This is a genomic window from Paenibacillus oenotherae, assembly GCF_019443105.1.
Classification (GTDB): Bacteria; Bacillota; Bacilli; order Paenibacillales; family Paenibacillaceae; genus Paenibacillus_Z; species Paenibacillus_Z oenotherae.
This window is the reverse complement of the sequence record NZ_JAHZIJ010000005.1, coordinates 57672-173014: the sequence shown is the minus strand read 5'-3', so window position 1 is coordinate 173014 and position 115343 is coordinate 57672. Positions and strand designations below refer to the sequence as shown.

Genomic DNA, 115343 nt, shown 5'->3' with positions numbered 1-115343 from the left:
TTGCTATCGGTCAAAAGCAATCCACCGTTGCTAACGTTGTAGAAACACTTCGCCGCAATGGCGCCCTGGAGTACACGATCGTTGTTACGGCTGCTGCATCCGAGCCGGCTCCATTGCTCTTCCTGGCTCCTTACGCAGGCTGCGCAATGGGTGAATACTTCATGTATAAAGGCGAGCACGTGCTCGTTATCTATGATGACTTGTCCAAACAAGCGGCAGCATACCGTGAGTTGTCCTTGCTGCTCCGCCGTCCTCCGGGTCGGGAAGCTTATCCGGGCGACGTCTTCTATCTTCACTCCCGTTTGCTGGAGCGTGCAGCGAAGCTGAACGAAGAGAACGGCGGCGGTTCTTTGACCGCATTGCCATTCATCGAGACGCAAGCGTCTGACGTATCCGCATATATTCCTACGAACGTAATCTCGATCACCGACGGACAGATCTTCCTTGAGGCTGATCTGTTCTATTCCGGACAACGTCCGGCAATTAACGTTGGTATCTCCGTTTCCCGTGTAGGTGGGGCGGCTCAAATTAAAGCGATGAAAAAGGTTGCCGGTACGCTCCGTCTTGACCTGGCGGCATACCGTGAGCTTGCTGCGTTCGCGCAGTTCGGTTCCGACCTCGATAAATCGACGCAATCGCGCCTCAATCGCGGTGCCCGCACAATGGAAATTCTGAAGCAAGGCGTTAACCAGCCAATGCCGGTTGAGAAGCAAGTCATCTCGATCTTCACAGCAGTTAAAGGCCACCTTGACGATATTCCAGTAACGGACATTCTGCGCTTCGAGAAAGAATTCCTGTCGTTCCTCGATTCGAACCACCCGGAAATTCCGGCTTCGATTCGTGATACGAAGGATCTGGTTGCCGACAACGAGAAAGCTCTCGTGGACGCGATCACGAAGTTCAAGAAAAGCTTTGCGGTAACAGCTTAACATATAATGACTGCGCCGACCGATCGCGCGCAGTTCTCTATTGAAGCAACAACACCAGGCTTTGGTGAGGCCATTCACTGGAAGCGGATTTGAATCTCTGAATTGACGGTTCCCGTCAAGAGGAGGTATGAAGTCCTTTTCTCAGTGGATGCCATAGCCAAGCAACAAAGGCGGGTGAACCAAATGGCTACTAACATGCGCGACATCAAGCGGGAAATTAAGAGTAAGCAGAATACGAAGCAAATTACGAAAGCGATGGAGCTGGTTGCCGCTTCGCGTCTAAGACGCGCACAGGAGGCTGCTCTGGCTGCTCGTCCATACGCTGAGAAGATGAAGGAAGTCGTTGCGAGCATTGCGGCCGGCACGAAGGGCGTTAAGCACCCGATGCTGGAATCCCGTCCAATCAAGAAAACGGGCTACCTGATCATCACTTCAGATCGTGGACTTGCAGGCGGCTATAACGCCAACATCATTCGTAAGCTGTCCCAGATGATTCAAGAGAAGCATAAGTCCAGTGACGAGTATGTATTGTTCGTTATCGGACGCAAAGGGCGCGATCATTTCCGCCGCCGCAATATGCCGATCGTGGAGGAAGTAACCGGGTTGCCGGATTCTCCATCCTTCTCGGATATTAAATCTATTGCCTCTGCCGCAGTAAGCAACTTCGAGCAGGGTGCATATGATGAGCTCTACTTGTTCTACAACGAATTCGTTAATGCTCTGACGCAAATTCCAACTGCAAAACGTTTGCTGCCGCTTGAAGAGGTTGGCGGAGCAGCGCCTGCAGCGAATTATGAGTATGAGCCTTCTGCTGAGGGTGTGCTGGAAGTGCTTCTGCCGAAATATGCAGAGACGCTTATCTACAGTGCGCTGCTGGACGGCAAAGCGAGCGAATTTGGTGCGCGGATGACAGCGATGGGCAACGCAACGAAAAATGCGACGAAGATGATTAATAATCTGACGCTGACGTACAACCGTGCGCGGCAGGCAGCTATTACCCAGGAAATCTCCGAGATCGTCGCAGGAGCGAATGCACAATCTTAATTGACCGGATGGAATTGAACCGGTTTTCGATATGAAACCATGAAGGAAGCAGGAGGGAAAACCATGAAAAAAGGACGCGTTGTATCCGTCATGGGTCCGGTTGTCGACGTTGAATTCGAACGCGGTCACTTGCCGGAAATTTTGAACGCGATCAAAGTGGAGCATAAGGCTGACGCTGCAGGCGGCAAAGATATTAACTTGACGCTTGAAGTTGCAGTTCACCTTGGCGACAACATCGTACGTGCTGTTGCCATGAGTACGACTGATGGCCTCGTTCGCGGAACTGAAGTCGTGGACACAGGCGCACCGATCACCATTCCGGTCGGCGCACCAACACTTGGCCGCGTGTTCAATGTTCTCGGCGAACCGATTGACAATGCAGGTGAAGCGAAATCTGCTAAAAACTTGCCGATTCACCGCGAAGCACCTACTTTCGATGAATTGTCCACGCAATCGGAAATTCTCGAAACAGGAATTAAAGTTATCGATCTGCTTGCTCCATACGCAAAAGGCGGTAAAATCGGTCTTTTCGGCGGCGCAGGTGTTGGTAAAACCGTTACGATTCAAGAGCTGATCAACAACATCGCACAAGAGCACGGCGGTATCTCCGTATTCGCAGGTGTTGGTGAGCGTACTCGTGAAGGTAATGACTTGTACCATGAGATGAAGGATTCCGGCGTATTGCCTAAGACTGCAATGGTCTTCGGTCAAATGAATGAGCCGCCAGGAGCACGTCAGCGTGTTGCTTTGACGGGTCTGACGATGGCTGAGTATTTCCGTGATGAAGAGGGCAAAGACGTTCTTCTCTTCGTTGATAACATCTTCCGTTTCACCCAAGCAGGTTCTGAGGTATCCGCACTTCTTGGTCGTATGCCATCCGCGGTAGGTTACCAGCCAACCCTCGCAACTGAGATGGGCCAACTGCAGGAGCGTATCACGTCCACGAAGAAAGGCTCTGTTACGTCGATTCAAGCGATCTACGTACCTGCCGATGACTATACGGATCCGGCTCCAGCTACAACATTTGCCCACTTGGATGCTACAACTAACTTGGAGCGTAAAATCTCCGAGAAAGGTATCTTCCCGGCAGTAGATCCGCTGGCATCGTCCTCGCGTATTCTGACTCCGGAAGTACTAGGAGAAGAGCATTACAATGTCGCTCAAGGCGTTAAGAAAATTCTTCAGCGCTACAAAGAGCTTCAAGATATTATCGCCATCCTTGGTATGGATGAGCTGTCCGAGGAAGATAAAGTGACCGTTGCACGCGCACGGAAAATCGAACGCTTCCTGTCCCAGCCTTTCCACGTTGCTGAGCCATTCACAGGTACACCAGGTAAGTATGTACCGGTTAAAGAAACGGTACGCAGCTTCAAGGAGATCCTAGACGGCAAGCACGACAATCTGCCGGAAGCGGCATTCATGTACGTTGGTACGATTGAAGAAGCCGTGGAGAAAGCCAAAACGCTGTAATAGCGAAGGCAGGAGGGTTCCACATGAGCACCTTTTTATTAGAAATCGTTACACCTGAGCGTAAAGTATACGCTGAGAATGTTAATATGGTGATCGTCAAAGGCGTGGAAGGCGAGCTGGGGATTCTGCCGAATCATATCCCGCTCGTAACACCTTTGCGGATCGCACCGGTTACAATCAAGAAAGACCGTGCCGAACAAGTAGTAGCCGTCAACGGTGGCTTCATCGAAGTGCGCAAGGACAAGGTCGTTATCTTGGCCGAGAGCGCTGAGCTGCCTGCTGATATTGACGTTGAACGTGCACAGGCTGCCAAGCAGCGTGCTGAACAGCGTCTAAGCGGCAAGCGTGACGAGTTTGATTTCCGTCGCGCTGAGCTTTCCCTGCAACGTGCTATTAACCGCTTGGATGCAAAGCATCGGGTATAGTTAGGAACGACAAAGTGGGTGTCCCAACAGTCATCATAGATGACGACGGGACACCCCTTTTTTATTGAAATTATTTATTCGCCGCATCCACTGCATGGTCGCATGTTCCTCCAATCGCTGTTGTTCCCGGATTCTTTGAATGAAATAACTAATGGAGGAATCCGGGTACAAAGGCGAACGCTGACGCTTCTCCAGAATCATGCGACCTCTCGGTTTTGGCCAACCATCACGTTCGCTACGTCAATAATGTCATTGGCCGCTTCACATGAACATCGCCAGGCAGCTACTATAATCTCAAAATACTACGAAGTTGATCCGTCTAACTAAACACAGCATACCTAGACCTCACGCCAGATCCGCAAAGACCGTTCTTGAGAATATGATTTCAAATGGCTGACTCCCTCAATAGCAGCTAGAATATCGCACTATTAGCCATTGAAGAAGGAGAAAAAGGAAGATCAAGCGCTTAAGCGACTCTTTAGTTACCCCTGAACGAAGGGCTCTTCATGATTGATGTGTCCATCTGGTGATGAGATCTTAGAGATCAGCTTATTCGTATATTCGCTGAGAGGCAGCAGACAGCACAATAAAAAGAGCCCCCGTGAGGGAGCTCTTTTTATTTGGTTGAATTGGATTAGTTGTTGATGAATCCAACGTTACCAAGGAAACGGATAACCATTGTAGCTGCTTCAGCACGGTTAGCGTTAGAGTTACCAGCTACTTTCGTAGCGGATTGACCTTCAACAATACCCGATTTTACAGCAGCAGCAACTTCCGCTTTTGCCCAGCCCAAGTTGCTCGCATCCGTAAAGCTAGCCAGTGCTGCAGATACTTCCGCATCTGTCAGTTTAACTTCTTTACCTGCAAATGCAGCGGCACGAACTACCATTGCCGAAAGCTCTTTGCGAGTGATGTTTGCATTCGGATTGAATTTACCTTTTTCGTCACCTTTGATGATACCAGCCTCTGCAGCAGCAGCTACAACGCCAGCATACCATTTTTTGGACGAAACATCGGAAAACTTCGATGTTGTTCCAGTAGCATCAAGTCCGAGTGAACGGACGATCAGTGCCGCGAACTCAGCGCGAGTGATGTTGCGTTTAGGTTCGAACTTGTTAGCGCCCGTACCTTCAACAACCAACTTCGCTGCTAAAGTCTCGATATCTTTCTTCGCCCAGTGGTTCGCAAGATCCTTGAAGGATACAGCGTCCAATTGGATGACAGAGTAGATACTCGTGCTGTTACGGATAAGAGTAGCGATCGTATTGCCATTCTCAGCAGCGAACGTAGCTGGGACGAAGCTCAGCTCTTTCGTAGCAGGGTTGTACAATACACCGGTTACCGTCTTGGAATCAACAGTACCAGCAACTGGAAGAGTACGTTTGAAGTACGTTCCAAGGTTGTTGATTTGTTGTTCTTTACCGTTACCAACAGCAACGATTTTGAAATCAACTGGCGTAGCCAGTGGTTTCGCATCGATTCCGTAGATAGCATCAGTTACTGCTTTAGCAGCGTCACCAGCAAGTTTCTTCAGTTCTACACGGATCACCAGATCTTTAAGCGCCACCCCGAGGGATTTAGCTTGCTCTTCCAGTTTCAGTGCAGCGATTGGAAGCGTGATGGACGTACCGTCCTCCAGCTTAATCGTCAGAGACTCACCTTTGATCAAAGCGTCAGCAGGAATAGTTACTACATCGGATTTGGAGATGATCGTTTGGTTCTTATCTTGTGCAAAGAGATTGCTCAGTGCAGTGCCGTCTACTTTACCGTTGTTGTCAATTACTCCATTAGTGCCTCCTGGGAAGAAACCACCACCATTACTTTGTGAGTTGTAAACCCACGTAGTAACAGGAGTGCTGCTACCTGGATAGAAGTATTTCAACTGCAACGGGTAATATGTAGCATACGTTGCGTATGGAGCAACAACTTCGAAATTGTACTCACCATTAGAGGAGTAGGTACCGTAAACAACATCAAATGCTGATGTTTTATCGTGACCGTAAACATAAATGGCAACTTTTTCTCCGTTAAGAGCTGCATAAGTAGCGTCTGTTACATATACAGTACCCGTTACTTTGCTGTTAGCATAGGAAACATTTCTGTATCCGTTAGTTGCGTTAGCAGCGAAAGCGAGAACTGGAACTAGCACTGAAACAATCATCAATGATGCGATAAGTGCTGAAATTTTGCTTGTCAAAACCTTTTTCATTTTTTGTTTTCACCTCCTTTCACGAAAGAATAGTGAACCTATCGAAAAACAATTATATAACAGGATGGATTGGAAAGAAAGTCTCATATTATGACAATATCAAATCTTTAAAAGATATTAAAGTAAAAAGTTACAATATCAGCTAATTATTCTTATATAGTTCCTCTAAAGAGGCTCTCTCGTTCTCGTCAGCTTCAATTAATTTGTTATACAAATTCTCGTCATTCTGCCCCGTAGCTTCCAGTGAGGCAAGGTAGTAGCGGACTGTCGTTCGCGCATAGACGTTATCTTGTAAATTCTCAGCAATATCCTGTACCAGCAAGGCTTTAGCGGCTTCATAATCCTTATGATTGTAGTGGATGATGCCGATGGCCTGCCTCATTAGGAAGGTGACATTGAATTCACGGCCTTGAAGCTGTGTCTCGGGCAATGTCTTGAGAAGCTCGATGCGATTAAGCACTTCTTGATATAATTCGAGAGATTGTTTCCATTTTGTGTCCGTGAGCTCAGGATTATTCTGCTTGTCCTTCTCACCGGCCAAATAATACTCCATAATAGCTGCTTCATAAAAGTTAATATCCCATTGAAACTTCTTGATGCCATCATTCAAAACCTGAAGGACCCGATCCTGTTGGCCTTCGTCTTTGTAGAATTGATACTCTTCCAGTAATAGATAACGATTGTAAGGCTCAAAAGGTTTCAGTTGATCGATCAGTTTTTTAATTTCCTGTCGGAATTTAACATCTCCGGTTTGTTGAAACGCCTGTTTCATCCAGTTTATTTTTCTTAAAGTATAATCGGGATGAGACGGGGAAATGTTAATAGCATCATCAATAGAAGGCAATAATTCATCCAGTGATTTCTGCTGAACAACCGCAAGATCCATGGCATGGCGATAAGCCAGATTGCCGCTGTATTCACGATACACCCAGGTAAACAGAATAAGGGCGATCAAGGATAACGAGATCGGATAGGCTATGCGCCACTTGCGATCCTTTATGGATTCCATCGAAGGCAAGACCAGTTTCTGATGAAACGGTGCCAGCATTGCGCCTAGAGACAAGAATACGATTATCGCAAGATAACTGTAGCTCATATCAAAATCAATGGCACTGTGGGCAAGAATGGATATCGATAGGATAAAGAAGAATAATTGGCTGCCCCGAAGCTCAGGATTTCTAATATAAGCTCTTATAAACAGGGTATAGACTAGAACAAGGAATGCAATTAAAAGGATCAGACCAATCCAGCCGATCTCAATTAATGTCTGAAAAAAGTAGCTGTGGGCTTGCCTGCTCGTATACGGATTATTCTGATATTCCTCGTAGAGTACGGTCCATGCTCCGCCGCCTGCACCTATAAGCGGATAGTCGCCCGACAATTTGAGTGCATCCTTATAGAAGGTTCCGCGTTCCAGCACGCTGTGCTGCTCGAAATTAATATTGGCTATCCGATCAGCGATGCTGGCTGGCAATAGCGACCTGACGCCACTGCTAGCAAGAAGCAATGTGGCTGCAAGACTGCCAATGATAACGAAGATCAGCGGGACTGCAACGAATGACCATTTGTTCGCTGTAAATTTCTCCGTCTTGCTGTCAATCCAATTCAATAGCCTCGAATGGAAAATGGTGATGATGGCAGCAACCACCAAGGCTGCTCCAATTAATAGACCCCAGCCGATCATCGGCTGTTTATTCCAGATCGAGAATGTATTGCCTGCCTCGGATTCAAAATTAAGTGCAGTTGCTATTTTGTCCGCAGCTATTGTTATATTACTCAAAATAGCGAAAGATGAAACAATTGCGAGAAACATGTATATTAAATAAGTGAATTGTTTGCCAATGCGCAGGAAAGGAAGAATGATAAGCACCAGAAGAGGAACGAAAAGCAGCGCTGCCCTGGAATAAGTGAGCATCATCGAGATCCAGATTGGCACTAACATAAATGCATGAAGTGAACGCCAATACCACTGCTTGCAATGAATGACTAGAAATAGTCCTCCCAGAAACAATGCGGTCAGAAACCCGGCATAGGAGTTGGAGTATTGGAAGATGGACGTCAATCTGAACGATTCATCTGCTTTCCACAATGCATTAGGGAAATAAGCCTGACCGAACAGGTTCATTAATCCATAAATAACGACACCATAACCGGACAGCTGTATAGCCTTCGCAAGGATTGTCCGGTGAAGTTTATTTTCTGCGATATACAAACCCAGGATGAAGAATGCAACCACCATGAATTGTGTGAGCATCATCAGCTTCGCGTTATGCACGGTAACAGCGCCTATATAGGACATGAGATACATTACTGGGAGAAATAATACGGCCATAGAAAGAATGGCTCTAAAGTCGTTTATTTTCCATGTGCGAATTAGCCGGATCCCGGCAATGAGAAGCAGTGCAAATGTGTAAATCATTGCTTCAAGCAAAGGAGCTTCAAATCCGAAGGCGTCGCCATTCCCGACTGTAAAGGCATTGAATAACGCCACTCGGAACTGAAAGATGAAGATGAAGAAGACAACAGCGATTAATAGAGTCCATTGCAGGAGAGAGGTATTGTTGTCGTCTATAGTTGTCTGTAGAATCGGCCGATCTTTCTTTTTCATTATTAAAAAGCTCCTTTAGTGATAATACTAACCTGACCACGCGTCCGCTATATTCTAACAAATCGTGCACTGTAAATCTAGTTGATGAGCGAGATAAGTTATACTAGTTGTCGGGAGAATTGGTATATATCACTAGCGGTTTGTTGTGCCTTGACACTATGAGAATGGAATCTGCTATGATATTCTTTATGAATCGTTGCACATAGATCAAATATTTAAATATGGAGTGAAATAATGAAATGAATTTAGCAAACAAGATGGTTGCATATTTGAGGAGAAACCGATCGATACTGTTTCAATTTATTAAGAGAGAAACGGTCAGCCGTTATAAAGGCTCCTATCTTGGATTTCTCTGGACTTTCTTGACGCCGATGTTCATGCTTATGGTGTATACGTTTGTTTTCAGTGAGATATTCCAGTCCAAATGGCAGACAGGAAACACGAATAAACTGGAATTTGCTATTATCGTATTTTGCGGATTGACCACTTACAATATTTTCGCAGAGGTTGTATCCCGTTCCCCGAGTCTGGTAATGAGTAACGTCAATTATGTTAAAAAAGTTGTGTTCCCGCTTGAATTATTTTCTCTGATCGCTCTGGGGTCCACATTGGTCACCGCAACGATCAATATCTTGCTTATTATCATTTTTACTTTAGTTTTTATGGGAAGTTTAAGTTGGACGGTACTTCTTCTGCCGATCGTTCTACTCCCTGTGGTGTTATTTACATTGGGATTGTCATGGTTGCTGTCCTCTTTGGGCGTTTATTTGAGAGACATTGGCCAACTGATCGGGATAGCAATTCAATCCCTCATGCTGCTAAGCCCAATATTCTATTCCGTTAATGTTATCCCGGCTGATTTCAAATGGTTTTATTATATTAATCCCATTACCTATTTTGTTGAAGATATGAGAAGCATTCTAGTATGGGGAACTGCCCCGGACTTACGAGTTTTATTGCTGGAAATTCTGGTTTCGGCACTGATTTGTTTTGCCGGATTGGCTTGGTTTCGTAAAACAAAAAAAGGCTTCGCTGATGTTTTATAATGAAAAGGATTGATAAAAATATGACAAAGCCATCGATAAGAATTTCCCATTTGTCTAAGACATACCGAATTTTTGAGAAGCCTCAAGACCGGCTAATGCAGTTTCTTTTTAAGAACAAACAGTATTACCGTGATTTCAACGCCCTGCAGCCGCTTTCCTTTGAAGTGTTCCGGGGGGAGGCTGTTGGCATCATTGGAAGAAACGGATCGGGCAAGAGTACTCTTCTCCAGATGATCGCGGGGACTTTGACACCAAGCAGCGGAGAGATTGAAGTGGACGGCCGTGTAGCCGCACTGCTGGAATTAGGAAGTGGGTTCAATCCGGAGTTTACAGGCCGAGAGAATGTTTATTTGAATGCATCGATCTTGGGCATTGGCCGTGATGAAATTGAACAACGATTTGACGAAATTTTGAAATTTGCCGATATCGGCGACTTTATCGATCAGCCTGTGAAGACTTATTCCAGTGGAATGTATGTGCGATTAGCCTTTGCTGTCTCAATCAATGTCGATCCGGACATCTTGATTGTAGATGAAGCGCTCGCTGTAGGTGACGGAAGATTCCAGTTGAAATGCTTCGAGAAAATTAAAGCTCTTAAAGAGGCGGGCAAGACAATACTCGTTGTTTCGCATGATCTGCAAACCGTCAGACAAATATGCGATAAAGCGATTCTCATTGACCGGGGCAAGCTGCTCGATATCGGAGATCCTAATGATGTTGTAAACCACTATACGAAAGTATTGTTCTCACAGCTTTCCAATGAAGAAAGTGAAGCGAAGGTAGAAGAAAAGGCACCCGAATCAGCTGTTAAGACATTTAAAGGGGCCGATTATACCGAGGAGACCAAATCAAAGGAATATAGATATGGCAATCATGACGGGGTTATTGAATGGATTTCAGTGGGTGGAAGAGGTATTGATGAAATTGTGACACTTACCACTTCCGAGGAGCTGGATGTTCAATTTAGAGTGAAGGCCAATCGAAGGATTACACAGCCTATATTCGCTATGACGGTGAAATCGGTTAAAGGTGTTGATGTATTCGGCACCAATTCTTATTTTCGCGGCTATGATTTCAGAGAGCTGTCAGATGGAGATACGGCACTGATTACCTTCAAGCAAAAGATGCGGCTCATGCCCGGCGATTACTTTATTTCACTTGGATTTGTAGAATTGATTAATGGGGACATCGTTCCTTTGGATCGTCGCTATGATGTGATCGAATTGAAGATTCTTCCTGAGAAGAATGATAGAAGCTTCGGAATTGCCAATCTTGAGAGTGAAATTGAAATTGAGTATACCTAATATGAATCCAGCCCCAGGAGCTATTTGATCGATAGTCCTTGGGGCTGGATTTATTATCATATGATGTTAAATGCTCATGGAAGCAAGATGCTTATAAAATTCACATGTTTCATGCAATCCTTGCTCCAATGTATAAAGAGGTGTCCAATTCAATTCCTGGATCGCCTGGCTGTTGTCCAGAACACTATGCTCGATATCGCCAGAACGTGAAGGCGCATATTGCGGCGCTGGAGCCTGAGGAATGAGTTGTTGAATATTAGTAAAGAGTGAGTTGACAGAAATCTGCGAATTGGTTGAGATGTTCATGGTTTTTTTGGAACCGGCTGTTAGAGCGGCAATGTTGGCCGATACGATATCTTTTACATATATAAAATCTCTTGTCTGTTCTCCATCTCCATATATAAAGGGGGACTTGTCATTCGTCAGATAGTCAATAAATATGGACACGACCCCACCCTCGCCTGCCGGGTCTTGTCTTGGGCCGTAAACATTTGCGTATCGAAGTATAGTATAATCAAGCGAAAACAGTTCAGAATACAGTTTAATGTATTGCTCCGGCGTATGCTTGGATATTCCATAGAATGACAGTGGAGCGATCGGATGGGATTCATCGACTGGAAGATAGTTAGGAATGCCGTATACAGCTGCTGAAGACGCATAAATGATCTTGCGTACAGCGTGTTTCTTGCACAGCTCCAGCAAGGCAATTGTTCCAGAGATATTGGTCTGTGCATCAAAAAGCGGATTGTTAATGGATGCCTGCACGCTAATTTGGGCAGCATGATGAATAACAATTTCCGGTCGGAAATCCTGGAAAGCATGCTCTAATTGAACATCTGCTATGTCCATCATGTATCTCTTTGCTTTGTCATTGATATATTGGGTTTTGCCAGTAATCAGGTTGTCTACAATCGCGATCTCATGACCGATATTGATGAGTCCGTCTACAATATGTGAAGCGATAAAACCGGCTCCACCGGTTACCATAATTCTCATGATTTCCCTCCTAGGAACTACAAATACATGTCGTTTTAGATTATATTATATAGTATCATATAGCTTATGTTAACTGTAGGCGTACACGGATACTAAAGATTTGGAGAGAAACGAAATGAACAAGATTGGAAATGTGACGATCAACTTAGATTATTATAACGGACATTCGGTATATAGTGACGGAAGTATTGAGGATGAAATTCTTGGCATTGCAGAGCAAGAAATTGATCTGGAAGACGTTATTTCCAAAGATGACCGTTGGCCCATATTGTATCATTTCTCACCTGTAAGAAGGCAGATCGTAGAGTGGATCGACTTTCCTGAGAACTCCAAGTTATTGGAAATTGGGGCAGGCTGTGGCGCGATAACGGGTGTGCTTTGTGAAAAGGCATCAGAAGTTGTTGCGGTTGAGCTATCCTTGCGGAGAGCGAAAATTATTGCGAACAGATATAAGCATCATCGTAATCTGGAGATTATGGTTGGGAATTTGAACGATGTTTCATTTGAAACTTCTTTTGATATTGTAACGCTCATTGGTGTTCTAGAGTACGCTGGCAGGTTTACAGAGGAAGAGAATCCTTATCATTCTTTTCTGCGGAAGATTGCCGGGTTGATGGAGGATAATGGGCAGTTAATTATTGCGATAGAAAATAAGTTCGGGCTGAAGTATTGGGCTGGGGCCAGGGAAGATCATACAGGGCGCTTCTTCGATGGGCTGGAGAATTATCCGCATCAGGATGGTGTTGCGACTTTTAGTAAAGATGAGATAACGAAGCTATTGTTGGATACGGGTTTTATGGATATTGAGTTTTATTATCCAATGCCTGACTACAAAATGCCCAATCAAATCTTTTCTGATACCTACTTGCCGCGATCGGGACAAATCAAAGGTGAATTTCCTGCTTATGATGCCGATCGCTTGCGTATGTTCAATGAGAATCTAGTGCTTGAGAATCTTATTAAGAATAATAAATTCGACTTTTTTGCCAACTCCTTTTTAATTCTTTGCAAGAAGAAGGAGGTTGGGCATTCATGAAAATCCTCTATTCAAAATATACACGCGAGAGATTGGCGCAATTTCAGTTAGAAACCTCAATATATGAAGTTGATGGCCGGAAGATGGTTCGGAAGAGAGCGCTGACGCCTTCAGCACGGGAACATGTCGAAAACATTCATCGAAATTCTGTTCAATTGGGCCAGCAATACAGCAATGTTAGTGTGCTCGTTCCAGAGATAAGAGGAAATGAACTGCATTATCCCTTTATTGAAGGCGAGTCATGGGATCATAAATTGCATCGGCTGATCGTACTTAAGGACAAGGAGCGCTTTATTGCTGAGTTGCGTGATTTTGTACGTGTATTAAATGGGCTGCAAACCCCTGTAATAGAGAAATTCATTTCAGATGAGGGGTTTCATGAAGTTTTTGGCGTACAACTGACCATTGAGGATTCGAATTGCTTGATGCCTGCAAACATCGATTTGATCTTTGATAATGTTATTTCTGATGGAGAGGGAAATATCGTCATTCTTGATTGTGAGTGGGTTTTCCCTTTCAAGATCCCGTCTCTTTATATTATATGGCGTAGTGTATACGCTTTTTGGGTCAAACATCAATATGAAGTTCGGGCGCTGTTTGAATTTGAAGAATTATGTGATGTCGTAGGAATTACGCAAGACAAGCACAATATATTTCTTGAGATGGAAGAAACCCATTTTCAGAAATATGTGCACGGAATTAAGGATTATACGGCCTACGAGAAAAAAGGCTACACGACAGAACAGCTTGTGCAAACCACATTAGACAACCAAGTGGCTGTCGGCGTATATTTGCCCGTTGACCGGGTGTATACGTATGTGAAAGAATTGTCGATAAATGCAGGGGAGCAATATCAGAACCTGGTTTACAGCTTTGAAGAGAAATTCGATGATCATATCCGAATCGATCCAGCGAATTTTCCGGCATTAATTGAAGTGAAGGCAGTTCAGCTTCAAGAAGCACAAAGTACAGTGCCTGCTGAAGTGGCAAATACAGATAACCATTTTGAAGGAATAACCTTCAGCGACGATCTGATCAGGCTAGAGAGTGCAGATTCCTTGAAGATGATTGCTCTGTCTGACAATAGTCATCTCTTCTTCAAAATTAATCGGCAGATTACAGGTGATTTTCATGTAAAGATTTCTATGCGGGTTATAAAGGTGCTCCCTGCTGCCGTTGTCGATTACATCATCTCCTCAAAGCAAGAATCAACTGTATTGGAGCAAGAGAAGCAAACGGTCGAGGATACGAATCATCAATTGCAAATAGAACTCGATGAGATGGCGGGAAATGTTGCAGGGTTAGAAAAGTCAACTGCGGAATTGATGGTGAAGTTGGATTCGGTCGAGAGGGAAAAAGAGGAGCTAGAGCGTACGATCGAGGAGCTGGAAAGCCGCAACAGGGAGCTATTAATGAATGTCCAGCTAATGGAGAACTCGCATTCTTGGAAGCTGACTGCGCCTCTCAGGGCTGCACAAAGAACATGGAAGAAAAACAGGTGATCAAACAGTGGAAAAACTGGACATTATAATCGTCACCTATAATTCTTCACGTTGGGTAACGGCATGTCTGAATAGCATCCTTGCTGCAGATTATATGAACAGTGACATCTCGGTTACATTTGTTGACAACGGATCTCAGGATCAGACGGTGGACATCATTGAGAATTATCCGGACAAGGAGCAATTCGGCGGGTATCAATGTGTACAGCTGCAGAAGAACTGCGGGTTTGGCTCCGCTAATAACTACGGTGTCAAATGTACTGTTAATCCTTATATATTGCTGTTAAATGCCGACACCGAGCTTTATAAGGATGCTCTGCTCGAACTGAAGCGTGCGGTGATTCAAAGCGAAAGCGTTACAGCTATGTGGGAGATGAGGCAGGTTCCTTATGAGCATCCAAAATGGTATAATCCTGTAAGCTTAGAGACAACTTGGTGCAGTGCTGCTGCTTGTCTGGTCCGCAGAGAGGTTTTTGAAGAATGTGAAGGGTTTGATGAATCTATCTTCATGTACGCGGAAGACGTTGATCTAAGCTGGAGGTTCCGCCAAAGAGGCTATAAGCTGCAATATGTTCCCACAAGCGTTGTGAAACACTATTCGTATTCGTCGCCCGGAATAGTAAAGCCGCTGCAGCAGTATTCAAGTATTGTGAACAACTTGAGGCTGAGGTTCAAATTCGGCAGGTTGAAGGATATCGCGGAAGGGTACGTATGGTATTTGGCTGCGATAATTTTCATTAGGCCGAAAGGATATGTAATGTCGCTGATTGCACAGCTTCTGAAGAGCTTTGGCTGGAGCAGGAAATATAGGATGAGGCGCACTGGTTCAAACTTCTCGGCTCCGTTCGAGCCTGTTTTCAATCGATTTGAGTATGAGCTGGCGAGAGAAGGAGCTTTTTATACAAGTAAGCCCATAGCCGGAGAAGCTCCATTGATCTCGATATTAGTGAGGACGACAGAGCGCCCGGAAGTATTGAGAGAAGCATTATTAAGTATTAGAAATCAAACTTATCCTTCTTTGGAAGTTGTTGTTGTCGAGGATGGGATGAATGCTTCGGAATGGATGATCAACAAGGATTTTGCTGATCTCAACATTACGTATAGATGCACAAGTGGAAAATCAGGGCGGACACGTGCTGCGAACCTCGCACTCCAGCATGCCAGAGGGGCGTATTTTTGCTTTCTGGATGATGATGACCTATTATTCGCAGAGCATATTGAGGTACTGTATAATGAGATCATTGCATCTGGGAAACGAGCGGCCTATTCACTGGCGTATGAAGCCTATACCGAAGTAGAATCAACCTCACCTGAATACTGCTATGAAATCAAGGATCGAAGAATCGTATATCGTGAGAACTTTAACCGGCGTGTCCTGCTCTACAGAAACTTTTTTCCGATTCAAACCGTTTTGTTCTCTAGATCATTATATGATGAATTAGGCGGAATGGATGAATCCTTCGAATATTTGGAAGACTGGGATCTTTGGCTTCGCTATGCGGCATCACATGAATTTGTTTATGTGGACAAGGCAACCTCGGTATATAAAGTGCCTTATCAGAATCGTGAGTATAGCAGCCGCAAGATATTGCTGCAAGCCGCCCATCAGAAAATTCTGGATAAACATAGAGATATATTGAAAGAAATTCCTTCTGTGGAACTAGAGGAAGGAGAGAAGAGAATCAAGGCTATATCAACCGTCAGGTACAAGTTAAAGAACAAAAGCTTCAAGCAAATTGTTGGGCTAATGCTAGACAGAGCCAAGCAGTCCTTCCGAACAAAATAAGACATAAATCGTGACGAATGCGGGGTATATGACAAATGGCTAGTGAGGACAAGGATAACATTAAAGAACTTGAACGTGTCATAAGCACACAGGCGAAGCAGATTCAATATCTCAATGAAGAAAGAGAGCGGTTGACGGCTTCTACAACCCATTACAAATCGTTATCTGAAGACTTGAACACATTATTGCAAAGCATATATAATTCCAATGGATGGAAAGTAATGTCGAAGTATTACAAGCTGCGCGACTCCCTTCGACTGCCCAAATTTAGCGGTAAGGGACGAAAGGATAATAAGCAAGGAGAACTCCATTCCACGAATCAGAATGAAGGGGATAAAGTATCCATCATCATACCTGTATACAATAACGTCCCTTATCTGGAAAAGTGTATACATAGTGCGCTTGCCCAAACGTATCACTCGTTTGAAGTTGTTGTAGTCGATGATTGTTCCCCTGATCCAGCTGTTGCAACTATCCTTGAAAGCTTCACTCATCACCCGAATTACAAATATATCCGGAATGATTTCAATTGCGGTATCAGCGAGACGATGAATCAGGCTATTATTCATTCAAGCGGCAATTGGATTGCTTTCCTTGATTGCGATGACTGGCTCGATGCTGAGGCGATTGAGAAACTGATGGCTTGTCTGAAAGCCAAAGAGGGCGCGGTCTACGGGTATACAGACCGTTACAATGAGATTGAAAAAGATGGTACAAGCAAGGTCGAAACGTTCCGGTCCAGACCGACATCTAACTATTTGCAGGAGCTATTAGTCGGGATGTACACAAGCCATCTGAAAATGATACACAAAGATGTCTTTATCAAAATCGGCTTGCATGAGTCGAGATTTGATGGAGCGCAGGATTATGACATTGCTTTGAAAACAGCTTTTCATTATCAGGATGCGTTTGCATACTTGCCTGAACCTGTTTACCACCATCGGATACATGATAAACAGACGACGCAAGAAGCGGCCGCAAGAATCGAAGGAATCGTAACGACAATAAAAAGCGAAATCAGACAGCGTATCGAGATTCGAAATGGAAATCTTGATAAACTGGTCTCTTTTGTTATTTTGTCTTTTGAAAAAATGGAAATGACGTTGAAATGTGTGCAATCGATTAAAGATACCGTTAAAGTTGCGCATGAGATCATTATTTTTGATAATGCGTCAACACCTGAAACGGTACAATATCTAAAGGATCATGTAGAAGCGATCGATGGGGTCACGATTCATTACTCCGATCGAAATTTAGGATGTCCGGGCGGCAGAAGAACAGCGACGAAGTTAGCACAAGGAGATTATATTATTAATCTCGACAATGATATTCTGGTTACAGAGGGCTGGTTTGAAGAGATTATAACCAGAGCCGAGCAAAGTCCGAATATCGGTGCTGTGTGCTGTAAAACTGTTTTCCCGACGGGCAAGATTCAATTTAATGGTGCCTCATACGCTCTGTCTGAAGGGTTTATCACCTTCCTGCTAACAGATACAGATAAAGACGAGAATGAAGTGAGTACAGCACTATGGCATGAATGCAGCTGGGTTCCGGGGGGAGCAACCTTGTTCAAGAGAGAGGTAGTTGATCATCTGGATTACTCAGAAGGATATATCAATGCATTCGAGGATAACGATGTTGCTCTGCAAATTGCCAAATTAAACTATAGAATGGTAAATTGTCCAACATCCAAAGTTTACCATTACCACATCATGCACGACAAAGCTCAGGTTAACAAAGAGAAAGAGTACATGCGAGTCCGTTATAATAACGAAGGATTCATTCAATCCCTGGTTAATTTCTACAAGCGAAATCAACTGATTATTAATGATCCTTTTGTTCATCGGTTAATGAATGTCGAGGGATTAGAAAAGTCGGCAATAATAGCGCATGTTCAGGAATTGTCGAATCAAGATGCTTTAAGGAGAACATAAATGTCGAAGTCCACAATTAGCATTATTGGTATTGTTTTTATAGCAATGATTTGTGCGATTAGTAATATAGAGACTTTACACAATATCATATTAGGCACTTACAGATGGCATTCCGTTCAACCGGAAACGGTTGAAGGCGGCTTGGAGCTGCTTGTTGTTTTCTTGATTTTCTGTGCCCTATTGTTAACTAAATTGAATAGGTATGCGGCAATCATAATTTTTGTGGCAGTAGCAGGATTATACTTGCAGCGGAATCAGGTTTTGCTGCCTGCTCTTACGGCATTAGCCTATATTGAAGGCATTATTATTATCGGCAGCAAGCTCAAGTGCTTGTTCAAAGCAAAGAATACGGAAGATCCTGCTCGAAGCCTGGAGTATTACCTGAATTCCTTTCTTGTTGGGATTACGTTATGGAGTACCCTTGCTTTGATCTTATCCTTTTTGGGGTTGGGATCATTCAACACTCTAAGAGTATTGACAGTGGTATTAGTTGTGGGGGCCATATTCCCGCTTCGTTCGTATAAGCTGCCGCTATCTGTTTATTTGCTTGGAAAGAGTGCGCAAATCAGCAAATCAGCCCAAGTTGGCTTTAGTTTTGTTAGTGTTATGCTGCTTATGCAGTTTGCAAAAACCAATCGTGCTTTAGATTATGACTCGATTTGGTATGGGCTGCGTCCTGAAAAGGTATTGGTAGGCGCGCATTCATTTTTCGATCAACTGGGTCTGGTCATGATTGTGCACTATTATCCAAAGCTGTTTGAGTTTTTCAGCATTCCGTTAAGTGATCTGGGAGAGTACAGCTTTAACTCGTCGCTAAATGTCATCTTGTTTGGGCTGTTGCTGATACTGGTGTTCGTTTTTTTGAGAAGAGTATCGAGTCATGCCCGCATTAATACGGCATTAATAGCCATACTTGCATCCACGCCTGCGATAGCGAACATGGCATCGACCGCCAAAATGGATCTGTTTACTGCGTTCTTTATAATTATGGGCACTTATTATTTGTGGAAATGGTTCGAGGAGAAGGACAACGCATTTATATGCTACTCTCTCGCGGGTTTTTGTTTGTCGCTAGGGGGTAAAATCTCAAGTTTTATGTACGTGCCGTTAATTGTATTTGGATTCTTCGTTTATTTCCTATACGTCAATAGAAAAAATCGGAGAAATGCTCAATCGGGCAGTCATCCTGTAAACATACCGGTAAACAAGAAATGGAATAGCATCAGTATAGTTGTACTGAGTATGGCTGTTTTTGTTATTCTTTCTATCGTTTATAGAACCTATAAACTCACGGGGTATCCTTTATACCCGATATTGGGAAGTCTGTGGAGTAAATTAGGGTTTCAGATCAAATATCCTCTAATGGGGAGTTCTGATGATTTTGTACTTAATGAAAAAAAAGAGCTTCTTACTCATTGGATGAAAATAATATTCGATCCTACGGGATACACTCATTATATAATGGTGTGGCCTGGAAATTACTCTCTGTTATTGCTAGTGGCAGTATTTGTTATTGTTTTGTTTCAACTTAAAAAAAGAGAGAAAATGAGATCATTGGTGCTATTTTTAGTGTTTTCTCCTGTTTTTATAAGTACTTTGTATTATATAACGACATTTCCTCAAGGGGGAGATGGGAATTACTATATCGTCGCGATTATTTTTTGTGTGCTGGCCTCCGCTTTTGTTATCAATAAAGGGAAGTCGAATCTGCAAAAGGCGATATTGCTGTCTTTATTGATGTTTTTACCCGTACAATCATTTGTAACTTTAATTTCCCATTTCTCCTGGAGTTGGGGAACTTCAGCATTTGCTATGAATTTTACTCAAAGCAACTTTGAATCAGAAACAACCAAAGCGACTACATTAAGAAATGAAGGACTTGAAAATATTGAATTATATCTCAAGGAATCAAAAGATATAGAAAACTGTATCGGCGTAGTGGATAAAGACGGTACTGAAATTGTTCTGAATCAGCTAGCGTGTCGATTTGAGGATTATGGGCATGTTGCCTCGCGTTTTGGCAATCCTGAGTTATTGAATTCAAAGGAAGCGGTGTTGAAGTACTTGCAATTTGCTCAAACAAGGTATGCTATTATCTCGAAGAACGCGGTTCAACCGAATGATTCTGCTTTTATGAGTGTAGTTGATGAGCTTGCCGCGAATAATATCACAACTAGAGTTGAAGACAGCAACTATTACTTGCTCGACTTCCATCAGCAGTTTTCTCAGGTAAAGAAATAAGATAAATTATTTTAAATGGGTGGGTCGTCTAACAATGGATATATCAATAATAATTCCTGTTTATAATAGTTCTGCTGGATTGGAAGAACTTCAGAGGCGCATTTCAAGTGCGCTGACAGGAGGAGGGCAAGAACTTGATTATGAGGTAATTTTGATTGACGATCATAGTAAAGACAACAGCTATGAGGTTATGAAGGAATTGCACAGGAGAGACAAGCGCTTTAAAATTATGCGTTTAATGCGAAATTTTGGGCAGCATAATGCGATTATGTGCGGTTTGAATCATGCAAGCGGAAAATATATCATTACAATGGATGATGATCTTCAAAATCCACCCGAAGAGATACCACGACTCCTGGCGGAAATAAAGAAAGGCTATGACTGCATCATCGGCAGGCCTTTAGAAAAAAAGCATGCCAAGTACCGCAATTTGGGCAGTTATGCTATCGGTAAATGCTTCGAGATTATTTTTGGCAAGCCAGCGGATCTTAAGATGTCCAGCTTTCGGATTCTTAATCGGCCGCTAGTAGACGCAATTATTGCTTCAAAGGGCCCGAATCCAATGATTGACGCTTTAATTCTCAGCAGCACAACCAATATAATAAATATAGATGTACAGCATGATATTAGAAAATATGGCGCATCCAACTACTCATTAAAAAAGAGCTATAAGCTGGCATTGAACCTGCTTGTAAATTACTCAACGATTCCCTTGCAATTTATAAGTATTAATGGCTTTATTTTTGCTATAGTGGGGCTTCTTATCGCGATTTATGTTGTATGCGGCAAAATTTTTGGCTGGATTAATGAAGTGGGCTGGGCGAGTATAATCGCGCTGATCAGTGTGTTTTCTGGCTTGATCTTAATCTCCTTTGGAGTTGTTGGTGAATACCTGATACGTATTATTGGCCAAGTATCGCATTTCCGGCAATATGCCGTGAGAGAATCTTCGTTTCATGATGATGGGCATAACAAGGAGGCATAAGACGGCTGTGGAAATTGTAGCAAACAGAAGTAGTTGTGAATGGCGCCTTACGCCATGGGACAGCAGGGTGTTCGGCTTTCCTACCTCGGAGAGCAGAAATATTCAGTACACGGATGCTGAGATAACGGACTTATTCTTTAAGATTGATGGGATTAATGAACAAGAGTCGGTGAAACTCACCTACTTTAGACATGATTCCAACGATCAATTGCTGAAAAGAGCGGCATTAGAGAATGGATACAGCATCAAAGAATTCTCGTTATACACGTATCACAATAATGTATCCAAAATACCTCAATCACCTAGAAAGCTTGATTTTCGCAAGGCAACTCGTGATGATTTGAAGCAAATTCAACATATAGCAGCCACTTCATTTACTCATGGCAGATTTCACGAGGATCCATTCGTTAATTATGAGTTTGCCCAACGCCGATACGAGAATTGGATTGCAGACTTAATGGATACAGAATTTTATGTTTTTGATATTAAGAATCAGGTAGGCGGCTTTTTCAGCTATGCCATCAAGGATAATGAGATTGAGATGCCTATCTCAGGGCTTTCGCAAGACGCGCTCAGATTGGGCGGATTTCTATGGGTCAATATGTTTCATTTTATTCATGAGAAAGAGAAGATAACAAAGATAAGAAATCTGATATCTGGCTCTAACATAGCTGTAATGAATTTATATGCAAGACTGGGTTTTACTTTTGAGCAGCCTATGTTTGGTTATCATAAATTTTATTAAACCAGGAGGAATACTAAAGTGGAAAACAAATTGAGAAAGATTTTTGCCGAGACGTTGAATATATCAGAGGAACAAGTAACAGATGGACTTGAGTACAATAGTATTCCTGAATGGGACTCGATCTCTCATATGGCGTTGATCGCTACTTTGGATGATGAGTTCAATATTATGATGGAAACGGAAGATGTTATTGATTTGAGCAGCTTTGCCAAGGCGAAGGAAATACTGTCCAAATATGGAGTGCAATTTTAATGTTATTAGAAAATAAAGTCATATGGATCACTGGAGCTTCCCGTGGCATAGGAAAGGCAAGTGCATTGAGGCTGGCCTCTGAAGGAGCGCTACTTGTTCTTGCAGCAAGAGATGAAGCGAAGCTGAATGAGACCGCGGATGAGATTGAACAACAAGGGTGTAGCCGCCCGCTTGTGCTGCCTTATGATGTTTCCAATGTACAGTCGGTCAAAGAGGCCTTCGGAATGTTTCTAAAGCATCACAAAAGACTGGATGCCATGGTGAACAATGCAGGGATATTGGAAGAGGCTCTTCTTCCGATGATAACACCAGAGCAAGTAGATCGAATTTTCGCTATTAATGTGTATGCTACTATATATCATATGCAGTACGCTTCAAGAATAATGATGCGGAACAAATCCGGCTCAATCATTAATCTGAGCTCCATTATCGGACAAGCTGGCAAAGAAGGGTTAACCGTTTACGGAGCAAGCAAAGCGGCAATCGTTGGTGCAACCCTATCCGCATCCAAAGAACTTGCTCCCTTTAATATCCGGGTAAATGCGATTGCTCCAGGCTTTATTGATACGGATATGGTTCAGACTCTTTCTGAGCAGAAGTATCAGGAACGTGTGAGCGCTATTAAGATGAGAAGAGCGGGAACTCCGGAAGAAGTTGCGAATACAGTGGTCTACTTATCCTCTGAATTATCGACATATGTGACCGGACAACTGATTGGTGTTAATGGAGGTATGCTGGAATGAGTTTTTGGAAGTTAAATCATCCGAAAGATCAGGCTGCTGTTATTCAGAATGGCCGAACGTACACCTATGGCGACCTGAATGATATGGTTGGAGAATTAAAGAATACGATTGAAGCTTCGGATAAACAACTCATGTTTATTCTATGCAGCAATACATTACCGAGTCTTGCTCTTTATTTGGCCTCCCTTCAAGGAGGCCAAACTGCGTGCTTGTTGCCTTCTAATATTGAAGGCTCTTTGTTCGATCATTTAGTTGAAGTATACAGTCCGAGGTGGATATGCCAACCATCCAATCTGCGGATTGTAGAAGGATACGAGAAGGCGCACACGGTATTAGACTATGAAGTCATGCAGCGTGAAGTTAAGGAACCTTCTGTTATGCACAATGACTTGGCGCTGTTATTATCGACGTCAGGAACGACCGGCAACCCTAAGATGGTGCGCCTATCGTATGCGAATTTGCAATCCAATGCGGAATCCATTGCTGAATATTTGGAGCTAACTTCTGATGAACGTCCGATCACGACGCTTCCGATGCAGTACTCTTATGGATTATCTGTGATCAACAGCCATCTTCATGCGGGTGCTTGCCTTGTATTAACGGAAACTGCGGTCACTTCAAGAGAGTTCTGGGATCAAATCAAGGAACACGAGGTTACATCCATTGCAGGAGTTCCTTATATTTATCAAATGTTAAAAAGATTGCGTTTTGCTGAGATGGAGCTGCCTTCCTTACGGACGTTAACACAAGCAGGAGGGCGATTGGATATCGGGCTGCAAAGCTACTTTGCGGAACTGAAGAACAGCAAGAATATGAAATTTTATGTCATGTATGGGCAGACGGAAGCTACTGCAAGAATGAGCTATATACCGCCTGAGAAGCTTGAGCAGAAGCTCGGTTCTATTGGGGTGGCGATTCCGGGTGGACGATTGGAGATAGATGAAGAGGGCCAATTGATCTACCGGGGAACGAATGTCATGATGGGCTATGCGGAATCCAAATCAGAGCTCTCTGCTGGCGACGTGAATGAGGGCAGGCTTGAAACAGGAGATTTGGCGGAACAGGACGGAGACGGCTACTTCTACATCGTCGGCCGAATGAAACGCTTCATCAAATTATTTGGGCTAAGAATCAACCTTGATGATGTAGAGAAGCTTATTGAGAAAGAAATCGGCCAGCAGGCCTATTGCGTAGGCAATGATACCAAGATGGGCGTATATGTCCAGGATGCCGGTTTGATCGGTCAAGCAAAGGATACCATCCTATCTCATTATCACCTGCATCCGACCTCGTTTAAAGTCGAGTATCTCGAACAAATTCCAAGGCTTGAAACAGGCAAAATAGATTACAAGCTTCTACAATCATTGGGGGGATTGGAATGACCCTTGAGCAGTTGTTTCAAAGCAATCCATATGAAATGAAGGCAGAAGACAAGAAGAAAATGATGTTTCAGGAAATAAGCTCACTAACCAAGCTGCACCGGGAACGATGTGAGCCGTATGAAAATATCAACAAGGCGCTTCCAGCTCAACATGAGGAAGGGATGATCGAGGATCTCCCGTTTCTGCCAGTGCGTTTATTTAAGCTGGCGGAGCTTAGAAGCGTGGAAAAAGAAGCTGTTATCAAAACACTTACATCAAGCGGGACGACGTCACAGGTTGTGTCGCGAATTTTTCTGGATAAAGAAACGTCGCTGTTTCAGACCAAGGCGCTGGTTACAATCGTGAAGTCATACCTTGGCAATCAACGGCTGCCCATGATCATCGTTGACTCCCCTAATGTAATTAAAGATAGAACTTCCTTTAGCGCACGTGGGGCCGGAATTATGGGATTGATCAATTTTGGCCGCAATCATTTTTATTTATTGAATGAATCCATGGAGATTAATTGGGAAGGTCTTGAGCAGTTTCTGGAAGCTCACAAAGGGCAGGAGATATTGCTTTTCGGCTTTACCTTTATGGTTTGGAAGTATTTCTATAAGGCAGCCCTGGAGCAAAATAAAAAAATATCACTCGGAAAGAGCATCCTGATTCATAGCGGCGGATGGAAGAAGTTGTTGGATGAAGCAGTCGATAACGAGACGTTCAAATCGCGGATCAAGGATCAATTAGGGATTGAAAGAATACACAATTTTTATGGAATGGTGGAACAGGTAGGCTCCATCTTTATGGAATGTGAGCATGGCAGACTCCATACGCCATCCTTCGCGGATTTATTGGTTCGCGATCCCCAGACGCTTGAGGTGCTGCCTAATGGAGAGCAAGGCATTATTCAGGTGATGAGTCTGCTGCCGAGAAGCTATCCCGGCCATAACTTGCTTACGGAAGACCTGGGAACCATACTCGGTGAGGATAACTGCCCTTGTGGACGCCATGGAAAAAGCTTTGTCGTACATGGCAGATTGCCAGCTGCCGAACTACGAGGATGTAGCGACACGCATGCCTTTGATTCAGGAGGAAACAATGGAAATACTAGTTCCCAGATCTGATGCGGCGAATTGGGAAGAGCGCCTTCGCGGAATGAAGAACGTTCCGCCGCTATTGCCCTTCGAGGAAGTGATGATGGATTTCATCCAGAGCCTGTCCAGCCGCATTCTCAAAAACCAAGGCTTTAGAAAGTATCCAGAACTAATGGCGATGTCCTACTGGCTAAGAAAAGCGCATCTTCATGAAATTCAAAAAAACTATGAAACGAAGAAACAGGGACGCATTTGGCTCCCTAGAGGACTGGTGCTTCATTTTGCGCCATCCAATGTAGATACAATATTTGTGTATTCGTGGTTCCTGTCTATGCTCGTTGGCAATTACAATGTGGTGCGGATCTCTCAACGAAGAGGAGAGCAAATTAATCTGCTGCTGGAGCTTCTGTCTGATTTATTACAAGAGGACAAGTACAAGGCCATCGCTGAACGGACTTTAGTTGTAAGCTACGGTCATGATGAGGCGATCACCCAAACCTTGTCAGATGCTTGCAACGTCAGAGTGATCTGGGGCGGAGACGAGACGATCAGAACCATCAGGAAAACGAATTTGCCTCCCCGGGCTACGGAGATGGTATTTGCCAATCGCTTCTCCATGTCGGCCATCCAATCGGCTGCTTTATTGAGCATGACGGATAGCGAACTGATACAAGTTGCCAATGACTTTTATAATGATGCATACTGGTTTGATCAGATGGCATGTTCTTCTCCACGGCTGGTCGTGTGGGTAGGCGCGGATGGGCCTGCAGAGCAAGAAGCAAGGTCTAGATTTTGGAAGGCGGTCAAAACAGTTACGGTGCAAAAGGGCCATTACTGGCAACCTTCTGTTGGGATGAACCGTCTAGTAGAAGGCTACTCCTATGCTTCACAAGGGCTGGTCACACAACTCTCTACTGCACATAGTGATGATCCGTACCGGGCCACCCTTAAAGATTTCTCGGCAGCAATTAAGGAGGATCATTGCGGTGGAGGATTTTTCTTTGAATTGGCTGTTGAGGAATTAAGCCATGTTCTGGAATGCCTGGATCAGAGAGATCAGACGCTGGCTACATTCGGGTTTAGTGAAAGCGAGCTGACAGAGCTTGCCTGGAGGTTGGGCGGCAGAGGGATTGACCGTATCGTGCCGATTGGCAGAGCGCTTGATTTTAATGAAGTATGGGACGGATATGATTTACTTGCTTATTTAACTCGTGAAGTGGTTGTCCAACATTGATATGTATAGAATTGGAGTATAATCGTTATGGGATATATCTACATTCTTGGAACCATTATATTTACTGTTTACGGCCAGCTTATGCTGAAGTGGCGGATTTCTAAATACGGGAGCCTGCCTGAAGGGCTTATGGACAAGTTTTTATTTTTGTTCAAGCTGCTGCTCGATCCATTAATTTTTTCCGGCTTTGTATCGGCTTTTGTAGCCTCGATCTTCTGGATGGCGGCGATGACGAAATTTAATATAAGCTTTGCCTATCCATTTATGAGTCTTTCTTACGTTCTTGTTTTCATGTTCTCTGTTTATCTTTTCAAAGAACCCGTTACAGCATATAAGGTTATAGGTTTGGCCTTCGTTGTAGTAGGAATAATAATATCGAGTAGGTCGATGACATGATACCATTTAACAAGCCCGCAGTGACGGGTAAAGAAGCTGAGTATATTCAAGATGCCATCTTAAACGGCAAGCTCTCCGGAGATGGCGCCTATACGAAAAAATGTCACGAATGGTTTGAAGCCCAGTTCTCCGCATCTAAGGCATTGCTGACGACCTCATGCACACATGCCTTGGAGATGGCTGCGATATTGGCCGGGATCAAAGAAGGCGACGAGGTCATTATGCCTTCTTACACATTTGTTTCTACGGCAAATGCCTTTGTTCTGCGGGGAGCCAGAATCGTTTTTGTCGATGTGCGCCCGGATACGATGAATATGGATGAGAAGCTGATCGAGCAGTCAATCACATCCCGCACCAAAGCAATTGTACCCGTGCACTATGCGGGTGTATCTTGCAACATGGATGTCATAATGAGTATCGCCGCGAAATACAACTTATGTGTTATCGAAGATGCCGCTCAAGGTGTAATGAGTACTTATCAAGGCAAATACCTCGGTACGATTGGCCACTTTGGCTGTTATAGTTTCCATGAGACTAAAAACTACAATTGTGGTGAAGGCGGCGCTCTTATTATCAATGATGAAAGCTATATAGAGCGTGCAGAAATCATTCGGGAGAAGGGAACTGACCGCTCACGCTTCTTCAGAGGGCAAGTAGATAAGTATTCGTGGGTCGATATGGGCTCTTCTTACCTGCCGAGTGAAATTAATGCCGCATTCCTGTACGCTCAGTTGGAACATGCAGAGCAGATTAATAATTACCGCTTGGATTGCTGGAGCGCATATTACCAAGGGCTGAAAGCATTAGAGGAAAAGGGACATCTTTCACTGCCTTTTATACCTGATGATTGTGTTCATAACGCGCATATGTTCTATATTAAAACAGCCAATTTGGAAGTCCGCACCAGATTGATCGACTATCTGAAGGAACAAGGGATTCATTCCGTGTTTCACTATGTTCCGTTGCATAGTGCTGATGCGGGGCGGCAATTCGGGGAGATGGCTGGAGAAGACCGCTACACGACGACGGAGAGCGAGCGCTTACTGAGGCTTCCGCTATATTATGGCTTGAAGCTTGATGAGATCAGTAAAGTTGTTCAAACCATACAAAGCTTCTATCAAAAAGAATAGAGGGTGAAGGAATGAAAGGCATAATTCTTGCAGGTGGCACAGGGTCCAGGCTGTTTCCACTGACTAAGGTTACTAATAAACACTTACTCCCAGTGGGTAAATATCCGATGATATTCCATTCTATTGCGAAGCTCAAAGAAGCGGATATTAATGATGTTCTGATCGTGACGGGCAAAGAGCATATGGGGGATGTCGTTAATCTTCTCGGCAGCGGGCACGAGTTTGGAATGACCTTCACCTATAAAGTTCAGGATGAAGCAGGCGGTATTGCGCAAGCTCTGGGCCTGGCGGAACAGTTTGTCAATGGATCCCAAATGGTTGTTATCCTAGGAGATAATGTGTTTGGCGATAGCATTGCAGCCTTCACCAAAAATTTCTGCGAGCAAGGCAGCGGTGCGAAGATTCTCATTCAAGAGGTTCACGATCCGCAGCGTTACGGGGTTCCTGAACTGGATGGGGAGAAAATTGTCTCGATCGAAGAGAAGCCGAAATCACCTAAAAGCAACTTCGCCGTTACCGGGATTTATATGTACGATAGTCGAGTGTTTGACATCGTTCGTACATTAAAGCCTTCAGGTAGAGGCGAGCTTGAAATAACCGATGTGAACAACGCATATATTGAGTGTAATGAGCTAACCTATGATGTTTTGCGGGGTTGGTGGACGGATGCCGGTACGCACGCTTCTTTAATGCGCGCGAACGAGCTCGCCAAGGATATCGTGTTCGGAGAAGAGTTCGGAAAGTTAAAACTTTAAGAAGAAAAGGGTGCTTGCAAAATGAATGTGATTGAATCAAAGCTCCCTGGTGTAAAGCTGATTGAACCTGCGGTGTTTGGAGATCACCGGGGATTCTTTGTAGAGAGCTATAATGATGCTGTATTTAAGATGAATGGCATCGACCATGCCTTTGTTCAAGACAATCATTCCTTGTCTGTAGAAGCGGGCGTTCTGCGCGGACTTCACTATCAACTAAATCCTAAAGCCCAGACGAAACTCGTTAGAGCAACAGCCGGCGCAATCTATGATGTAGTCGTTGATATTCGACAGGGGTCTCCAACATTCGGACAGTGGCAAGGCTTTATTCTTAGTGCAGCCAACAAGCGCCAGCTCCTTGTTCCTCAAGGGTTCGCCCACGGCTTCTGTACACTTGTGCCCAATTGTGAAGTGCAGTACAAGGTGGATGCTCTTTATTCTCCAGAGCATGATCGCGGCATAGCATGGAATGATCCGGCTCTCGGTATCGATTGGCCGACAACTCAGCCAATATTGTCTGATAAGGATACGAAGCATCCGCTGCTTGCTGAAGCGGAGATGAATTTTCTCTATGAAGGGTGAGTTTGAACGATGAAATTATTCATTACTGGCGGCGCCGGATTTATAGGAAGCAACTTTGTATTATACATGGCGAAGCAATATCCCGATTACCACATCGTAAATGTTGACGCGCTTACTTACGCAGGCAATCTGGAGAACCTGCGCGCTGTTGAGCAAAATCCGAATTACCGTTTTGTGAAAGCCGATATTGCTGACCGCGACGCATTGGAGCCGCTGTTCGCTGAGGGGATCGACATTGTCGTCAACTTCGCCGCAGAGTCTCACGTTGACCGCAGTATTCTTCATCCGGACATCTTCGTCCGCACGAATATTATGGGCACTCAGACGCTGCTTGATCTGGCGAAAAAGTATAACGTTGCCAAGTTCGTTCAAGTGTCCACGGATGAAGTGTACGGGACGCTTGGCGATACAGGCCTCTTCACGGAAGAAACGCCACTGGCTCCGAACAGTCCTTATTCGGCAAGTAAAGCGGGTGCGGATCTGCTTGTCCGTGCCTACCACGAAACGTTCGGCATGAACGTTAATATTACGCGCTGCTCCAATAATTATGGACCGTATCAATTCCCGGAGAAGCTGATTCCGCTCATGATCCAGAACGCACTGAACGACAAGCCGCTGCCTGTCTATGGGGATGGCCTTAATGTCCGCGACTGGCTGTATGTCGAAGACCATTGCAGCGCAATCGATCTTGTGCTGCATAAGGGTGTGTCAGGGGAAGTGTACAACGTAGGCGGGAACAATGAGCGCAACAATCTTCAAGTCGTTCGTACGATCCTGGCCGAGCTGAACAAGCCGGAATCGCTTATCAATTACGTTACGGATCGCCTGGGACATGACCGCCGCTATGCGATTGATGCAGACAAAATCCGCAATGAGCTGGGCTGGTCGCCCAAATACGATTATGAGAATGGCATCAAAGAAACGATCCGCTGGTATCTCAGCAACAAGGAATGGATGGAGCAGGTTCTATCCGGTAGCTACCAGCAATACTATGCGACCCAGTATGGAGAGCGTCTGGGGACGAATTCGTAATGAACAATAACCATATGCGGATTCTTGTAACAGGAGCTAATGGGCAGCTGGGCCGCGAGCTTGTGAATCTGTCTCTTGACGGCATTGAGATTCGCGGCTTCGGCCGCGATACGCTGGACATTACCAATCTGGCACAATGCCGTGAAGTATTCGCGGGCTATAAGCCGCAGATTGTCATCCATTGCGCTGCGTATACAGCTGTTGATAAGGCCGAGTCCGAACCGGACGAGGCTTTTCGCGTTAATGCTGTGGGCACGCGCAATGTGGCGGTTGCAGCAAGGGAGATCGGAGCCAAGCTGTGTTATATAAGCACGGATTATGTGTTTGACGGGATGGGCAGCACCCCGTATAACGAGATTGACCGCACCAATCCAAGGACGGTATACGGCAAGTCCAAGCTTGCTGGCGAGCAAGCGGTAACCAGTCTGCATGACCGTTATTTCATCGTAAGAACCTCATGGGTGTACGGCAAATACGGCAATAACTTTGTGCAGACGATGCTGAAGCTGGCTGGTGAACGCGATCATTTGAAAGTCGTTCATGATCAGGTCGGCTCGCCTACTTATACGCTTGATCTGGCACTCTTCCTGCTGGAGCTTGCTGGAACGGATTACTATGGCATTTACCATGCTTCCAATAGCGGAGTATGCTCCTGGTATGAATTCGCACAGGCGATCTTCGAAGATAGCGGGCTAACGCGGATGCAACTGGAGCCTTGTACGACGGATGAATTTCCGCGCCCTGCCCCAAGGCCGGCCTATTCGGTTATGGATCACTCGGCGATTCGCACGAATGGGCTCGCCGACCTTAGACATTGGCGGGACGCACTCAACCATTATTTAAAAGGATGATTACTAGACTATGACTAGAACCGCGACTGCGAGTGTATGCATCGTAACCTATAACAGTGAATCGGATATAGAGCGGTGCCTGCAAGCTGTTCTCAGACAGTCGCATCCCATCGAGCGGGTTATTGTGATCGACAATGCATCCTCTGACCGTACGTGTGAGGTTGTTCGCCGCTTTGATAGTCCCGTACAGCTAATAGCCAACCGTGAGAATAATGGCTTCGCAGGGGGCCAGAATCAAGCGATAGGCCAGACCGATTCGGATTACGTCCTCGTCCTGAATCCCGATGTAGAGCTTCATCCCGATTACTTGACGATCATTATCGATCACATGGAACGGCATCCCCGTATAGGGAGTGCTACAGGACAGCTCGTTCTCGCTTCTGATCCCGGCATAATTGACAGCACCGGTATCGAGATGGGGAATTCTCGCAAGGCATGGGATCGGGGAGCGGGTGAGGCAGCATCGGGGTGGAGCCGGTCCGGTGATGTGTTCGGCGTCTCTGGCGCAGCTTCTGTATATGCGCGGAGAATGATTGAGGACATCAAGATGGACGGGCAGTTCTATGACGAAGCCTTCTTTGCCTACAAAGAAGATGTAGATGTTGCATGGCGGGCCCGTCAGCTTGGCTGGCAGGCCTATTACGCGGCGGAAGCCAGAGCCACTCACGAGCGCGGCTGGAAATATACCGGACGCAAAGGGCGAAAGAGGATTCCGCTGTTCCTTAGAAAGCTGTCTTACCGCAACCGATTGTTCATGATAATCAAAAATGAGCCAGGCGGCTGGAAGTTGTTGGCGACATTGCCGCGATTGCTGGGGCTGGAATTGCTTCAACTCGGATACGTCACTATTTTTGAACCCGGATTATTGAAGTGCTGGGTGGAACTTATTCGTGCCTTTCCTCGTCTGTTAAGACAGCGGAAGAAATTGAACGGGCAAATTGCCCGAATAAAGTAAGAAGTTAACAATACTGAGGGTTGGTTCCCTCTTCTTTTTTTGATACAATAATGATAGATTCGACAATAAAACTAGAGGACAAGGAGTGAATACCGAAGTGATCCGACAAAATCAACGATTTCTGACTCAAATATATGTGCTCTCGGATCTGCTGTGCACACTCTTGATGTTCTTGTTCTCGTACTGGTTGAAGTTTGGCAGCGGATTGATGTCACACTACAACACACTTCCTCTCAAAAACTATCTCCTATGGGGAACAATATATTCGTTTGCAGCAATATTAATCGGCTTCTATGTGCGGTTCTACGCGCCGAGACGGCGGAAGAGTCCATCCTATGATGTGCTGAAGATCATACAGGTGCACGGCCTTAGCTTTCTCGGCTTGCTGAGCATCCTGTTTATTTCGAAGGAAGTTCATATATCCCGCGAGTTTCTGGCGATCTTCATCGTTGCGAATATTACTGGCATGATTGCTTACCGTTATATTGTGAAGAGCGTTCTGTCTCGTCTTAGACGGAAGGGCTTCAATAAGCGCTATGTGCTGATTCTTGGAGCGGGGTCGGTCGGCCGCAGCTTCTACAACAACCTGATGCAGCACCCCGAGCTTGGTTATGAGGTTATCGGCTTTCTGGATGATTTCCAGACGGCGCATGATCAAGAGCACAGCCATATGAAGCCTATTGTCGGTACGATTGACGATCTGGATGACACGCTGGACAAATTCATGATTGATGAAGTGATTATTGCACTGCCGCTTAAAGCGCATAAGAAATATGCCCGAATCATTGATAAGTGCGAGCGTACCGGGGTCAAAACATTAATCATTCCCGATTTCTTCGACCTTCTGCCGGCTCGGCCATTCTTTGATAACTTTGCGGGGCTTCCTATGATCAACGTCAGGGATATTCCGCTGGATGAGCTGAGCAACAGGCTTCTCAAGCGGGTATTCGATATTGGCTTTTCGCTGATCGCAATCATTCTGACTTCGCCGGTCATGCTGGCCGTCTGGATTGGAATCAAGCTGACTTCGCCAGGTCCGGTTCTCTTCAAGCAGGAGCGTATGGGACTTGACCGCCGTAATTTCTATATGTACAAATTCAGGTCTATGCATGTGTCGGATCCGAGTACTGCCGATACACAATGGACCGTTGAGAATGATCCGCGCCGGACGTGGTTTGGCTCCTTCCTGCGCAAGACGAGTATCGATGAGCTGCCGCAGTTTTTTAATGTGCTGGTAGGTCATATGAGTGTAGTGGGACCAAGGCCTGAACGTCCTTATTTCGTAGAACAGTTCAAAGAAGAGATACCGAAATATATGATCAAGCACCATATTCGTCCAGGAATTACCGGATGGGCGCAGACGAACGGACTTCGCGGCGATACCTCGATTGAGGATCGGATCGATCATGATATTTTCTACATCGAGAACTGGACGTTCTTATTCGATATCCGAATTATCGTGAAGACCATAACGAATGGTTTTGTAAACAAGAATGCTTACTAATAATCTAGTGTCGCCCAACGTGTCTGTTATTATTCCGACTTACAATGCTGGTCCGGCATTGCAAGTGCTGCTCGACCGATTGCAGCAGCAGACGCTGCAGCCCTGCGAAATCATTGTTGTTGATTCATCGTCTACCGATGGTACAGCGGAGCTTGCGCAACAATACGGCGCCCGTGTCTTCACTGTGCTGCAGAGCGAATTCGATCACGGGGGAACACGGAATTATGCGGCTGGTCTTGCCAGAGGAGACATTCTTGTGTTTATGACTCAGGATGCGATTCCGGCTGATTCATCCATGCTCTGCGAGCTGACCCGTCCGCTTCAGGATGAGAGGGTGGCATGCTCTTACGGGAGGCAGCTGGCAAGAGCGGATGCAACCATTCTGGAGCGGATGATGCGGGAGTACAACTATCCGGAAGCATCGGCGAGCAAGGACAAGTCCCATCTTCCACAGCTGGGAATCAAGACATTCTTTTGCTCCAATGTATGTGCTGCTGTCCGCAAGGAGACATTCGTTGAAGCGGGACGATTCCCGGAGCCGGTTATATTCAATGAGGATCTGTTCTTCGCGGCCAAATGTATACTTCAAGGCTACAGCGTCGTTTACGCGGCCAAGGCGCAGGTTATTCATTCGCATAATTACTCGCTTATGGCGCAGTTCCGGCGTTTCTTTGATAATGGAGTATCCATGCGGAATAACGAATGGGTATTTCAATACTCGGCAGTAGGCAAGGAAGGCATGAGCATGATCCGCAACCAGCTGCAATCGCTGCATCGCCAGCGTCAATGGAAGTGGATGCCCAGACTTGTTGCCGAATCGGCAGCCAAATTTCTGGGCTACCAGTTGGGCAAGCGTCATCGGCAGCTGCCGAACACGCTCTGTGTCAAATTCAGCATGCACCCTAGAATATGGGGCAAGATGAGTATGGCAACAGGCGGTATAGCCGAGAAGCAAGGATAGATAGTACCAAAGCTCTTCAGGAGCGCGATGCTCTGCTCTGGATGGTGATCAGGAGGGCTTGGATTTACGGAAGATGAGCTGGATCCGCTCAAAATTATCGGGCTTATGGAAGTTGCAAAAAAGGAATAAATGATTAAGCAGCAGCACATAGGCAGTTCAGCCAGAACCTGACGAGAAATCGTCAGGTTTCTTTGTTTTTCGCCAAGGAAGCGCATACAATTACATCATAGACGCAAGTGACAGCTTTTGTTATAATTGTGAGGGAAATTTCACCAAGGCGCGAAGGCTCCAATTCCCGCCCCTATAACGACGCATGGAGGCGATTGTGTGGAGAAGTACATTAACAATTATGTCATTGTTGCGATCTTCATTGTGCTCGGCATCCTGCTTCCGGTAGTAGCTTTGACAGTCGGACGTATGCTTCGGCCGAATAAGCCGAACGAAGAGAAGAAGACCACCTATGAGAGTGGCAACGAGCCTGTAGGGGAAGGCCAGGTTCGCTTTAATGTGCGTTATTACTTGTTTGCGCTGATGTTTGTCATATTTGATATCGAGACCGTTTTCCTATACCCTTGGGCCGTGGCATATAATCAGCTCGGCCTTTTTGTGCTTGTCGAGATGGCGATCTTCGTCAGCCTCCTGCTTATTGGGCTTATCTATGCTTGGAAGAAGAAGGTGCTCACATGGAATTCAATTTAGAGAAGATCACACCTGAAGAGCGACGCGAACTGGAACGCAACGTATTTATGGGGACGCTGGACCAGCTTAAAGCCTGGGCCCGCAGCAACTCACTATGGCCACTAACATTCGGATTGGCCTGCTGTGCCATCGAAATGATGGGTACTGGCGCATCTCATTACGACCTTGACCGCTTTGGCGTTATATTCCGTACGTCGCCGCGTCAGTCGGATGTCATGATTGTTGCCGGAACGGTGACGAAGAAGATGGGACCGCTGTTAAGAAGACTTTACGACCAAATGCCGGAACCGAAATGGGTGATTGCGATGGGTTCCTGCGCTACTGCCGGCGGCCCCTATGTGAAGTCATATGCGGTTATGAAGGGCGTCGATCAGATCGTGCCGGTCGATGTATACATACCAGGCTGTCCGCCGAATCCGGCGGCGCTTATTTACGGCATCAACAAGCTTCAGGAGAAGATTCGCTATGAGGCGAAGACCGGGAAGCGGGTGACGAGCCGATGAGCGAGGAGAGGGACAAGACCGCAGGGATGCCCTCATCCGGCGATACCGTCGGAACAGCGGGCGAAGCTCCGAAGGAAACAGCCGGCACAGTCGAAGGCAAGGAGCAGAGCGGACAGGAGCAAGCTTCTGCCAATGCAGAGCCTGCCGCTCCGGCAGCGCCATCTTCTGCAGAGGCCAGTGCTGCGCCAGTTGTTGATCCTGAGCGTGAGGCGAAGCTGAAGGCTGCTGCGGAGGCGCGCGAGGCGCGGGCAGCGGCCAAGGCCAAAGCCGAGAGCGAGGCAGTGCCGGAGGAGCCTAAGGCGCCATCGCCGAAGCAGCCGATTCTGGATGCTGCTGTCGGGCTTATTCGAACAGAGGTCGCGGAGGATGCTGTAGAGGAAGCTTATATTAATGAATTGAACGGACATATGCCTGTCATTGTTGTCAAAGGAGATCGCTGGAGCGAGGTCGCAGCATTGATGAAAAACCATGCAGCGCTCGGGTGCAACTATTTGCGCAACGTGACGGGTGTTGATTGCGAGACACATATGGAGGCGGTCTATCACCTCGTCTCCCTTGAGAGCAAACAGGATTATGCGATTAAGATCAAGACGGATCGGGAAGCGCCATCCGTTGCATCGGCTACGCCGATCTGGGCGACGGCCAATTGGAATGAGCGGGAGATCTATGATCTGCTCGGCATTAATTTCCCCGGCCATCCCGACATGCGCCGTATTATGATGCCTGATGATTGGGTCGGTCATCCGCTGCGCAAAGACTATGAACCGCTCGATCCGGAGGTGTAACAAGCTGTGATTCGTACAGAAGAACTGCTGCTTAACGTCGGTCCGCAGCATCCCAGCACACATGGCGTGTTCCGTATTATCGTCAAGCTTGACGGCGAGGTCATAACGGAAGCGATACCGGTAATGGGCTATTTGCATAGGGGCACCGAGAAGCTCGCTGAGGATTTGAATTTCACACAAATTATTCCTTATACAGACCGGATGGATTACGTCTCGGCAATGACGAACAATTATGTGCTCTGCCATGCGGTGGAGACGATGATGGGGCTTGAAATTCCTGAGCGCGCCGAATTCATGCGTCTCATTGTTATGGAGCTGCAGCGTGTTGCCAGCCATCTTGTCTGGTGGGGTACTTACCTGCTTGATATTGGCGCGATGAGCCCGTTTCTCTATGCATTCCGCGACAGGGAGATGATTATCGACTTCTTCAACGAGCTGTGCGGTGCGCGTCTGACCTATAACTATATGCGTGTCGGTGGTGTGAAGTGGGATGCTCCAGAGGGCTGGCTCGACAAGGTAAGAGATTTCGTTCCCTACATGGAGAAGAAGCTGGACGAATATAACAACCTCGTCAGCGGCAATGAAATCTTCCTTGCCCGAATAAAGGGAATTGGCCAATATGACGCACAAACGGCTATAGACTATGGCCTGTCAGGCGCGAACCTGCGCTGTACAGGTGTTGATTGGGATTTGCGGCGGGCGGAGCCATACAGCTTGTACAACCGCTTTGAATTCGATGTTCCGCTTGGCAAGACGGGCGATTGCTATGACCGCTATCTGATCCGCCTGGAAGAGACGCGCCAGTCGCTGCGAATTCTGAAGCAAGCGCTGGAGCAGATTCCTTCCTCCGGAGAGGTGATGGGCAAGGTGCCCCGCGTCATCCGGCCGCCTGCTGGAGAAGTGTATGTCCGTATCGAGTCGCCGCGCGGAGAGATTGGATGTCATATTATCTCGAAAGGGAAAGCGGAGCCGTACCGGTTGAAATTCCGCCGTCCATCCTTTGTTAACTTGCAAATTCTGCCCAAGCTGCTCGTCGGGGAGACGATGACGAACCTCATTACAATTCTGGGCGGCATTGATATTGTCGTCGGGGAGGTAGACGCCTGATGGGTACTTGGCTGGACGAGACATTGACTTGGGGCAATGCGCTCATTTTCTTTCTATGGGGCGTTATTCTCCTGGCCATCGTGCTTGGCTTCGTTACATATGCGATCTATTTCGAGCGGAAGGTTATCGGCTGGATGCAGCTTAGAATTGGCCCCAATCGGGTAGGGCCACTAGGATTGCTGCAGACGGTTGCCGATATTTTGAAGCTTCTGATTAAAGAAGATACGATACCGCGAAAGGCCGATCGGATGCTGTTCATCCTTGCGCCTGCGCTGGCCTATGTGCCTGCTTTCGCGGTGCTGGCGGTTATTCCCTATACGCAGGATTTATATTTTGCTGACATTAATGTCGGGCTGCTCTATTATGTTGCGCTGTCCGGCATCTCCACCATTGCGATTGTAATAGGCGGATGGTCATCCAATAACAAGTATGCGCTGCTTGGCGGCATGCGTTCCGCAGCCCAGATGATCAGCTATGAAGTTCCTCTTGTCATATCTGTTGTCGGAGTCGTAATGATGACGGGAAGTCTGAACCTCCGCATCATCGGCGAGCAGCAAGGCAACTGGTTCTGGGAGTGGAACTTCCTTCCGCAAATTATTGGCTTTGTCGTATTTATTATTGCTGCCGTATCGGAGCTTAACAGGACGCCATTCGACCTGCCGGAGGCGGAATCGGAGCTGGTGGCCGGTTATCACGTTGAATACAGCGGATTCCGCTTCGCATTCTTCATGCTGACGGAATATGTGTACGTCTATGCGATCGCGGCACTGACGACAGTATTGTTCCTTGGCGGCTGGCATGCGCCAGCGCCCTTCCTTGATTTTGTACCGGGCATTATCTGGTTCCTGCTCAAGTTCTCCTGCATTGTATTCTTCCTGTTCTGGCTGCGGGCGACGATGCCGCGTATTCGGGTGGATCAGCTGATGGGCTTCGGATGGAAGGTGCTTCTGCCGCTTGCTATATTGAATGTATTCATTACGGCTCTGTACCTGGAGCTGTTCATTAAAGGATAACGGGGGGATCAGGAATGAAAGGACTGTTGAAAGGGCTTGGCGTCACGTTCAAATCGATGACCGCGAAGAAGGTCACTACATCCTATCCCGATGTGCCGTTCGTGATGCCCGACCGGTTCCGGGGCATTCAGCATTTCGAGCCTGACAAATGCATTGTCTGCAATCAATGCGCGCGTGTATGCCCTACGGAATGTATTACGCTGACAGGAAAGGCGAATCCGGATCCGGAGAAGAAAGGCAAAGTTATCGACACGTACGATATTAACTTTGAGATTTGCATTTTGTGTGATTTATGCACGGAAGTGTGTCCGACGGAAGCGATTGTGATGACGAATAACTTTGAGCTTGCCTCCTACAGCCGCGACGAATTGTTCAAGGACCGCGAGTGGCTGGACAACAATAACCGCAATGTGCGCCAGGACAATAACAATATCGGCGCTCCTGCCGCTGCTAAGGGGGGAGCCAAATAACGATGTTTAACATGGATTGGACCGGTGAATACGTTGCTTTCATTGTGTTCTCCGCTGTTATTATTAGTGGCGCTGTGTTCATGATCAACTTCACCAAGGTTGTTCATATGGTCGTTTCCCTGGCTGCCGTATTCATTGGAATAGCTGGCATGTTCGTGCTGCTGCAAGCCGAATTTCTCGCCTTCGTGCAAGTGCTCATCTATGCAGGAGCGATCTCCATCCTTATGATCTTCGGTATTATGATGACGAAGCATGGGGATCGTGAAGCTGAATCGAAGAGCAGGCTGCATAAGATAGCGGCCGGGATCGGGGCGATCGCATTATTCGGAATTTTGTTCTATGCCATTCGCCAGACGGAGTTTCCGGCACAGGAGCAGCCGCTGCATGGCGCAGAGGACAATGCGATGGAGATCGGCAAGCTGCTGTTCACTGGTTATGTCGTGCCGTTCGAGCTTGTATCGGTGCTGCTCACTGTCGCGTTTATCGGGGCAATCGTGCTGGCGAAGAAGGAGGCGAATGAGTAGATGCTGTCTTCCTATCTAATGGTGGCCGCGATTTTGTTCTGTATCGGCTTGTATGGTGCGCTTGTTAAGAAGAATGCAGTTATCGTGCTGCTCTGTATCGAGCTGATGCTCAATGCAGTGAATTTGAACCTTGTAGCGTTCTCCAAATATGGTGTCGGGGCGTCGCTTACGGGTCAGATGTTCACACTGTTTACAATTGCTATTGCAGCGGCTGAAGCTGCTGTAGGCATCGCAATACTCATTGCGTTGTTCCGCGCTCGCGGTACAGTTAATGTCGACGATTACGACGAGATGAGGAGGTAAGCCGAAGTGAATACGATGTTCTCGGAGATTGCATGGCTTATCCCTCTTTTCCCCTTTGTTGCTTTTCTGCTGCTGCTTGCGTCCGGCCGGAGCGGGCAGGGGCTTGGCGTTACAATCGGAACGGTTGGGTCTCTTGCTTCGCTCGTTCTCTCCATCCTCGTCTTAATGGAGCATATGAGCGATGGGAGCAAATATTATCAGGACGGCTTCAAATGGATTGATCTGGGCAGCTTCCAATTAAACATCGGGTATGAAGTGACCAATTTGTCGGCGCTTATGCTCGTTGTCGTGACGGCTGTCAGCTTTCTGGTCAATGTTTATTCTGCTGGCTACATGAAGGGCGATGAGCGGATAAGCACCTTCTACAGCTATATTGCACTCTTTACGTTCTCCATGCTTGGGCTTGTACTGGCCGATAATATGCTCACCCTCTATATTTTCTGGGAGCTTGTAGGGGTATGCTCCTTCCTGCTTGTCGGCTTCTGGTTTACCAAGCCGGCTGCGAGAGCTGCGGCGAAGAAAGCGTTCATCGTTACAAGGATCGGTGATGCCGGACTGCTGATTGCGATTCTTCTGCTGTTCTGGTACATGCCCGATCACGCGCTCGATTTCGTGCGGATCGAGAATGTATTCGAGGGTCAATCCGGTACAGTGGCTGCAGGAGTAACAACGCTGATCGCTATATTGATTTTTGTCGGCGCGGTAGGCAAGTCGGGTCAATTCCCGCTGCATGTATGGCTGCCGGATGCTATGGAAGGGCCAACGCCGATAAGCGCGCTCATTCATGCTGCTACAATGGTTGCCGCTGGCGTTTATCTTGTCGCACGGACATTTGATATCTTTCAAGCTTCTCCTGCGGCGATGGAGACAGTGGCCTATGTTGGCGGCTTCACGGCGCTATTCGCAGCGACAATCGGTATTGCCCAGAATGATATCAAACGCATTCTGGCTTACTCCACGGTAAGCCAGCTCGGTTATATGATGATGGCGCTTGGACTCGGTTCTTTGACGGGCGGCATATTCCATCTGTTCACGCATGCCTTCTTCAAGGCGCTGCTGTTCCTTGGCGCAGGCAGCATCATTCATGCTGTACATACGCAGAACATTAACGAAATGGGCGGCCTGGGATCGAAGATGCGCATTACCGCCTGGACATTCGGCATTGGCGCCTTGGCGCTGTCCGGCATACCGCCATTCTCAGGCTTCTGGTCCAAGGATGCGATTCTTACGACAGCGCTGCATGAGAATCCGGTCTTGTTCGTCGTCGGCATAATCGCAGCATTCTTCACCTCGTTCTACATGGCCAGATTGTTCTTCCTTGTGTTCACAGGGAGACCTAAGGGAGAGGGGCGTATTCATGAATCCTCGCTGACGATGACCATTCCGCTCATCATATTGGCGGTGTTCGCGATCGGAGCCGGATTTGTCGAAACGCCATGGAACAATACGTTAGGCGAGTGGTTGACGGGTGCCGCAGGAGCTGACCATTCCGGCAGCGGTCTGGTCATGGTGGTCTCGACGGCTGTCGGAGCGCTCGGCATCTACTTGGGCTGGCTCGTATTTGTCAAAGGGACGATTGCCCGGGATGCGGTATCCTCACGTGCTCCATGGCTTGTTGGTTTGCTGGAGCGCAAATATTATATCGATGAAATCTATGCGGCAGTTATCGTCAAACCGCTGCGCGGACTTGGCAGTCTGCTGAATGCAATCGATCAATACATTATCGATGGCATCATTGCCATTATCGGCGGAACAGCCGTGCTTCTGGGACGCGGCGGCATTCGTCTGCAGAACGGACAAGTGCAAACCTACGGCCTGATTACCGTACTGGGACTTGTCATCCTCATCATTGCGGTCGTTGGAAGGAGGTTCTGGTCATGATATCCGAGCTGCCGATATTGTCACTCATTACCTTCTCCCCTCTAATTGGTATTATCATTCTTGCTTTGCTTCCGAGAGGAAGCAGCCGCTGGCTGCGAGTAACTGCGATTGGAACAGCGATCCTTCCGCTGCTGCTCTCATTATGGCTGTATGCCGATTATGACAGTGCAAAGGACGGAAAGCCTTACGAAGAGCAGGTCACATGGGTCGATACACATTTCGACCGATTATCAGACGGTGCCAGCAACTCTTTATCGTTCAAGCTGCAATATCATATGGGGATTGACGGGTTGTCGCTGCCGCTTTTGCTGCTGACGACGATTGTCGCTCTTATGGCTGCGCTTGCCTCTGTGCACATCAAGAAAAGATGGAAGTCATTTTATATCTGGTTTCTGCTGCTTGAAATCGGCATGATGGGCGTCTTTATGGCGCGGGATGTCATTCTATTCTTCGTCTTCTTCGAGATGACGCTTATACCGATGTTCTTCCTGATCGGCATATGGGGTTATATGGGGAGAGAGAAAGCGGCGAACAGATTTCTTATTTACAACGGCATCGGATCGGCCATTATGCTCATTGCTTTCGTGCTGCTGATCTCGACTGCCGGCTTCAGCATTGAGAGCGAGTCCGTGCAGTTCTTCAGCGGCAGCTATGATGTAATTAAGGCTAATTTGATGGATCCGCAGGCAGCAGTCAATGCTGCGAGCGCCTGGAATGGGAATTATGGCAATCTGTTCATGTCAGAATCGATGCACTGGACGATTTTTATTCTGCTGCTAATTGCTTTCGGCATCAAACTTCCGATCTTCCCGTTTCATACCTGGATGCTCCGGGTGCATACCGAGGCGCCGCCCTCTATCGTCATGATTCACTCCGGCATTCTTCTGAAAATGGGGGCTTACGGTCTGCTGCGCTTTGGCATCATTCTCTTTCCGGAGCAGGCTCATGAGTGGGCCACGGTGCTGGCTGTGCTGGGTGTCATCAATATTTTGTATGGCGCGGTACTGGCGTTCGTACAGAAGGAATTCAAGCTTGTACTGGCATACTCGTCCATTAGCCATATGGGTATCGTCTTGCTCGGCATCGCTTCGCTCAACGAGATTGGTTTGCAGGGGGCGATGATTCAGCTCGTATCGCACGGTCTAATATCCGCCCTGCTGTTCCTGATCGTGGGGAGTCTGTACGAGCGTACCGGTACGACGGAACTTGGCGAGCTTGGCGGTCTTGCGAGAAGCATGCCATTCATGAGCGGCGTTCTGCTTACAGCGGGTATGGCATCGCTCGGATTGCCCGGGTTATCCGGATTTATCGGCGAATTCCTATCCTTGCTGGGCCTGTTCGAATCCATGCGGATTCTGACCGCAGTTGCAGTGCTGGGCGTTATTCTGACAGCGGTATATGTACTGCGAAGTGTACTTGCCATCACGTTTGGACCTATGCAGGAGAAATATGTCGCGCTGCGTGATGCCAGGTTGATCGAAGCGGTGCCGATGATTGCGCTTGTGGCGTTTATCGTGCTGATCGGTATATTCCCGGCAGTGCTGACAGAACCAATGAAGCATGGCTTTGATACCTTGCTGCAGCAGCTCAGCGGGAAAGTGGGGGGATAGAATGCAGGTCGTACAGCAACAGCTTCAGCCGTTTACATGGAGCGATGCCGCCTATCTGGCCCCTGAATGGATATTGATTGTGGTGGCGATCGCGCTCGTTATCCTTGATTTAGCTATGCCGCGCCGAATGAACAGAACCGTTATCGGCTGGCTGACCCTGGGCGGATTGTTGACATCACTAGGCTTTGTCATTTGGCGGCTGATCGATATGAAGGGAGCTCCACTTCCCGAGGGTGTCAATGCGCAGCTTGGCAATACGATCCGGTTATTTGGAGACAGCTATCGGATCGACGGCTTCTCCAGCTTGATGAAGATCATCTTCTTGGCGGCGGCTGTGCTTATCGTATTAATAAGCATCGGCACCGTAAGAAGCAAAGAAATACCGAATAAAGGCGAGTTCTACTATTTGCTTCTTCCCGCCGTTGTCGGCGCAATGGTCATGGTATCCTCATCAGACTTGATTACTCTGTATGTGGGCCTTGAGCTGCTGAGCATTACAACGTATATTTTGGTCGGCATGCGCAAATATATCGTTCAATCTGCGGAGGCGGCGTTCAAATATGTCGTCACAGGCGGCATCTCATCGGCCCTGCTGTTGTTCGGGATTTCATATTTCTACGGCGCGAGCGGTTCGACCAACCTTGGACAAATCGGGATGAAAGCTGCACAGGCCGGAGATTTGACACCATTGATGTATGTAGGCTTCTTCTTCGTACTGGCGGGCTTCGGTATCAAAATCGCAGCGGCTCCGTTCCACTTATGGGCAGCTGATGTGTATCAAGGAGCGCCAACGCCAATCAGTGCATTTTTGGGCGTTATCTCGAAGGCGGCGGCACTCGCAGTGCTCTTCCGCATTGTACAGAATGTCGGATTGCTGGGCTCTTACACGAAGCCGATTGCTGACGATGTGAACCTTGCAGTGCTAATTATGGCAGCTGCGGCAATGATTGCAGGCACCACCGCTGCGCTGAGACAGCACAACATGAAGCGTCTTCTTGCGCTGTCGGGTGTCGCGAATGCCGGGTACTTGCTAGTTCCGGTCGGCCTAGGATTAAGCGGCTTGCATACATACGTGGGAGAGTTTATCTTCTACTTGGTCGTCTATCTGTTTATGAACATTGGCGCTTTTGCTGTGTTGTCCGTTATTAGCAAGGCGGCGGGCCATGAAGAGCTGAAGGGATTTGGCGGGTTGTACTACCGTGCGCCTTGGACAGCAGTTGCGACCATTGTGTTTGTTCTCTCCCTGGCGGGACTGCCGATAACAGGCGGGTTCTTCGGCAAGCTGTTCATCCTGCTTGGCGCCGCACAAGCACAGAATTATTGGATTGTGCCGATCATGGTAGTGACCAGCGTGATATCTTACTACTTCTACTTCGGCATTATTCGCCAAATGTTCATGCGTTCGACAGGCGATGATCAGGAAATAGCCGTACCTGGGACCACAGGTATTGTGATCTGGCTCAGTGCTGCTGCAGTCGTTGCGCTAGGGGTTATGCCGGGTGCCGTCATGGATTTTGTTTACAAATACTTCTCAATTGCTGCGGATATGTTATTTTTATATTTGTGATTTATTTAAGCACTCTCTGGAATAGATTATCGGTGAAACCTATTTGTGGTTATAACCGTTTCTATTTGAGGGGAGTGCTTTTTCTATGGCGAAAACCGGCTCCGTCAACAAGTACAGCTTCGGAATCAATCCAGTACAAGAAGTATCGAAACAGCGCTAATTCTGAAGAATATTGGATGTCAATGCTGCATGGCTAGGCCCATTGACATAGGATAAACTGGACATTGCTGTGAGCTGTAATGAGTTGTATACTAGGCTCTATGTGTATAAACGGCAAGCATGTGAGGATACCACAAATGTCGGTATGTATCTGTGTGGAGTTTCATAATACTAATTTGCAGGTTAAAGGCAGAATATGATGGGACAAAGGAACTGGAGCGATCACTTCAATAGCATAAGCAAGTCAAAGTGGAGCGGTCGGCAGGGGCGCCCCGGTATGACACGGGGGCGCTCTCCGCGGCTAGCGGAGATCGCGCTGCGGTGCTTGCTCGCAGCGCTGCTGCTTTGGAGCGCCCCTGCGGCAGCTGCCGCAGCCGCAGGGGCCGCTCCCGCGGCTGCGCCGTCAGCAGCGGAGGGCGGGACCGGCCTGGCAACGCCAGCCGACCCCGCCGCCGCTGGCGGCGCCCGTGAGGAGCCGCACAGCTGGCTCCTCAAATGGCGCGACCCCGCGCAGGCGAAGCCGCTGCACGGGACAGAGCTGGTCCGCCGCCTGGAAACTCCGGCGGCGGTGGACATCGTCCGCCCCGACAATCCTGGGGCGGACACCGAAGAATGGCTCCGGCGGCTGGAAGAAACGCCGGGCGTGGAGTACGTGCACCCCAACAGCCAGGTGGAGCTGCTGTCGGCAGCAGGGGCCAACGATCCTGAGCTGCCTAAGCAGAAGCATCTGGATCAGATCGGGGCCAAGGAAGCATGGTCGATTGTCCATGACCAGACAGATTTTACAATTGCCCTAGTCGATACCGGTGTTGATCTGGATCATCCGGATTTGAAGGACAATCTGGTTGAAGGCAAAAACCTCGTGTCGCCGGGCAAACCCCCGGAGGACGACAATGGGCATGGAACAAGCGTGGCCGGCGTGCTGGCAGCCGAGGGCAACAACGAGAAAGGGATTGCCGGCATCCTGTGGCGCGCCAAGATCATGCCCATCAAAGCACTGGACAGTGAAGGCTTTGGCGATGAAGAGCGTTTGGGCGAAGCAATATTGTACGGGGTCAAGAATGGAGCGCGAATCATTGTGCTCTCCGTTGGTTTGTACCGATACTCGCCGTTCCTGAAGGATATTGCGCTGTATGCGGAGAGCAAGGGAGTGCTGCTGGTTGCAGCAAGCGGGAATGATGGGCTTGCATTAGGAGCTAAGACGGAAGTGAAATATCCGGCTGCGTACCCGACCGTGCTCGCAGTATCAGGAGCGACGGCTAGCAACAAGCCGGAGCCCAAATCCAATTCGGGCTCAGAGATCGATATCGCAGCGCCCTGGAATGTGTATACGACGGCAGTTGGCGGCGGCTACAAGCACGAGGAAGGCACATCTATGGCTGCACCTCAAGCAGCAGCGGCAGCAGCGCTCGTCTGGGCCGTGCATCCAGAATACAAACCATATCAGATACGGGCGGCATTAAGGCAAAGCGCCAAGGATATCGGTTCAGGCGGACTCGATAATACGACAGGTTATGGTTTGCTTCAAATTAATAAAGCGGTTCGCATTGATCTCAAGACAGATGCCTACGAACCCAATGACAGTCGCGACTATGCCAGACGCTTCCCATTAGGCACGAAAATTTCCGCAGAGCTCAGCGGCGGCAAAGACAGGGACTGGTACATCATCGATGCGCCTTATGACGGTTCCATATCCATTCAATTCCAAGGCATCATCGGTCCGGGAGATGCGCTACCTACGGTGCAGATGACGCATTATGCGGGCAACAGGGCGCAGAGCTCCAAGGAAACGAAGCTGGGCAACCAGACAGTGGAGTGGGATGTGAAGAAGGGGCGCAATTATTTTGAGCTGAAGATCTTCAAACGTGAGGCGACAATCCATGTGCCCTATCTGCTAACCTCGACGTTCGACATCAGTCCCGATTCATACGAGAATAACGATAAACAATATCAGGCAACAACGCTCTTGCCACGCAGTCAGACGATAACCGGCAACTTCCATCAAACCGGCGATCGGGATTGGTTTGCCATTAATTTCACAACAGGCGGGACATTGAAGCTCTCCGCATCTACAGATTCGGCTCGTGTGGATCTTGCTCTTGCGATTCAGGAGAAAGAAGAAGCAATGCATGAAATGGACGATAATTCTGAAGGCGAGAGCGAAACATTAGAAGCTATAACGATAACACCGGGCACTTATTATATTCGTATTCATAATGCCATATCAGCGCAGGCCAGTCCGATTGCCGCACAATATAAGCTTCAGATGGAGTTCCAAACCCGATATACAGATCCCAATGAGCCCAACGACAAATCATACGAGGCCACAGTCATTAATCCGGGTGCAGATTATGTAGGTGTATTTGGTTCTAAGAGCGATATAGACTGGTATCAGTTGCGATTGGCAAAGCGAAGCATCGTGCGTTTAACGGTAAGCGGCATTCCGGCAGACAACCGGCTCAAGGCCCAGTTGCTCGATAAGCGCCAGCAATCCTTATACTCCCTTCAATCAGAGCGAAATCGAACCGTAATGGTGAGGGAAGAGCTGCTGGAACCAGGTGTATATTATATAAAAATGACAGCTGCCGCTCCATTCGATAAGCATTATTACACGGTTCGTATAAATGCAGATGAGATGGTTGCAGAATTCAGGGATATTGCTAACCATTGGGCGGAATCCGTTATTGTGCAGTTGAACAAGAAAGGGATTGTAGGGGGAAACGGTGATTACCGCTTTGACCCGAACCGGCGCATTACAAGAGCAGAAGCGGTATCGATGCTAGTCCGTGCTTTTAAACCACGGAAAGACAGCGCGATCGTATTCAATGATGTTGCCGCCAAGCACTGGGCGAGCGGGGCGATATCAAGAGCAGTAGAGGCTGGCTGGGCAGCTGGTTATCCGAATGGGAAGTTTGGCCCAGATCAATCCATCACCCGTGAGGAAATGTCAGTTATGCTGGCTAGAGCGCTGAAGCTTCGAACGGTGAAGCCGGCTCAGAGTCCATTCACAGATGTCGAGCCAACCAGATGGTCGGCAGGATCGCTGAGCGCAATGAAGCAGGAGCAGCTGATCGGGGGCTATCCGAACGCTCTGTTCAAGCCGGAGCAGAATGCCAGCAGAGCGGAGTTTGCATCCATGCTCATAAGGGCAATAAATAAATCATAACGTTGTTATCATATGGAGGATTGAAATGGATTTGAACGAAATGGCCCAAACAGCCGGGCAGCAAGCTTTGCTATCCATCATTGTCGAGCTTTTTGCAATCGTGGCTGCATGGATTGTGCTGCAGGAAGTAAAGCTTGAGCCGTTGCTGCGGAGGCCGCGAAGCGTGCAGGCCCGCATCCTGCAAATTATGCTTGCAGTTGTGATTGGGCATCTGTTTGCCGGCTTTTTGATCGACTATTGGAAGTGGTCTGGACTACTCCGAGGACTTGTCGAATAACAATGCTGAAACATGTCAACAATGGGTAATACATGACGGTCTCAAATTCAAAACCGGTTGCGAATGATATATAATGCCTCAATCCGACAGGAATAAAATAACGCTTGTCGATTCGTGTAAATGAATGTTAAGATGAAGGTTGGGTACTACACCCTAGTCTCATAATTTTAAGAAATCAGGAATATCAATCTACTGCGCGCGGAGGGAAACCTTAAGATGAGCAAAATAATCGTCCGCGGTGGCCAGCGACTTTCCGGGAATGTACGTGTAAGCGGCGCTAAGAACGCTGTGTTACCCATTCTTGCGGCCACATTACTAGCAAAAGAAGGAGAAAGCGTCATTTCAGACGTGCCCTTTCTTGACGACGTAATTACGATTCAACAAGTGCTTTCTGCATTAGGCGGAAAGTTAACATACGAGAAAGAGACGATGCGCATCTCCGCGCAGCAGCTTACATCATTTGAAGCTCCTTATGAACTAGTTCGTAAGATGCGGGCCTCGTTTCTCGTTATGGGACCGTTGCTGGCAAGACTTGGACGTGCAAGAATTTCACTTCCAGGCGGCTGCGCTATCGGGACCCGTCCGATTGACCAGCATTTAAAGGGCTTTGAAGCAATGGGAGCCGAGATTATACTTGGCCAGGGCTACATTGAAGCTCGTACTGAGGGTCGCCTCAAAGGCGCTAAAATATACCTCGATGTCGCCAGTGTTGGCGCAACTGAGAATATTATGATGGCTGCCTCGCTGGCGCAAGGAACCACAACCATTGAGAATGCGGCTAAAGAACCAGAGATTGTGGATCTAGCCAACTATTTGAACGCCATGGGTGCAGTAGTCCGCGGGGCGGGTACTGGGCTCATCCGGATCGAAGGCGTCGAGCAATTAAATGGTGTGGCACATACAGTAATTCCTGACCGCGTAGAAGCGGGTACTTATATGATAGCTGCTGCAATTACTGGCGGTGACGTTCATATTGAAGGAGCGATTGCGGATCACTTGGCGCCTGTTATCTCCAAGATGCAGGAAATGGGTGTAGCAATTACTGAGACCGATAATGGCATTCAAGTAAACGCGTCCCGCAAGCTCAAGGCAGTTGATGTTAAAACCTTGCCATACCCAGGTTTTCCGACAGATATGCAATCCCAGATGATGGCGTTGCTCATGGTATCGGAAGGTACCAGTATTGTAACGGAGACCGTATTTGAGAACCGTTACATGCATGTAGAAGAATTCCAGCGTATGAGCGGCCAGATCAAAGTTGAGGGCCGTACAGCGATCATCAGCGGCGGATTCCCGTTATCGGGCGCGAAAGTTTGCGCAACAGATCTGCGTGCAGGTGCAGCGCTCGTCTGTGCAGCATTATTCGCCGATGGTGAAACGGAGATCTCCGGTATCCACCATGTTGATCGTGGTTATGTCGATATAACAGGCAAGCTTGCGTCACTTGGTGCGGATATTATGCGTATTGACAGTACGGACTCGACAGTTCTTCCGCAAACAGAAGCATATGATTCAAATTATATAGCTGTGGTGGAGTCCATTGAGCCAGCTCCAGTAGAGGCTGATGTAATAATTGCAGCAGTGGCAGTGGAGTCAGCTGCTGATAAGCTTAAGGAAACCGCAGAGTACGATTTCAAAAGAGATAAGGATATTCCCCGCATCAAAGCTCAACCAACTTGGGCCTAAAGCTTCAGAACCATAACACCTTTTCTTCGCGCTTGTACGAAGGGGGTGTTTTTTCTTGCCTGCATTCCGCCGTAGGTCCTCACTATCCCTATAAGCTCCTTATGTCCACTATCCCCTTGGCTCAGATGCTTGGCTCAGATGTATTGCAAAGATTGCTGTTTTTCCGATTCTGCGAAGTCAGCTAATGATCAGATCAAATGATTCCCGAACAACCTCTCTCCATCTGAAGGAGTAGGCGAGGGAGGTTAAGCGGCTTGCCGGTTCCGCAAGCTATACTGGCCGTCGCTGTTGCTGCGGGTAAGTGCAGCATAGGTGATGGTCTCCGTGGTTGCAAATAACTGGAACAGCTTGTGGAAAGCCGATTCCTGTTGAAGTGAATGATTCAATTTAAAACAAAACTCATCTAAATAAGCTTGCAGATGTTTAGGGCCAATTCCATGATATATGGTATTAATCCAGTTGCTGGCCTCCTTGCAGCGCCTGAGCAATGGCTGAAATCCACGAAGGTTGTATCGCTTGGTCTCAACAGTTATATCTGCATCTACAGTTACATTTCGTTTAATAAAATACTCTGTTCCTGAACGGAGTACGCTGCTGCTGTTGCAAGAGAGATGCTCCGCTTGTACCTGCTTAATTTTGATGTGGAGAGGCTCTCCCTGTCGATTAATTGAAGCGCCGACCAAGAGAGGATGTTCCCCTTTGTGACGATGAATGGTCGGATTGTAGGGTCTGCCGTAAACCGCTGCATTGACCCGCACGATTCCGCCAAGGAGTTCACTCGCATTCGATTGGCTCATGGCGAAGCGAAGCTTGTGGAGAATAAGCCAGGCAGTTTTGTAAGTGACTTCAATAGCAGCGGCGAGCTTTACAGCGTTTATAGGCGTATTAGGACATGCAAACAGAAATACTGCCCTGAACCATTTGTTCAATGGAGTTCGACTTCCCTCCATTATAGTTCCTGTAGTAAGAGATGCTTGGTAATGGCAATTGAGACACTGATAGAGCGGCAGCCGACGGGTACGAATTAGAGAGGCTTGATTGCTTTGGCAGCGTGGACACGAATATCCATCAGGCCACTTGGCCGCATATAAAATATCAAAACAAGCCTCTTCGGCGTGAAATCGGCGACAAAAATCCTCAAAACTCAGCTGATGCAGATCGAACAGATGCATACCCAACTGATTTGAGCCTCTGTGCTCTGAATTTGGCTGATCCAAACCCGGTTCCTCTGAATCCGATTGTTGTGAATCTGCTTGTTCTACACTCAATGGCTCTAGACCTGACCGCCTCTCATATACATACCCGGAGTGAAGCTCTTTCTCATGTTTATCAAGGGCTATTCGGTTAAGGGCAGACGGGTAGAAAGTATGCAGTCCTGATCGCATGATTGTTCTGTGCATTGTATTTACCACCCTCACTTTATCCACGGTTACCTCATATCCAAGTGAAAATTAAATTTCCAAGTCGAACATTGCATCAATGTTGCGGCAGAGTCCCCTTGTATAGCAAAGCCTAATAATAGCTTCATACGCGGATCAAGTTGAAATATGCGGATAAGCAAGATGGTTGATGGTGCTATGAATGATTATTAAAATTCGAATGCAATAGTAGGATTGACAGGAACAAACGTTCTTGTTTCATTATATCGAACTAACGTTCCTATATCAATATAAATTTTCCAATATTTCAATTGAATTATTTTTTGATATTAAATTGGCTGCGATGTAAATAGAGAAAAAGAAAAATAGGCTAGCACAAGCTGAATCTGAGCCATCGGGATAGTGCCCATAGGGGTCGGGAACCGCTACACCACCGAGTATCCGGGCGCTTCCACCCTCCATTTGGATGAGTACTATCCTAGTATTCTCGCTCATAGACTCTAGAGAATGAAAGACATCAGAGAAAGGGGAATTAGATGAAAAAAGTACGGGTGCGATGGGGTTCTGACAAGCATTATAGATGGAAATTAGGTTCTGGGCGGTGGTGGGCTCTTTTTGCAGGCGGGCTCATCATTGCTGCTCTTATTAAAGGATTCCCATCGCAGCAAGCGGCTCCCGGCCTGGATCTGAATGCAGCGGCTAAAGGAGTCGAACCTCAGCGGCAGGAACAACAGCAACAGCAGAAGCCGGCAACTGCTTCCCCAATGACTCAAACTTCTTTTGTAGAGAGCGCACAAGATGCTGTATTGCACGATTATGATCGGCTGCGCATACAAGTCTATTTGACGGCGGACAAGCGTATGGAGCGACTTCCGATAGAGCTCTATGTCAGAGGAGTAATTGCAGCAGAAATGCCAATCGAATTCGAGCTGGAGGCACTTAAGGCGCAAGCAATTGCTGCCAGAACGTATATTTATCGCAGGCTGTACGCGGGTACTTCCGGTGATTTGCCCGCAGCTGCCATGACTGCGGATGTCACTGATACGGTCAAGCATCAGGTCTATCTTTCGTTAGACAGGCTGCTTAACCGATGGAAGGATGAACGTAAACGAGTAAATTTGGAGAAGCTCAATCGGGCGGTTGAAGAGACGAAAGGGCAGATCGTTACTTATAACGGGGAGCCGATACAGGCGGCCTTCTTCTCTACGAGCAACGGCTACACGGAAAATGCTGTTGATTACTGGAGTTTGGATCTCCCTTATTTGCGCAGTGTGGCAAGCCCTTGGGATAAGGATATTTCCCCCCGCTATAAGGAGACGGTAACAATGAAGCTCTCTGAGTTTGCCAGCAAGCTGGGTGTGAAAAGAAGCGAGATTCAAAGCATGCGCATTCTAAAAACGACGGAGGGCAGGCGAATCAAGCAGCTTGCGATAGGCAAGAAAATCTATAGCGGGCGCGAAGTGAGAGAAAAGCTGGCTCTCGCATCCTCGCAATTCAGATGGACAATCGACAGTGATGTCATCTCGATTACCACCTACGGTTTCGGGCACGGTGTTGGGATGAGTCAATGGGGGGCAAACGGGATGGCGCAAGCCGGGAGCAAGGCGGAGCAAATTATTAAGCACTACTATACTGGCACCCAAGTGGAGCAAGCTTCTAAACTACCAATACCGGGCACATCTTAAAATCTTTAAAAATGTTATCCCTCACGTATAAACTGCTAGGTTGTGGCAACAATGGCTAGTGAGGTGATGGATAATGAATGATCAAAACAAACCTAGGCTTAAAGAAGACGCTCCCAAATCGAATGGAATGGGAGGAACTGCCGTAAGACCTTCTGCATGGAGAAAGCTGCTGTCGAAAAAGTGGACAGCACCAGCAGCATTTATGGCCGCGGCAGCAATCATCGTAACCTTAATGTGGATCTACGGAGGCGCAGCCGAAACATCTAAGACTACTGGCAACACAAGCCTCGAGGTCAGTCAAGGTACGGATGAGAGCACCGACGCAGCAATTAACGAAGAGACACTGGAGGTAGCTTCGTCGAATGAGACACTGCAGTGGCCGGTTCTCAATCATGCCGAGCTGATTGTGACGGCTCCATTCTATGATGCATCAGCTTCTAGTGAACAGAGGCAGGCGGCTATGATTCAGACGGGCAATACGTACACGCCGCATATGGGCATTGATCTATCCAGCAAGAATGACAAGTCTTTCGACGTCATGGCAGCGCTGAGCGGCAAGGTTACAGTTGCAGAGCAGCATCCTCTGATTGGCAGCATTATCGAGATGAAGCATGCAGACGGTATAGTTACGGTGTATCAAAGTGTCTCGGATGTACAAGTGAAAGTTGGAGACGAAGTGAAGCAAGGCACGCTGATCGCCAAAGCGGGACGCAGCGAGCTTGAGAAGGAGCTTGGCACTCACTTGCATTTTGAAGTGCGGGAGAATGGCAAAGCGGTTAATCCGAATATTTTGCTGGAGCAGTAGAGCTTCAAGCCGCTCCGGCAGTGATGACAGCAGAGGCAGGGGAATCCCTGTCTTTTGCCATGTTATAGTGACTTTTCTGATTCTCAAGACCCCCTTTTTATGAAAATATTTGCTTGATCTAGGCTTGTCACGCTTGGACATAAAGAATATATACCCGTACCCCTCATATACTGTACCAAACTATCTCGAGTAGGGAGGCGGGAGCGTGCACGATTACATCAAGGAACGGACCATAAAGATCGGCCGTTGCATCGTCGAGACGAAGCATACGGTAAGAACGATCGCCAAAGAGTTTGGCGTCTCCAAAAGCACGGTGCACAAGGATTTGACCGAGCGTCTGCCGGAAATAAATCCTGATTTGGCCGACCAGGTAAAACACATTCTGGAGTATCACAAATCGATCCGGCACCTGAGGGGAGGAGAAGCGACTAAAATCAAGTATAAGAAAACCAGCGGACGCAAACGCGAGGTGCTGGCTGCAGCAAAATCGTAAGCGATTTTTTCTGCAAAAAATAGAGGAATTTCGTTCAATTTAGCGAATACTGTACGAGATGAATATTGGATCGACTACTATTCGCGTTGGAGGACCTACGACTTATGTTTAGCAAGGATATCGGAATTGATCTTGGTACAGCGAATGTCTCCATTCATGTGAAGGGAAGGGGCGTCGTTCTCGATGAGCCTTCGGTCGTTGCGATCGAAAGCGAGACGAAGCGTGTGCTGGCTGTTGGAGAAGAAGCACACCGTATGGTGGGACGGACACCAGGCAACATTATCGCCATACGCCCGCTTCGAGATGGCGTAATCGCTGACTTCGAAATTACAGAAATTATGCTCAAAGCTTTTATCGACCGTGTAGGCGGTCGCTCCTGGTACAGCCGTCCGCGGATTCTGATCTGTGCGCCGACGAATATTACTTCGGTAGAGCAGAAGGCAATCCGCGAAGCGGCTGAACGGAGCGGAGCTAGAGACGTTTTCTTGGAAGAGGAGCCAAAGGCAGCAGCAATCGGCGCAGGGATGGATATTTATCAGCCAAGCGGCAATATGGTTGTTGATATCGGCGGTGGTACGACAGATGTAGCCGTCCTTTCTATGGGCGATGTCGTTACCGCCTCTTCTATTAAAGTCGCAGGGGACAAGTTCGATGCGGCAATTATGAAATATATCAAGAGCAAATACAAGCTCTTGATCGGTGAACGGACGAGCGAAGATATTAAAATCAAGATCGGCACGGTATATGAGGATGGCCGCCATGAGGAAATGGACATCCGTGGACGGGATATGGTTACCGGTTTGCCGCTTACGCTGACGATTCATTCGGAAGAAGTTCGCGAAGCGCTGTGGGAACCGGTCTCTTCTATTGTCTCGGCGGCCAAATCGGTGCTGGAACGGACTCCGCCGGAGTTATCTGCGGATATCATTGATCGTGGCGTTATTCTGACTGGCGGCGGTGCCATGTTATCAGGGCTAGACGCGCTGCTTGCGGAAGAACTCAAGGTTCCGGTGCTTATTGCGGAAGATCCGATGCATTGCGTTGTTAAAGGAACGGGGCTGCTGCTGGAATACTTGGACCGTGTTCCACGGAAGAAATAGCAACCGCTGGACATTTATTCATAGGTAGGGCGCTTTAGGGGAGCGCGCCGAGGTGAGTAAATGAGTCTTAAGCCGCATAGACGACTATTCATCATGCGGATTCATTATCCGATATAACTTATAGATACGGAAATGATTAAAGCGTACGCTTTTGATACCGGGAGGTTAGCTCCATGCTAAGAGGTCTATATACGGCTGCGGCAGGTATGGTTGCGCAGCAGAACCGTCATGATACGGTTACGAACAACATATCGAACATCAACACACCGGGTTATAAGCAGAATAACGCGGTGACTCGTTCGTTCCCTGAGATGCTGCTTCAACTGACTGGGGTTGAGGAAGGACAGGGGAAATCAATCGGGCGGATCAATACGGGTGTCTTTGCAGAGGAAAGCCTGCAGATTCAGCTGCAGGGCGATCTTATGCAGACCAACCGCTCCAGCGATTTCGCTATTATGTCTGATATCGAAGTGCCGGGCATCAGATTCGATGCATCCGGGAAATATGTTTCGGAGGACGGCGAATTAACATTCCAGCCGCAGGCCTTCTTCACTATTGAGGATGCCAGCGGTGAGCCTCGTTACACTCGTGCGGGCAAATTCACAGTGGACGAGCAGGGATATCTTACGATGGCTGACGGCTCCAGAGTTCTTGGGGCGGGCGGCACGCCAATTCAATTGCCAGCCGGTGTGTCCATGGATCAATTGACGCTCTCGCCGGACTTTCAATTAATCAATAACTTAACGGGTACTTCGGTAGGGCAGCTGCTGCTTACTCGGGTAGACAATCCCAATGAGCTTGTCCGCGAAGGAGACGGTAAATTCCGCTTGCTGGGTGAAGCCGCCGGCAATGCGCGGCCGCTTGAGCCCGGAGATCGCGTTGAAGTCCGTCAAGGCTACATAGAGCGCTCCAATGTTGATCCTGCACAATCAATGGTAGACCTGATGTCCGCCATGCGTGCTTACGAAGCGAATCAGAAGGTTGTTCAGTTCTATGACCGCAGCCTTGATAAGGCTGTCAATGAAGTGGGACGGGTCTGATACCTAACCGGCTAGTGATGAGATATTGAAGGAGGCCGCCAGATGAACGGCTCTATGATTAATGCGATGGTATCTATGAACGGCTTGCAGCAGAAGCTGGATATGCTCGCCGACAATATTGCCAATGTTAATACGGCAGGTTATAAACGCAAGCAAGGGACATTCGAGGATCTGCTTACTACGCTTAAGCAGCAGCCGGAAGCCTTCGCACAGCCCGGACGGCTGACGCCTCTAGGCTTTAATCAAGGCTGGGGCGCGCGTCTGACGATGATTCAGCCTGATTTGTCGCAAGGCCCGTTGCAGCAGACGAACGAGCAATACGATCTTGCAATCGAAGGCGATGCTTTGTTTGAAGTGATGACAGATGATGCCGGCAACCGTGCCTATACAAGAGGCGGCGCGCTTCAAGCGACTTTTGACGCTGCGGGAACGAATATTTTGACGACCAAGGATGGTTATCCGCTCACAGGCGTTAATGGCCAACGAATCGTCATACCTGCGGAAGCCAAGTCGGTTCGTATCGAGACTGACGGAACTGTACTGGGCATCCTGGGCTCAGGGGCAGCTATTCAGCTCGGGCAATTGAGATTGGTTCAAGCGGTTAAGCCCGCTCTGCTTACTCAAGTAGCGGACAACCTGTTCGCAGTTGCAGACGGTCTGAATGCGGATGATATTGTTCGCGCTGTTACAGCTGGAGGAGATAATGGAATAGCGATTCACCAAGGTTATCTGGAGCAATCCAATGTGAATCTTACAGATGAAATGACAGAACTGATTAATGTGCAGCGCGCTTATCAATTAAGTGCAAGAGCGTTGTCCTCGAGTGAAACGATGATGGGGCTCGCCAACAATCTGCGCGGGTAGGAAATGAGTTGACTAGTATGGAAACGAAGAAAGAAACAGCTGCGGGAATAGAAGGGGTCTCACATGCGGAGCGATCCAGATTGATGGGGGATGCTTCCAGGGACAACCAGTCATCGGGAGAACCGCAGGTTAGCAGGCTGGAAAGCCGGAATAGGGAACGTGAGCAGGAGGAGAATTGGGATGGCCGATCAGAACGGCCACTAGTCCTGCGAATTCTGCTTTGGATGCTGCTCAAGAGCATTGTCCCGATCCTTTGCATTCTAATATTGTTAATCGGGTTGTATATCGGATTTGTTATTGTTGGAGATAAACCGGGATCTGATGCGTTCAAATGGTCTACGTGGAAGCATATGTACGATCTGGTGTTTGCGGACTGATATGTCGCTATATGATCGTTATAAGGGCCCCTGCTCACTGAGCAGGGGCCCTATGTTATGCTGTGCCGGCTTATTTGGCTGATACTCTCATTGTAACAGTCTTGCCCTCGAATACTGCTTTGATCGTTGCGGAGCCTTTGCCAATTACGGTAATAACGCCTCCTGCAACGGTCGCTGCCTTGGCATTGGAACTGGTCCATGTCGCAGACTTCGTAACATCTTCGATACGGCCGCCTTCATACAGCGCAGTCACCTTTAACGTTTTGACATCGCCAGGTTTAAGAGCCAACGTCTTATCGGATATGTCGAGCTTCTTAATCTTCTGCTTGACCACAATAACGATCTCGACCGTTTTCTTCTGGTAAGTTCCTGTCAGCTTGCCAGTGCCTTCAGCCAACCCTTTGATTGTACTTCCATTAATTGTAGCAAGTGTCTCAGGGTTGATTGTCCAGTTCATCTTGGAGCCCAGTGCTACGGACTTGCCGCTTTTATAGATGCCTGTCACTTTGATTGACTTGGTACGTCCTGGATTCAGCGTAATAGATGCTGCTTCAACGAATACCTTGGTAATTTCTTCTTCGATTGAAACTTTGATCGTTGTTGACTTGCCCAAGTAGGAGGCAGTCAGCGTTGCGTTGGCAGAACGCAGCCCCTTCACATTGGGGGCATTGATAAGCAAGTAGGGGGAAGAGCTCTTCCACGTTATTTTGTCGGTTACATCGGTTTCTTTGCCGGTCTCGCTTGTCATCGTTATCGTCGGGAGCTTGGTTTCTGTGCCGATGACTACGGACAGGTTCTCTTGTGCTGCCGTCAATAGGACGGGCTTCTCGTGCACATTAATTGTAACAGTCACTTCGTGATTCTGAATAACGGCTTTCATTTGTGAGGTTCCAGCAGCTTTGGCAGTCCATTTGCCGTCTTTCAAAGCGACAACTGCTTCATTACTGCTTGTCCAGCGTACGAGACTGGATACATCAACGGTCTCTTCTGCAAGTGATTTGGCTGAAATTTTGGGCATCGTGATCGTTTCGTCAATGAAAGCATCCAATTCGTTCTTGGCAGCTGTGAGACTGCTGACAGTCGGATATACGGTGATGGATACTTCCTTGGTCAAGCCTTTGTAAGCCGCTTTGATCATCGTAGTACCGATCCCTTTAGGTGTTACAAGACCGTTGGCATTTACAGTTGCCGTATAGACATTGCTGGAGGTCCAGGTTGCAAGACTGGTCACGTCTTCTACATAATCAGGAGCGTTAAGCACCTCAACCTTGAACTGTACTGCCGCATCCTTTAGCGTCCAATGCTGCTCTTCCTTAGGGGTGATCCGCATCGCTTCATAGGCAGGTCGCACGACAACGGTGATGGTATCGCTCGCTCCAAGGTGGAAGGCTGTAATGGTTGCTGTTCCTGTGCCGACAGGAGTAAGGATTCCTTTGTCCACAGTAGCGATGCCTGCATTGGAGGTCGTCCAAGCAGCATCGTTGGTAATCGATGTGCTGATGCCTGCTTTCGATAGCGCTGTTGCCGAAAGGCTGGCGGAAGAATCCCCTACCTTGAACTCTACAAGCTTATCCGTATTGGCCGGAGTCTGGATGGTGACGGACTTGTAAGGAGAGGTTACTTTTAATTTGATTGTATCTGAACGGCCCTTGTACTTGGCGGTAATTGTAGCTTCTCCTGCTGAGATTAGCTTTACTTTGCCGCTGCTGACAGTAGCGACCTCGGCATTGGAGCTGGTCCATTCTACGCCGGATGTTACAGTCGTATCTGCTCCATCCTTCGTTGCGGTCAATCCATACTCCGGCGTTGCTCCGAGCTCAAGATCAGCTGATTCAGGAGCATCTGCGCCGCTTGCAGTAATTGCTATACTGTCGTACTTGTATTCTGAGGTTACGTTAAGCGTCACTTTGAACCCTTTATATTGGGCGCTGATCTGGGCGCTGCCGTTGCTGACGGCTGTTAGAGTGCCTTTATCCACCTTCACAATAGAAGAATTAGTGGATGCCCAAACTGCGTCTTGGGTGACATCCTTTCTTGAGGTCGTGCCTTGAATGATTGCATTTAACTTGAGGACAATGGTTTCGTCATCAACAAACAGCTTTGCCGGTGATGGAATCGTCTCGAATTCAATGCCGGTTACGGTATCCTCGGCAAATGCGATTCCTGAGAAAGCGGACAGTGTCAGTGCGATCGCCAGCATACTGGCCAGCCAAGACCGCATGAGCCGATTCTTAACGGCCAATTGTAATTGGTTCATGATGAATATGTTCCCTCCAGCTTCAACGATTTCTACTACTATATATAGTTAACGGCTAGAAGGTCGCGAAATTGAAGGGTTTCGCCAATACTTTCCATATAAATCATGCAATTAGGATATTCGAAATAGGGCGCAAGGCGTGAAGGCTATAAGGTCTGACAGTTTTATTTTTCCTAGTGTAGAGGTATAATGGGTGGGGAACTTTGAAGCGTCATCCCAAAAGGTAAGGAGGCGTGAGCGTTTGAATCTGCCTAATATGTTGACATTGCTTCGTTTTGCATTGATTCCCGTTTACGTCGCCATCTTTGTACCTGGTCATATGATATGGGCGTTTGCAGTGATTGTCGCGGCTGGACTGACTGATGTGCTTGACGGTTATCTTGCCCGCAAGAACGGCCAAGTAACAACAATCGGCGCCATGCTTGATCCGCTGGCAGACAAAACGATGATGATTACAGTCATACTATCCCTGCTTATTACCGGACATATTCCATGGAGCGCAGGGGCGGCTATTTTCATAAGGGATTTGGGCATGATCGCGGGTTCGGCATTCTTTCATTTTCGGGGTAAGAAGACAGTACCGGCCAATTGGATGGGGAAATTAACGACGGTGCTTTATTATTTGGCAATCCTCTTTATTTTCTTCGAAATGCCGTTTGCCAAAGCTTATTTATGGGGGGTCATCGTCTTTTCTTTTGTAACGTCTTTTATTTATATTCTTCTGTTCGTCGGATTGAACAAGGATGAGGACGTTGCAGAGACAGAGGCAGTCATTGAGGATGAGGGGATTAGAGTAGATGAACGCCGTCAAGCTTGACGGCTGCACAAAAGAAGCCTGGCCGCTGGACACTTCGGGTCAACCGGCCAAGCTCCCTTATCTTAACCTCCATGTCTGCAGTTCACGAAGGATGGATTTATTATGGCTTGTTACGATTGATTTTATAACTTGAACTTGAAAGGGGTACATATTTGATGTTAGATATTCGCCAAATCCAGGAGATTATACCGCACAGGCCGCCATTTCTGCTCATTGACCGCATTCTGGAGGTTGAAGTTGGCAAACGGGCTGTCGGCATTAAGAATGTTACGATGAACGAGCCTTTCTTCACAGGGCACTTCCCGCAATATCCGGTTATGCCGGGTGTTCTGATCGTGGAGGCGCTTGCCCAGGTAGGTACGGTAGCAATCCTTATGGTTGAGGGCAACCGCGGCAAAATCGGGTTCTTCGCCGGCATTGACAATTTCCGCTTCCGCGGTCAGGTTGTTCCTGGCGATACGCTTACTTTGGAAGTCGAGATTATCCGGCTTAAAGGGATCGTTGGCAAAGGGCAAGCGACCGCGAAGGTAGGAGACAAAGTGGTTGCAGAGGGCGAGATTATGTTTGCCCTGAAGGATCCTGAATAACAACGCTGACAGCAGGAATTGATGACATAGATACATAGTAGAACTCAATGGAGAGGAAGGATCGATAAAGATGACACCAATGAATCGTTATGAAGCATGGCTCAATGACGCACTTATTGATGAGGCAACCAAGGAGGAGCTCCGCGCTCTCGCCGGTGATGCCAAGGAAATTGAAGATCGATTCTACCGTGAACTTGAGTTCGGCACCGGCGGCTTGCGCGGTGTTATGGGCGCGGGAACGAACCGCCTGAATACGTACACTGTAGGCAAAGCAACCCAAGGTCTTGCCGAGTGGGTGCTTGGCAAGAGCGGCAAGCCTTCTGTCGTTATTGCGTATGACTCGCGCAATAATTCCCCGGAGTTTGCGCTGGACGCTGCTCTGGTGCTCGCAGGCAACGGGGTGACTGCTTATCTATTCCCGTCACTGCGCCCGACGCCGCAGCTCTCATTTGCAGTCCGCAGTCTGGGTGCAACGAGCGGTATCGTAATAACTGCCAGCCACAATCCGCCCGAGTATAATGGCTTCAAGGCTTACGGGTCGGACGGCTGCCAGCTTGTGCCTGAGGATGCGGAGCAGGTCATTGGCGCTATTCAGCAAGTGACTGGCTTTGATCAGGTGCGGCGTATAAGCCGCGAAGAAGCCGAAGCGAAGGGATTGCTGCGCTGGCTCGGAGAAGAGGAAGACCGTCAATATGTGGATACTGTCGTATCCAACAGCTTGAATGGCGAGCTTCTGAAGGGCGGCCTCGGCGATTCATTCCAGGTCGTATTTACTCCGCTGCATGGCGCAGGCAATTTGCCGGTTCGCCAGGTGCTGAAGCAAGCGGGCTTCAAGCATGTTCATGTTGTTCCTGAGCAGGAACAGCCGGATGGTTATTTCAGCACAGTAAAGTCTCCGAACCCGGAGGAGCGCGAAGCGTTCACACTCGCGATAGCTCTGGCGCAGAAGACCGGCGCGGATATCATTATCGGAACGGATCCGGATTGTGACCGGATGGGTGCGGTTGTCCGCAATAACGAGGGCGAGTATGTCGTGCTGACAGGTAACCAGTCAGGCGCAATTATGGTCGATTATTTATTGGGCACGTTGAAGGAGCGGGGACAGCTGCCGGATAACGGCGTTGTAATCAAGACGATTGTTACCAGCGAGATGGGAGCGGATATCGCCCGCCATTATGGCGCTGATGTCGTCAATACGCTGACCGGCTTCAAATACATCGGCGAAAAAATGACGCAATACGAGCAGTCCGGCGAGCGGGTCTTCTTGTTTGGCTATGAGGAAAGCTATGGCTATTTGGCAGGCACTTATGCCCGCGACAAGGATGCGGTCATTGCCTCGCTTTTGATTTGTGAAGCGGCCGCCTATTATAAGAGTCAAGGAAAAACGCTGTACGATGTGCTGCAGGAGCTGTATGCGCGGTTCGGAACCTACATGGAGCATCTGGAATCGCGGACGCTCAAAGGTCTGGATGGCGTGCAGCAGATTGCAGCCATTATGGAAGATTGGCGCAGCAATCCGCCAGCTGAAGTAGCGGGTGTCAAAGTAGACAGAATGCTTGATTATTTAACAGGACTGGACGGCCTGCCCCGTGAGAATGTGTTGAAATTCATGTTGTCCGACGGCTCGTGGTTCTGTCTTCGTCCATCAGGCACGGAGCCTAAGATTAAAGTGTATTTTGCTGTTCGCGGTACGACGCAGGATGAGGCGGTTGCAGCTGTGAAACACCTGACTCAGGCGGTAATGGAACGGGTAGACAACAAGGCTTAAGGAGTGGAAAGTGTGCAGCTAAACTGGCAGCAATGGAATCGCAAAGCACAGACGTTCATGTTGATAGTAACTCTGATCGGCATTATTGCCGCGATCCCGCTTGGAATTTCCCGCTGGGGGATGGAGCAATCGGCCAATTCAGTAGAATTTGTATATGATTATAAGGATCTGGTCCAGATTGCATCGTATCAGGCGCACCCGCAGGAATTTATTCAGGAGCATCTAGGCAAAATGAAAGAAGCGGGTATTGAAACGATGGCGGTATTCGAAAGCTCGCTTGAGGAGCTTAGCTGGGCTGGACGGATATCCGTATACAATTCAACATCCTTGAACGGAATCAATGGCAAGCTGGCGCCGGTCAATGAGAATTTTACTTATGTTATATTCGCCGGCAGCCGCGAGGAATCGGTGCTTCGCCCGCTGATTGAATCGGCTTTTGAGAAGTGGGGGATTGTTGTTCGGCCTTTTTCGGAAGGGGATTATTCCGGATTAGTGCTGGAAACGCCGTATGAGGATGCCAAGTTAAAGCTGATGAGTCCGGATCCTATGGCATTGCAGGCCATTCAGGATGCTGGTCTTGCGATTCTGCCTCGTCTCTCGGATCGTGTTCCTTATGATGAGAATGCTGTTAGTGAGCTGATCTCTTCGTACAAGGCGCTAGGCGTGAAGCGGATTCTGTTCGATGGGGATGCGGTGAAGGGCTTTGCTGACAATGAGGAGAAGAAGAGCTTATATACATTCGCTGATATTCTCAATGAGAACGGCATCGGCATAGCTGCAATTGAAAACTCCAAGCCGCAGAAGGGTATCGGTACGCTTGGTTATTTGCTCGATTATAATGTGACCCGAATATACTCGCTGTCGGATGTCGATGCAACGGGCATGAAGGCGGATGAAATCGCCGACCGCTTCCAACTGGCGGTTAAGGATCGCAACATTCGGATGTTCTATCTGAACGGAGCGCCGATGAGCGATATTACGAAATCGTCTATTACGAACTCGCTGAACAATATTTATGAGTCGCTGCAAGGCAAAGATGGCGCGATCGCCAAAATAGAAAAATGGGGCTTTACAACGGGCACAGCGGAAGCTTTCGACGCAAGAACGGATATGACGTCTTGGCAGAAGGCGCTTAAAGGGCTTGTGGCGCTTGGAGCTGTTGCTCTTATCGCATTGCTTATCGCCGCGTTCGTGCCTGGCGTGAATATTCCGGTGTTTGTGATCGGTCTTATCGGCAGTGCAGGGCTTTATGTATTGTCACCGTCTGTACTGGAGCAAGGGCTGGCGCTTGGAGCTGCTATCAGTGCGCCGACACTTGCCTTGATATGGGCCATTAATCGGGTAAAAGCCCATACGGTAGGAAATCGCAGAGCTGTTGGCGGCGATATCGAGACTGCGGCAAATGTGGGAGAACGCTGGATATTCCCGGGTTTTGCTGCCGGACGTCGATTGAAGATGGCGATTGCTTTATTCGCGGCTACCTCGATCATTTCGTTGGCGGGTGTGCCGTTTGTGTTCGGATTATTGAACAGCATCAAATATTCGCTCGTGCTTGATCAGTTTCGTGGCGTAGGCTTGCTGCATTTGGCGCCAATTGGCCTGACCGCGCTGTACGTGTTCCTATACACAGGCGATTCTGTGCTTGGCAATCTGCGCAAGCTGCTCATGATGCCGATTACGGTGCTGTGGGTCGTAGGCGGGGTGGTGCTTGGCGCTGCCGGGATGTATTATTTGTCCCGCACCGGCAACGAGGGTCAGGTGACCGGAGTGGAAATGATCATCCGGAATTTGCTTGAGACGACAATCGGAGTGCGTCCCCGGTTCAAGGAATTTATGCTGTCGCATCCGCTTTTCCTGTTCGGACTTTTCCTTGCGCTTCGTTACCGCGCGGCGTGGGTATTGTTTATAGTAGCTGCAATCGGCCAGCTTTCGCTTGTGGATACCTTTGCGCATATCCATACACCGCTTGCAATCTCGCTTATTCGTGTATCGCTTGGTCTTGTACTCGGCGCCCTGTTCGGACTTGTATTGATTGCGGTTTGGCAGGCTGGGGAAGGAGTTTGGCGGCGATGGGTAGCACCTCGACTGGAACAGGTAAGACGGCAATTCAAAAACGGCGAGTAGTGATTTCCGGCTATTACGGATATCGCAATAGCGGCGATGAAGCGGTATTGAAATCTATTCTGTTCGCTCTTCAGGAGGAAGGCGCGCGGCAGGGAGTGAGCATTGTTCCCGTCGTTCTGTCCATTGATCCGGCATGGACGAGCGAGATGTATGGCGTGGAGGCCGTGCATCGGATGCGTCTTGGCGAGGTTATTCGGGCGATTCGCAGCAGCGACGGCCTCATCAGCGGCGGCGGAAGCTTGCTGCAGGATGCGACGGGAATCAAGACGATCCCGTATTATACGGGCGTGCTGCGGCTCGCGCAGCTGCTGCGCAAGCCGACGTTCGTGTACGCGCAAGGCATCGGACCAGTCAATCGCCGGTGGATGGATCGGCTGATCCGCGGCGTCATGCGGCGCAGCGCGTACATTTCGGTGCGGGACGCCGAATCCGCCGCTTTGCTTGGGCGGATGGGCGTGCCCCATGACCGGATCGATGTTGTGCCCGATCCGGTCATGGGGCTCCCGCTGCCGACCGCGCCGGGGCTTGGCGGCGCGGGAGCGGGGGCCGCTGGCACAGCTGCGGCCCCTGGAGGCGGCGAAGCCGCCAGCCCGGCGGCGGAGCGCCTGCCGGTGGTCGGCGTGTCCTTGCGCCATTGGCGCAAGGATGGCGCCGACCTGGCGCGCGCGGCCGCGGCGCTGGGCGCGCTGGCCCGCAGCCGGGCGGTGCGGCTGCGGTTCCTGCCCTTTCACACCCCATCAGACGCAGAAGCGTCACGATGGGTGTTGGGGCAGCTCGGCGATCTCGGCGCAAGCGTGGCCGAGATCGCCGAGCCCGGCGACGACCCCCAGCAAATGCTGCTGGAGGTCAGCCGCTGCGACGTACTATTCGGCATGCGGCTGCACGCGCTCATATACGCAGCCAACCAATCGGTGCCGATGCTGGGGCTCTCCTACGACCCCAAGATCGACCAGTTCTTGAACCGGATCGGGCTAACGCCTGTCGGCACCACGGAATCGCTTGAGCCGGCTATATTTGCGTCAGCGGCGATCAAGCTGCTGGACAAGCCGGAAGAGTGGCTGCAGACACATCGCAGCGCAATCGACAAATTAAAGCAAGAAGCACGCAGGCCTGCGCAACAAATTTCTGCGCTTCTGCGTCAATCATAATAGAGGTGACATCAAGCAATGAGCCAGTCTGCAGTTCAAAGCGTGCCGACAGTTTCTATATACGGTATTCGGTTTTCCAAACTAAATATGCAGGATACGGTCAAATATTTGACTCAGCGTGTTGAACAAGGTGTGACGACGCAGGTCATAACCGGCAATCCCATCATGGTTATGACGGGGCTGGAGAATCAAGCTTTCCACCGGGTAATGTGCGGAGCGGAGCTTGTAGTGCCGGATGGGACAGGCGTCGTCTGGGCAGCTTCCCGCATTGGTGAACCAGTTGCTGAACGTGTAGCTGGCTTTGACTTGATGCACCAGCTGCTGGGCGTAGGCCAGTCGCGCGGCTGGCGTGTTTATCTGCTGGGCTCTTCCCAGACAGTAATCGAAATCACAGCAAAGAAGCTTCAAGAGCAGTATCCCGGCATTATCATTGCAGGTTACCATAACGGTTTCTTCGGCCCGGAAGATGATGCATCTGTTATTCAGCAAATTCGTGACAGCAAGCCCGACATGCTGTTTGTCGCCAGAGCTGTCGATACGCAAGAGCCTTGGATAGGCCGGTACAAGGATCAGCTGGCTGTGCCGATAATGATGGGTGTGGGCGGCACTTTTGATATCATTGCAGGAGTTCTGAAACGTGCTCCAAGAATTGTCCAGAAGCTAAGATTGGAATGGTTGTATCGTCTTTTGAAGCAGCCAACCAGGTACAAAAGAATGTATGCATTGCCGAAATTCGTAGTGAAAGTGATGCGAGATAAAGAAAACGTCCGAAAACATCGTCCAACCACCTGAAAAGTTCGAGAATTTCGTGAAAATTGCTTGAAAATAAGAGTGGAGTTTCTTTTTCAAACGGAGTATAATTCATTCCGGCACTAGCATTTGAGAGGGAGATGAAGATGGCTGAAGGCTTTCTTTATGTAATCGGATTTATCGTATCACTAACTCTGGCGGTATTAATTACACCACTTGTCATTAAATTGGCATTCAAGATCGGTGCTATAGACAAGCCTAACCACAGAAAAGTTCATACAAGAATTATGCCGCGTCTTGGCGGTTTAGGAATATATGCCGCCTTTGTCGGCGCTTATTTTGCGATCAAACCCTTTATACCTGATGGACTGCTCCGCAACTATGACACCAATCTGATCAATGCGCTGCTTACGGGTGGAAGCATCATTATTGTAATAGGCGTATTGGACGACCGCTTCGAGCTGTCAGCGAAAGTAAAGCTGGTTGGTCAAATTATTGCGGCAAGTGTTGTTGTGCTAGGCTTCGGCGTCAAGATCGACCTGCTCAATATTCCATTCGGGGAGTCCATGCAGCCGGTGGCAGCATGGCTTAGTATTCCTCTGACGATTCTCTGGATCGTTGGCGTTACCAATGCGATCAATCTGATCGATGGCTTGGACGGGCTTGCAGCTGGTGTCTCGGCTATTGCGATCGGTACGATTCTTGTAATGGCCACGGTAATGGGCTTTGTGCCTGTTATTTTGCTTAGCGCGCTACTGCTGGGAGGCGTAGTCGGGTTCCTGTTCTTTAATTTTCATCCGGCCAAAATCTTTATGGGTGATACAGGCTCGCTGTTCCTTGGCTTCAGCCTGGCAACGCTGTCGATGATCGGCTTCAAGCAGGTAACGGTTGTTTCGTTCCTCGTTCCATTGCTTATTATCGGTGTTCCGCTCTCGGATACATTCTTCGCGATTGTACGCCGCTGGGTGAACAAGAAACCGATATTTGCACCGGATAAAGGGCATCTCCATCACTGCTTGCGCGAGCTGGGCTTCAGCCATCGCCGTACGGTTCTGATTATTTATGCTATCGCAGCATTTTTCGGTATATGCGCAATTGTGCAATCGACGATTGTCCAATCGTCTGCGGCGAACTGGATCACCTTCGTTATTATTCTTGTGCTGGTGTTCGTGCTGCAGATCGGCGCCGAGCTTATCGGTATTGTCGATAAATCTCGCCGGCCGCTTCTGAATTTCCTGCAACGGGTAGTTTTGCGTACAGAGCAATCACGCTCCAAATAGAAATATTCCGAACAACCTGGTTCCGAAAGGAGCCAGGTTTTTTGTATGCATTGATGTATGGGACGAACAGAGTCGAATACGGCCTATCAATCAGTTAGCGGTTGAGAACCCAAATCTCGACAAAAGTCTAAACTTTTGTTGATTCGAGGCCGATAACATCAGTACGGAATTAAACGAATGGATTAGAATTTTGGAGGAGGTTTACCGTGAGAAAGAAAATCGCTTTTGTCGTACTGATGCTTTCGCTCGTCCTCCAGCTATTGCCGCCAATCGGCGCAACAACAGCAGTTGCTGCAGCTGGAAATTTTATTTTTCCTGAAGAAAGCTATGACATCAACGCTCCGCGTACAACATCTGATGAGCGTGTTACATTGAAGGGAACAATCAACGGTGTTAACCCGTCATCGATTTCTTACAGTATCTATCAAATGGTGAACGGCCAGGTTGGCGAGAAAAGAGAGAACTTAACAAATAACATTACAGCCAGCGGTTTCAATATCGAAGTATTCAATCTTCAATTGTTCCCTGGACTTAATAAAATTACCTTTACAGGCACACAAGGTGGAAGTCAGGTAACTTCATCGATCTACATCAACTATCACAATGGCCCTTTGTTTTATAACCTTGAGGCTCACATTGATGGTGAACGGTTCCCGATGAAAGAAACAGGTGTTACAGTAGTAAATTCCGCGCCTTCCCGTGGCCGTAATACTACGGATATCAGTATTCTTGGTAATGCTCCCAACGCAACACAAGTTACCATTGTCGTTAACGGCAACAGCCGTACATTCCCGGTAAATAAGACATCGAATTATTCATTCGTTGCTTCACCAATCAATTTAAAAAAGGGCAAGAACTTGGTTACACTTAAAGTATCGAACAATAATCAGGTTATTGAAACGACGAGGGAGATTGCCTTCTATAACGGAGAGGTCATCTTCTATGATGTAGATATTGTCGATAATGCAGTTGCTACGAACACAGGAGCGCTAGAGTACAGTTCAGACTTTTTGTCAACTTCAAACTCAGTTAAGTTCAAAGGTAAAGTTATCGTCCCGAACAAACGATATAATGACGATGCAGATCCAGAGCTTGAGCCACATCCTGATCCGACATTAACATTACCGATTGATTATAATATCAAACAAGGAACCACAGATATTGTTCCTGTTACAACAGTAGCAAGTTTGGTTCCGAGTCCGACGCCAGCGATAACGAATGATTTTTTTGAATATGAATTCGAAATTCCTGCTGCTGCAGTAACATTTAATAATAATTACACAATTGAGCTTAAAACAATCAACGAAGAGAAAAGTAACAGACTGCCTCCGGTAGATATTATAAAAGAAGGCGTAACGTACAATTTCAAGGTCATGGACAAAACTGCTCCGTATATCCATGAAATTAACTACTTGCCTGGTTATAAAGCGGGTGATGCTCAAGCTGTTTACGACGTCATTCAAGGTGTTCCGGTTGATGGCAAGAATCTGTATACTCAGCCATTTGCCCTAGAGATCCTGATTGGAAATCCTGGTGCTGCTACTGTTAACGTAACAGGCATCAAAGATGCCGCAGGAAGCCCTGCAACTGCAGGATCGTATACAGAGACAGTATTACCCGGCACGGCCACAGCATCACGAGACATCAATGGTGTGAGTACAACATTCAAACGTGTGCTGCTACAACTGACTGCGCCATTCGAAGGAACACAGACACTCGATTTTAAATTATCCACATCCTTAGCAGGTGTGGTCGACAAAACAGCAAAAATAACGATGCTTGTAGGAACATATGCGACTTATGATGCTGTATACGACAATATGAAGATTGATATCGATACCACTGTTCCCAATCATATGACCAACATTTTGAATAATGATTTGGATATTTTCAAAGGAAGAATCGAGAATGTGAAGAATATGGGGGATATCCGCTATGCACCTGGCGGTGCTGGATTACCACAGACGATGTTCTTCTATATCAACAATACAGCTGTGAAAATCGATGCGCCTGTCGCAACTAAGAAAAACGAATTCCAAATAATCGCTTCGGATATTCCTATTGCTGCGGGTGCTTTAATTCCCGGTGAGAATATTATTAAATTGATGTACCAGGGAAGCAAAGCTTCTTATGTAAGAACAATTAAGGTATATCTTGTTCCTACTAACTTGCCTGTTATTCCAGTAGAAGGATCTGTGGGCGTATTCCCGTATAATGCTGACAATGTTAATCCGCTGCCGAATGATCCTGATTTCCCGCTAGTCGGCAGCATCTATACAACCAAGAAGTCCGAGATGAAGGTTTTTGGTACATTTGACTTTATCGATCTTGGGCAATCTGTGGCGTCAGATTCCCCGACTTCTATAACGAACAGCGCTGCGGCAATTCAAACGAAGTTGAACGGTTTGGCCGCTGATCGGGACAAATATATTCTGAGGGTTGAAAGCACGAATTTGGCAGCTCCGATTGAATGGGATTTAAGATACGAGCTGCAGGTTTACGACAGCAGCAAGCCAACTGTTGCAGCAATTGCCGTAAACAGAGCGGTAGACGGTTATGCGGGTCCTGTAACGGGTATTACCGTCAGCTACGATCTTGCAACCCAATCCTTCTCGTTCACGCTGAATAAACAGACCTTGAATGATAACGGAAGCCCGAGTGTTTACAACTTCTATGTATACAATAGTGGACTCGTTGGGCCACGGGCGAGCTATCGTTTGGAAGTGGATCCAATAGCTTTGCCTTATGATTTGGTCAGACCATTGCTTCCAAAGAAAGCCATCGTAAATAAAAACTTCGTCGAAGTTATTATTAATGCGCCAAGTGCGGACACAGTTGTTGTTAACAAAGTCAATGCAGAGAAAATCAAATTCGATGCTGACAATGACAATGTTATCGATTATCAGCATGCTTTCCGTGCAGTAGTAGAGGGCTTGAAGGCTGGAGACAATAAAATCACATTCACAATTACAAACAAAAATGAAAAAACAAGTGATTCGTTTGTTATCAAATATTCGCCGACTAACATTCCAGGGGCACAGTACTTGGAAGAGATGAAAAACTCAAACAAAGTATTCGAAGGTGCATTGAGTTTAACGTTCCCTAAGGGTACAACACTCATCCGCAGAGACTTTAACTTGCCTGAGGAATACAAGAACCAAGTATTCACAGGTCACAAGCTTCTCTTCGCGATCGCAAACCCGGAGGATGGCGTTGTAGACCGTCATGAATTCGAGACGCTGCCAATCAACTTTGACCGTATTCTTCAGAATTTTGGCTATCGTTTCAAAAACTCATATCCGACCCGCTTTACTAAGGCAAGCCCTGTTTATTGGGTAGATGCAGGTATGGCCGACGATTTGCAAACGAGCGGTGTCTATGACCCGCAAACGTCAGGCGTGGATCCATATCAATTCCCTAATGCTACTGGAACTTACGGCACCAAACTGCCGACTTATGATGAGCGACCGGATAGCAGAGAACTGGTTCTCTCCAAAACAGGCAAGATGACGCTGACGTTTGATCCGAGCATGCGAGAAGGAATCGGAACAATCATCACAACCTATCGTTATGATGTGAAAAACAAGTACTGGGAAAATGTTGGCGGTGTCGTCGATGCCAAGAAGAACACTATAACCGTACCATTTAACCAGTTCGGTTATTATGTTGTCGGGAAGATGATCAACTCTTTCTCGGACGTTACAAGTCATCCGTATGCACGCAATTACATGGAGGCTATGTATGCGAAGGGCATCATGAATTCTGCCGGTACAGATGAATTTGGAGCTAATATCTTCATCTCTCGTGGCGAATTTGCACGGATGCTCGTTAAAGCATTGGAACTTCCGCTCAACTATGAGCTGAGCAAACCGCACTTTGATGATGTTTCTCCAACGATTAACCCGGATGCACTGTGGGATTATCGATATGTTGAAACTGCCGCACGTCAAGGGATCATCAGAGGGACGCAACCGCGTACATTTGAACCGACGAATAACTTGACCAGAGCTGAAGCTGCGGTTATATTGTCCAGAGGATTGGAATTGAAGCTGGATACAGATCCAACGAAGATTGATAAAGCACTTCAAAAGCAATTCAAAGACTACGGGGACATTAATTTCTACGCAAGAGCTGCCGTATCTGCTATTGCCAAAAAAGGGTACATTCAAGGTGCGCCAGTGGATGCTGCTGATCCGAAGAAAGGCTTCGTGTTTGAACCTCAAGCTAATCTGCTGCGTTCAGATGCAGCCATAATCATTGGAAAGATGCTAGCGGACACGAAAAAGTTACCTAAATTAAACTAGTTTTATTGCAGACCAGACTGTCTGAGACTCACTCAGACAGTCTTTGTCTTTAAATGAAAGCACTTTTACTTGTTTTCTCCCATCTTGGAAGATGTTTTACAATGACGATTAACGGGTATTCAAGCTATACTAACAACGTGCTAGACAAGCTGGTGCAAGAAATGCGAGCAATGTGCAAACGAAATCGCAACCAAGAAGCGGCAAGAAAAAGATTCAAAGTTTTTTCATCGACTGCGCAACTTTTTAAAACCTCCTGCGTTTAAATACATGAGCGTCGAACAGACAAGAAAATATCTTAATTGGGACGCCGATTGGAACTTATTCTCAAAATCCTCTTTACGGTAGATTTAGCCCATTGTATAATGTTATAGTGGCTTAGCGACTCTACCAAAATCTTCAACTATTCTACAGGTTACAAGTTTCTGCGACATGTTCCTACAAGGGGCGCCAATAATGATCGCAGACATCATTTATAAGAAATGTGCTCAACTCTGGAAAGGGGGTGAATCGGCCAATGAGAAATACGAGCGATCCATATTTTAAACAAAACTCTCAAGAACCGAAGCATTTTAGAGGAGGAGAAAAAAAGGTTATGAAAAAAAGTTTATCCCTACTTGTAGCTATCGCTATGGTTATCAGCATGTTCGCATCCGTAGCAGCTGCAGCTGAACCAGAATTGACAACGCAACAAAAGTTTGACGCATTGAAAGAAGCAGGTATCTTCTCTGGTTACCCGCCGAATGGTGACGCTGGTCTTAACAGAGAAATGACTCGTGCAGAGTTCGCAAAAGTAATTGCTTTGATTAATGGTTTGGAAGACAACGCAACAGCAGCAGCACAATACACTGACATTCCTGCTAAATACTGGGCAGCACCTTTCATCGGCGCTGTAACAGTTGAAGGCATCATGAACGGTCTTGGCGCTGGCAAATTTGGTCCAACTGGTAAAGTAACGATTGAGCAAGTTGCTAAAATCGTTGTTGAGATTGCTGGTCTTGAGCCAAAAGAAGGCGCAACTGTACCAGGAACTTCCGCTTGGGCAGCAGGATATGTAGCAGCAGCTGTTGAAGCTGGTCTTATCCCTCAACAAGCTAGCTACAAAGGTAACGCTCTTCGTGGTTTGCTCGTAGACGTGGCTTTTGATGTAGCTGGCGAAGTAGAAGGCGCTATCTCTGTTAAATCCGTTAAAGTAGTTGACGAGAAAAACATCGAAGTTACTTTCTCTGACAACGAAGTTGTTAAGAAAGCTCTCGATACTGCTCTTGTAGCTGGAACGGCAACTAAAGTTTCCGTTGAGTACAAAGGCAAAACTTACGAAGTTGAAGTTAAACTTGATGCTATCAAAGCAACTGCTGCTAAACAAACAGGTGCTAAGAAAATCACTGTAGACTTCAACCAACCAGCTCTTGCAGCTGACAAAACTGCTCTTACTTATGAGCTGAAATCCAGCTTCACGACTTACTCCGTAACTCCTAAGTATGCTGACGACAACAAATCTGTTGTTCTGGAAGCTGCTTACCTGGCAGCTGGCGATTACACGCTGACTGTTAAAGGTAGCGAAGCTATCTCCCTGAAAGTTGAAACAGAAAAAGCAGCTAAAGTAGACATCACTGTACCAGCTGTTCAAAAAGCTGACGGTGTATCCTTGGGTGCAAAACTGCTCAACCAATTCGGCGAAGAAATGGCTCAAAAACCTGAAGTAACTGTTTACAACACTACGAAAAACAAAACAGTAGCAGTAAACAACGGTAAAGTTGATCTGAAGAGCGACGATGTTGCTGCAATCAATGATATCCTTAACGTTGTAGCTGTATATCCTTCTGCTGGTCTTTCGAACTCGAAACAACTTAAAGTAATCAACGGTAGCATCGCTACATCCGTTAAGTTGACTGAAGTTCTTCCTTTGACTGGTAAAACTCGCATCTCGATCAACGAAGACGGTTTTGTACTTCCGTTGGTTCTGACTGATGCTAATGGTCAAGTAGTAAAACTTCCTGAGTCGGCTAACATCAACCCAGGTAACGTACAATCGTTCGATTACGCTGGTCTGTACTTCTACATCAGCGATCTTAAACTGATCCCTAAGTTCACGATCAACAGCGACGGCGTTATCAAGTTTGATACTAAGAGCGACAATGGTAAAGGCGGCACTGTTACAATTTATGTAACTAACCCTGCTGCAAATGCAAGTGCAACAATCAACGTTCCTGTTAGCGGCAAAGCTGAAGTGAAAGAGCTTCAAGTTAGCCACCCTGGTAAACAAATCGTTAAAGGCGAAAAAGTAATTTTCCCTTACGTTGCAATTGACTCTTTCGGTGCAAAAATCGAGCCTAAAGACTTCAACCTTGACAAAGTTTCCTTCATCGGAACGAACGTAACTTCCAAAGTTACTGCTAAAGGTGAGTTGGAACTGGTTTTCGCAAACGATGGTAGCTTCACGCTTTACACGCTTGTAAATGGTGTTCAACAAAAAGACAGCCTGCAAGTAACTGTAGGTAACCACGCTAAAACAACTGCAATTAATGGTTTGAAAGATGTAACTACAACTCTTGAAGTTGGTGCAGCTGTTGAAGTTAAAAAAGGTAACATCCAAATCATTGACTCCTACGGTCGTGTTAAAGATGTTGCAGACAACACTTACTCTGTAGTAAGCAAAAAACCAGCAGTTATCGCTTACAATGCTGGTACTGGCAAACTGGAAGCAATTGCTGACGGTTCCGCTGATGTAACTGTAACTTGGACTGGTACTGACGCTGACGGCGAGCAAAGAACGTTCAGCAAAGACTTCGCATTCACTGTAGTTAAATCCGATGACATCAAATCTTACGAGATCAAATCAATCGGTACTGTATATGGTAAGTCTGACCTGAGCAACAATGACAAAGCTAAGTATTCCAAAACTGTTAAAGTTAACGGTAAAACTGCAGGCGGTACTTTGGTTGCACTTGTTAACGACGTAGCTCCTTTCGTAACTAGCTCTGAGCCAACAATTCTTTCCACAGATGGCGCAGCTATCTTCGGTAAGAAAGCTGGTAAGTCTACTGTATCCGTTGTAATCAACGGTAAAACTGTAGCTACTCAAGAAGTTACAGTAGCAGAAGAAGCTCCTGCTCTGAAAACTGCTAAGTTCAAGAAAGACGAGTACACTACAACTGTTAACGGTCAAGTAACAGTTGAGTTGGAACTGAAAGACCAATACGATGTTGAAATCGCTCCTGGATTCCAAACATCCACAGTGAACAAAGACGTTGCAACTTTTGCATCTGCTACTTCCCTGGTAGTAACTGGTCACAAAGTAGGCTCCACTACATTGACTTATGTTGCATCTAACGGTGTAACTGCAACTGCTACAATCGTTGTTGAGTAGTAGCAACAGGTTTCATTAAAAGACAGGCGAGGTTTCCTCGCCTGTCTTTTTTATGTACATAAAATTTCATTGAATATGACACATATCTTGATTAGTATCTGATCTCTATGACGAAATGTGATAAAACTTCTGTTAAGACGAAACAAAGTGTTACGATCAAGCGTCTAATAAGGTATAAAGAAAGAATCAGGAGGAATGAACGTGAAACAAAAGTGGATCAAATATGGGGTCATTACCTTAACTGCATCTTCCTTGATGCTGCAAGGGGGAATACTTCCCTCGACGCCAGTCTTAGCAGCTGCAAGCAAAACTAGTGTCTCATTATCCAGCTCTGTGGTTAAGCTTAACGCTTCCGCTTTTTTGAGCATTCGTGATGCACATTTCTTGATGCAAGAAAAAGGAAAAGTTTTAGCTTTTTCAATAGCTGTTACAAATAATAGTTCAAAGCAACTAGATCTGATGGATTATTGGTTGCGAGTAAAGACCAAATCCGGAAAGTCATTCAAATCGACAGTTATTGAAGCTGATAAAACAAAAACTACGGTTGCTGCTAAAACGACACAATACATTACCTATTATGCGGTTGTTGATAATGCTACTAAAATAAACGATTTAGCTTTCGAGGTCGTGAAGTGGGATTTTTCAGCGGCTAACTATGAACGTCGCTTAGGACTTATACAATATCCATCCAATGCAACTGATGTTGTCCCAGCTTTTAAAGATACTGTCATGCTAATCAACAATAGTAAACTTAGAGGGGCCATTAAGCAGACTTTTATTACGAAAGATGCGAGCAATGCCTATTTAACAGTGAACTTTTTGATGGAGAATGTTGGGTTGCAAACGACTGATCTTACAAAAATGAATTTTTTCCTCCAAACGGAAAGTTTGTCTGTTTATAATGTGAGCGTTGCAGGTACGGAACAAACAACCATACAGCCCAAGGAAAGAAAAATTGTAACACTTCATGCTACAATTCCACTTGCTGTCGCTGGCAAACCACTCTCCTTTATTGCTGCACAAAATGAGGAAGCATCAAAAGTTCTGCTGCCATCCGGTGTGTTTGCATTGCCTCAAACGAAACCGACGACAGCAGTTGCGGTAGGTCAGACTCGCATGGTATATATGAGCGGGACGCCTATCAATACAAAAACTGGACAGGTATTTTTGACCCAAGGCTCGGATAAGAATCAAATTGCCCTTGATTACAAGCTCACTAATATCGGGACTGCATCTATTACGAATCCGAACCTTGATTATTTTATTGTAACCCCAACAGGAACTAGTTATCCGCTAACTTATGCAAAAGAAGAAAGTGGTACATTACTTCCTAATATCGAGAAGGTTGTTTCATTAACAGGAGAGATCCCTACCTCGATTAAGCCTGATACCGCTCAATTATTGGTAAAGACTGCTGCAACTGAAAAGGATAAATCATATATTATTGGTACTTATAATATCCAGACAACTTCACAAGAAGGAAGTCTTGGAAGCTCATTCGCTTATAATGATTATAATGTGAAGCTTAATTCCGTAGAGCGTTCACCAATGGAAGACAATGATGTATTAGTTGCTAATATTACAGTTACTAACAATAGTGGTGTATCCAAGAAAGTGCCGGCTATGGGTGGTTACTTTATGGTTAATGGTGTAAAAGTAGGAACGGAGCAAAAAGCGATTGCGCTCGATGATTCCATTACTATTGCGCCGGGTGCATCCTACGATATGGTTGTATATTCAACAATTCCTTATACAACAAATATCGATAAAATAACATTTGTCAGCACAGAGACGGTAGTAGACAAACCAGGGAAGATGCTTTATCAATTTTCTGGACAGCAACTAAGCAACTTGCCACTCCGTAATATTGATGCTCCATATGAGATTAATCGAGTCGGGAAGAAGGCATCAATCAAGGTTTTAAGATCAGCGGTTTTCCAAGGTTCAGCCAAAAATAATTTCTATGTTGAATTTGAAGCGGTAAACAATGAGACTCGGGCTGCAGCAATTTCGAAACTAGGCGGGTATATTAAAGATAAGAACGGAATTGTTGTACCCGTACAATTTGTTGAAGTGAAAGAAAAAATATTGCCAACAGGCAAGGTACTATTCTCAGCATGGGCTCAAATAGGCAAAAATTTCGATGTTTCTGATTACAGCCTGACGATCGGCCAAGCAATAGGCGAGACAACAGCAAGCAGTGGTGCTTCTACAGGAGAAGGTGGGGATGGCAGCAATGGCGGGACTGTGGAAAAAGCTCCGGTCATCATTAAGCCGGTAAGCTACTCACTCACAGGTATAACCAATCCTGGGACGAAGTCAGATCTTAAGGATATTAATTTTGCAGGATATACTTTAAGTCTTGCTAAAATATATGCATTCCTCAATATTCAAGGTGAAATGACTGTTGAGGGTCTTAAGATGACATTGGATTACAGTTTAATCAAAGATCAACAATATGATTACATTGCTGGTGATCATAAGCTGATATTTGAATTCGTCAATAATGATGCAACAAAAGTGACTCATTCCAAGCAGTTTGCTTTGACTACTGCAGGTACGAATGAAGAAATATTGAAGGAAGCAACTAATACACCGTTAGCCTTTACAATGAGCGATCCGGACATTCAATCCAAAATTCAGAAATATGATACGTATACACTAAATGTATATGATGTTTTCCAAAATGCGAAACTGCTTATTGCATCCAAAGAATTGAAATGGTTCTCTATCGTTCAATAAGTTGAATGAACCCCGTCCTGAAATTGGCTTCAAAATAGGGCGGGGGTCTTTTATTTCATCAGGGTGGATGTATCTCTGAAAATCTAGTATTCTAGAAGGAACTACTAGAGCGAGAGGAGCGAGCATGTTGAAGCAGAAGGCTATGATACTTGTTGCTGTGGTTGCTATCAGTGCAGGTATTGCAATAGGCACACAGTGGCCCACAAGGGCTGAGGGGGAAGCCGCGCAGGCTGCGCCAGGCAGTGTTGATGATCCAGTCGTTACGAAGAGTTATGTTGATGGGAAGATTGCTGGATTGACCGGCAGTAATAATGGCGGAAAAGACGGATCCACACAAGAGGGTACCAAAGAAGCAGAATCCGTCAAGATCGTTAACGTGTCTCCAGGACAAATGCTAATTGCAAAAGATGGGTCGGAGGCAGTCGTTCGAGCTGGCAAAGCAGTAGCCTATAGTCCTGACTCCAACGGGATTGCAGATGTAACAGACGGTACCGATATCAAAAGCGGCAGCAGAGTACTTAATAATCACCTCATCCTGTTTCCGCGTGGAGGCCGGGGGTTAATGCCGGAATCCGGACAAAAAAATGGTCTTACTGTAATGGTAACTGGAGGCTATGAAATCAAGGATCAAATTCAGGAGTAAGAACCATGCGACATCACTGGTTATTGGTTGTTGGACAGTGCTGCTTGATCGATAAATAACGTTGATAAAGATAATCATGAAACTTTTGCCCATGCTTACAATAAGTTTATTGCTTCAACAATGGACTTGGAAGGCATCCTAACCCCATATCCTTTTTCTAATTCAATTGGAGGTGCAGGAGATGGCAAAACGTTCATCTAATAAAGTAGTTGTTCCACAGTGCCGGGAGGCACTCAATCAGATGAAGTATGAAATTGCAGCAGAACTGGGATTAACGGCAGGCGGGTTGACCGCAGAACGGCTTGGACATACGGAATTCGCATCTGAGTTAGGTGCCATTGGGAGTGCAGCGAGTGATGCTGGCAGCGTTCCATGGTCTCATCTTGCGACCAGAGACGCCGGTTCTGTTGGCGGACTTATGACAAGACGATTAATACAGCAAGCGGAACAAGCGTTAAATGGTTTGTAAAGGGAATTAGAAACCATTGACATAAAGCGACAGTTTCGGTATCATACTGTTCTAGAGAGTTGTCATGAGCCTTTTCCACCTCGGAAAAGGTTCATTTTTTGAAGTCAGTACGGTTACTGTATCGACATTGACTTCTTTATAGTCTCTATTCTTTAACCCTTTTATTCATCATTATTACAATTCAGGTTATAGGAGGTTGAGAACAGATGTCACTTAAAGGACGTCATTTGTTTACTTCGGAGTCGGTAACTGAAGGACATCCGGACAAGATTTGCGATCAAATTTCGGATGCCGTACTGGATGCTTTTCTGGAGGCAGATCCATATGCTCGCGTAGCTTGTGAGGTTTCAGTGGCAACAGGTCTTGTACTTGTTATCGGTGAAATAAGCAGCAACGCGGATTATGTGGATATTTCTGCTATTGCCCGCCGCACGATCAAGGAAATTGGTTATACTCGTGCCAAATACGGCTTTGATTCCAGCACTTGTGCTGTACTGACTTCACTGAATGAACAGTCGGCTGACATTGCGCAGGGCGTTAATGCTGCACTTGAATCGCGTGATGGCAAGGATGTTCAGCAGGAGAATGAAGATATCGGAGCAGGCGACCAAGGTCTGATGTTCGGTTTTGCAACGAATGAGACACCTGAGCTTATGCCTTTGCCAATCGCATTATCTCACCGCATTGCGCGTCAATTGTCGGAAATGCGCAAGAATGGAACGCTTGAGTATCTGCGTCCGGATGGCAAGACACAGGTGACTATTGAATATATTGATGGCAAGCCTACACGTGTGGATACGATTGTTGTATCTACCCAGCATGCTGAAGAAATTACACTTGAGCAAATTCAAGCTGACATTCTTGAGCATGTCATCAAGCCGGTTGTGCCTACGCAATGGCTGGATGATGAAACCAAATACTACATCAATCCTACCGGCCGTTTCGTAATCGGCGGCCCGCAAGGCGATGCCGGTCTTACAGGCCGTAAAATTATTGTCGATACTTATGGCGGCTATGCACGTCATGGCGGCGGAGCTTTCTCAGGCAAGGATCCTACGAAAGTAGACCGTTCTGCAGCTTATGCGGCTCGCTATGTTGCCAAGAATCTGGTTGCGGCAGGCCTTGCTGACAAATGCGAAATTCAATTGGCTTATGCTATTGGTGTCGCAACTCCGGTATCCATTAATGTCGATACTTATGGTACGGGTAAAGTGGATGAGGAGAAGCTCGTTGAAGTTATTAAGAAAAACTTCGACCTGCGTCCGGCAGGCATTATCAAAATGCTGGATCTTCGCCGTCCGATCTACGCGAAGACTGCTGCATATGGCCACTTCGGCCGGACAGACATCGATCTTCCGTGGGAACGCGTTGACAAAGCGGAGAAGCTGAAAGCAGACGCTTTGGCTTAACCGTTTGATTCATAGATAGGATATCCAAGAAGCCGCTCCTCTTTCCGGGAGCGGTTTTTCTGTCCGTTTAAAATTTAGGAGCAAAGTCTTCATTTAAAGCCACGATTTACCGAAAAATATAGTACTAGTGTCGAAATTGGGGAGTGGTTATAGTTGATCCGAAATCGTAGTATATCTTATTTGTTAGCTGTTCTCTTATTCATTCAACTCGGAATAGGCAGTATGATCACAGAACCAGGACAAGTGTCTGCTGCTGCAAGCGGACCTGTTATTCTAGCCAAATCTCCGTCTACCGGAGCAGGCAATGTAACGCCAAATTCCCCGTTGCTGCTTACTTTTGATGAGAATGTGTCGAAAGGCACAGGCTCTGCAGCAATTACAATTCGAAAAAGTGATAATGATGAGGTATTCGAGTCCTATATTGTATCTTCTGACAGCCGGGTAGCCATTAATGCATCCAGCAGAAATTTGGTTACCATTACGCCCAGCAAGCCGTTTGTTGTGAATGAAAGATACTATGTCATTATCGACGCCGGAGCTTTCAAGAATGAAAGCAACAATGTCAATTTCAATGGACTGACAAGTCCAGCAGATTGGAATTTCAAGACGGTGGAAACATTAGACACAACAGCGCCGACAGCAGTTGGATTAGAGCCGGCTAATGGGGGGACCGCAATAATCGGAGCACCGCTCTCGATTCAATTCGACGAGCCCGTATATGCCGCGGGTGGGACGATAACGGTAACGAACGTCAACCAGCCGAGCGACTTTCAAACAATTAGCGCCATTTCGAGCAATGTTACCGGCAACTCAACGGCCAAAGTAACCTTTGCGTTAAATAATGCTTTGAAACCAAGCAGTACTTATGAAGTGCAAGTATCGAACGGGGCATTTCAAGACTTGACCGGCAACAAATTCTCTGGTGTCAGCGCAGGTCAATGGAGATTTGCCACTGCAGCGCCACCGCTAGGAGCAGCTGTTCTTCAGCCTGCGGATAATTCTTCTTCAGTCAGCGTAGCAAGCAACTTCGTTATAACGTTTCCAGTTAACGTTGCGGTCAATACCGGGAATATTAGGATCAATGCGATTTCGGACAATAGTACGGTCCAGACCATAAGTGTTGCTTCATCGAATGTAACGGTTAATGGCGGTGTTGTTACGATTAACCCGCCAGCGGATTTGGCCGGCAAGAAGGGATATTACATACTCATCGATCCAGGCGCCTTCAAGGATGCCAGCAATGGCGCGCTCCTATTCGAAGGCATCACTGCTGCTAATGATTGGAACTTTGAGACTGATTATGGCGATGATACTACTGCTCCGACACTTGCCTCGGAACGAAAGCCGGGCAATATACAGACAACTCCGGCAGTCGATATAGAGATGAACTTCAGCGAGCCGGTCTATCCCGGTTCAGGCAATATCGTTATCAAAACCAGTAATGGTGCTGTAGTGGCGAGTATTCCGGTTACTTCAAGCAAGGTTACGGGCGGCGGTACGACAAAAATTGCAGTGAAGGATTCCAGTGTCGTACTGGTGAACAACTCCAGATACTACATTCAGATAGACGGGCAAGCCTTCCAGGACGCAAGAGGCAACAAATTCGCCGGTATTACCGGTAGCACGGACTGGCAGTTTACAGTATCGCAAGATACGGACAAGCCTTCCCTGATCGCATTAACACCGACAAACAATGCCAAGGATGTAGCGATATCAAGCATAACGCTTGAGGCCTTGTTCAGTGAGCAGATTCAATTGGGCACAACGCCGATTGTACCGTCTGTTACGATTAAACGCGCTGCAGGAACAGACAACACTCCAGTAACGACGAAGCTTTCTATTGATCCGCAGAATAGCCGGAAGCTGCTCATTAAGCCGGATACGGCACTGGCCTCTTTTACAGATTATTATGTGGAGATGGCAGAAGGAACCGTTACGGATCTGGCGGGCAATAAATTTGACGGCATTCTTAACCGGGCGCAATGGACCTTTAAAACGGTTAACTCAGCCAATGGCGCTCCTGTTATTTCGAAGGCTGAGGTGCTTGGCAATTCAAAGATCGTGCTCACATTCAATGAAGGACTGGACGCGAATTCAGTCCCAGTGCCTGCCAACTTCTATGTTACGGTTAACGGCGCAGGGAGATCGGTGACAGCAGTGCAGGTGAGCGGACAAGCCGTTACATTGACACTCCAAGGGACGATTTCGACTGGTCAAGTGGTGAAGGTATCCTATTCAGCAGGCACGAAGCCGATACAAGATTCGACGGGAACGCCGGCGGCTAATTTCCTGGATCGCGACATTACGAACAACCCTGATAATACGCCGCCGAGACAGCTTAACGGTACGGTGAATGGCAATACGATTATTCTTAATTTCAATGAAGATCTGGAGCAGGTGTCTTCGAATGCCAACAGTCAATTCTCCGTTTATGTTGGCGGCTCTTATCGTTCGATCAATCAAGTGTCCAGCAGCGGGAAGGTCATGTTTATTACGTTCAATGGCAATGCCGCAGCAAGCAATGAGACCGTTTCCCTGTCTTATTATGCCGCTTCCTATCCGGTGAAGGATCTGGCGGGCAATAATCTTGCATCATTCAGCAGCTTTCAAATTCAGAACGGGGTGGACAACAAGCCGCCTGCTCTGCAGTCAATGACAACGTCAGCGAACCAAATTACGCTGGTGTATGATGAGTCGCTGAATTCGGCTTTTGTACCTCCAACCAGTGCATTCACAGTAACAGTCAATGGTACAGCGCGCGGAGTCAGCTCGGTTAATGTATCCGGAACATATGTCATTCTGAATGTAAGCCAGACCATTAGCTCAAGCGACTATGTTGTCGTTTCATATGCTGTCAGAACACCTGCCTTGTCTGATTTTGGCGGCAACTCTGCTCCAGCGTTCACGAATATGACGGTCAATGGAAGCAACTCGTCGAGCATTAGTTACACAGGAGCAATTGCCAAGGCAGGGGTAATTACAGTTACCTTCACTGAAGCATTAAATAGCGCCTATGTTCCGTCATCATCGCAATTCTCCGTCAAGGTTAATAATGTGACAAGACCGATATCGTCGATATCGATTAACGGTACGTCGTTGACCATAAATCTGTATACGCCTGTAGCCATAGGGGATACAGTGAAAATGAGCTACTCCACCTCCGGCATTACGCTGAGAGGAACAGGAGGGGTGCTCGTCAGCGCCTTTACCGATATTAATGTAGCTAACCAGACCTCCTGGACGGATAATGTAGGCGGCGATTTTGAGGCTGCTGCAGGCGGCGGGCTATCGATCAAAAAAACGGGTGCTACGACAGTCAGCGGCATTTCGCCTGCTGGACGCTCTGCCAACCAGTATGAGCTGACGGCGGAGAAGATCACGCTGGCCTATAGTGCGGTTCGTTCTGCAAGCGGCATGCAGCCAAGAGTAGTTTTTACCGTACCGGATAATGAGAATGCGGGAATTGTCGCGGTATCGCTCAAGGCGCTGGAGGATGCCAAGAATGCTGCTCCATCGGCGTCCTTTGCCGTGGTTTACAAGGATGCGACTTACGAAATTCCGCTGAGCGCGCTGGACTATCGCCAATTGGGACAATTGATGAACGCCGCTGGGCCGGTCGGACAATTGGTTTTTTATATCGATACGAATGCAATTGGCATGTCCTCTCAGCTCACTGCGGCATTGAACGGCTCCGGCGCTCAGCTGCAGGTTAGTCCGGTTAGCTTTGAACTGGCAGTGAAGAATGGCGGACAGTCCAAGTCAATCGATAGCCTGAATGGCTATGTGTCGCGATCGATAACGACTGGCTCGACTCTTGACCCAAGGCAAACAGCGGTCGTCTGGCTGGATCCGCAAACGGGCAAAGTATCTTATGTGCCAACAACAGTAACACAGGAGAATGGCAAATCAGTCGTCACCTTTAAGCGGAAAGGCAATAGTGTGTACGCCATCGTGAAGGGTGGAGTGAAATATACGGATATTGCTGCGAAGCACTGGGCACGCAATGATATTCTGCTTATGGGCAACAAATACATCGTGGAAGGTAGAACTTTAACGACGTTTGAGCCTGACAAACCGATTACTCGCGGTGAATTTGCTATGTTTATTGCCAAGGGACTGGGGCTTTCCGGCGATAAGCAAGCAGCCGGCAAATTCAAGGATGTGAACACATCCACTTCGATGGCAGCCTATATCGGAGCGGCGTCGAATGCGGGCATCGTGCAGGGAATGACAGATGGAACCTTCAAGCCTAACAGCCTTGTTACACGCGAGCAGATGGCGTCGATGATGGTTCGGGCGGCTAATGCCGCCGGAAAACAAATAACGCTCTCCCAGACGCAAAGCGAAGTGCTGAAGCGGTTCGCGGATAATAAGAAAATTGGCACATGGGCGCAAGGGGATGTGGCCAAGGCTGTTGAAGCCCGGATTATTAACGGAATGTCGGCGAATACATTCGGCGGCAAAACGAATGCGACGCGCGCGCAGGCTGCCGTTATGACGAAGCGTCTGCTCGAGTACGTGGATTTTATTGATGTTTAGAACACATGGTATAACAACAACAATTCTATAAGTCTTGCAAAAAAGCTATCCGGGTTTTGAGCCGGATAGCTTTTTCTTTTCGGTCTCTATATATTGATAGGAGTCTTCTATCGCCGTAACTTTTCACCATCTTTATGAGTCTATAACTAATAGACTTCGAGATAGGAGAGTTGCGAAAAACAATGCGTAGAATAGATGACAGCAAGATTACTAAACGTGGTCGTACAGGAACAACAAATAAAAGATTGATCGTACTAACGGTTGGAGCAGCTTTAATGTTCCAGCAGTTGGCGGCATCAGTGCCGGTTATTGCGGCAGCCAGTGGAACAACGAGTACAGCTCAAACGGAACAGAATGCCGCTCTGCAGCAGATCATCAAGCAGCGTGAAGAAATCATAACATCGGGCGCCAAGCTTGTCGACTATGCGTGGTTGAACAAATCGGGGAGCAGTCTGGAGCGAACCAATATTCATGTAATCGAGATTGACTTGAGCAACCCGTATGTTCGTCTTGATGTGATGAATGGGAAGCAGGGGACGGTTACAGGCAATGGATCCGTAGCCAGCATGGTGAAGAGCACAGGCGCTGTAGCCGGCATCAACGCCGATTTCTTCAACACCTCCAGCGGAAAAGGAACGCCGATCGGTCCGCAAGTTACGAGCGGGACGCTGTTAGCGAGTCCTTCCAAGCTGAAGGGGATGTATGCTTTTGCAGTGACGAATGATCGCAAGCCGATTATCGATCAATTTGCTTTTGAAGGAAGTATTATGGCTGGTGATGGATCAAGCTTCGAACTGGCAGGCATCAATAAGGCCGCTTATCGGACAGATCCGGATGAGGCCTATAGCCACGTCAATGCGATGTATATCTATACAAGCGCATGGACAGTCACTAGACCGGATGTCAAGGATAGCGCTTCAACGCCTACAGAAGTGCTGGTCCAGGATGGAGTCGTTGTGCAGATTTCAGAGAATGCCCTGCTGCCGATGAATCCGCCTGACAATGGCTATATTCTGCGCACGCATGGCAAAGCAGCCCAATATGTACGCGAGCATCTGCAGCCTGGACAGAGTGTCTCCGCTTCCTACAATCTTGTCTCGCAATCTACCGGAGAGAAAGTTGATCCTGCCAGTTTGCAAATGCTCGTTGGCGGACATACGATTCTAGTGGATCAGGGAAAGGCTTCGGCATTCTCGCGCAGTGTAAGCAGCATAAGTCCGTCAGCTGACCGTGCAAGAACGGCAGTCGGTTATTCCAAGGATGGCACGAAAGCGATGCTCATTACGATCGAAGACAGCTCATCGAGCCAAGGCATGACGCTTGCCGAGCTGCAGAAGGTAATGGTTCAATTGGGCATATGGAAGGGCACCAATCTGGATGGCGGGGGCTCGACAACGATGATCGCTCGTCCGCTTGGAGATTTCGATGCGAAGCTGGCCCATGCCACTGAGTATGGCACGACGCAGCGTCTCGTAGCCAATGGAATCGGTGTATACACCTCTGCGCCGCAAGGAGAGGTGAAGGGGATCAAAGTGAGCGGGCCTGAGGTGCTCTTCATAGGCCAGCAGGCAACTTACGGGACGAAGGCTTATGATGTCCACTACAATCCGGTAGACCCTGGCGCAATGGCATCGACATGGCACACGGCAGACGGGCTGGGTACATTTAATGAAAACACGTTTACGGCAGCCAGAGCAGGGAATTCGTCGATAACGGTCAAGTCCGGAGCGGCAAGCGACAAGCTTCCGATCGAAATTATTAGCGGCAGCCAGATTTCGCAAATGACGGTCGATGCCAGCTCGCTTGTATTGGAGCAGGGCAAAACGATAACGGTTCCTGTCCGTGCAGTCCTGAACGATGGGCGGACATTGACGGTTCCATCCTCGTCGGTCAAATGGGAGCTTAAAGGGTTTGGCGGCAGCATAGCTGGAGATAAGCTGACCATTGGCGAGGTGAAAGCAGGCGTCGAGGCAGGTTATGCCATAGCGAGGTACGATGGTTTCTCGGCAGTGGCCGTACTTGGCGCAGGCGCGGACAAGAAATTTGATGATTTCGAGAAGCCTGCCTACCCAATTACATTCTTTAATACGAATAATGTAACGGGATCTGTCGAAGTCGTCAAAGGTCTGGGAGGCCGCGATACATCTGGTGCGCTTAGACTGAGCTATGATTTCACGAACGGGACTGGTACAAAAGCAGCATATGCTGTACTGGGAGCTTCGGGCCAGAAGCTGGAGGGCAAGCCTTCGGCTATGACAATTGAAGTGCTGGGCGATCAAAGTTTGAACTGGCTGAGAGCCGAGTTTATTGACAATAATGGCAAGGCCCATCTGGTTACAATAGCATCTCAGATTGATTGGTCCGGATGGAAGCAAATTAAGGTCAATCTGCCTGCGGAAAGCATGGCCTATCCGGTTGCGTTCAAGCGTCTCTATGTCGCATCCATCGAAGAAGGCCAGGATGAGCGAGCGCTTAGCGGCGAAGCTGGCTTCGATAATATCAGCTTCCAGTATCCCGCAGCAGTACCGGAGCCTAAGCGAACAGCAGTTCAGCTCAAGGTAGGCTCCAAATCGGCCAAACTGGGCGGCCAGCCGTTCAAGCTGGACGTTGCTCCGCTGTTGCTTAATGGCACCTCCTACTTGCCGCTTCGCTTCGTTGCAGATGCAATGGGCGCCCAAATCAATTGGGAGCCTGCCATGAAGCGGGTTACGGTTCTGCGCGGAGACAAGCTGCTGGAGATGTGGATCGGCCGTGAAGAGTTTCTTCGCAACGGGGTGCGAATGAAGGCTGAGGTGGCTCCTATAACTCGGGGCGGACGGACATTAGTCCCACTTCGCCTTGTATCCGAGCAATTAGGCCTGACTGTTAATTGGGAAGGGAAAACGGGAACGATTACCGTCGAATGATATAGGCGCGACGAGGCTATTTTATGATATGATAGGATCTAGAAGTTATAGAAGAAAGTAGGCCGAGTCTACGTGGACTATCGAATTAACGATATTGATCGCGTCATATCTAATGCGGTTCTCGTGATGGAAGAAAGCAAGTATCAAATATTTGAAATTTGCGAGTCCGCACGCAAGGAATTGCAGTCACTTGGTCAAGAACTCAATCAGGTTATCGTAGAAACGGCAGAGGTGATTGAGAAGGTCGATAAGCTGGAGATGGCTTATCGGCTTGCGCGGATCAGATTGACAGAAGTGAGTCGTGATTTCGTCAAATATAGGGAAGAAGATATTAAATCCGCCTATGAGAAGGCGACGCATCTGCAACTGGATCTCATGGTATACCGGGAGAAGGAAGGCTATCTCAAGACGCGCCGGGACGATCTTCAGAAGCGGGTTCGCAATGTCGAGCAATCGATTGAACGGGCGGAGACGATTGCCTCTCAGATCAACGTGGTGCTGGAATATTTGTCCGGTGACTTGAATCAAGTGACACGTATTCTGGAATCGGCTAAAAATCGACAGCAAATCGGTTTGAAGATCATTCTCGCTCAGGAGGAAGAGCGCAAGCGGATCGCTCGGGAAATCCATGACGGTCCTGCACAATCGCTCGCAAATATAGTTCTTAGGACGGAAATTGCAGAAAGAATGCTCGTAAAGAAGGAATTTCAATTAGTACAAGAAGAATTAATAGATTTGAAGAGACAAGTACGCTCTGGTCTCGAAGAAATTCGTAAAATCATTTTTAACCTGCGTCCAATGGCCTTGGATGATTTGGGGTTGATTCCGACTCTTCGCAAGTATATACAAGATTTCGAGGAGAAAACCAAGATTCGGACGATATTCGACACAGTCGGAAAGGAAATGAGATTGCCTTCCGCGATGGAAGCGGGAATCTATCGAATGGTTCAGGAGGCGTTCAGTAATGCGTTGAAGCATGCGAACCCCTCTTACGTTGCTTTAGAAGTTACGTACCAAGCGCAGATAGTTAAAATTATCATTAAGGATAACGGTATTGGATTTCACGTGGATCTCATTGAATCCCGGGCAAAAGACAGCGCGAATTTCGGATTGATCGGGATGCGCGAGAGAGTCGAACTCCTGGAAGGGAGGATGGAGATCGAATCGGCCATTGATGAAGGGACGAAAATCGTGATCCATATCCCTATCAACGCGGAAACCAGAAAGGAGTAATTGACGATGGACCAAAAAACAACGACCGGCAAGCGTAAAATTCAAGTGCTTATCGCTGACGATCATCAACTTTTCCGCGAGGGGCTGAAACGGATTCTCAACATGGAAGATGACCTCGAAGTCATCGGAGAATGCAATGACGGCATTCAAGTGTTGGAATTCTGCAATCAGACCAAACCAGAAGTCGTACTGATGGATATTAATATGCCGATCGAGAATGGTGTTGTCGCAACTGAACGTTTACGCGATATGTTCCCTGACGTGAAGGTCATTATTTTATCCATACATGATGACGAAAGCTATGTGTTCGAAACATTGCGCAAGGGTGCATCAGGTTATTTGCTCAAGGATATGGAGGCAGAGGCATTAATTAACGCTATTCGTTCGGTTGTAGGCGGTCACGCTTACATTCACCCTAAGGTGACGGGCAAGTTGATTAATCAGCTGCGCCGCATGACGTATCTGGACGAGATCGGTGCAGTATCTGGAGCCGCCGCCGGACGCGAGGCCGGGGTGAAATTTATTGCTGGCGACAACAATCCGCTCACAAGACGTGAGGCAGAGGTGCTGCGCTTGATGGCAGAAGGCAAGAGCAACAAGCTTATTGGCGAATACTTATTCATAAGTGAAAAAACGGTCAAAAACCATGTTAGCAGCATTTTGCAAAAAATGGAAGTGGATGACCGGACGCAAGCGGTTATTAATTCAATCAAGTTTGGTTGGGTTACGCTGTAGCGTTGGCATGTTTTACATACAAAATGAGGAGCTTCTGCATTTTTGCGGAAGCTCTTTTGCGTTATTAATCGTCTATTATTATGCTGACAGCTGGTGTCCGCCGCATGCCGGGACACGCAGTTGAACAATTGATTGGTAAGGGGAGATTAGAAGATGGCCAAAAACCCTGTTGCAGTCCTGTTGCTTGGCATTATTCCAGGACTAGGTCATATGGTGGTGAATCGAAAGGCAAGGGGCATTATTTATCTCATGCTCGTTCTGATGGCCGCAGGTTTTGGATTTATGATCGCGGTTGCAGACAATGATGGAATTGCATTTGTGATAGGATTGTTCATTGCGGGTGTTATTTGGGTCATAAATCTGCTGGATTTGATGATTTACTTGCTGCTGAGAAGCGGCCGTTCTGTTGAATCGGCCATACATAACGAGAGCATGCCTCCTGCGTTTAAAGCAGGTGGAGACGCTCCTGCAGGGAATGTTCTCCCGCTAACAGATCCATTCGCAGCTGCGGGGGGAGGAGGGAGTTATTCAGCCTCCTTTGCTCAAGGAGGAAGCGGTGCAGCTGCGTCCAATATGCAGGGAGCTCTCTATGATAGCGGCTATGCACGAGGCAACGGATCCGGGCACTGGAGTGGAGAGCAGCCATCCCATCGTGTGGGGAACGACTCGGGTGAACGTTTCTTTACGATTCTGCTCTCGTTTCTGCCCGGCCTTGGACATTTGCAGCTCGGTCTGATGAAGCGCGGCTCGACGCTCATGATCGGTTTCTTCGGCCTGCTCGCGATGATTGTGTTTGTATCGGTATTGTCGAACGAGGAAGACTTCCTGATCTTCCTGCTTGCTCTTCCGATTGTTTGGCTATTTGGCTTGTTTGATGCCATTCGGCATGTACAGCGCAAGCAGTCGGGGGAGACGCTTGTGGACCGGACTATCATTGATGATTGGGACGAGCATCGGCAAGGAGAGGGACGAAGTCAATGGTTCACGGTAGTGCTGTCGATCATGCCGGGAGCGGGCCATATGTATATGGGGCTGCAGAAGCGCGGCTTGCAGCTGATGGGGAGCTTTCTGATCGCGATCTATCTGCTCAATATGCTGCAGCTGACGCTGTTTCAATTTCTTGTTCCGCTGCTCTGGTGTTATTCGTTCTTCGATGCGCTGCAGCTGCAGTCCCGTTATAAGGCAGGGGAGCGGGAACCGGAGGATGTGCCGATTGTGGATTGGATAGTGCCTAAGCAGCGCTGGATCGGTATCGGACTGCTTGCTCTGGGGTTATATTATATTGCGGATCGGATACTGATCACGTATTTGGAGCGGGTCATGCAGGATTATATGTTTTCCTATAATCTCAGGTATTACTTCAAGACAGGAGTTACAGCTCTCCTGCTCATCGGCATAGGTGTGAAGCTGCTTCTTGGCGGCAAATCCAAGGGAGGCAGCATGCAACCATGAGAAAGCAGTGGAGAGTTGGAACGTGGTCGATGGGTGTTGCGCTGGCAGGCATGGGTATCCTGCTGGTCGTATCGCATTTTAACGGTACCGAGGGTCTGGATCTGGGACTGTTCTGGTGGCCGCTCCTGCTGGTGGTGCTCGGTATTGAGGTAATGGTGTATCTGTGGCGAAGTCAGAGCGACCAGCCGGTGCTCCGGTATGATCTGTTCAGTATTCTCTTCATCGCTATGATTGGCTCATTCAGTATTCTGCTGACAATGGTAAGCACGACGGGGATCTTCGAAGAAATACGCGGTGTCGTCAGTGCGAGGGAATACCGTGTGGAGGCGAAGGCGCTTCACGTGTCGGCCGCCGGGATTGAACGGATTGTCGTGCAGGGGGATTACTACTGGAACGGACAATTGGAGGTCGATCCTGGAAAAACAGGTCTGAATGAGGTTCATGCTTTCGGTTCATGCCAGTACGAGATTGGCAGAGATGAGAAGCCTCCTTCTACTGTTGAGCTTGCGGGCTCCAATGTCATTGGCGATACGATGTATGTGACCGTGAAGAGTCCTGACCGGCAGCGGCTGCTGCTTGAGCAGCGTGTTCCTTTATGCAAGCTGATGATCGTAATACCCGGTGACAAGCAGGTTGATATTGCACGAACTATGAATATCACATTGGCTGCTGGCGCAAGCCTTCCTGCGGGGTGGCGATTTGTCGGAGGATAAGGATAGCTGGCTGCGAGCTGGCGGATCTCGGATAGAAGAGCGCAGAGAGGATGGGGGGAGAAGGAGTAAAAGCGGCAGTTGGGTTGGCGCCTTTTTGCGTGATTGTCCATGATATACGGAACCCATGGGCGGCCTGTGGCATATCATGTCACAAAAAGGAGGTGGCTGCCATGATTCAGATTCTGCTTGGAATCCTGGGTTGTTACACCTTGGCTGCTGCAGCCGTGCATATGTGCTCGTTAATGGCGCTGAAGCGCGAACGCGATACGAGGCACTATGTGCTCATAACCGGCAATGAAGAGCTGCAGATGGAGATGTATATGCGCTCGCTGCGGCGTTTCTCGCATGGAACGGGAACCGCAATAAGGGTCACGGTTTTGGATCATGGTTGTGAGGATGAGACGATGGGCATCGTCCGCTGTTTTGCGAGAAGGGGAATGGATGTCTGTATCAAACCATGTGAATCATTCTCCAGGAGCTTGAGACGGCTGGATTATTTTGCGCGTGAGCTGGGACATCGTCCGGGGCAGGGATGGAGTGAGGGGGATTGCCCTCCTGAGAAGGAGGGTAGCTGCAGAACAGATAAATCGCAGATTATCGCGGGGAATGGCCCGAGACGAACAAAGGCGGGAAGGGAATCTCTCTGGGCAAAATGGCAACGCTTTCGGAATGCGAAGCCCTCTCCTCAGGAGCCGATGAAGGATTCCAAGGAGAATAAGGAAGTCATGAGGCTGTTGTGGCTCCTCCAAACTGAGGGGATTGTAACAGAATCGGATCATGCAATACTTGTGAATTTGGGAGATCCCGCCGATTTGTCGAAGCTGCCACTCTAGGAGAAGCTTTGCAAGGGGGGAGATATGCCAGCTAAGAGAGCTGAAGGAATTGCTAAACCCGGGAGGTCAGGTTATAATCACATTAATTGTATCCATCGACGAGTGAAGCACACCCGTATGGCTGTCTAAGGCAGCTTGCGGGTGTTTTTGTTTTGTAGGGAGGGGGATGAGAGATTGAGGGTTGCTCTATATGTTGTGCTGTTATCGGCAGGATCGAAGGCCATGTGGTCCATTGCGCCGGAGGTGGATCAAGCCTATTGGCTGGATGCGCAGTATCGCGGCGAGGCCGAACGGATTTTCCGGCAGCAGCCTTCGCCGCTTGCGGAGGGCTTATTGCTGTGGCCGGAGCTGCTGCCGCTGGGAATTGCAGCGGCAGTTGCCGGGCAATGGCCGGCAGGGGACAATGAACCGCCAGATGAGGCGGCGGTTCGAGCTGCTCTTGAACGATTAGTCAGCGACGCTTGGGTGGCGGATGCTGGCGGAGGGGCGGCGGCTCAGCGAGCGCCTGTGGCGCGTGCTGAGCTTGTACGCGGCGCGTCCGAGCGCGGCGTGGACCGCGAGGATGCGCGAGCGCTGGCGGCGCGGGCCCGCCGCGCCGCTGCGCTCCTGCAGGGACGAGCGCTGCTAGGCAGCGAAGCGCTCGCCCTGCTTGCGGCCGCGGACGCGGCCGGGCCTGCCGCTGGCGCAGCGCAGGCCCCTTGGCGCGCGGCAGCGCCCGCGCTCCAGCTGGCCGCGCTGCTCGGCCAGCTGCGCCTGGGCGGCGCGGTAGCCCCGCAACCGCAGCCCCGGCTGCTGCGGTGGCCGCTGGCGCAGCGCGCGGGGTCGCGCCGGCTGCTGCGCTGCCAGCGCTGCGGCAGCGGCGAGGCGCGCATGCGCCGCACACCATGCGCCATATGCGGGCGCATGTGCAACTACTGCGAGGCATGCCTCACCATGGGCCGCAGCCGCGAGTGCGGGCTGCTCATCCTCGGCATGCCGGCACACAGGGCTGCTCCGCTGCAGCAAGCAGCTCCCGCATCCGGCAGCTGCAGCGAGCGGCTTGACCGCTGGCAGCTCAGTCCTGCTCAAGCGGCTGCCGCTGCGGCCGCGCTGCAATACATCGAAGGCGGGTATCCAACGAAGCAGAAGAGCTTCTGGGGCAGATTATGCAAGTCCCTATGGGGTGCAGGGGAGAGGCGCAGCGCTGCTCCGGATACGCTAGACTCCGCCAGGCGCCAATTTCTGCTATGGGCAGTAACAGGAGCAGGCAAGACAGAGATGATCTTTCCGCTATTAGAGGCCTGCCTGGAGAGGGGAGGGCGCGCTCTCGTTGCAACCCCGCGGCGTGATGTCGTGCTGGAGCTTGATCCGAGAATACGCCGCGCATTTCCCCGGGCGAAGGTTGTGACACTCTATGGCGGCAGTTCCCAGCGCTGGGAAAGCGGGGAGATAACATTGGCGACAACCCATCAGCTTTTTCGCTTCAGGGAGGCGTATGATCTGGTTGTTATCGATGAACTGGATGCGTACCCCTATCACAACGATCCGATGCTTCACTATGCGGCGTATCATGTCTGTGCCTCAGGAGGCTGCACGATTCTGCTGTCGGCCACCCCTCCGGCAGAGCTCAGAAGAGCGGCCGATCAGCGGCGTCTTGCGCATGTCCGGGTACCTGTCCGGTTTCATCGATATCCGCTTCCGGTTCCGGTTCGGATTCGGATTCCTGCTGTCATGCAGCTGCTGCAGCTTAGCAAGCTGCCTCGAAGGCTCGTCCAGCCGTTGAAGCAGTCTATCGATCGGGGAGCTCAGCTATTTATGTTCGTACAGCAAATCCGTCATGTGGGGCCGCTGGTACAGCGATTGCGCTCGGCTTTTCCTCATATTTCGATAGACGGCACCTCATCCAAGGATCCGGAGCGATCAGAGAAGGTGGTTCGATTCCGCGAGCGGAGCATTCGATTATTGGTAACCACAACGATTCTGGAGCGTGGAGTGACAGTGCCCAGAAGTGATGTGTTCATTCTGGATGCAGACGGCAGGCTGTTTGATGAAGCATCCCTCGTGCAGATGGCTGGACGAGCCGGAAGATCCAAGGAAGACCCGGCAGGCCGTGTTTACTTCTGCGCGCCTGCCTACAGCCGCTCCCAGCAATCCGCAATCCGGCAGATTCGCGGCATGAACAAGCTGGCGCAGCGCAGCGGCTATTTGCTCCCCAAGGGAATGCAGCCTGCGAAGCTGCCAATCGAAAAGTGAAGGGAGGACAAGCGTACTCCATGCTGGCGCTATGGAACAAAGTCTGGCGATCCATCCCCAGGGCAGCAGAAAGCCTTGCAGCGCTGCTGCGGCCTTCTGCCTATACTTGCCTTCAATGCGGAAGGAAGGATCATTTTGCTGCAGCTTCAATCCCCTTGCTGTGCAGGGAATGCCGGGATTCCATCCCCTGGATTGTTCGCATTCATTGCGCGGTATGCGGCCGCCCGGACAGCTGTGGAGATTGTGCGCGGCGGCATGTCGCAGCTTTTATTTGCAACCGCAGTGCTGTGCGATACAACGACACCATCAGACAATGGCTCGCGCTCTATAAATACCGCGGGCATGAAGGGCTTGAGCCGGTGCTTGGCGATATGCTGCTGACCGCGTACAAGAGACTGCTTCAAGAGATGGACAATCGTCAAGAGCGCTTTCGCATAGATGCTGTCATACCGGTTCCGGTAAGTCAGCAGCGGCTACAGGAGCGCGGCTTTAATCAATCAGAAAGGCTGGCCGGATATATCGCGCAGCATGATGCCATACCTTTGCTCGACATACTTCGCCGGACGCGGCACAGCGGAAAACAAAGCTTCAAGACGCGCGCAGAGCGGCTAACCGACTCAAGGGGGCTTTTTGCTGCAGAAGAGACCGCCGCATTGCAACTGTTTGATCTTAATCCTGGGAGGAGGCTGCGGCTGCTTATTGTAGACGATATCTATACGACAGGCAGCACGGTGAGTGCTTGTGCCGAAGCGATAAGAGAAGAATTAAAGAAGCACGGGTCCGCCATCCCCGCCGAGATTTATTCGATAACTTTAGCCCGTTCCTAGCGAATCGATTGCAGCAAAGTAAAAAAATAGGATGAAATCTGTCGTTTAATCAGTTAAAATAGAGGCAATATCTTATTATGTTGCACTGGAGGGGGGCAATAGGACATGGGTCTCGATAACTGTCCGCGTTGCGGAAAGCTGTATGCTACAAATTTCCGTGATGTCTGTCCGGCTTGTATTAAAGATATCGATGAAGAATACCGGCTTTGTTCCGAATACTTGCGCAAGCATAAGGGAGCAAGCATACATGAGGTATCTGAAGAGACCTCGGTCTCAATTAAACAAATAACGAAGTTCATCCGCGAAGGACGGATTTCTTTGATCGGGGTGCCTAACCTGGCCTATCCGTGTGAAGTTTGCGGCACACTGATCCGGGAGAACACGATGTGCATCAACTGCAGATCGCGTTTGGTGCATGATATTAACAAGTCTCCGGGCTCCAAGGGTGCGGATGAATCGGAAAAACCGCCGTCCTCAGCAGGGGCAGCATATCGGATTATGGATCGTTTGCGCGATCGCAACTAAGACGTATTATTATTTCTATTAATTTTTATACAAAAGTGCCGATAATACTCTTATACAGAGTAATCGGCTTTTTTAATTGGTGTCGGACCGTGGAGGGATTAACAATGAAAATTAATGAAACGCAACGAATTGGCGGGGTGAACCCCTATCAGAAGCAGAACGAACAGCGCGCCGGAGGCATGGGCCGCAAGCGGCAAACCGACGAAGTGCAAATTTCGGCGGAAGCTCAGGAGATGCTCAGCTACAGCCGTGCGAGCAACGCGGAGCTTAGCAAGCGGATAGAGGATTTGAAGGAATCAGTCAGAACGGGAAGCTACCATGTTGATTCAGGGAAGATCGCAGAGAAGATTTGGCCGTTCATCAAATAGATAATACAGCAGAGTAGGGTGATTCGCGTGTCATTTCGTCAGTTAATGGAGACGCTTGAACAATTGCATTTGCTCTATACGGAGCTCTATGAGCTTGGACTTGTGAAGAAAGACCAGGTTGTGAAGAATCAGATTAACGACCTGACAGCGACGATTGCGAAAGAATCCAAGGTCTTAAAGCAAATTTCAGAGAATGAGACAGTTCGGCGGCAGACGCTTATTGAGCTGCAGCGGGAGATGGGTGTCCGGCCCAAGCTGTACATTACGCTAACCGAGATCAGCCGGATGCTGTTCTCGGTGGAGGACAAGCAGGAGCTGGGCGGGATTCAAGGCAAGCTGACCGAGATCGTAGCAGCGCTTAAACCGCTTAATGAACTGAACCAGCATCTTATTCAGCAATCGGTAGCACTTCTGGAATTTTCGCTGGATCTGCTTGTAGGCTCTCCAACAGAAGAGGTTACCTACCAGAATCCGGCGATGCACAATGGCAAACAAAACCGCAATGGATTATTCGATACGCGCGCCTAAGCGCAGGAGGTTGAAGGATGAGATCAACATTTCACGGACTGGAAACTAGTAAACGCGCCATACTAACTCAGAATGTAGCGATGCAGACGCTTGGGCATAATATCGCGAATGCTTCGACCGAGGGCTATACACGGCAAAGAGTGAACCTCACGGCAACACGTCCGATTGAAGCCCCGGGATTAATGAGAAGCAATGCTCCAGGGCAGCTTGGCACAGGAGTACAGTATGAGAGCATCGAGCGCGTGCGCGACTCGTTTCTGGATCTGCAGTATCGCAGGGAGAATCAAGGACTTGGCACTTGGAAAGTTCAGGATCAGACGCTGCAATCCATCGAGAAGATTATTAATGAGCCTTCCAACAGTGGATTGCGTGCTGTTATGGACAAGTTCTGGAATTCTCTTGAAGTGTTGAATCGTGACCCGGCTTTGCTTAGTGCGCGTATTGATTTGATCGGATCGGCAGTCAATCTTGCGGATACATTGAAATATATGGATACATCGCTTAGTACAGTAACCAGTGATATTACCTCCAATATCGATAAGAAGGTTGTTGAGGCAAATGGATATATTGAGAATATTGCCCAACTAAACGAGATTATCCGGAAGACCGAGGCGGTTGGCGACAATGCCAACGATTACCGCGACCAGCGCGATGTGCTTCTCGACAAGCTTTCCTTAATTTCAGATGTAACGTTTGCTGAATCAGTAGATGGTATGGTGAATGTGATCTCCGCTGGGGTGCAGGTAGTGGATGGGACGACGGTCACTGCCCTCACGGCCGGCAATGCGGCTGCTGCTACAGCAGGCGAGTTGGCTGGTTATATCGCTTCGCAGGCTGAAGTTACCAAGGTGAAGGATCAGCTCAATGCGATGGTAAACACGTTGGTGAATGGACAAGTAACAGTGAAGTTGGAGAATGGCTACATTCCGAATGCCAATATTACAGCACTGAATGCCGTCACTTTGGAGGATGGAACCGTTATACCTGCGGGAGCGACCATCGCAGCAGGCTCTAAGATCAAAAGCGCGGTTGAGCTGCAGGTTAACGGATTTAACGGACTGCATGAGCTCGGGTATAGTTTGTCCGATCCTGCGCAATCAGGCATTCCATTCTTTATTACATCCGATGGAAGCTCAACTTTCAATATAGCTAATATTCGCGTTAACCCTGATATTGTGCAGGATACCAGCAAGGTCGCTGCTTCAGGCAAATATGAGGTTAATGGATCAGGAACGAAGATTACGATAAAAGGCAACAGTGATATCGCTCATGCACTCGGGGGATTGAGGGATAAGGTGTTTAATTTTCCTGCTAGTATGACTTCGCTCTCCAGTGGAACGACCGATGACTATTTCCGGGCACTTACTGGTGATCTTGGAATACGGGCCTCGAATGCGACCAGGAATATGAAGAATCAGCAGGATTTGACCGATTCAGTCGCCATGCGCCGTCAATCGGTAAGTGGTGTTTCCTTGGATGAAGAAATGTCAGACATGATTAAATTCCAACATGCTTATAATGCGGCTGCTCGCAATATGACCACAGTAGATGAAATGCTGGATCGTATTATTAATCAAATGGGCCTTGTTGGCAGATAGGAGGATAATTCATGCGCGTTACGGGAATGATGCAGAACATTCAACTGATGAAGAATTTAAGAAATACGAATTCAAACATAACCGAATGGCAGGATAAGCTTGCAACAGGCCAGCGAATCCACCGTCCTGGCGATGATCCTGTCGGTATTGGATATCTGATGAGATATAATAGCGAGTTGAACAGAACGGACGAGTTTCTCGAGAATGCGAGGACTGGAAGCGGCTGGCTTCGCACCATGGATTCGCTTATGCAGCAAACTTCAGATATATTGAAGCGGGCTAGAGTGCTGACCCAGCAGGCTTCGACCGGAACGGTGCCAGCGGATGCCAGGGTGCAAATTGCCTCAGAGATGAGACAGCTCAGAGAACAGCTTGTTACGATTGGCAATAGTGATTATAGCGGCAGATATTTGTTCAATGGTCAGAAGACAGATATACCGCCCTATACGGTCGCAGGTGCGGAAACAGAGCAAACCGATCCTGGTGTTTACTATCTCAGTGTCAGTGCTTCCGTTACTGTTCCTGTCAGCATTACAGGGGAGAAGATATTCGGTGCTGCTGGAGCGGCGGACAATATGTTCAAGGTGCTGAAAGATATCGCGACACATCTGGACAATAACGATCAGAACCTCCTTCTTCAAGACTTGAAATTAATAGATGACACCTCAAATCGGCTGTCGTTGTCGTGGGCTGAGATCGGTGCACGTATGAATCGCTTCGATCTTGTGGAGAATCATCTGCTTGATGAACAGATTGGATTAAAGGAGCTCCGATCTGAAGTTGGGGACGTCGATATGACGGAAGCGATCACGGAACTGAAGCTTAAAGAGAACGTACTTCAAGCAGCGCTCTCTACTGGTGCGCGAATCATGCAGGTTTCGCTAATTGACTTTATCCGATAAAGTCGGAATGATGAGGGACTGTATATGACGATTCCATCACATGTTTCAGTTTCCACGGGCAGTGTATATGTTCCGTTGCAGGATATGCACATCGCCCGAGTACAGCCTGATGTCAATGCGAGATATAATGCCGCGGAAATGTCGATTACGACTCGAAATCCTGATATAGAGGTCGATTGGCAGCCGGTTTGGGACAGCATTGGGCTGGAGAATCTAATGAGCTATATGCGGAATACGTGGGCTCGTGAAGTGGGCCAATCCTTTGAGACTATTGCTCAGATAGCCAGGGATGGCGACCAGGTAGCACGAAGCGTAACGTCCGGTGAGGATAATGTATTCGGAAGACTTGGTGTCGATAAATTCCATCGAAATAGAGAAGTTGAAACCAGACTAGTGCTTATGCCAGATACCATGCCAAAGTTTTCGGTAACGATTTATAAGCCGGATATTCGCATCGAGCCGCAGAAGCCGAACGTGGATCCGATTGAAAGTCGTCCAAGCGTGAGCTTGAAACCATTGCAAAACACTCCAAGTGTGTTTATAGACCAACGCATATAACTGCGTGGAAAGGTCGTATAGGAGAGCTATGATAACGATTGATAGTACAAGATATGGGGAATTGACGGTCAGTAAGGAACAGCTGTATGAATTCCCGCAAGGCATAGTCGGATTTTCGAATATCGATCAATATGCGCTGGTTCCATTTGCAGATACGGATTTCTTCGTCTTGCATGCTTTATCGGAAGAAGTCAGTTTTATTCTGATCCCGGCAGCAAGGGCGAAGAGTAACTATGCGTTTGAGCTTGCTCAAGAGACAGTTTTAATGCTTGAAGCCAACAAGCCCGACGATGTAGTGCCCTTCTTGATCGTGAATATTATCGGTGACGTTCCCCACATCAACTTGAAAGCGCCAATTCTGATTGTTCCGAATTCGCTGAAAGGCTGTCAATATGTGGTCACACAGCCTTCTTATCCGATCCGTGAACCATTGGTGTATGAGGACATGAATCATGCTGGTACTTAAGCGCAGAATCGGTGAAGTAATTAGAATCGGCGATGATATCGAAGTTCATGTTCTTGATGTTGAAGGGGATGTTCTGAAGCTAGGTTTTGTCGCACCCAGGAATGTCTCGATTATGAGATCGGAATTGTACGAAGCCGTTCGCAAAGAGAATATGGATGCGGGAAGCCACGGTGAAGACCCCAAACATTTATTGCATCTATTAGGCAAGAAGCCGAAGGATGAATAATACATCATACCTAAGGGAGGCGTGAACAATGCTGGGCCCAATTAATAGAATGGATGCAACAAATTCTCGTGATTGGAATCAGGCAGCTATGGGGACGGCGACAAGCGCAGACAAATCTACATCCGAGAGTACAACTGTCCAGATAGTTAAAGAAGAGAAGCAGCAGTTGGAAGAGAGTCAAGAAAGCCAGAAAGAAAAGATGTTCAAAGAGATTGAGAAGTTGAACGAACAGATGAAGGCAACGAATAGATCCTTTCGCTTCAAGTACAGTGAGGAGGCGGACAAGTTCTACGTTCAGGTTATCGATGTAAGATCTCAGGAAGTTGTGGAGAGTTTGCCTCCTGAGTACATGATTGATCTTTCTGCCAAGCTCAAAGAGCTTATCGGTCTGTTCGTGGATAAGAAACTCTAATTGCCTAAGAAAGGGTGAGTTACATGTCAATCAGTCTTACAGGATTATCCTCTAACCTGGATACAGCTGCGATGTTAGATAAGCTGATGGAGTATGAGCGTCTGCCTTATGACCGAATGAAGGAAAAGAAAACAAATCTAGGTTCAGAGCAAAATATTTTTCGAACCATCAATACAAAGTTAAGTACGCTGCAAACGGCAGTGTCAGATTTGCTTCTGGGCTCCAATTTCAATTTAAGCTCGGCGACAAGCTCGGACGAAAAAGTCGCAAAAGTGACAGCGGCTGAAGGAGCGACAACCGGTAATTTTGATGTGACGGTGAATACTCTTGCCAAAAGTCATGCGATCAAATCTGCGAATATAACGAGTGCCAGTACTTACTTGAAGGGCTCCGTATTTACGATTGATCGTGCGGGATTCCCTCAAATTTCGATTGATACCTCAGTTGCTGCAGCTGGTTCGACTAATGGTGAAGTATTGGAGTATATCAAGAATCAGATCAACTCGCAGGATTCAGGCTTGTCGGCGTCCATTATATCTGTTTCCGACACGGAGAAAGTACTGCTTCTATCTTCGAAAGAAACAGGTCTGGACAATAAAATGAAGCTTTCCGGCGGGACCGGAGGCATTGAGCTTGGCGGTACTTCACTCGCTGGTCTGGGTATCTCCGATGTAGATGGCGCCAATCAAACTCAAGCAGCGGACAATGCCACACTGACTGTTAATGGGGTCGATATCACCCGCAGCAGCAATAAGATAAACGATGTTATAAGCGGAGTGTCGCTGAATCTATTGTCGACTGGGGCATCGCAAGTTAACATTGCGAAGGATACCGATAAAATAGCTAGCAAAATTGAGGCTTTTGTTACTGCATACAACGATGCAGTAAACATGGTTCGAAATAATCTTACCAAGCCAACTGACAAAACAAAGATGAATCCATTACAAGGCGATGCGATGCTAAAGGATGTCAGTGACAAGCTGTATACTATCTTTAACCGAATCAATGCTAATGCAGCAGATATTGCCGGTGGCGCATCGCCAATCAATATGATGTCGATCATTGGTTTGGAGATTGATAAAGGAATCACATCAGGCACCTTGATGACAGGCAAGATCTCTTTTGATAAAGAAAAGTTTAAGGAGAAATTCAACGAAGATCCTAATGCAGTTATGGACCTGTTCAAGCGTGATGATGCTGTTGATTCAAAAGACGGTATTATGCAGGTGCTGAATACTCAGCTAAAAGAGTGGACAAGCACTGCAAACGGGTTGATGACGAGCAAGATCAAGGGATATGATTCTGAGATTTCGGTCATAGACGATCGGATGGAAGCGATGGATTTCCGTCTTCAGATGAGGCAGGATAAATTGAAGAAGCAATTCACCGCTATGGAAGTTGCCTTATCGAAACTTAAAAGCCAGCAGAGCTGGATGACAAGCCAACTAGCTGCGCTGCAAACAACGGCGAAGAGCTGATTCTAGTATAGAAATCAAGGAGATGACTAACGTGCAGATGCCGAATAAAGCGGGATATCAAGCCTATCAGAAAAATAGATTTGAAACCGCATCTCCTCACCGCTTAATACTGATGCTTTATGAAGGAGCGCTGAAGTACGTTGCGCAGGCCGAACGATCACTTAAGGATCAAGATATCGCCGCTTCCAATCGGATGCTCCAGAAAGTTCAGGATATAATCTATGAATTAATTTCGACTTTGGATATGAAGCAGGGCGGTCAAATCGCGGTTAATCTCCAATCGCTCTATTTCTATATCATCGAATGTCTGGTTCAAGCCAATCTTCAGAAGGATTATGAGAAGCTTCGCGAGGTTGTTGATATACTTCAAGGTCTCAAGTCGGCTTGGGAACAGATCGGGAAGGAAGTTGCGCTTGGACAAGCATAGTATGCTCACTAAGCTGCTGCAGATACTGGAAGAAATGAAGTCTATCAGTGAACAACAATATACGTTGATTGCAGATGATATGGAGGAGGAAGCGTTGCACCAGTTTGCAGCGCTTGCGCTTCATTGGGAGAAGCTTTCTCTTGAAATGGACAGTATTGTTGCAGAGGCAGAGCTCGAACAGCAGACATGGAGATCCAATCCGGAGATTCGCACACTTCTTGAAGAAATGAATGACAAGACAGTCTTGATGAACAGCAAGCTTGAGGGCATTGCCGCAAAGACGATCCAAGGGATTGAGGGCGCCAGGAAGCAGCAGACAGCAGTCCGCTCCTATGGCGGGATGAATTCGATGGATGTCGTATCGTTATATTTTGATCAAAAGCAATAATTTTCTGTTTTTTTTCGGAAGACTATAAAGTAGCGGATATGATCAGCCGATAATAACTATGTAGCCACACGGAAGTGGCTAAAATAACCTATCATGGAGGATGAACAACTATGTCTATGTACATTAACACGAACGTAGCAGCAATCAACTCCCACCGTAACTTGGCTTCGAACAACACTACGATGGGTAAAACAATGGAAAAACTTTCTTCCGGATACCGCATCAACCGTGCAGCTGATGATGCTGCTGGTCTTGCAATCTCCGAGAAAATGCGTTTCCAAATCAACGGCTTGAACCAAGCGCAACGTAACGCACAAGACGGAATTTCCTTGCTGCAAACGGCTGAGGGTGCACTTACTGAAGTTCACTCCATGCTGCAACGTATGAATACGCTCGCTAACCAATCAGCGAACGGAACATACAACAGCGCTGAAGACCGTGTAGCACTTCAAAACGAAGTTACACAATTGGCTAATGAGATCAACAACATCTCTGCATCCACTAACTTCAATGGTATTGATCTTCTGAAAACAGGAAATACCATAACGTTCCAAATCGGTGTAACAGAGGCGAACACGCTTCAAGTTACGATGCAAACGATGACGACTACTGCAATTGGTATCGGTTCGATCAGCGTTTCTTCGGAAACAGGTGCTCGTTCTGCTCTTGCACTGATCAAATCCGCTATCGTACAAGTTTCCCAACACCGTGGTAAGCTTGGTGCGGTTCAAAACCGTCTTGAGCACACGATCAACAACTTGGGCGTAACTTCTGAGAACCTGGCTGCTTCTGAATCCCGTATTCGTAATGCAGACATGGCGAAAGAAATGACCGAGTTCACTCGTAACCAAATCCTAGTTCAAGCAGGTACTGCAATGTTGGCGCAAGCAAACTCTGCACCACAAGGCGTACTCAAGCTGTTGGGATAATAACAATTTCGAAAAAACCTCCAGTCTTCGGACTGGAGGTTTTTTTTTCTATTTAAAACAAGCTCCTAGCAACCGATATAATATATACGTATGGACTGAAATTCAAAAACCGATTAAAGGTTGTGTGATGGATGCAAATCTGGGTAGATCAACAATTGCAGGATGTTGATAGCGGCTCGTTACTGACATTGAATAATTTTTGGAGTAAATTCACAAAAGAACTTTTCTCTTCAGGAAGGTTTATCCATTATGTTCAAATAAATGACGATGTGTTTTATGACGGATATGAGTCCATTATTCGTGAAAATTATGAGCATATTAATAAAATTGCGATATACAGTATCCAACAAGCCGACGCGCTCAAAGAATCGCTCGAAGAGCTGTCGAGTTATATTAGCAGGATGATTGCCTCAACAGATCAAGTGGCCTCTCCATTCTATGGAGAGCCGCAGCAGGAAGACTGGGATCTCTTCCAGCAATACTGTGCAGGATTGGAATGGATGCAGCAGACAGCAAGTTTTTGCTTGGCGATCCAGACGATTGAGCCGGAAATGGTACCTGTTATGAAACGGATTGAGGCATTCGTACTTGATACTCTATCAGCTCTCAAGTCGCAGCTGGAATCAGAAGACTGGACGGCAATTGCAGACATCATCTCCTATGAGAGCCTAACAAATCTGGAGGAGCTCTTGACATCGTTGAAAGGTGCTGAAGAGCATGCGTAAATACGCGGCCGACAACTTGCTTTTATTACGGCAAGATTATAAGAATGTTTATGATCATTTTCGCGGCCTTCAGCGGGACGCTGCTAAAGTCGAAGTAGAACTCGCAAAAAACGGAATGGCGAATGTGACCAGAGTACTGGATGATCGGTCGGTGCGTCTGTACAGCCAATATGATCCGGTTATCGAATGTTCGAAGTGGCTTGAACAGGTTTCTACTGAGATTGAAGAGAAGGAACATGTGTTAGTGTTTGGTCTGGGTTTGGGCTATCATCTAGAAGCACTGCTATCGAGATTTCCAGAAAAGAAATTTTATATTTATGAGCCTGATAATGAGATTTTTATCTCCTATATCGAAGTTCGAGATATGCGGCCTGCGCTGAAAAACAAAAGCATTGCTGCACTTGCAATAGGGTCTGAGACGAATGTTATGTATGGTATTACCAAAGCGATAGCGACCAATACCAACAAGGGCTTCGCCTTTATCACAATACCTGTTTATCAGCGATTGCATAAAGAGTTGTTGGCCAAGCTTCGCAAAGAGGCGGAAGCAGTTCTATTGGATTACCGCTCTAATCTGGCTACTGTCCATGGTTTTCGAGAAGAATGGCCGAGGAATATCATTAAAAATTTTGTGCATATTTTACGCACGCCGGATATATCTTTGATGAAAGATTCATGCAAGAGTATTCCAGCAATCATTGTTGGCTCGGGTCCATCATTGAAGGACGATATTCCAATGCTGAAAGAAATCCAGCATAAATGTATGATCATTTCTGCAGGGACTAGTGTGCAGGCTCTTGCCCATCATGGGATTACACCGGATCTCGTTGTTTCTATCGATGGTGGACATTCCAACTATGTTGCGTTTGAACATATAGACTTGACCAGCATACCATTGCTATATTCATCCTTTGTTCATTATAAAATACCAGAAAAAAAACGCGAGGAATCGCTCTATGTCGGTATTGGTCTGGATACGATTACACCTTACCTGATGAATAATGCTGATGAAGCACCCGTGTTCTATTCGACTGCAAGCGTTACAGGGACGTCGATTCAAGCGGCGAACTATCTTGGCTGTCACCCTATTGTATTCACAGGACAGGATATGTCCTTCCCGAATGACAGTTTTTATACGGAGGGTGTCAAGCACATTGATATAGAAAAGCAGGAACGTACGGTATCCGGAGCGAATGAATCGGTCCCCAATGTTAGTGGTGGAACTAATCGAACAACCAAGAAGATGATTACTACATTGAATGATTTGGAAGCATTGCTCAAGGCTTTCAACAATCAAACGTATATTAATGCATCGCGATATGGAGCGGTAATAGAAGGAACGACTTTTAAGTTGCTGGAAGATTGGGCTAGAGAGTATCCGCTAGATACGAAGTTGGAAAGACACTGGTTTAAAGCCAAGATAGCTGAATTGAAGTGGAATAAAAGCGGTCGGGTTGCCGCTGGGTTGAAGCAACTTAAACAGTTGGAATCGGAGTTCTGTCATATGGATGAAGAGTTGTCCCTGCTTATTCACCATTTGGAGCAGCTTCAAGAGCAGGATTCCTTGTCGAAGGATAAGCGAACTTATCATGTACAGCAGGTTGAGCAACGCTGGACAGAGATGTCCTCGACTGTTTTCTTTGAAAAGGTGTATTCCGTTCCGATTAGGGCTCAAATTATGGTGTTTCAGCGTCATGTGCCTGAGATTATTAATGAAAATGACCTGGTCGAAAAATCCAAATTGCTTGTTGAACATCTAGGTCGGCTTGTTCGGCAAATGAAAGAAGTTACGCCAAAGTTATTAAATTGGACGAGAGAGACCATCGAAACGGCAGAGGTTTTTTTGGTTGAAGATCAGAGGACGACAATCCCTTCCTAAGGAGACACTATGAACGGATACTTCTACAACAAACGCGTACTCATTATCGGAGGTACAGGAACAATCGGGCGCAGTCTGCTGAAGGATATCCTGTTGGATGATCCAACAGTCGTTCGTATACTTAGTCGCGATGAGCATAAACAATTTGAGCTTCAGCAGGAATATAAGGAGTACCAAAATATCCGTTACTTGATCGGTGATGTTCGTGACTATAATCGGCTCTATCGGGCCATGCAGGATATCGACTATGTATTTCATGTTGCTGCAATGAAGCATGTGCCTGCTTGTGAATACAATCCTTTTGAGGCTGTGCAGACGAATATTATAGGTACGCAGAATGTTATTCAAGCGTCACTGGAGAGCGGTGTGTCCAGAACTGTATTTACAAGTACGGATAAGGCCATCGCACCCACCAATACATACGGGGCTTCGAAGTTAATGGCTGAGCGGCTTGTATCTGCAGCGCAATATTATGGAGGGGGGAAACAGACGATTTTCTCCGCTGTCCGCTTCGGTAACGTCATGGGCTCGCGTGGATCTGTTATTCCTCTTTTTCAGCGACAGATTGCGAGACATAAGCATGTGACGTTAACCTCCAGAGAGATGACTCGGTTCATGATGACGAAGAGACAAGCGACGGAGTTGACGATTCGAGCGATGTTTATGGCTCAGGGTGGAGAAGTATTCGTACTAAAGATGCCTGTTATCGGTTTGAATGATCTAAGCGACATTATAATCGAAGAGATGTCGAGCAAGCTTGGAATTAAACAAGAAGATGTGCAGATAAAAGAGATTGGCCTGAGACCTGGAGAGAAAATGTTTGAAGAACTCATGACAGAGGAAGAATCGATTCATGCGCTTGAACTGCGCGATATGTTCATTATTCCGAATCAGTTTGTTGATAAACGTGAATACGAAGGTGCTATACATGCACCTCAACAAAGCTACAGTTCACATTCCGTTCCTCCTATCTCTAAAGTAGAGCTTCGTGCAATATTGAAAGAAAATAAATTGATTGAAATGGATAACATTTCATTGGAGTTGGGAGAATCATGAGAAATGTTGCTATTATCCAGGCGCGTATGGGCTCCAGCCGACTACCTGGCAAAGTGTTATTACCACTAGCGGATAAGACTGTATTGGCGCATGTTATTAATAGAGTCTCAAGTGTACCCCAAATAGATGAAGTGGTTATTGCTACTACGATCAATTCAATCGATGATCCAATTGTGGAAGAAGCAACGAGATTGGGTGCATCGGTGTACAGAGGCAGCGAGGGGCATGTGCTTTCCCGTTACTATGAGGCCGCTATTCGAAGCAAGGCCGATACAGTGGTGAGGATAACGTCAGATTGTCCGGTTATTGATCCTGCGATTACAGATGCGGTCATAACATTCTATAATGAACAAGCTGTTGATTATGCAAGCAATACAATCGAGCGCACATTTCCGAGGGGCCTGGATACTGAGGTGTTTTCGATGGAGTCACTTGAACGCGCTTATCATGAGGCGAATACGGAATCACAATTTGAACATGTAACTCCTTATCTATACCAGCACCCGGAATTGTTTAAGCTTGCTTTCTTCACTGGCAAAGAAGATCATTCTGAGCATCGTTGGACATTGGATACCGCAGAGGATTATCAGCTGCTTACCGAAATTTATAATCGTTTATATTCATCCAATCAGATGTTCCATTGGAAAGAAGTGCTGGAACTGATGCATGAAAATCCCGATCTGTTGCTTATAAACGCCCACATTGAACAAAAGAAGCTAAACGAGTAGCATTCACTATTCACAGAGGGGAAACACATAAATGAGGGTATCCAAATATAGCAAACCAGCTAGTGATGTGCTGGGCTTTAAGCAGGACTTTTTTACGAAGGATCAAGAGCTGCATAAAGAGAATTTACGTCTTGCTCATATTTATGGCAGTCAGCCGAGACGTGATTTATGTAAAAACTGCGGGTTTAAATTGGATACTCCTTTTTTCATCAAACATGACATTGAATATTACCTGTGCTCGCGCTGCACCCATCTGAATGGGGCGCATGAAGATACAGATTCATATGTGGAGCAAGTATACTTGCGGCCGGAAAGTGACTATGCTAAGTATTATCGCTCAGTAGAGAAGCAGGAATATGTCGACCGTGTCAAAAAGGTGTACAGCCCTAAAGTCGATTTTCTGTTAGAGTGTCTGCTGGCTGATGGGAGATATTTGACCAGAAACATTTTTGCTCGGAAACTCATATTTTGTTGAAGAAAAAAGGCTAGATTCTGATACTATCAACTAGGAGAACATGATATGAGAATGCTTCTGATCGGAGCTACAGGTATGCTTGGACAGGCCCTCAGGCAAGAGGCTGCTTCAAGAGGCTATCAAGTAATAGGTGCCGCGCGCCATGGTGCAGACCTGAGCTTGGATATCAGGAATGATGGAGAACTGCGAGAGATTGTTATTGCTAATCGTCCTGATATTATCATTAATACCGCAGCGCTGATTAACCTGCTTGAATGCTCGACAAACCATGATTTGGCCTATCGGGTTAATGCCAGGAGTGTAGGTTTGCTCGCACATCTGGCTCGTGAGATGGAAGCGTATTTTGTTCAAATATCAACGGACCATTATTACACAGGTGGCGGGAGCAATCAGCATGCTGAATTAAGCGAGGTTAATTTGGTCAATGATTATGCCCGTACGAAGTATGCAGGCGAGGCGTTCGCTTTAACCAATCCTGATGCGCTGGTCGTGCGAACGAACATTGTTGGTTTCCGGGGAAGAGCGGAAGCGCCCACTTTTGTGGAGTGGGTAATCCATACTTTAAAAAAACAGGCGCCAATAACGTTATTCGACGATTTCTATACGTCAAGTATCGATGTGAGACAATTTTCGAAAATTTTGATGGATGTCATGCTTCTGAAGCAAAAGGGCATTGTGAACATCGCAAGCAGTGAAGTATGCTCCAAGAAAGAATTTATCGAGAAATTGGCCAAAAAATTTGAAATGAATATTTCGCATGCGGATGTAGATAGTGTCAGAACGATTAAAGATGGAATTATCCGGGCAGAGAGCTTAGGTCTTGATGTGTCATTGGTCGAAAGCTTGCTCGGATATCGAATGCCAGATTCTGATTCGGTCATTGAGAGTCTATATGCGGAATATCAGAAAGGAAGTAACATGATATGAGCCAACAATCCATTAAGATTGGGCAGCGTACAATTTCACTGCAAATGCCGACCTATTTTATCGCGGATGTCGCTTCCAACCATGATGGAGATATCGAGCGGGCTAAAGAGCTGATTTGGATCGCCAAAGAGGCGGGTGCTGACGCCGTGAAATTTCAACATTTCAAGGCGAGTAAAATTGTGAGCGATGTTGGATTTCGCAATATGAAAGTCAGTCATCAAGCATCATGGACCAAGAGCGTCTATGAGGTCTATCAGCAATATGAATGCAATCGGGATTGGACTGAAGAACTGGTTCAGACATCGAACAAAGCCCAGATCGAATTTATGACAACACCATATGATACAGAAGCAATTGAACTTCTAGAGCCCTACATACCGGCATTCAAAATAGGCTCAGGTGATATTACATGGATTTCATTTATTGAACAGATCGCTAAAATCAACAAACCTGTTCTAATCGCTACAGGCGCATCTACGCAAGAGGATGTTGATCGTGCTGTTGAGGCGATTCGAAAGTGGAATAACCAAATTATTCTCATGCAGTGCAATACAAACTATACCGGCAGCCTGGAAAACATGAAATACGTCAATTTAAACGTACTTCGTTTGTATGCTGATAAGTATCCGGATGTCATTCTTGGTCTATCTGATCATACACCGGGACATGCTACAGTACTTGGCGCAATCGCACTTGGCGCCCGGGTTATCGAAAAGCATTTGACAGATGACAATAATCGCATTGGTCCGGATCATGCTTTTTCCATGAATCCTGTAACCTGGCGCGATATGGTGGAACGCAGCCGGGAGCTGGAGGCGGCGCTGGGTGATGGCATTAAACGAATTGAACCGAACGAGTCGGAGACCGCAGTGGTTCAGCGGCGCTGTCTAAGGCTTACTAGAGACATGCAGTCGGGCGAGATCCTGCAGATGTCCGACCTTGAGGAATTAAGACCTGCCCCAATCCAGTCATTCCCTCCATACAAGCTTGTAGAAGTATTGGGCAAGCGTGTGCTCTCGGCGAAGAAACAAGGAGACGAACTACTCGTATCGGATGTGATCAGTTAAGATGTTAAAGGGTGAACATGTTTATTTAAGAGCAGTTGAGCGGAGTGATCTTGAAACGCTGCTGGCGTGGAGGAACAGGCCGGAGAATCGACGGTTCTTCAGAGAATATCGGGAGCTAAATAAAGATAATCAGATGCAATGGTTTGACAAAATCGTTATGGGCGACCGGAATACTTTGATGTTTTCGATCGTAAGACCTGAATCTGATGAGCTGCTGGGCGCATGTGGTCTTTGCTATATTGATTGGGTTAATCGAAGTGCAGATTTTTCAATCTATATCGGTGCAGGAGATTTATATATTGATGACCGATATGCCGACGATGCCGGCCGCTTGATGATGCAATATGGCTTTCATGAGCTCGGTCTTCATCGGTTGTGGAGCGAAATTTATGATTTCGACGATGCCAAGAAGCTGTTTTTCGACAGGTTGGGTTTCACACTTGATGGCAGGCTGAGAGAAACCCACTGGGCTGAGGGGAAGTGGCATGATTCTTTGTTTTACGGCCTGCTGGAGCAAGAATACCAAAACAACAATCGATAGGGTGATATAAATGAATACATTACTTACTGGCGGAGCAGGGTTTATAGGGAGATGGGTTGCCAAAAAGCTGTTGGAAGACGGGCATCGTGTATGGATTATAGATGATTTCTCCAATGGGCGCAAAGAGAATATTGAAGAGTTTATCGACCATCCGAATCTTCAATTCACAGAAGGCGATATTAAGGATCGCTCATTGCTGAAGAATATTTTCGATAACGGGAAGTTTGATATCTGCTATCATCTTGGAGCATCCATTAACGTGCAGGACTCCATCGATGAGCCGGAAACAACGTTTAATAACGATGTAATCGGGACATTTAATGTACTTGAAGAGTGTCGGAAACATCAATCGAAAGTCGTCTTTATGAGTACTTGCATGGTTTATGACCAATGCACGGATCTAACTGGTATTACGGAGCAGCATCCCGTTAAGCCGGCATCCCCATACGCAGGTTCGAAAATTGCTGGAGAAAGCATGGTACTGTCTTATTACTATGCTTATCATCTTCCTACTGTGGTCATTCGTCCGTTTAATACCTATGGTCCGTTTCAGAAAACGGGCGGAGAAGGTGGCGTAGTCGCAATTTTCATCAAAAACAAACTATCCGGCAAGGATCTGAATATATACGGTGAAGGGACTCAAACTCGTGATCTGCTGTATGTCGAAGACAGCGCTCGTTTTGTAGTTGAGGCGGGCTACTCGGATCGTGTGGATGGTCAAGTTGTAAATGCTGGCTTAGGCCGTGATATAACGGTTAATGACTTGGCTTTGCTCGTGGTAGGGGATAAGAGCAGAATCAAGCATGTCGAGCATATTCATCCGCAAAGCGAAATTCAGAAGCTGCTATGCAACTATGACAAGGCGAAGGAACTCCTTGGCTGGGAGCCGGCTGTATCGTTGGAAGAAGGAATTAAACGTACGGAAGAATGGATCGTTCGTACAAATCTGATTTAGGCTCAGGGTCGAAGCCAGTCATTTGAAATGGGCTGGTGAAACACAAATGTATTCGCTTACAAATTAACATTGACAATAATGTGACGACGATGGTATATTCGAAATGTGGTTCACTTTATGTGATTTCCAGCAATTTAAGAATGAAGGGAATGTTCTGAATGCAAGGTAAAGTTAAATGGTTCAACGCTGAGAAGGGTTATGGATTCATCGAGACTGAGCAAGGCGGCGACGTATTTGTTCATTTCTCCGCAATCCAATCCGAAGGTTTCAAAACACTCGAAGAAGGCCAATCGGTTGAATTCGACATCGTTGAAGGTGCTCGTGGACCACAAGCAGCTAACGTAATCAAATTGTAATTATTGGCTGTTAAGCGGCCACACCATATATGGTACGCGCTTAACCAAAAAGTTGTATCAGTAGAGCCCTGGGAAACCAGGGCTTTTTTTA

General features: G+C 47.5%; 97 protein-coding genes and 1 pseudogene (1 of these 98 only partly in view). 93 read left to right on the top strand and 5 right to left on the bottom strand.

Annotation, left to right across the window (positions count from 1 at the left end):
* From atpA to K0T92_RS09955, 4 genes are all read left to right on the top strand, one after another.
* On the top strand, positions 1-929 hold the 3' portion of the coding sequence (gene atpA / locus K0T92_RS09970) for a F0F1 ATP synthase subunit alpha (protein WP_219872313.1). It extends 586 nt beyond the left edge of the window; 929 of the gene's 1515 nt are visible here — the last part of the coding sequence; the start codon falls outside the window, past its left edge; its stop codon occupies positions 927-929.
* Between the two features lie 183 nt (positions 930-1112).
* Positions 1113-1973, top strand: a complete 861-nt coding sequence (atpG, locus tag K0T92_RS09965) for an ATP synthase F1 subunit gamma (RefSeq protein ID WP_219872312.1) — start codon at positions 1113-1115, stop codon at positions 1971-1973.
* A 63-nt stretch (positions 1974-2036) separates the two neighbouring features.
* Entirely contained in the window at positions 2037-3443 is a 1407-nt protein-coding gene (atpD, locus tag K0T92_RS09960; RefSeq protein WP_219872311.1) for a F0F1 ATP synthase subunit beta, read from the top strand.
* A gap of 23 nt (positions 3444-3466) precedes the next feature.
* The gene (locus K0T92_RS09955; protein WP_219872310.1) at positions 3467-3868 is read left to right on the top strand and encodes a F0F1 ATP synthase subunit epsilon; all 402 of its coding nucleotides are present in this window, start codon (positions 3467-3469) and stop codon (positions 3866-3868) included.
* 634 nt (positions 3869-4502) lie between these two features.
* Here K0T92_RS09955 and K0T92_RS09950 read toward each other — a convergent pair.
* The gene (locus K0T92_RS09950; RefSeq protein WP_219872309.1) at positions 4503-6077 is read right to left on the bottom strand and encodes an S-layer homology domain-containing protein; all 1575 of its coding nucleotides are present in this window, start codon (positions 6075-6077) and stop codon (positions 4503-4505) included.
* Positions 6078-7314: 1237 nt separating this feature from the next.
* A pseudogene (locus K0T92_RS25620) lies at positions 7315-7761 on the bottom strand (O-antigen ligase family protein); the annotation flags it as partial.
* Between the two features lie 1163 nt (positions 7762-8924).
* Here K0T92_RS25620 and K0T92_RS09940 point away from each other — a divergent pair.
* Complete coding sequence (locus tag K0T92_RS09940) at positions 8925-9731, top strand: ABC transporter permease (RefSeq protein ID WP_246628040.1); 807 nt, start codon at positions 8925-8927, stop codon at positions 9729-9731.
* A 20-nt stretch (positions 9732-9751) separates the two neighbouring features.
* Positions 9752-11035 (top strand): ABC transporter ATP-binding protein, encoded by a 1284-nt coding sequence (locus K0T92_RS09935; protein ID WP_219872307.1) that lies wholly within the window; start codon positions 9752-9754, stop codon positions 11033-11035.
* Between the two features lie 66 nt (positions 11036-11101).
* Here K0T92_RS09935 and K0T92_RS09930 read toward each other — a convergent pair whose 3' ends face one another.
* Positions 11102-12031 carry an NAD-dependent epimerase/dehydratase family protein gene (locus K0T92_RS09930; RefSeq protein ID WP_219872306.1) on the bottom strand — a complete coding sequence of 310 codons (930 nt, stop codon included), beginning with the start codon at positions 12029-12031 and terminating at the stop codon, positions 11102-11104.
* Between the two features lie 115 nt (positions 12032-12146).
* Between K0T92_RS09930 and K0T92_RS09925 the strand changes: the two genes are divergently transcribed.
* The 35 genes from K0T92_RS09925 to murA all read left to right on the top strand — a co-directional run bounded on the left by K0T92_RS09925 (position 12147) and on the right by murA (position 50860).
* Positions 12147-13067, top strand: a complete 921-nt coding sequence (locus tag K0T92_RS09925; RefSeq protein ID WP_219872305.1) for a class I SAM-dependent methyltransferase — start codon at positions 12147-12149, stop codon at positions 13065-13067.
* A complete protein-coding gene (locus K0T92_RS09920; protein WP_219872304.1) occupies positions 13064-14569 on the top strand; it encodes a hypothetical protein in 1506 nt (501 codons plus the stop codon). The genes K0T92_RS09925 and K0T92_RS09920 overlap by 4 nt, the downstream gene beginning before the upstream one ends.
* Before the next feature lie 7 nt (positions 14570-14576).
* Entirely contained in the window at positions 14577-16355 is a 1779-nt protein-coding gene (locus tag K0T92_RS09915) for a glycosyltransferase family 2 protein (RefSeq protein WP_219872303.1), read from the top strand.
* 35 nt (positions 16356-16390) lie between these two features.
* Positions 16391-18289 carry a glycosyltransferase gene (locus K0T92_RS09910; protein ID WP_219872302.1) on the top strand — a complete coding sequence of 633 codons (1899 nt, stop codon included), beginning with the start codon at positions 16391-16393 and terminating at the stop codon, positions 18287-18289.
* Complete coding sequence (locus K0T92_RS09905; RefSeq protein ID WP_219872301.1) at positions 18290-20530, top strand: hypothetical protein; 2241 nt, start codon at positions 18290-18292, stop codon at positions 20528-20530. It abuts the gene before it with no gap.
* Between the two features lie 34 nt (positions 20531-20564).
* On the top strand, positions 20565-21515 hold the full coding sequence (locus K0T92_RS09900) for a glycosyltransferase family 2 protein (RefSeq protein WP_219872300.1): 951 nt from the start codon (positions 20565-20567) through the stop codon (positions 21513-21515).
* Positions 21516-21522: 7 nt separating this feature from the next.
* Entirely contained in the window at positions 21523-22260 is a 738-nt protein-coding gene (locus K0T92_RS09895) for a GNAT family N-acetyltransferase (protein WP_219872299.1), read from the top strand.
* A gap of 18 nt (positions 22261-22278) precedes the next feature.
* Positions 22279-22512, top strand: coding sequence for an acyl carrier protein (locus tag K0T92_RS09890; protein ID WP_219872298.1), 234 nt, complete (start codon positions 22279-22281; stop codon positions 22510-22512).
* Positions 22512-23255, top strand: coding sequence for an SDR family NAD(P)-dependent oxidoreductase (locus K0T92_RS09885; RefSeq protein ID WP_219872297.1), 744 nt, complete (start codon positions 22512-22514; stop codon positions 23253-23255). Before K0T92_RS09890 ends, K0T92_RS09885 begins: the two co-directional genes overlap by 1 nt.
* Positions 23252-24637 (top strand): AMP-binding protein, encoded by a 1386-nt coding sequence (locus tag K0T92_RS09880; RefSeq protein ID WP_219872296.1) that lies wholly within the window; start codon positions 23252-23254, stop codon positions 24635-24637. The genes K0T92_RS09885 and K0T92_RS09880 overlap by 4 nt, the downstream gene beginning before the upstream one ends.
* Positions 24634-25743, top strand: coding sequence for a LuxE/PaaK family acyltransferase (locus K0T92_RS09875; protein ID WP_219872295.1), 1110 nt, complete (start codon positions 24634-24636; stop codon positions 25741-25743). The genes K0T92_RS09880 and K0T92_RS09875 overlap by 4 nt, the downstream gene beginning before the upstream one ends.
* Positions 25718-26947, top strand: a complete 1230-nt coding sequence (locus K0T92_RS09870; protein WP_219872294.1) for an acyl-CoA reductase — start codon at positions 25718-25720, stop codon at positions 26945-26947. The genes K0T92_RS09875 and K0T92_RS09870 overlap by 26 nt, the downstream gene beginning before the upstream one ends.
* A 27-nt stretch (positions 26948-26974) precedes the next feature.
* Positions 26975-27343, top strand: coding sequence for an EamA family transporter (locus K0T92_RS09865; RefSeq protein WP_219872293.1), 369 nt, complete (start codon positions 26975-26977; stop codon positions 27341-27343).
* Between the two features lie 20 nt (positions 27344-27363).
* Positions 27364-28473: a dTDP-4-amino-4,6-dideoxygalactose transaminase gene (rffA, locus tag K0T92_RS09860; RefSeq protein ID WP_425517645.1), complete on the top strand. Its 1110-nt coding sequence runs from the start codon at positions 27364-27366 to the stop codon at positions 28471-28473.
* Positions 28474-28484: 11 nt separating this feature from the next.
* Positions 28485-29228: a sugar phosphate nucleotidyltransferase gene (locus K0T92_RS09855; RefSeq protein ID WP_219872291.1), complete on the top strand. Its 744-nt coding sequence runs from the start codon at positions 28485-28487 to the stop codon at positions 29226-29228.
* A 21-nt stretch (positions 29229-29249) separates the two neighbouring features.
* The gene (rfbC, locus tag K0T92_RS09850) at positions 29250-29807 is read left to right on the top strand and encodes a dTDP-4-dehydrorhamnose 3,5-epimerase (protein ID WP_219872290.1); all 558 of its coding nucleotides are present in this window, start codon (positions 29250-29252) and stop codon (positions 29805-29807) included.
* Between the two features lie 9 nt (positions 29808-29816).
* Complete coding sequence (gene rfbB, locus K0T92_RS09845; RefSeq protein ID WP_219872289.1) at positions 29817-30839, top strand: dTDP-glucose 4,6-dehydratase; 1023 nt, start codon at positions 29817-29819, stop codon at positions 30837-30839.
* Positions 30840-30853: 14 nt separating this feature from the next.
* Entirely contained in the window at positions 30854-31690 is an 837-nt protein-coding gene (gene rfbD, locus K0T92_RS09840; RefSeq protein WP_219872421.1) for a dTDP-4-dehydrorhamnose reductase, read from the top strand.
* A gap of 10 nt (positions 31691-31700) precedes the next feature.
* A complete protein-coding gene (locus K0T92_RS09835; protein ID WP_219872288.1) occupies positions 31701-32645 on the top strand; it encodes a glycosyltransferase family 2 protein in 945 nt (314 codons plus the stop codon).
* Between the two features lie 97 nt (positions 32646-32742).
* Positions 32743-34149 (top strand): undecaprenyl-phosphate glucose phosphotransferase, encoded by a 1407-nt coding sequence (locus K0T92_RS09830; RefSeq protein WP_219872287.1) that lies wholly within the window; start codon positions 32743-32745, stop codon positions 34147-34149.
* The gene (locus K0T92_RS09825; RefSeq protein WP_246628039.1) at positions 34139-35110 is read left to right on the top strand and encodes a glycosyltransferase family 2 protein; all 972 of its coding nucleotides are present in this window, start codon (positions 34139-34141) and stop codon (positions 35108-35110) included. Before K0T92_RS09830 ends, K0T92_RS09825 begins: the two co-directional genes overlap by 11 nt.
* Positions 35111-35437: 327 nt before the next feature.
* Positions 35438-35809, top strand: a complete 372-nt coding sequence (locus tag K0T92_RS09820; protein WP_219872285.1) for an NADH-quinone oxidoreductase subunit A — start codon at positions 35438-35440, stop codon at positions 35807-35809.
* Positions 35794-36312 carry a NuoB/complex I 20 kDa subunit family protein gene (locus K0T92_RS09815; RefSeq protein WP_219872284.1) on the top strand — a complete coding sequence of 173 codons (519 nt, stop codon included), beginning with the start codon at positions 35794-35796 and terminating at the stop codon, positions 36310-36312. The genes K0T92_RS09820 and K0T92_RS09815 overlap by 16 nt, the downstream gene beginning before the upstream one ends.
* Complete coding sequence (locus K0T92_RS09810; protein ID WP_219872283.1) at positions 36309-37097, top strand: NADH-quinone oxidoreductase subunit C; 789 nt, start codon at positions 36309-36311, stop codon at positions 37095-37097. The genes K0T92_RS09815 and K0T92_RS09810 overlap by 4 nt, the downstream gene beginning before the upstream one ends.
* A gap of 6 nt (positions 37098-37103) precedes the next feature.
* On the top strand, positions 37104-38204 hold the full coding sequence (locus K0T92_RS09805) for an NADH-quinone oxidoreductase subunit D (protein WP_219872282.1): 1101 nt from the start codon (positions 37104-37106) through the stop codon (positions 38202-38204).
* Positions 38204-39217, top strand: a complete 1014-nt coding sequence (gene nuoH, locus K0T92_RS09800) for an NADH-quinone oxidoreductase subunit NuoH (protein ID WP_219872281.1) — start codon at positions 38204-38206, stop codon at positions 39215-39217. The genes K0T92_RS09805 and nuoH overlap by 1 nt, the downstream gene beginning before the upstream one ends.
* Before the next feature lie 14 nt (positions 39218-39231).
* The gene (nuoI, locus tag K0T92_RS09795) at positions 39232-39687 is read left to right on the top strand and encodes an NADH-quinone oxidoreductase subunit NuoI (protein WP_219872280.1); all 456 of its coding nucleotides are present in this window, start codon (positions 39232-39234) and stop codon (positions 39685-39687) included.
* Between the two features lie 2 nt (positions 39688-39689).
* A complete protein-coding gene (locus tag K0T92_RS09790) occupies positions 39690-40211 on the top strand; it encodes an NADH-quinone oxidoreductase subunit J (RefSeq protein WP_219872279.1) in 522 nt (173 codons plus the stop codon).
* Positions 40212-40514, top strand: a complete 303-nt coding sequence (gene nuoK, locus K0T92_RS09785) for an NADH-quinone oxidoreductase subunit NuoK (protein WP_219872278.1) — start codon at positions 40212-40214, stop codon at positions 40512-40514.
* Between the two features lie 6 nt (positions 40515-40520).
* A complete protein-coding gene (nuoL, locus tag K0T92_RS09780) occupies positions 40521-42395 on the top strand; it encodes an NADH-quinone oxidoreductase subunit L (RefSeq protein ID WP_219872277.1) in 1875 nt (624 codons plus the stop codon).
* A complete protein-coding gene (locus tag K0T92_RS09775) occupies positions 42392-44005 on the top strand; it encodes a complex I subunit 4 family protein (RefSeq protein ID WP_219872276.1) in 1614 nt (537 codons plus the stop codon). Before nuoL ends, K0T92_RS09775 begins: the two co-directional genes overlap by 4 nt.
* 1 nt (position 44006) lies before the next feature.
* Complete coding sequence (locus tag K0T92_RS09770; RefSeq protein WP_219872275.1) at positions 44007-45572, top strand: NADH-quinone oxidoreductase subunit N; 1566 nt, start codon at positions 44007-44009, stop codon at positions 45570-45572.
* A gap of 436 nt (positions 45573-46008) precedes the next feature.
* Positions 46009-48897, top strand: coding sequence for a S8 family serine peptidase (locus tag K0T92_RS09765; protein ID WP_219872274.1), 2889 nt, complete (start codon positions 46009-46011; stop codon positions 48895-48897).
* Positions 48898-48922: 25 nt separating this feature from the next.
* Positions 48923-49174 carry a DUF1146 domain-containing protein gene (locus K0T92_RS09760; RefSeq protein WP_219872273.1) on the top strand — a complete coding sequence of 84 codons (252 nt, stop codon included), beginning with the start codon at positions 48923-48925 and terminating at the stop codon, positions 49172-49174.
* A gap of 216 nt (positions 49175-49390) precedes the next feature.
* The gene (gene murA, locus K0T92_RS09755; protein ID WP_219872272.1) at positions 49391-50860 is read left to right on the top strand and encodes a UDP-N-acetylglucosamine 1-carboxyvinyltransferase; all 1470 of its coding nucleotides are present in this window, start codon (positions 49391-49393) and stop codon (positions 50858-50860) included.
* A 245-nt stretch (positions 50861-51105) separates the two neighbouring features.
* Here murA and K0T92_RS09750 read toward each other — a convergent pair whose 3' ends face one another.
* On the bottom strand, positions 51106-52260 hold the full coding sequence (locus K0T92_RS09750) for a transposase (protein ID WP_219872271.1): 1155 nt from the start codon (positions 52258-52260) through the stop codon (positions 51106-51108).
* A 515-nt stretch (positions 52261-52775) separates the two neighbouring features.
* On the opposite strand from K0T92_RS09750, the gene spoIID reads away from it, so the two are divergent.
* From spoIID to K0T92_RS09715, 7 genes are all read left to right on the top strand, one after another.
* Positions 52776-53924: a stage II sporulation protein D gene (gene spoIID, locus K0T92_RS09745; RefSeq protein ID WP_219872270.1), complete on the top strand. Its 1149-nt coding sequence runs from the start codon at positions 52776-52778 to the stop codon at positions 53922-53924.
* Between the two features lie 73 nt (positions 53925-53997).
* Complete coding sequence (locus K0T92_RS09740) at positions 53998-54729, top strand: M23 family metallopeptidase (RefSeq protein ID WP_219872269.1); 732 nt, start codon at positions 53998-54000, stop codon at positions 54727-54729.
* A 205-nt stretch (positions 54730-54934) separates the two neighbouring features.
* Positions 54935-55222 (top strand): sporulation transcriptional regulator SpoIIID, encoded by a 288-nt coding sequence (gene spoIIID, locus K0T92_RS09735; RefSeq protein ID WP_188997743.1) that lies wholly within the window; start codon positions 54935-54937, stop codon positions 55220-55222.
* Positions 55223-55326: 104 nt separating this feature from the next.
* Positions 55327-56322, top strand: a complete 996-nt coding sequence (gene mreB / locus K0T92_RS09730; protein ID WP_219872268.1) for a rod shape-determining protein — start codon at positions 55327-55329, stop codon at positions 56320-56322.
* A gap of 173 nt (positions 56323-56495) precedes the next feature.
* The gene (locus K0T92_RS09725) at positions 56496-57362 is read left to right on the top strand and encodes a flagellar hook-basal body protein (protein WP_219872267.1); all 867 of its coding nucleotides are present in this window, start codon (positions 56496-56498) and stop codon (positions 57360-57362) included.
* 42 nt (positions 57363-57404) lie between these two features.
* Positions 57405-58226, top strand: coding sequence for a flagellar hook-basal body protein (locus K0T92_RS09720; protein WP_219872266.1), 822 nt, complete (start codon positions 57405-57407; stop codon positions 58224-58226).
* Between the two features lie 17 nt (positions 58227-58243).
* Entirely contained in the window at positions 58244-58603 is a 360-nt protein-coding gene (locus tag K0T92_RS09715) for a DNA-directed RNA polymerase subunit beta (protein WP_219872265.1), read from the top strand.
* A 70-nt stretch (positions 58604-58673) separates the two neighbouring features.
* Here the strand turns inward: K0T92_RS09715 and K0T92_RS09710 are convergent, their stop codons facing one another.
* Complete coding sequence (locus tag K0T92_RS09710) at positions 58674-60860, bottom strand: Ig-like domain-containing protein (protein WP_219872264.1); 2187 nt, start codon at positions 60858-60860, stop codon at positions 58674-58676.
* Positions 60861-61101: 241 nt separating this feature from the next.
* Here K0T92_RS09710 and K0T92_RS09705 point away from each other — a divergent pair, with 241 nt between their 5' ends.
* The 45 genes from K0T92_RS09705 (at position 61102) to K0T92_RS09485 (ending at position 115252) form a co-directional block, all read left to right on the top strand.
* Positions 61102-61677, top strand: coding sequence for a CDP-alcohol phosphatidyltransferase family protein (locus tag K0T92_RS09705; protein ID WP_219872263.1), 576 nt, complete (start codon positions 61102-61104; stop codon positions 61675-61677).
* A gap of 155 nt (positions 61678-61832) precedes the next feature.
* Positions 61833-62264 (top strand): 3-hydroxyacyl-ACP dehydratase FabZ, encoded by a 432-nt coding sequence (gene fabZ / locus K0T92_RS09700; protein WP_219872262.1) that lies wholly within the window; start codon positions 61833-61835, stop codon positions 62262-62264.
* A 70-nt stretch (positions 62265-62334) separates the two neighbouring features.
* On the top strand, positions 62335-64032 hold the full coding sequence (locus K0T92_RS09695; protein ID WP_219872261.1) for a phospho-sugar mutase: 1698 nt from the start codon (positions 62335-62337) through the stop codon (positions 64030-64032).
* A gap of 12 nt (positions 64033-64044) precedes the next feature.
* Entirely contained in the window at positions 64045-66156 is a 2112-nt protein-coding gene (locus tag K0T92_RS09690) for a DUF5693 family protein (RefSeq protein WP_343223680.1), read from the top strand.
* Positions 66102-67304 (top strand): polysaccharide pyruvyl transferase CsaB, encoded by a 1203-nt coding sequence (gene csaB / locus K0T92_RS09685; protein ID WP_219872419.1) that lies wholly within the window; start codon positions 66102-66104, stop codon positions 67302-67304. Before K0T92_RS09690 ends, csaB begins: the two co-directional genes overlap by 55 nt.
* A gap of 18 nt (positions 67305-67322) precedes the next feature.
* Positions 67323-68096 carry a WecB/TagA/CpsF family glycosyltransferase gene (locus K0T92_RS09680; RefSeq protein WP_219872260.1) on the top strand — a complete coding sequence of 258 codons (774 nt, stop codon included), beginning with the start codon at positions 67323-67325 and terminating at the stop codon, positions 68094-68096.
* A gap of 104 nt (positions 68097-68200) precedes the next feature.
* Positions 68201-69334 (top strand): glycosyltransferase family 4 protein, encoded by a 1134-nt coding sequence (locus K0T92_RS09675; RefSeq protein ID WP_219872259.1) that lies wholly within the window; start codon positions 68201-68203, stop codon positions 69332-69334.
* A gap of 206 nt (positions 69335-69540) precedes the next feature.
* Entirely contained in the window at positions 69541-73638 is a 4098-nt protein-coding gene (locus tag K0T92_RS25485) for an S-layer homology domain-containing protein (protein WP_219872258.1), read from the top strand.
* 514 nt (positions 73639-74152) lie between these two features.
* Positions 74153-77005, top strand: coding sequence for an S-layer homology domain-containing protein (locus K0T92_RS09665; protein ID WP_219872257.1), 2853 nt, complete (start codon positions 74153-74155; stop codon positions 77003-77005).
* Between the two features lie 201 nt (positions 77006-77206).
* The gene (locus K0T92_RS09660; RefSeq protein WP_219872256.1) at positions 77207-79747 is read left to right on the top strand and encodes a hypothetical protein; all 2541 of its coding nucleotides are present in this window, start codon (positions 77207-77209) and stop codon (positions 79745-79747) included.
* A gap of 124 nt (positions 79748-79871) precedes the next feature.
* Positions 79872-80390: a hypothetical protein gene (locus tag K0T92_RS09655; RefSeq protein WP_219872255.1), complete on the top strand. Its 519-nt coding sequence runs from the start codon at positions 79872-79874 to the stop codon at positions 80388-80390.
* A gap of 181 nt (positions 80391-80571) precedes the next feature.
* Positions 80572-80859: an alpha/beta-type small acid-soluble spore protein gene (locus K0T92_RS09650; protein ID WP_219872254.1), complete on the top strand. Its 288-nt coding sequence runs from the start codon at positions 80572-80574 to the stop codon at positions 80857-80859.
* A 206-nt stretch (positions 80860-81065) separates the two neighbouring features.
* Positions 81066-82268: a methionine adenosyltransferase gene (gene metK, locus K0T92_RS09645; RefSeq protein WP_219872253.1), complete on the top strand. Its 1203-nt coding sequence runs from the start codon at positions 81066-81068 to the stop codon at positions 82266-82268.
* Positions 82269-82490: 222 nt separating this feature from the next.
* The gene (locus K0T92_RS09640; protein WP_219872252.1) at positions 82491-86807 is read left to right on the top strand and encodes an Ig-like domain-containing protein; all 4317 of its coding nucleotides are present in this window, start codon (positions 82491-82493) and stop codon (positions 86805-86807) included.
* Positions 86808-86989: 182 nt separating this feature from the next.
* Entirely contained in the window at positions 86990-89713 is a 2724-nt protein-coding gene (locus tag K0T92_RS09635) for a stalk domain-containing protein (RefSeq protein ID WP_219872251.1), read from the top strand.
* Between the two features lie 72 nt (positions 89714-89785).
* Positions 89786-90946, top strand: coding sequence for a sensor histidine kinase (locus K0T92_RS09630; RefSeq protein WP_219872250.1), 1161 nt, complete (start codon positions 89786-89788; stop codon positions 90944-90946).
* Between the two features lie 6 nt (positions 90947-90952).
* Positions 90953-91681 carry a response regulator gene (locus K0T92_RS09625; RefSeq protein WP_219872249.1) on the top strand — a complete coding sequence of 243 codons (729 nt, stop codon included), beginning with the start codon at positions 90953-90955 and terminating at the stop codon, positions 91679-91681.
* Positions 91682-91834: 153 nt separating this feature from the next.
* Positions 91835-93133: a hypothetical protein gene (locus tag K0T92_RS09620; protein WP_219872248.1), complete on the top strand. Its 1299-nt coding sequence runs from the start codon at positions 91835-91837 to the stop codon at positions 93131-93133.
* Positions 93130-93846, top strand: coding sequence for a hypothetical protein (locus K0T92_RS09615; RefSeq protein ID WP_219872247.1), 717 nt, complete (start codon positions 93130-93132; stop codon positions 93844-93846). The genes K0T92_RS09620 and K0T92_RS09615 overlap by 4 nt, the downstream gene beginning before the upstream one ends.
* A gap of 170 nt (positions 93847-94016) precedes the next feature.
* The gene (locus K0T92_RS09610) at positions 94017-94679 is read left to right on the top strand and encodes a glycosyltransferase family protein (protein ID WP_219872246.1); all 663 of its coding nucleotides are present in this window, start codon (positions 94017-94019) and stop codon (positions 94677-94679) included.
* 222 nt (positions 94680-94901) lie between these two features.
* Positions 94902-96911 (top strand): helicase-related protein, encoded by a 2010-nt coding sequence (locus K0T92_RS09605; protein ID WP_219872418.1) that lies wholly within the window; start codon positions 94902-94904, stop codon positions 96909-96911.
* A 20-nt stretch (positions 96912-96931) separates the two neighbouring features.
* Complete coding sequence (locus K0T92_RS09600) at positions 96932-97738, top strand: ComFC family protein (RefSeq protein ID WP_219872245.1); 807 nt, start codon at positions 96932-96934, stop codon at positions 97736-97738.
* A 105-nt stretch (positions 97739-97843) separates the two neighbouring features.
* Positions 97844-98263 (top strand): TIGR03826 family flagellar region protein, encoded by a 420-nt coding sequence (locus tag K0T92_RS09595; protein WP_219872244.1) that lies wholly within the window; start codon positions 97844-97846, stop codon positions 98261-98263.
* A 104-nt stretch (positions 98264-98367) separates the two neighbouring features.
* A complete protein-coding gene (gene flgM / locus K0T92_RS09590) occupies positions 98368-98631 on the top strand; it encodes a flagellar biosynthesis anti-sigma factor FlgM (RefSeq protein WP_219872243.1) in 264 nt (87 codons plus the stop codon).
* Positions 98632-98658: 27 nt separating this feature from the next.
* Positions 98659-99159, top strand: a complete 501-nt coding sequence (locus K0T92_RS09585) for a flagellar protein FlgN (protein ID WP_219872242.1) — start codon at positions 98659-98661, stop codon at positions 99157-99159.
* A gap of 17 nt (positions 99160-99176) precedes the next feature.
* Positions 99177-100757 carry a flagellar hook-associated protein FlgK gene (gene flgK / locus K0T92_RS09580; protein ID WP_219872241.1) on the top strand — a complete coding sequence of 527 codons (1581 nt, stop codon included), beginning with the start codon at positions 99177-99179 and terminating at the stop codon, positions 100755-100757.
* Positions 100758-100768: 11 nt separating this feature from the next.
* Complete coding sequence (gene flgL / locus K0T92_RS09575) at positions 100769-101659, top strand: flagellar hook-associated protein FlgL (protein ID WP_219872240.1); 891 nt, start codon at positions 100769-100771, stop codon at positions 101657-101659.
* A gap of 24 nt (positions 101660-101683) precedes the next feature.
* Positions 101684-102217 carry a DUF6470 family protein gene (locus K0T92_RS09570; RefSeq protein ID WP_219872239.1) on the top strand — a complete coding sequence of 178 codons (534 nt, stop codon included), beginning with the start codon at positions 101684-101686 and terminating at the stop codon, positions 102215-102217.
* A gap of 28 nt (positions 102218-102245) precedes the next feature.
* Entirely contained in the window at positions 102246-102683 is a 438-nt protein-coding gene (gene fliW / locus K0T92_RS09565; RefSeq protein WP_219872238.1) for a flagellar assembly protein FliW, read from the top strand.
* A complete protein-coding gene (gene csrA, locus K0T92_RS09560) occupies positions 102670-102909 on the top strand; it encodes a carbon storage regulator CsrA (protein ID WP_219872237.1) in 240 nt (79 codons plus the stop codon). Before fliW ends, csrA begins: the two co-directional genes overlap by 14 nt.
* Positions 102910-102937: 28 nt before the next feature.
* The gene (locus K0T92_RS09555; RefSeq protein ID WP_219872236.1) at positions 102938-103321 is read left to right on the top strand and encodes a flagellar protein FlaG; all 384 of its coding nucleotides are present in this window, start codon (positions 102938-102940) and stop codon (positions 103319-103321) included.
* 23 nt (positions 103322-103344) lie between these two features.
* Entirely contained in the window at positions 103345-104799 is a 1455-nt protein-coding gene (gene fliD, locus K0T92_RS09550; protein ID WP_219872235.1) for a flagellar filament capping protein FliD, read from the top strand.
* A gap of 37 nt (positions 104800-104836) precedes the next feature.
* Positions 104837-105226: a flagellar export chaperone FliS gene (gene fliS, locus K0T92_RS09545; RefSeq protein ID WP_219872417.1), complete on the top strand. Its 390-nt coding sequence runs from the start codon at positions 104837-104839 to the stop codon at positions 105224-105226.
* The gene (locus K0T92_RS09540; RefSeq protein WP_219872234.1) at positions 105213-105614 is read left to right on the top strand and encodes a hypothetical protein; all 402 of its coding nucleotides are present in this window, start codon (positions 105213-105215) and stop codon (positions 105612-105614) included. Before fliS ends, K0T92_RS09540 begins: the two co-directional genes overlap by 14 nt.
* Before the next feature lie 110 nt (positions 105615-105724).
* Positions 105725-106543, top strand: coding sequence for a flagellin N-terminal helical domain-containing protein (locus tag K0T92_RS09535; protein WP_281423133.1), 819 nt, complete (start codon positions 105725-105727; stop codon positions 106541-106543).
* Positions 106544-106674: 131 nt separating this feature from the next.
* The gene (locus tag K0T92_RS09530) at positions 106675-107268 is read left to right on the top strand and encodes a hypothetical protein (protein WP_219872233.1); all 594 of its coding nucleotides are present in this window, start codon (positions 106675-106677) and stop codon (positions 107266-107268) included.
* The gene (locus K0T92_RS09525; protein WP_219872232.1) at positions 107261-109147 is read left to right on the top strand and encodes a motility associated factor glycosyltransferase family protein; all 1887 of its coding nucleotides are present in this window, start codon (positions 107261-107263) and stop codon (positions 109145-109147) included. The genes K0T92_RS09530 and K0T92_RS09525 overlap by 8 nt, the downstream gene beginning before the upstream one ends.
* A gap of 9 nt (positions 109148-109156) precedes the next feature.
* Positions 109157-110203, top strand: coding sequence for an SDR family NAD(P)-dependent oxidoreductase (locus K0T92_RS09520; RefSeq protein ID WP_219872231.1), 1047 nt, complete (start codon positions 109157-109159; stop codon positions 110201-110203).
* Entirely contained in the window at positions 110200-110931 is a 732-nt protein-coding gene (locus K0T92_RS09515; RefSeq protein ID WP_219872230.1) for a cytidylyltransferase domain-containing protein, read from the top strand. The genes K0T92_RS09520 and K0T92_RS09515 overlap by 4 nt, the downstream gene beginning before the upstream one ends.
* Before the next feature lie 31 nt (positions 110932-110962).
* Complete coding sequence (locus K0T92_RS09510; RefSeq protein WP_219872229.1) at positions 110963-111406, top strand: hypothetical protein; 444 nt, start codon at positions 110963-110965, stop codon at positions 111404-111406.
* Between the two features lie 45 nt (positions 111407-111451).
* Positions 111452-112333 (top strand): SDR family oxidoreductase, encoded by an 882-nt coding sequence (locus tag K0T92_RS09505; protein WP_219872228.1) that lies wholly within the window; start codon positions 111452-111454, stop codon positions 112331-112333.
* Positions 112330-113400 (top strand): N-acetylneuraminate synthase family protein, encoded by a 1071-nt coding sequence (locus K0T92_RS09500; protein WP_219872227.1) that lies wholly within the window; start codon positions 112330-112332, stop codon positions 113398-113400. Before K0T92_RS09505 ends, K0T92_RS09500 begins: the two co-directional genes overlap by 4 nt.
* A gap of 1 nt (position 113401) precedes the next feature.
* The gene (locus K0T92_RS09495) at positions 113402-113941 is read left to right on the top strand and encodes a GNAT family N-acetyltransferase (RefSeq protein WP_219872226.1); all 540 of its coding nucleotides are present in this window, start codon (positions 113402-113404) and stop codon (positions 113939-113941) included.
* A gap of 10 nt (positions 113942-113951) precedes the next feature.
* Complete coding sequence (locus K0T92_RS09490; protein WP_219872225.1) at positions 113952-114896, top strand: GDP-mannose 4,6-dehydratase; 945 nt, start codon at positions 113952-113954, stop codon at positions 114894-114896.
* 158 nt (positions 114897-115054) lie between these two features.
* Positions 115055-115252 carry a cold-shock protein gene (locus K0T92_RS09485; protein WP_042170033.1) on the top strand — a complete coding sequence of 66 codons (198 nt, stop codon included), beginning with the start codon at positions 115055-115057 and terminating at the stop codon, positions 115250-115252.
* Positions 115253-115343: the final 91 nt, after the last annotated feature.

Coding starts and splice junctions, on each gene's coding strand:
- K0T92_RS09495 (WP_219872226.1), top strand. CDS start 113,402: ATGTTAAAGGGTGAACATGTTTATTTAAGAGCAGTTGAGCGGAGTGAT.
- nuoK (WP_219872278.1), top strand. CDS start 40,212: ATGCTGTCTTCCTATCTAATGGTGGCCGCGATTTTGTTCTGTATCGGC.
- fliW (WP_219872238.1), top strand. CDS start 102,246: ATGATAACGATTGATAGTACAAGATATGGGGAATTGACGGTCAGTAAG.
- K0T92_RS09520 (WP_219872231.1), top strand. CDS start 109,157: ATGAACGGATACTTCTACAACAAACGCGTACTCATTATCGGAGGTACA.
- K0T92_RS09710 (WP_219872264.1), bottom strand. CDS start 60,860: ATGAACCAATTACAATTGGCCGTTAAGAATCGGCTCATGCGGTCTTGG.
- K0T92_RS09725 (WP_219872267.1), top strand. CDS start 56,496: ATGCTAAGAGGTCTATATACGGCTGCGGCAGGTATGGTTGCGCAGCAG.
- mreB (WP_219872268.1), top strand. CDS start 55,327: ATGTTTAGCAAGGATATCGGAATTGATCTTGGTACAGCGAATGTCTCC.
- flgK (WP_219872241.1), top strand. CDS start 99,177: ATGAGATCAACATTTCACGGACTGGAAACTAGTAAACGCGCCATACTA.
- K0T92_RS09655 (WP_219872255.1), top strand. CDS start 79,872: ATGTTGAAGCAGAAGGCTATGATACTTGTTGCTGTGGTTGCTATCAGT.
- K0T92_RS09555 (WP_219872236.1), top strand. CDS start 102,938: ATGCTGGGCCCAATTAATAGAATGGATGCAACAAATTCTCGTGATTGG.
- K0T92_RS09485 (WP_042170033.1), top strand. CDS start 115,055: ATGCAAGGTAAAGTTAAATGGTTCAACGCTGAGAAGGGTTATGGATTC.
- K0T92_RS09510 (WP_219872229.1), top strand. CDS start 110,963: ATGAGGGTATCCAAATATAGCAAACCAGCTAGTGATGTGCTGGGCTTT.
- K0T92_RS09870 (WP_219872294.1), top strand. CDS start 25,718: ATGGAAATACTAGTTCCCAGATCTGATGCGGCGAATTGGGAAGAGCGC.
- metK (WP_219872253.1), top strand. CDS start 81,066: ATGTCACTTAAAGGACGTCATTTGTTTACTTCGGAGTCGGTAACTGAA.
- K0T92_RS09535 (WP_281423133.1), top strand. CDS start 105,725: ATGTCTATGTACATTAACACGAACGTAGCAGCAATCAACTCCCACCGT.
- K0T92_RS09600 (WP_219872245.1), top strand. CDS start 96,932: ATGCTGGCGCTATGGAACAAAGTCTGGCGATCCATCCCCAGGGCAGCA.
- fliS (WP_219872417.1), top strand. CDS start 104,837: ATGCCGAATAAAGCGGGATATCAAGCCTATCAGAAAAATAGATTTGAA.
- K0T92_RS09635 (WP_219872251.1), top strand. CDS start 86,990: ATGCGTAGAATAGATGACAGCAAGATTACTAAACGTGGTCGTACAGGA.
- K0T92_RS09875 (WP_219872295.1), top strand. CDS start 24,634: ATGACCCTTGAGCAGTTGTTTCAAAGCAATCCATATGAAATGAAGGCA.
- K0T92_RS09650 (WP_219872254.1), top strand. CDS start 80,572: ATGGCAAAACGTTCATCTAATAAAGTAGTTGTTCCACAGTGCCGGGAG.
- csrA (WP_219872237.1), top strand. CDS start 102,670: ATGCTGGTACTTAAGCGCAGAATCGGTGAAGTAATTAGAATCGGCGAT.
- K0T92_RS09530 (WP_219872233.1), top strand. CDS start 106,675: ATGCAAATCTGGGTAGATCAACAATTGCAGGATGTTGATAGCGGCTCG.
- csaB (WP_219872419.1), top strand. CDS start 66,102: ATGGGTAGCACCTCGACTGGAACAGGTAAGACGGCAATTCAAAAACGG.
- murA (WP_219872272.1), top strand. CDS start 49,391: ATGAGCAAAATAATCGTCCGCGGTGGCCAGCGACTTTCCGGGAATGTA.
- K0T92_RS09835 (WP_219872288.1), top strand. CDS start 31,701: ATGACTAGAACCGCGACTGCGAGTGTATGCATCGTAACCTATAACAGT.
- K0T92_RS09515 (WP_219872230.1), top strand. CDS start 110,200: ATGAGAAATGTTGCTATTATCCAGGCGCGTATGGGCTCCAGCCGACTA.
- K0T92_RS09790 (WP_219872279.1), top strand. CDS start 39,690: ATGTTTAACATGGATTGGACCGGTGAATACGTTGCTTTCATTGTGTTC.
- K0T92_RS09925 (WP_219872305.1), top strand. CDS start 12,147: ATGAACAAGATTGGAAATGTGACGATCAACTTAGATTATTATAACGGA.
- fabZ (WP_219872262.1), top strand. CDS start 61,833: ATGTTAGATATTCGCCAAATCCAGGAGATTATACCGCACAGGCCGCCA.
- K0T92_RS09720 (WP_219872266.1), top strand. CDS start 57,405: ATGAACGGCTCTATGATTAATGCGATGGTATCTATGAACGGCTTGCAG.
- K0T92_RS09505 (WP_219872228.1), top strand. CDS start 111,452: ATGAGAATGCTTCTGATCGGAGCTACAGGTATGCTTGGACAGGCCCTC.
- flgL (WP_219872240.1), top strand. CDS start 100,769: ATGCGCGTTACGGGAATGATGCAGAACATTCAACTGATGAAGAATTTA.
- K0T92_RS09695 (WP_219872261.1), top strand. CDS start 62,335: ATGACACCAATGAATCGTTATGAAGCATGGCTCAATGACGCACTTATT.
- K0T92_RS09740 (WP_219872269.1), top strand. CDS start 53,998: ATGAATGATCAAAACAAACCTAGGCTTAAAGAAGACGCTCCCAAATCG.
- K0T92_RS09640 (WP_219872252.1), top strand. CDS start 82,491: ATGATCACAGAACCAGGACAAGTGTCTGCTGCTGCAAGCGGACCTGTT.
- K0T92_RS09920 (WP_219872304.1), top strand. CDS start 13,064: ATGAAAATCCTCTATTCAAAATATACACGCGAGAGATTGGCGCAATTT.
- atpD (WP_219872311.1), top strand. CDS start 2,037: ATGAAAAAAGGACGCGTTGTATCCGTCATGGGTCCGGTTGTCGACGTT.
- flgM (WP_219872243.1), top strand. CDS start 98,368: ATGAAAATTAATGAAACGCAACGAATTGGCGGGGTGAACCCCTATCAG.
- K0T92_RS09940 (WP_246628040.1), top strand. CDS start 8,925: ATGAATTTAGCAAACAAGATGGTTGCATATTTGAGGAGAAACCGATCG.
- rfbC (WP_219872290.1), top strand. CDS start 29,250: ATGAATGTGATTGAATCAAAGCTCCCTGGTGTAAAGCTGATTGAACCT.
- K0T92_RS09885 (WP_219872297.1), top strand. CDS start 22,512: ATGTTATTAGAAAATAAAGTCATATGGATCACTGGAGCTTCCCGTGGC.
- K0T92_RS09490 (WP_219872225.1), top strand. CDS start 113,952: ATGAATACATTACTTACTGGCGGAGCAGGGTTTATAGGGAGATGGGTT.
- K0T92_RS09910 (WP_219872302.1), top strand. CDS start 16,391: ATGGCTAGTGAGGACAAGGATAACATTAAAGAACTTGAACGTGTCATA.
- K0T92_RS09715 (WP_219872265.1), top strand. CDS start 58,244: ATGGAAACGAAGAAAGAAACAGCTGCGGGAATAGAAGGGGTCTCACAT.
- K0T92_RS09955 (WP_219872310.1), top strand. CDS start 3,467: ATGAGCACCTTTTTATTAGAAATCGTTACACCTGAGCGTAAAGTATAC.
- K0T92_RS09900 (WP_219872300.1), top strand. CDS start 20,565: ATGGATATATCAATAATAATTCCTGTTTATAATAGTTCTGCTGGATTG.
- K0T92_RS09570 (WP_219872239.1), top strand. CDS start 101,684: ATGACGATTCCATCACATGTTTCAGTTTCCACGGGCAGTGTATATGTT.
- K0T92_RS09905 (WP_219872301.1), top strand. CDS start 18,290: ATGTCGAAGTCCACAATTAGCATTATTGGTATTGTTTTTATAGCAATG.
- K0T92_RS09765 (WP_219872274.1), top strand. CDS start 46,009: ATGACACGGGGGCGCTCTCCGCGGCTAGCGGAGATCGCGCTGCGGTGC.
- K0T92_RS09610 (WP_219872246.1), top strand. CDS start 94,017: ATGATTCAGATTCTGCTTGGAATCCTGGGTTGTTACACCTTGGCTGCT.
- K0T92_RS09525 (WP_219872232.1), top strand. CDS start 107,261: ATGCGTAAATACGCGGCCGACAACTTGCTTTTATTACGGCAAGATTAT.
- K0T92_RS09880 (WP_219872296.1), top strand. CDS start 23,252: ATGAGTTTTTGGAAGTTAAATCATCCGAAAGATCAGGCTGCTGTTATT.
- nuoI (WP_219872280.1), top strand. CDS start 39,232: ATGAAAGGACTGTTGAAAGGGCTTGGCGTCACGTTCAAATCGATGACC.
- K0T92_RS09680 (WP_219872260.1), top strand. CDS start 67,323: ATGAGCCAGTCTGCAGTTCAAAGCGTGCCGACAGTTTCTATATACGGT.
- K0T92_RS09615 (WP_219872247.1), top strand. CDS start 93,130: ATGAGAAAGCAGTGGAGAGTTGGAACGTGGTCGATGGGTGTTGCGCTG.
- spoIID (WP_219872270.1), top strand. CDS start 52,776: ATGAAAAAAGTACGGGTGCGATGGGGTTCTGACAAGCATTATAGATGG.
- K0T92_RS09770 (WP_219872275.1), top strand. CDS start 44,007: ATGCAGGTCGTACAGCAACAGCTTCAGCCGTTTACATGGAGCGATGCC.
- K0T92_RS09595 (WP_219872244.1), top strand. CDS start 97,844: ATGGGTCTCGATAACTGTCCGCGTTGCGGAAAGCTGTATGCTACAAAT.
- rfbB (WP_219872289.1), top strand. CDS start 29,817: ATGAAATTATTCATTACTGGCGGCGCCGGATTTATAGGAAGCAACTTT.
- K0T92_RS09750 (WP_219872271.1), bottom strand. CDS start 52,260: ATGCACAGAACAATCATGCGATCAGGACTGCATACTTTCTACCCGTCT.
- K0T92_RS09665 (WP_219872257.1), top strand. CDS start 74,153: ATGAGAAATACGAGCGATCCATATTTTAAACAAAACTCTCAAGAACCG.
- rfbD (WP_219872421.1), top strand. CDS start 30,854: ATGCGGATTCTTGTAACAGGAGCTAATGGGCAGCTGGGCCGCGAGCTT.
- nuoH (WP_219872281.1), top strand. CDS start 38,204: ATGGGTACTTGGCTGGACGAGACATTGACTTGGGGCAATGCGCTCATT.
- K0T92_RS09950 (WP_219872309.1), bottom strand. CDS start 6,077: ATGAAAAAGGTTTTGACAAGCAAAATTTCAGCACTTATCGCATCATTG.
- K0T92_RS09620 (WP_219872248.1), top strand. CDS start 91,835: ATGGCCAAAAACCCTGTTGCAGTCCTGTTGCTTGGCATTATTCCAGGA.
- K0T92_RS09625 (WP_219872249.1), top strand. CDS start 90,953: ATGGACCAAAAAACAACGACCGGCAAGCGTAAAATTCAAGTGCTTATC.
- K0T92_RS09605 (WP_219872418.1), top strand. CDS start 94,902: ATGTGGTCCATTGCGCCGGAGGTGGATCAAGCCTATTGGCTGGATGCG.
- K0T92_RS09865 (WP_219872293.1), top strand. CDS start 26,975: ATGGGATATATCTACATTCTTGGAACCATTATATTTACTGTTTACGGC.
- K0T92_RS09935 (WP_219872307.1), top strand. CDS start 9,752: ATGACAAAGCCATCGATAAGAATTTCCCATTTGTCTAAGACATACCGA.
- K0T92_RS09825 (WP_246628039.1), top strand. CDS start 34,139: ATGCTTACTAATAATCTAGTGTCGCCCAACGTGTCTGTTATTATTCCG.
- atpG (WP_219872312.1), top strand. CDS start 1,113: ATGGCTACTAACATGCGCGACATCAAGCGGGAAATTAAGAGTAAGCAG.
- K0T92_RS09775 (WP_219872276.1), top strand. CDS start 42,392: ATGATATCCGAGCTGCCGATATTGTCACTCATTACCTTCTCCCCTCTA.
- K0T92_RS09675 (WP_219872259.1), top strand. CDS start 68,201: ATGGCTGAAGGCTTTCTTTATGTAATCGGATTTATCGTATCACTAACT.
- fliD (WP_219872235.1), top strand. CDS start 103,345: ATGTCAATCAGTCTTACAGGATTATCCTCTAACCTGGATACAGCTGCG.
- K0T92_RS09810 (WP_219872283.1), top strand. CDS start 36,309: ATGAGCGAGGAGAGGGACAAGACCGCAGGGATGCCCTCATCCGGCGAT.
- K0T92_RS09760 (WP_219872273.1), top strand. CDS start 48,923: ATGGATTTGAACGAAATGGCCCAAACAGCCGGGCAGCAAGCTTTGCTA.
- K0T92_RS09855 (WP_219872291.1), top strand. CDS start 28,485: ATGAAAGGCATAATTCTTGCAGGTGGCACAGGGTCCAGGCTGTTTCCA.
- K0T92_RS09815 (WP_219872284.1), top strand. CDS start 35,794: ATGGAATTCAATTTAGAGAAGATCACACCTGAAGAGCGACGCGAACTG.
- K0T92_RS09930 (WP_219872306.1), bottom strand. CDS start 12,031: ATGAGAATTATGGTAACCGGTGGAGCCGGTTTTATCGCTTCACATATT.
- K0T92_RS09500 (WP_219872227.1), top strand. CDS start 112,330: ATGAGCCAACAATCCATTAAGATTGGGCAGCGTACAATTTCACTGCAA.